The organism is Allomuricauda sp. ANG21 (genome assembly GCF_040705235.1).
GTDB lineage: Bacteria > Bacteroidota > Bacteroidia > Flavobacteriales > Flavobacteriaceae > Flagellimonas > Flagellimonas marina.
Genome location: NZ_JBFCVT010000011.1, coordinates 807,399 through 922,741 on the forward strand (window position 1 = coordinate 807,399; position 115,343 = coordinate 922,741).

The 115,343-nt window shown below is 41.7% G+C and carries 113 protein-coding genes and 1 riboswitch (2 of these 114 cut by a window edge); of the genes, 58 read left to right on the forward strand and 55 right to left on the reverse strand.

Annotated features, from left to right (window positions below):
* From AB1A65_RS12455 to AB1A65_RS12465, 3 genes are all read left to right on the forward strand, one after another.
* Positions 1-163, forward strand: partial view of an ATP-binding protein gene (locus AB1A65_RS12455; protein WP_366589598.1) — the final stretch only. The gene continues 1,925 nt to the left of window position 1, outside the view; 163 of the gene's 2,088 nt are visible here — the last part of the coding sequence; the start codon falls outside the window, past its left edge; its stop codon occupies positions 161-163.
* A gap of 25 nt (positions 164-188) precedes the next feature.
* Complete coding sequence (locus tag AB1A65_RS12460) at positions 189-857, forward strand: histidine kinase (protein WP_366589600.1); 669 nt, start codon at positions 189-191, stop codon at positions 855-857.
* 172 nt (positions 858-1,029) lie between these two features.
* Entirely contained in the window at positions 1,030-1,689 is a 660-nt protein-coding gene (locus AB1A65_RS12465; RefSeq protein WP_366589602.1) for a hypothetical protein, read from the forward strand.
* A 39-nt stretch (positions 1,690-1,728) separates the two neighbouring features.
* On the opposite strand, the gene glyA is transcribed toward AB1A65_RS12465, so the two are convergent.
* Positions 1,729-3,003 (reverse strand): serine hydroxymethyltransferase, encoded by a 1,275-nt coding sequence (gene glyA / locus AB1A65_RS12470; protein ID WP_366589604.1) that lies wholly within the window; start codon positions 3,001-3,003, stop codon positions 1,729-1,731.
* Positions 3,004-3,250: 247 nt separating this feature from the next.
* Between glyA and AB1A65_RS12475 the strand changes: the two genes are divergently transcribed.
* Positions 3,251-4,435, forward strand: a complete 1,185-nt coding sequence (locus tag AB1A65_RS12475; protein ID WP_366589607.1) for a hypothetical protein — start codon at positions 3,251-3,253, stop codon at positions 4,433-4,435.
* 102 nt (positions 4,436-4,537) lie between these two features.
* Here AB1A65_RS12475 and AB1A65_RS12480 read toward each other — a convergent pair whose 3' ends face one another.
* The 5 genes from AB1A65_RS12480 to ytxJ form a co-directional block, all read right to left on the reverse strand.
* Positions 4,538-6,379: a carboxypeptidase-like regulatory domain-containing protein gene (locus AB1A65_RS12480; protein ID WP_366589609.1), complete on the reverse strand. Its 1,842-nt coding sequence runs from the start codon at positions 6,377-6,379 to the stop codon at positions 4,538-4,540.
* 143 nt (positions 6,380-6,522) lie between these two features.
* A complete protein-coding gene (locus AB1A65_RS12485; RefSeq protein ID WP_366589611.1) occupies positions 6,523-6,804 on the reverse strand; it encodes a hypothetical protein in 282 nt (93 codons plus the stop codon).
* Between the two features lie 391 nt (positions 6,805-7,195).
* Positions 7,196-7,513: a hypothetical protein gene (locus tag AB1A65_RS12490; RefSeq protein WP_366589613.1), complete on the reverse strand. Its 318-nt coding sequence runs from the start codon at positions 7,511-7,513 to the stop codon at positions 7,196-7,198.
* Between the two features lie 2 nt (positions 7,514-7,515).
* Positions 7,516-9,192 carry a hypothetical protein gene (locus tag AB1A65_RS12495; protein WP_366589615.1) on the reverse strand — a complete coding sequence of 559 codons (1,677 nt, stop codon included), beginning with the start codon at positions 9,190-9,192 and terminating at the stop codon, positions 7,516-7,518.
* Between the two features lie 278 nt (positions 9,193-9,470).
* Positions 9,471-9,860 carry a bacillithiol system redox-active protein YtxJ gene (gene ytxJ, locus AB1A65_RS12500; protein ID WP_366589618.1) on the reverse strand — a complete coding sequence of 130 codons (390 nt, stop codon included), beginning with the start codon at positions 9,858-9,860 and terminating at the stop codon, positions 9,471-9,473.
* 144 nt (positions 9,861-10,004) lie between these two features.
* Between ytxJ and clpB the strand changes: the two genes are divergently transcribed.
* The 5 genes from clpB to AB1A65_RS12525 all read left to right on the forward strand — a co-directional run bounded on the left by clpB (position 10,005) and on the right by AB1A65_RS12525 (position 16,346).
* Positions 10,005-12,605: an ATP-dependent chaperone ClpB gene (gene clpB / locus AB1A65_RS12505; protein WP_366589620.1), complete on the forward strand. Its 2,601-nt coding sequence runs from the start codon at positions 10,005-10,007 to the stop codon at positions 12,603-12,605.
* Between the two features lie 167 nt (positions 12,606-12,772).
* Positions 12,773-14,086: a gluconate:H+ symporter gene (locus tag AB1A65_RS12510; RefSeq protein WP_366589622.1), complete on the forward strand. Its 1,314-nt coding sequence runs from the start codon at positions 12,773-12,775 to the stop codon at positions 14,084-14,086.
* 6 nt (positions 14,087-14,092) lie between these two features.
* The gene (locus tag AB1A65_RS12515; protein WP_366589624.1) at positions 14,093-14,563 is read left to right on the forward strand and encodes a RidA family protein; all 471 of its coding nucleotides are present in this window, start codon (positions 14,093-14,095) and stop codon (positions 14,561-14,563) included.
* Positions 14,564-14,566: 3 nt separating this feature from the next.
* Positions 14,567-15,631: a membrane dipeptidase gene (locus tag AB1A65_RS12520; RefSeq protein ID WP_366589626.1), complete on the forward strand. Its 1,065-nt coding sequence runs from the start codon at positions 14,567-14,569 to the stop codon at positions 15,629-15,631.
* Between the two features lie 118 nt (positions 15,632-15,749).
* Positions 15,750-16,346, forward strand: coding sequence for a TetR/AcrR family transcriptional regulator (locus AB1A65_RS12525; RefSeq protein ID WP_366589628.1), 597 nt, complete (start codon positions 15,750-15,752; stop codon positions 16,344-16,346).
* 4 nt (positions 16,347-16,350) lie between these two features.
* On the opposite strand, the gene AB1A65_RS12530 is transcribed toward AB1A65_RS12525, so the two are convergent.
* On the reverse strand, positions 16,351-17,796 hold the full coding sequence (locus tag AB1A65_RS12530) for a PorP/SprF family type IX secretion system membrane protein (RefSeq protein ID WP_366589630.1): 1,446 nt from the start codon (positions 17,794-17,796) through the stop codon (positions 16,351-16,353).
* Positions 17,797-17,870: 74 nt separating this feature from the next.
* On the opposite strand from AB1A65_RS12530, the gene AB1A65_RS12535 reads away from it, so the two are divergent.
* Complete coding sequence (locus tag AB1A65_RS12535; protein WP_366589633.1) at positions 17,871-18,392, forward strand: phosphoglycerate mutase family protein; 522 nt, start codon at positions 17,871-17,873, stop codon at positions 18,390-18,392.
* On the opposite strand, the gene AB1A65_RS12540 is transcribed toward AB1A65_RS12535, so the two are convergent.
* The gene (locus AB1A65_RS12540; protein ID WP_366589636.1) at positions 18,389-19,132 is read right to left on the reverse strand and encodes a DUF6503 family protein; all 744 of its coding nucleotides are present in this window, start codon (positions 19,130-19,132) and stop codon (positions 18,389-18,391) included. The genes AB1A65_RS12535 and AB1A65_RS12540 overlap by 4 nt on opposite strands.
* A gap of 80 nt (positions 19,133-19,212) precedes the next feature.
* Here AB1A65_RS12540 and smpB point away from each other — a divergent pair, with 80 nt between their 5' ends.
* A complete protein-coding gene (smpB, locus tag AB1A65_RS12545) occupies positions 19,213-19,674 on the forward strand; it encodes an SsrA-binding protein SmpB (RefSeq protein ID WP_366589639.1) in 462 nt (153 codons plus the stop codon).
* Between the two features lie 219 nt (positions 19,675-19,893).
* Here the strand turns inward: smpB and AB1A65_RS12550 are convergent, their stop codons facing one another.
* Complete coding sequence (locus tag AB1A65_RS12550; RefSeq protein WP_366589642.1) at positions 19,894-20,535, reverse strand: protein-L-isoaspartate(D-aspartate) O-methyltransferase; 642 nt, start codon at positions 20,533-20,535, stop codon at positions 19,894-19,896.
* Between the two features lie 113 nt (positions 20,536-20,648).
* Here AB1A65_RS12550 and AB1A65_RS12555 point away from each other — a divergent pair, with 113 nt between their 5' ends.
* The 8 genes from AB1A65_RS12555 to AB1A65_RS12590 all read left to right on the forward strand — a co-directional run bounded on the left by AB1A65_RS12555 (position 20,649) and on the right by AB1A65_RS12590 (position 28,365).
* Entirely contained in the window at positions 20,649-21,614 is a 966-nt protein-coding gene (locus tag AB1A65_RS12555) for a Gfo/Idh/MocA family oxidoreductase (protein WP_366589644.1), read from the forward strand.
* 111 nt (positions 21,615-21,725) lie between these two features.
* Positions 21,726-22,613, forward strand: coding sequence for a 3-hydroxybutyryl-CoA dehydrogenase (locus AB1A65_RS12560; RefSeq protein WP_366589647.1), 888 nt, complete (start codon positions 21,726-21,728; stop codon positions 22,611-22,613).
* Between the two features lie 6 nt (positions 22,614-22,619).
* Entirely contained in the window at positions 22,620-23,852 is a 1,233-nt protein-coding gene (locus AB1A65_RS12565; protein WP_366589649.1) for a DUF1015 domain-containing protein, read from the forward strand.
* Positions 23,853-24,067: 215 nt separating this feature from the next.
* Positions 24,068-24,760 carry a YggS family pyridoxal phosphate-dependent enzyme gene (locus AB1A65_RS12570; RefSeq protein WP_366590202.1) on the forward strand — a complete coding sequence of 231 codons (693 nt, stop codon included), beginning with the start codon at positions 24,068-24,070 and terminating at the stop codon, positions 24,758-24,760.
* Positions 24,761-24,778: 18 nt separating this feature from the next.
* Entirely contained in the window at positions 24,779-26,116 is a 1,338-nt protein-coding gene (locus tag AB1A65_RS12575; protein ID WP_366589651.1) for an exonuclease domain-containing protein, read from the forward strand.
* Positions 26,113-26,955 (forward strand): ion transporter, encoded by an 843-nt coding sequence (locus AB1A65_RS12580; RefSeq protein ID WP_366589653.1) that lies wholly within the window; start codon positions 26,113-26,115, stop codon positions 26,953-26,955. Before AB1A65_RS12575 ends, AB1A65_RS12580 begins: the two co-directional genes overlap by 4 nt.
* Positions 26,952-27,881, forward strand: a complete 930-nt coding sequence (gene miaA / locus AB1A65_RS12585) for a tRNA (adenosine(37)-N6)-dimethylallyltransferase MiaA (protein ID WP_366589656.1) — start codon at positions 26,952-26,954, stop codon at positions 27,879-27,881. Before AB1A65_RS12580 ends, miaA begins: the two co-directional genes overlap by 4 nt.
* The gene (locus AB1A65_RS12590) at positions 27,868-28,365 is read left to right on the forward strand and encodes a gluconokinase (protein ID WP_366589658.1); all 498 of its coding nucleotides are present in this window, start codon (positions 27,868-27,870) and stop codon (positions 28,363-28,365) included. The genes miaA and AB1A65_RS12590 overlap by 14 nt, the downstream gene beginning before the upstream one ends.
* Positions 28,366-28,436: 71 nt before the next feature.
* Here the strand turns inward: AB1A65_RS12590 and AB1A65_RS12595 are convergent, their stop codons facing one another.
* The 13 genes from AB1A65_RS12595 to AB1A65_RS12655 form a co-directional block, all read right to left on the reverse strand.
* Positions 28,437-29,150 carry a response regulator transcription factor gene (locus AB1A65_RS12595; RefSeq protein ID WP_366589660.1) on the reverse strand — a complete coding sequence of 238 codons (714 nt, stop codon included), beginning with the start codon at positions 29,148-29,150 and terminating at the stop codon, positions 28,437-28,439.
* Positions 29,151-29,158: 8 nt separating this feature from the next.
* Positions 29,159-30,742 (reverse strand): HAMP domain-containing sensor histidine kinase, encoded by a 1,584-nt coding sequence (locus tag AB1A65_RS12600; RefSeq protein ID WP_366589662.1) that lies wholly within the window; start codon positions 30,740-30,742, stop codon positions 29,159-29,161.
* 70 nt (positions 30,743-30,812) lie between these two features.
* Positions 30,813-31,403: a dephospho-CoA kinase gene (gene coaE / locus AB1A65_RS12605; RefSeq protein ID WP_366589664.1), complete on the reverse strand. Its 591-nt coding sequence runs from the start codon at positions 31,401-31,403 to the stop codon at positions 30,813-30,815.
* A complete protein-coding gene (locus tag AB1A65_RS12610) occupies positions 31,400-32,356 on the reverse strand; it encodes a CdaR family protein (RefSeq protein WP_366589666.1) in 957 nt (318 codons plus the stop codon). The genes coaE and AB1A65_RS12610 overlap by 4 nt, the downstream gene beginning before the upstream one ends.
* Before the next feature lie 2 nt (positions 32,357-32,358).
* Positions 32,359-33,366 carry a glycosyltransferase gene (locus AB1A65_RS12615; protein WP_366589669.1) on the reverse strand — a complete coding sequence of 336 codons (1,008 nt, stop codon included), beginning with the start codon at positions 33,364-33,366 and terminating at the stop codon, positions 32,359-32,361.
* A gap of 54 nt (positions 33,367-33,420) precedes the next feature.
* Positions 33,421-34,233, reverse strand: a complete 813-nt coding sequence (locus tag AB1A65_RS12620; protein WP_366589672.1) for an SDR family oxidoreductase — start codon at positions 34,231-34,233, stop codon at positions 33,421-33,423.
* Positions 34,234-34,416: 183 nt separating this feature from the next.
* Complete coding sequence (gene recN / locus AB1A65_RS12625) at positions 34,417-36,069, reverse strand: DNA repair protein RecN (protein WP_366589674.1); 1,653 nt, start codon at positions 36,067-36,069, stop codon at positions 34,417-34,419.
* Positions 36,070-36,115: 46 nt separating this feature from the next.
* Positions 36,116-37,006 (reverse strand): DUF4835 family protein, encoded by an 891-nt coding sequence (locus tag AB1A65_RS12630; protein ID WP_366589676.1) that lies wholly within the window; start codon positions 37,004-37,006, stop codon positions 36,116-36,118.
* Complete coding sequence (coaBC, locus tag AB1A65_RS12635; RefSeq protein WP_366589679.1) at positions 36,999-38,204, reverse strand: bifunctional phosphopantothenoylcysteine decarboxylase/phosphopantothenate--cysteine ligase CoaBC; 1,206 nt, start codon at positions 38,202-38,204, stop codon at positions 36,999-37,001. The genes AB1A65_RS12630 and coaBC overlap by 8 nt, the downstream gene beginning before the upstream one ends.
* 3 nt (positions 38,205-38,207) lie before the next feature.
* Complete coding sequence (locus AB1A65_RS12640) at positions 38,208-38,534, reverse strand: DNA-directed RNA polymerase subunit omega (protein ID WP_366589681.1); 327 nt, start codon at positions 38,532-38,534, stop codon at positions 38,208-38,210.
* A 22-nt stretch (positions 38,535-38,556) separates the two neighbouring features.
* The gene (gene bamD, locus AB1A65_RS12645; protein WP_366589683.1) at positions 38,557-39,396 is read right to left on the reverse strand and encodes an outer membrane protein assembly factor BamD; all 840 of its coding nucleotides are present in this window, start codon (positions 39,394-39,396) and stop codon (positions 38,557-38,559) included.
* 106 nt (positions 39,397-39,502) lie between these two features.
* Positions 39,503-40,393 carry a 4-hydroxy-tetrahydrodipicolinate synthase gene (gene dapA, locus AB1A65_RS12650; RefSeq protein ID WP_366589686.1) on the reverse strand — a complete coding sequence of 297 codons (891 nt, stop codon included), beginning with the start codon at positions 40,391-40,393 and terminating at the stop codon, positions 39,503-39,505.
* The gene (locus AB1A65_RS12655) at positions 40,393-40,926 is read right to left on the reverse strand and encodes a hypothetical protein (protein WP_366589688.1); all 534 of its coding nucleotides are present in this window, start codon (positions 40,924-40,926) and stop codon (positions 40,393-40,395) included. The genes dapA and AB1A65_RS12655 overlap by 1 nt, the downstream gene beginning before the upstream one ends.
* Positions 40,927-40,932: 6 nt before the next feature.
* Here AB1A65_RS12655 and AB1A65_RS12660 point away from each other — a divergent pair, with 6 nt between their 5' ends.
* The 3 genes from AB1A65_RS12660 (at position 40,933) to AB1A65_RS12670 (ending at position 44,881) form a co-directional block, all read left to right on the forward strand.
* Positions 40,933-41,754, forward strand: a complete 822-nt coding sequence (locus AB1A65_RS12660; protein WP_366589691.1) for a 5'-nucleotidase — start codon at positions 40,933-40,935, stop codon at positions 41,752-41,754.
* A complete protein-coding gene (locus tag AB1A65_RS12665) occupies positions 41,755-42,666 on the forward strand; it encodes a metallophosphatase (protein ID WP_366589693.1) in 912 nt (303 codons plus the stop codon). It begins immediately after the preceding gene.
* 664 nt (positions 42,667-43,330) lie between these two features.
* Positions 43,331-44,881 carry a hypothetical protein gene (locus AB1A65_RS12670; protein ID WP_366589695.1) on the forward strand — a complete coding sequence of 517 codons (1,551 nt, stop codon included), beginning with the start codon at positions 43,331-43,333 and terminating at the stop codon, positions 44,879-44,881.
* A gap of 6 nt (positions 44,882-44,887) precedes the next feature.
* On the opposite strand, the gene AB1A65_RS12675 is transcribed toward AB1A65_RS12670, so the two are convergent.
* The 4 genes from AB1A65_RS12675 to AB1A65_RS12690 form a co-directional block, all read right to left on the reverse strand.
* Positions 44,888-45,190: a hypothetical protein gene (locus AB1A65_RS12675; RefSeq protein ID WP_366589697.1), complete on the reverse strand. Its 303-nt coding sequence runs from the start codon at positions 45,188-45,190 to the stop codon at positions 44,888-44,890.
* Between the two features lie 577 nt (positions 45,191-45,767).
* On the reverse strand, positions 45,768-47,768 hold the full coding sequence (gene ligA / locus AB1A65_RS12680) for an NAD-dependent DNA ligase LigA (RefSeq protein WP_366589700.1): 2,001 nt from the start codon (positions 47,766-47,768) through the stop codon (positions 45,768-45,770).
* Positions 47,769-47,798: 30 nt separating this feature from the next.
* Positions 47,799-48,680 carry a peptide chain release factor N(5)-glutamine methyltransferase gene (gene prmC, locus AB1A65_RS12685; protein WP_366589703.1) on the reverse strand — a complete coding sequence of 294 codons (882 nt, stop codon included), beginning with the start codon at positions 48,678-48,680 and terminating at the stop codon, positions 47,799-47,801.
* A complete protein-coding gene (locus AB1A65_RS12690) occupies positions 48,680-49,165 on the reverse strand; it encodes a GNAT family N-acetyltransferase (protein ID WP_366589705.1) in 486 nt (161 codons plus the stop codon). The genes prmC and AB1A65_RS12690 overlap by 1 nt, the downstream gene beginning before the upstream one ends.
* Here AB1A65_RS12690 and ribD point away from each other — a divergent pair.
* The 4 genes from ribD to AB1A65_RS12710 all read left to right on the forward strand — a co-directional run bounded on the left by ribD (position 49,164) and on the right by AB1A65_RS12710 (position 52,950).
* Positions 49,164-50,246 (forward strand): bifunctional diaminohydroxyphosphoribosylaminopyrimidine deaminase/5-amino-6-(5-phosphoribosylamino)uracil reductase RibD, encoded by a 1,083-nt coding sequence (ribD, locus tag AB1A65_RS12695; RefSeq protein ID WP_366589707.1) that lies wholly within the window; start codon positions 49,164-49,166, stop codon positions 50,244-50,246. The two genes, AB1A65_RS12690 and ribD, sit on opposite strands and share 2 nt — an antisense overlap.
* The gene (locus AB1A65_RS12700) at positions 50,239-50,841 is read left to right on the forward strand and encodes an HAD family phosphatase (protein WP_366589709.1); all 603 of its coding nucleotides are present in this window, start codon (positions 50,239-50,241) and stop codon (positions 50,839-50,841) included. Before ribD ends, AB1A65_RS12700 begins: the two co-directional genes overlap by 8 nt.
* Positions 50,842-51,705 (forward strand): EamA family transporter, encoded by an 864-nt coding sequence (locus tag AB1A65_RS12705; RefSeq protein WP_366589712.1) that lies wholly within the window; start codon positions 50,842-50,844, stop codon positions 51,703-51,705. It begins immediately after the preceding gene.
* A gap of 633 nt (positions 51,706-52,338) precedes the next feature.
* The gene (locus AB1A65_RS12710; protein WP_366589715.1) at positions 52,339-52,950 is read left to right on the forward strand and encodes a YigZ family protein; all 612 of its coding nucleotides are present in this window, start codon (positions 52,339-52,341) and stop codon (positions 52,948-52,950) included.
* Between the two features lie 240 nt (positions 52,951-53,190).
* Here AB1A65_RS12710 and AB1A65_RS12715 read toward each other — a convergent pair whose 3' ends face one another.
* Positions 53,191-53,589, reverse strand: a complete 399-nt coding sequence (locus AB1A65_RS12715; RefSeq protein ID WP_366589718.1) for a thioesterase family protein — start codon at positions 53,587-53,589, stop codon at positions 53,191-53,193.
* 202 nt (positions 53,590-53,791) lie between these two features.
* On the opposite strand from AB1A65_RS12715, the gene dnaA reads away from it, so the two are divergent.
* Genes dnaA through AB1A65_RS12730 form a run of 3 tightly spaced genes read left to right on the forward strand, consistent with a single transcriptional unit; the run spans position 53,792 to position 56,428 of the window.
* Entirely contained in the window at positions 53,792-55,216 is a 1,425-nt protein-coding gene (gene dnaA, locus AB1A65_RS12720) for a chromosomal replication initiator protein DnaA (RefSeq protein WP_366589721.1), read from the forward strand.
* A gap of 14 nt (positions 55,217-55,230) precedes the next feature.
* Positions 55,231-55,683 (forward strand): low molecular weight protein-tyrosine-phosphatase, encoded by a 453-nt coding sequence (locus tag AB1A65_RS12725; RefSeq protein ID WP_366589723.1) that lies wholly within the window; start codon positions 55,231-55,233, stop codon positions 55,681-55,683.
* A 4-nt stretch (positions 55,684-55,687) separates the two neighbouring features.
* Positions 55,688-56,428 carry an SAM-dependent methyltransferase gene (locus AB1A65_RS12730; RefSeq protein ID WP_366589725.1) on the forward strand — a complete coding sequence of 247 codons (741 nt, stop codon included), beginning with the start codon at positions 55,688-55,690 and terminating at the stop codon, positions 56,426-56,428.
* A gap of 49 nt (positions 56,429-56,477) precedes the next feature.
* Here the strand turns inward: AB1A65_RS12730 and AB1A65_RS12735 are convergent, their stop codons facing one another.
* From AB1A65_RS12735 to dapF, 4 genes are all read right to left on the reverse strand, one after another.
* Positions 56,478-57,122 carry a hypothetical protein gene (locus AB1A65_RS12735; protein ID WP_366589727.1) on the reverse strand — a complete coding sequence of 215 codons (645 nt, stop codon included), beginning with the start codon at positions 57,120-57,122 and terminating at the stop codon, positions 56,478-56,480.
* A 160-nt stretch (positions 57,123-57,282) separates the two neighbouring features.
* Entirely contained in the window at positions 57,283-58,326 is a 1,044-nt protein-coding gene (gene mltG / locus AB1A65_RS12740; RefSeq protein ID WP_366589729.1) for an endolytic transglycosylase MltG, read from the reverse strand.
* A complete protein-coding gene (locus AB1A65_RS12745) occupies positions 58,316-58,849 on the reverse strand; it encodes a GNAT family N-acetyltransferase (RefSeq protein WP_366589731.1) in 534 nt (177 codons plus the stop codon). Before AB1A65_RS12745 ends, mltG begins: the two co-directional genes overlap by 11 nt.
* Positions 58,843-59,619: a diaminopimelate epimerase gene (gene dapF, locus AB1A65_RS12750; RefSeq protein WP_366589733.1), complete on the reverse strand. Its 777-nt coding sequence runs from the start codon at positions 59,617-59,619 to the stop codon at positions 58,843-58,845. Before dapF ends, AB1A65_RS12745 begins: the two co-directional genes overlap by 7 nt.
* Before the next feature lie 133 nt (positions 59,620-59,752).
* On the opposite strand from dapF, the gene AB1A65_RS12755 reads away from it, so the two are divergent.
* The 11 genes from AB1A65_RS12755 to AB1A65_RS12805 all read left to right on the forward strand — a co-directional run bounded on the left by AB1A65_RS12755 (position 59,753) and on the right by AB1A65_RS12805 (position 72,543).
* On the forward strand, positions 59,753-61,141 hold the full coding sequence (locus AB1A65_RS12755; protein WP_366589736.1) for a trypsin-like peptidase domain-containing protein: 1,389 nt from the start codon (positions 59,753-59,755) through the stop codon (positions 61,139-61,141).
* Positions 61,142-61,271: 130 nt separating this feature from the next.
* Positions 61,272-62,720, forward strand: coding sequence for a glyceraldehyde-3-phosphate dehydrogenase (locus AB1A65_RS12760; protein ID WP_366589739.1), 1,449 nt, complete (start codon positions 61,272-61,274; stop codon positions 62,718-62,720).
* A gap of 117 nt (positions 62,721-62,837) precedes the next feature.
* Positions 62,838-63,446 carry a tRNA (guanine-N1)-methyltransferase gene (locus AB1A65_RS12765; RefSeq protein WP_366589741.1) on the forward strand — a complete coding sequence of 203 codons (609 nt, stop codon included), beginning with the start codon at positions 62,838-62,840 and terminating at the stop codon, positions 63,444-63,446.
* A 41-nt stretch (positions 63,447-63,487) separates the two neighbouring features.
* Positions 63,488-63,934, forward strand: a complete 447-nt coding sequence (locus tag AB1A65_RS12770) for a GNAT family N-acetyltransferase (RefSeq protein ID WP_366589743.1) — start codon at positions 63,488-63,490, stop codon at positions 63,932-63,934.
* A 19-nt stretch (positions 63,935-63,953) separates the two neighbouring features.
* A complete protein-coding gene (gene trmD, locus AB1A65_RS12775; RefSeq protein ID WP_366589746.1) occupies positions 63,954-64,628 on the forward strand; it encodes a tRNA (guanosine(37)-N1)-methyltransferase TrmD in 675 nt (224 codons plus the stop codon).
* Between the two features lie 5 nt (positions 64,629-64,633).
* Positions 64,634-64,945, forward strand: coding sequence for a hypothetical protein (locus AB1A65_RS12780; protein WP_366589748.1), 312 nt, complete (start codon positions 64,634-64,636; stop codon positions 64,943-64,945).
* Between the two features lie 133 nt (positions 64,946-65,078).
* A complete protein-coding gene (gene rplS, locus AB1A65_RS12785) occupies positions 65,079-65,429 on the forward strand; it encodes a 50S ribosomal protein L19 (RefSeq protein WP_366589751.1) in 351 nt (116 codons plus the stop codon).
* Between the two features lie 634 nt (positions 65,430-66,063).
* Positions 66,064-68,286 carry an NADP-dependent isocitrate dehydrogenase gene (locus AB1A65_RS12790; RefSeq protein ID WP_366589755.1) on the forward strand — a complete coding sequence of 741 codons (2,223 nt, stop codon included), beginning with the start codon at positions 66,064-66,066 and terminating at the stop codon, positions 68,284-68,286.
* Positions 68,287-68,384: 98 nt separating this feature from the next.
* Entirely contained in the window at positions 68,385-70,793 is a 2,409-nt protein-coding gene (locus AB1A65_RS12795) for a TonB-dependent receptor (protein ID WP_366589758.1), read from the forward strand.
* Between the two features lie 3 nt (positions 70,794-70,796).
* Positions 70,797-71,690 (forward strand): DUF4249 family protein, encoded by an 894-nt coding sequence (locus AB1A65_RS12800; protein WP_366589760.1) that lies wholly within the window; start codon positions 70,797-70,799, stop codon positions 71,688-71,690.
* A 7-nt stretch (positions 71,691-71,697) separates the two neighbouring features.
* A complete protein-coding gene (locus tag AB1A65_RS12805; protein ID WP_366589762.1) occupies positions 71,698-72,543 on the forward strand; it encodes a DUF4249 family protein in 846 nt (281 codons plus the stop codon).
* A gap of 10 nt (positions 72,544-72,553) precedes the next feature.
* Here AB1A65_RS12805 and AB1A65_RS12810 read toward each other — a convergent pair whose 3' ends face one another.
* Entirely contained in the window at positions 72,554-73,873 is a 1,320-nt protein-coding gene (locus tag AB1A65_RS12810) for a GntP family permease (RefSeq protein WP_366589765.1), read from the reverse strand.
* 56 nt (positions 73,874-73,929) lie between these two features.
* Here AB1A65_RS12810 and AB1A65_RS12815 point away from each other — a divergent pair, with 56 nt between their 5' ends.
* Entirely contained in the window at positions 73,930-74,169 is a 240-nt protein-coding gene (locus AB1A65_RS12815) for a DUF6095 family protein (protein ID WP_366589767.1), read from the forward strand.
* Here the strand turns inward: AB1A65_RS12815 and AB1A65_RS12820 are convergent.
* Positions 74,166-74,870 (reverse strand): DUF4294 domain-containing protein, encoded by a 705-nt coding sequence (locus AB1A65_RS12820; RefSeq protein ID WP_366590204.1) that lies wholly within the window; start codon positions 74,868-74,870, stop codon positions 74,166-74,168. The genes AB1A65_RS12815 and AB1A65_RS12820 overlap by 4 nt on opposite strands.
* 102 nt (positions 74,871-74,972) lie before the next feature.
* On the opposite strand from AB1A65_RS12820, the gene AB1A65_RS12825 reads away from it, so the two are divergent.
* Entirely contained in the window at positions 74,973-76,061 is a 1,089-nt protein-coding gene (locus AB1A65_RS12825) for a M42 family metallopeptidase (RefSeq protein WP_366589770.1), read from the forward strand.
* Between the two features lie 335 nt (positions 76,062-76,396).
* Positions 76,397-76,945, forward strand: coding sequence for an NUDIX domain-containing protein (locus AB1A65_RS12830; protein WP_366589773.1), 549 nt, complete (start codon positions 76,397-76,399; stop codon positions 76,943-76,945).
* Here the strand turns inward: AB1A65_RS12830 and hisS are convergent.
* A complete protein-coding gene (gene hisS, locus AB1A65_RS12835) occupies positions 76,929-78,317 on the reverse strand; it encodes a histidine--tRNA ligase (RefSeq protein WP_366589775.1) in 1,389 nt (462 codons plus the stop codon). The genes AB1A65_RS12830 and hisS overlap by 17 nt on opposite strands.
* Before the next feature lie 522 nt (positions 78,318-78,839).
* Between hisS and AB1A65_RS12840 the strand changes: the two genes are divergently transcribed.
* A complete protein-coding gene (locus AB1A65_RS12840) occupies positions 78,840-79,553 on the forward strand; it encodes a hypothetical protein (RefSeq protein WP_366589778.1) in 714 nt (237 codons plus the stop codon).
* Between the two features lie 362 nt (positions 79,554-79,915).
* Here AB1A65_RS12840 and AB1A65_RS12845 read toward each other — a convergent pair whose 3' ends face one another.
* Together AB1A65_RS12845 and AB1A65_RS12850 are read right to left on the reverse strand one after the other, a co-directional pair.
* On the reverse strand, positions 79,916-80,386 hold the full coding sequence (locus AB1A65_RS12845; RefSeq protein WP_366589781.1) for a DUF6495 family protein: 471 nt from the start codon (positions 80,384-80,386) through the stop codon (positions 79,916-79,918).
* A gap of 59 nt (positions 80,387-80,445) precedes the next feature.
* Entirely contained in the window at positions 80,446-83,577 is a 3,132-nt protein-coding gene (locus AB1A65_RS12850; protein ID WP_366589784.1) for a carboxypeptidase regulatory-like domain-containing protein, read from the reverse strand.
* A gap of 419 nt (positions 83,578-83,996) precedes the next feature.
* On the opposite strand from AB1A65_RS12850, the gene AB1A65_RS12855 reads away from it, so the two are divergent.
* Positions 83,997-84,410 carry a DUF4168 domain-containing protein gene (locus AB1A65_RS12855; protein WP_366589786.1) on the forward strand — a complete coding sequence of 138 codons (414 nt, stop codon included), beginning with the start codon at positions 83,997-83,999 and terminating at the stop codon, positions 84,408-84,410.
* A gap of 84 nt (positions 84,411-84,494) precedes the next feature.
* On the opposite strand, the gene rplI is transcribed toward AB1A65_RS12855, so the two are convergent.
* From rplI to rpsF, 3 genes are read right to left on the reverse strand one after another with little or no spacing between them, the layout of a single operon-like run.
* The gene (gene rplI / locus AB1A65_RS12860) at positions 84,495-84,944 is read right to left on the reverse strand and encodes a 50S ribosomal protein L9 (RefSeq protein WP_366589789.1); all 450 of its coding nucleotides are present in this window, start codon (positions 84,942-84,944) and stop codon (positions 84,495-84,497) included.
* Positions 84,945-84,958: 14 nt separating this feature from the next.
* On the reverse strand, positions 84,959-85,255 hold the full coding sequence (rpsR, locus tag AB1A65_RS12865; RefSeq protein WP_014031368.1) for a 30S ribosomal protein S18: 297 nt from the start codon (positions 85,253-85,255) through the stop codon (positions 84,959-84,961).
* Between the two features lie 4 nt (positions 85,256-85,259).
* Positions 85,260-85,598, reverse strand: a complete 339-nt coding sequence (rpsF, locus tag AB1A65_RS12870) for a 30S ribosomal protein S6 (RefSeq protein WP_067036297.1) — start codon at positions 85,596-85,598, stop codon at positions 85,260-85,262.
* A gap of 235 nt (positions 85,599-85,833) precedes the next feature.
* Here rpsF and AB1A65_RS12875 point away from each other — a divergent pair, with 235 nt between their 5' ends.
* On the forward strand, positions 85,834-86,526 hold the full coding sequence (locus AB1A65_RS12875; protein WP_366589791.1) for a LytTR family DNA-binding domain-containing protein: 693 nt from the start codon (positions 85,834-85,836) through the stop codon (positions 86,524-86,526).
* 3 nt (positions 86,527-86,529) lie between these two features.
* Here AB1A65_RS12875 and priA read toward each other — a convergent pair whose 3' ends face one another.
* From priA to nadC, 4 genes are read right to left on the reverse strand one after another with little or no spacing between them, the layout of a single operon-like run.
* The gene (priA, locus tag AB1A65_RS12880; protein WP_366589794.1) at positions 86,530-88,986 is read right to left on the reverse strand and encodes a primosomal protein N'; all 2,457 of its coding nucleotides are present in this window, start codon (positions 88,984-88,986) and stop codon (positions 86,530-86,532) included.
* Positions 88,987-88,988: 2 nt separating this feature from the next.
* Positions 88,989-89,438, reverse strand: a complete 450-nt coding sequence (locus AB1A65_RS12885; RefSeq protein WP_366589797.1) for a DUF2147 domain-containing protein — start codon at positions 89,436-89,438, stop codon at positions 88,989-88,991.
* Positions 89,413-90,393, reverse strand: coding sequence for a YihY/virulence factor BrkB family protein (locus tag AB1A65_RS12890; protein ID WP_366589799.1), 981 nt, complete (start codon positions 90,391-90,393; stop codon positions 89,413-89,415). The genes AB1A65_RS12885 and AB1A65_RS12890 overlap by 26 nt, the downstream gene beginning before the upstream one ends.
* Positions 90,393-91,250 (reverse strand): carboxylating nicotinate-nucleotide diphosphorylase, encoded by an 858-nt coding sequence (nadC, locus tag AB1A65_RS12895; protein WP_366589801.1) that lies wholly within the window; start codon positions 91,248-91,250, stop codon positions 90,393-90,395. Before nadC ends, AB1A65_RS12890 begins: the two co-directional genes overlap by 1 nt.
* A gap of 91 nt (positions 91,251-91,341) precedes the next feature.
* Here nadC and rlmH point away from each other — a divergent pair, with 91 nt between their 5' ends.
* Positions 91,342-91,815: a 23S rRNA (pseudouridine(1915)-N(3))-methyltransferase RlmH gene (gene rlmH, locus AB1A65_RS12900; RefSeq protein ID WP_366589803.1), complete on the forward strand. Its 474-nt coding sequence runs from the start codon at positions 91,342-91,344 to the stop codon at positions 91,813-91,815.
* Positions 91,816-91,900: 85 nt separating this feature from the next.
* Here the strand turns inward: rlmH and serA are convergent, their stop codons facing one another.
* Positions 91,901-93,793, reverse strand: a complete 1,893-nt coding sequence (gene serA / locus AB1A65_RS12905; RefSeq protein ID WP_366590206.1) for a phosphoglycerate dehydrogenase — start codon at positions 93,791-93,793, stop codon at positions 91,901-91,903.
* A gap of 359 nt (positions 93,794-94,152) precedes the next feature.
* Positions 94,153-94,605: an isoprenylcysteine carboxylmethyltransferase family protein gene (locus AB1A65_RS12910; protein WP_366589805.1), complete on the reverse strand. Its 453-nt coding sequence runs from the start codon at positions 94,603-94,605 to the stop codon at positions 94,153-94,155.
* 59 nt (positions 94,606-94,664) lie between these two features.
* On the opposite strand from AB1A65_RS12910, the gene AB1A65_RS12915 reads away from it, so the two are divergent.
* The 4 genes from AB1A65_RS12915 to AB1A65_RS12930 all read left to right on the forward strand — a co-directional run bounded on the left by AB1A65_RS12915 (position 94,665) and on the right by AB1A65_RS12930 (position 99,774).
* Positions 94,665-95,246: a non-canonical purine NTP diphosphatase gene (locus AB1A65_RS12915; protein WP_366589808.1), complete on the forward strand. Its 582-nt coding sequence runs from the start codon at positions 94,665-94,667 to the stop codon at positions 95,244-95,246.
* A gap of 139 nt (positions 95,247-95,385) precedes the next feature.
* On the forward strand, positions 95,386-97,137 hold the full coding sequence (locus AB1A65_RS12920; protein ID WP_366589810.1) for a DEAD/DEAH box helicase: 1,752 nt from the start codon (positions 95,386-95,388) through the stop codon (positions 97,135-97,137).
* Positions 97,138-97,212: 75 nt separating this feature from the next.
* Positions 97,213-97,989 carry a carboxypeptidase-like regulatory domain-containing protein gene (locus AB1A65_RS12925; RefSeq protein WP_366589813.1) on the forward strand — a complete coding sequence of 259 codons (777 nt, stop codon included), beginning with the start codon at positions 97,213-97,215 and terminating at the stop codon, positions 97,987-97,989.
* Between the two features lie 99 nt (positions 97,990-98,088).
* Positions 98,089-99,774: an alpha-amylase family glycosyl hydrolase gene (locus AB1A65_RS12930; protein WP_366589815.1), complete on the forward strand. Its 1,686-nt coding sequence runs from the start codon at positions 98,089-98,091 to the stop codon at positions 99,772-99,774.
* 7 nt (positions 99,775-99,781) lie between these two features.
* On the opposite strand, the gene AB1A65_RS12935 is transcribed toward AB1A65_RS12930, so the two are convergent.
* On the reverse strand, positions 99,782-100,306 hold the full coding sequence (locus AB1A65_RS12935; protein WP_366589817.1) for an SRPBCC family protein: 525 nt from the start codon (positions 100,304-100,306) through the stop codon (positions 99,782-99,784).
* A 40-nt stretch (positions 100,307-100,346) separates the two neighbouring features.
* The gene (locus AB1A65_RS12940; RefSeq protein ID WP_366590209.1) at positions 100,347-101,000 is read right to left on the reverse strand and encodes an RNA methyltransferase; all 654 of its coding nucleotides are present in this window, start codon (positions 100,998-101,000) and stop codon (positions 100,347-100,349) included.
* 121 nt (positions 101,001-101,121) lie between these two features.
* On the opposite strand from AB1A65_RS12940, the gene AB1A65_RS12945 reads away from it, so the two are divergent.
* The 4 genes from AB1A65_RS12945 (at position 101,122) to purB (ending at position 104,705) form a co-directional block, all read left to right on the forward strand.
* Complete coding sequence (locus AB1A65_RS12945) at positions 101,122-101,967, forward strand: hypothetical protein (protein ID WP_366589819.1); 846 nt, start codon at positions 101,122-101,124, stop codon at positions 101,965-101,967.
* 81 nt (positions 101,968-102,048) lie between these two features.
* Positions 102,049-102,744, forward strand: coding sequence for an NAD-dependent deacylase (locus tag AB1A65_RS12950; protein ID WP_366589822.1), 696 nt, complete (start codon positions 102,049-102,051; stop codon positions 102,742-102,744).
* On the forward strand, positions 102,741-103,313 hold the full coding sequence (locus AB1A65_RS12955; RefSeq protein WP_366589824.1) for a hypothetical protein: 573 nt from the start codon (positions 102,741-102,743) through the stop codon (positions 103,311-103,313). The genes AB1A65_RS12950 and AB1A65_RS12955 overlap by 4 nt, the downstream gene beginning before the upstream one ends.
* A gap of 48 nt (positions 103,314-103,361) precedes the next feature.
* On the forward strand, positions 103,362-104,705 hold the full coding sequence (gene purB / locus AB1A65_RS12960) for an adenylosuccinate lyase (RefSeq protein WP_366589827.1): 1,344 nt from the start codon (positions 103,362-103,364) through the stop codon (positions 104,703-104,705).
* A gap of 201 nt (positions 104,706-104,906) precedes the next feature.
* On the opposite strand, the gene AB1A65_RS12965 is transcribed toward purB, so the two are convergent.
* Complete coding sequence (locus AB1A65_RS12965; protein ID WP_366589829.1) at positions 104,907-105,344, reverse strand: hypothetical protein; 438 nt, start codon at positions 105,342-105,344, stop codon at positions 104,907-104,909.
* A gap of 315 nt (positions 105,345-105,659) precedes the next feature.
* Here AB1A65_RS12965 and AB1A65_RS12970 point away from each other — a divergent pair, with 315 nt between their 5' ends.
* Positions 105,660-106,259, forward strand: coding sequence for an MCP four helix bundle domain-containing protein (locus tag AB1A65_RS12970; protein ID WP_366589831.1), 600 nt, complete (start codon positions 105,660-105,662; stop codon positions 106,257-106,259).
* Between the two features lie 333 nt (positions 106,260-106,592).
* On the opposite strand, the gene AB1A65_RS12975 is transcribed toward AB1A65_RS12970, so the two are convergent.
* The 5 genes from AB1A65_RS12975 to AB1A65_RS12995 form a co-directional block, all read right to left on the reverse strand.
* The gene (locus AB1A65_RS12975; protein WP_366589834.1) at positions 106,593-107,408 is read right to left on the reverse strand and encodes a mechanosensitive ion channel domain-containing protein; all 816 of its coding nucleotides are present in this window, start codon (positions 107,406-107,408) and stop codon (positions 106,593-106,595) included.
* Between the two features lie 148 nt (positions 107,409-107,556).
* Entirely contained in the window at positions 107,557-108,096 is a 540-nt protein-coding gene (locus tag AB1A65_RS12980) for a DUF4252 domain-containing protein (RefSeq protein WP_366589836.1), read from the reverse strand.
* 109 nt (positions 108,097-108,205) lie between these two features.
* The gene (locus tag AB1A65_RS12985; RefSeq protein WP_366589839.1) at positions 108,206-108,745 is read right to left on the reverse strand and encodes a DUF4252 domain-containing protein; all 540 of its coding nucleotides are present in this window, start codon (positions 108,743-108,745) and stop codon (positions 108,206-108,208) included.
* Between the two features lie 10 nt (positions 108,746-108,755).
* The gene (locus tag AB1A65_RS12990) at positions 108,756-109,175 is read right to left on the reverse strand and encodes a hypothetical protein (protein WP_366589841.1); all 420 of its coding nucleotides are present in this window, start codon (positions 109,173-109,175) and stop codon (positions 108,756-108,758) included.
* Entirely contained in the window at positions 109,162-109,671 is a 510-nt protein-coding gene (locus AB1A65_RS12995; protein ID WP_366589843.1) for an RNA polymerase sigma factor, read from the reverse strand. The genes AB1A65_RS12990 and AB1A65_RS12995 overlap by 14 nt, the downstream gene beginning before the upstream one ends.
* Positions 109,672-109,881: 210 nt before the next feature.
* Between AB1A65_RS12995 and AB1A65_RS13000 the strand changes: the two genes are divergently transcribed.
* A complete protein-coding gene (locus tag AB1A65_RS13000) occupies positions 109,882-111,363 on the forward strand; it encodes a S41 family peptidase (RefSeq protein ID WP_366589846.1) in 1,482 nt (493 codons plus the stop codon).
* A 59-nt stretch (positions 111,364-111,422) separates the two neighbouring features.
* Here the strand turns inward: AB1A65_RS13000 and AB1A65_RS13005 are convergent, their stop codons facing one another.
* On the reverse strand, positions 111,423-112,361 hold the full coding sequence (locus AB1A65_RS13005; RefSeq protein ID WP_366589848.1) for an ABC transporter substrate-binding protein: 939 nt from the start codon (positions 112,359-112,361) through the stop codon (positions 111,423-111,425).
* Positions 112,362-112,371: 10 nt separating this feature from the next.
* Complete coding sequence (locus tag AB1A65_RS13010) at positions 112,372-114,228, reverse strand: TonB-dependent receptor plug domain-containing protein (RefSeq protein ID WP_366589850.1); 1,857 nt, start codon at positions 114,226-114,228, stop codon at positions 112,372-112,374.
* Positions 114,229-114,295: 67 nt separating this feature from the next.
* A riboswitch (cobalamin riboswitch) is annotated at positions 114,296-114,538 on the reverse strand.
* Between the two features lie 54 nt (positions 114,539-114,592).
* On the opposite strand from AB1A65_RS13010, the gene AB1A65_RS13015 reads away from it, so the two are divergent.
* Positions 114,593-115,343 carry the 5' portion of an ABC transporter substrate-binding protein gene (locus AB1A65_RS13015; RefSeq protein ID WP_366589852.1) on the forward strand. 407 nt of this gene lie beyond the right edge of the window, so 751 of the gene's 1,158 nt are visible here — the first part of the coding sequence; it begins with the start codon at positions 114,593-114,595; the stop codon falls past the right edge of the window.

Here is a 115,343-nt window from a genome sequence, read left to right on the forward strand (position 1 = left end):
CCTTCGGAATATCATATCAAGGGTGAAAAAAGTAAAAGGCACCTTGGACATTGATAGTAAAAAAGGGAGAGGCACCACCCTTACGGTTACCATACCCTGTAACTATATTGAAACGGAAAACGTTCGCAACGATGCAGCACAGAAACAAGTTCTAAATACCTGAATCTTAATAACCACAAAACCAAAATATGAGTACGCTTAGAATATTGGCCATAGATGACCACGAAATGACAATGCTGGGATACAAGTTTATCCTTGAGCGCATTGCTTTTGATGGATATACCGTCATTGTGGACACTGCCAATTCCTATGAATCTGGCAAGAAGCTAATAGAAGACTCAGCCAACTCATTCAAATACGATATTCTGTTTTTGGATGTACAACTATACGCCCCCAATGAAGACCAGCCCTATACAGGAGAAGACTTGGGGATTTTGGCGCGAAAAATAGTGCCTGAAAGCAAAATTGTCTACATGTCGTCCTTTAGCGACAATTACCGAATCAACAGTATTCTAAAAACGGTGGACCCAGACGGATATCTGGTAAAAACGGATATAGACCCTAAAACGTTGGAAGATGCCGTAAAGACCATTGTATTGAATCCTCCCTATTATTCTTCAAAAGCACTTGGCGCTATAAGAAAAAAAATGTCCAACGATATAGATTTGGACGAAAAGGACAAACAGATATTGTATCATCTTTCCAAAGGCACCAAGAACAAGGATTTGGAAAAATTCATCAGGCTTTCCCCCTCTTCCATTGAAAACAGAAAGCGTCATTTAAAAACCCTTTTCGGGACGGAAAATGAGAATGATTTAGCCCTTATCCTAGCGGCCAAAAACCGAGGTTTCATTTAAACCTTTGGTTTTCCAATATCGTATTTTCAGCAATCGTAACTCTTATCATTTCTTTTTGAGGTAAAATCCCTACAAACCAAGGGAAACCCACAGAATTTTTAAGGTTTTCCTTCAATCCAAGATAAAAGAATCCTCCTAACTTTAATGATACGAAATTACAACGCTGAAAACCATGTCATCCCAACGAAAAAGTAACCCTAATTTCCACTTTAGCGGCGCAAAGGTTTTTGAGGCCGTAAATGGAGTGGATGAGTTTCTGAAAATTCTGGAACGCGAATTTTTTGCAGAAGCCAAGATGCAGTGCCATTTTAATAGCTCGCATAACAAAGCTGAGCTAATTCTGGATTTGTACTTCAATTTTGGACTTACCGAGACCCTGCGCCATTTTAACGATGGAGACTGGGGCAATACCTGCTATCCTTTGGAGAGTCAAGTAAGAATGTCTTCTCTTTTCGCCGGGGCACTCGAAAACCTAAATGCACAGAATAGTCATACGTTGGATATTGTTGAAGCTTCCTTTCATTACAAGGATACCTCTATAGTGATTTCCAGAACCAGTGATTTTAGTATTCCACAGCAAATAGGAGCCATACTATCCAAGGTAAGTGAACACTTTGTATATTTTACCAAAGGACTTACTGAAATGCCGTACGAGGTTTTTGTGCCCGTTTACGAAGGAAGGGGCCAAAATGTTTTTGAACCCAATAAAAGTCAAAGCAGTTATTTTGATTTCTGGGGTCTTTATTTTGAAGACTCCGTTCATCACAAAGTAATGATCTACTCCTTACGTGACAAGCAACTCTGCCACGAAGATTTGTTTCTTTTAGAGTAACCTATATCAAAGTGGCAAAATCAAACCCATAACCAATCACTACGCATTAAACAACGGTCTGGACTTCATTAAGTCCTTGACCTTGTTTTTTATGGCAGCAATTTGAGTTTCGTTTTCGGGGTCTGCAATGACCTCGTCAATAAACCCAACTATGGTTTCCATATCGGCCTCTTTAAGCCCTCTTGTGGTGATGGCAGGGGTTCCAAAACGTATGCCTGATGTAATGAACGGAGATTGATCATCAAACGGAACCATGTTCTTGTTGGCAGTAATAGCAGCTTTTTCAAGCGCTTTTTCAGCATCTTTACCCGTGATGTTCTTGTTTCTTAAGTCGATGAGCATCATGTGATTGTCCGTTCCACCTGAAATTACTTTATAATCGTGATCCATAAAGGCTTTGGCCATGGCCGCTGCATTTTTCTTCACCTGAATCATGTAGTGCAGGTATTCATCGGAAAGTGCTTCACCAAAGGCAATGGCCTTAGCAGCAATGATATGCTCCAAGGGTCCACCTTGATTTCCAGGGAAAACTGCCAAGTCCAACAAGGCTGACATTTTTCTCAAGTTTCCATTTTTTAATTTGATACCAAACGGATTGTCAAAGTTCTCCCCCATCAAAATAAGTCCACCTCGCGGCCCACGTAGCGTTTTATGGGTGGTGGTGGTAACAATATGACAATGTGGAATAGGGTCGCTTAAAATACCCTTGGCGATCAAACCGGCAGGGTGCGAAATATCTGCTACCAAAATGGCACCAACGCTATCGGCAATCTCCCTGAACCGTTTAAAATCCATATCACGGGAATAGGCAGAAGCACCTGCAATAATCAATTTCGGTTTTTCTTTATCGGCAATCTCTTGAATTTTATCATAGTTCAAGGTTCCGGTCTCCTCATCCACTCCGTAAAACACGGGTCGATAGAGTTTTCCGGAAAAATTCACGGGAGAACCATGGGTCAAATGCCCTCCATGGGACAAATCGAATCCTAAAATGGTATCTCCAGGATTTAAACAGGCATGATAAACCGATGCATTGGCCTGGGAACCTGAGTGGGGCTGCACATTGGCGTAGACTGCCCCGAACAATTCCTTGGCGCGGTCAATGGCCAGCTGCTCCACTTCATCCACCACTTCACAACCCCCGTAATAGCGCTTTCCGGGGTACCCTTCTGCATATTTGTTGGTCAATACAGAACCCGCGGCCTCCATAACCTGTGGGCTGGTAAAATTTTCCGAAGCTATTAGTTCAATACCTTCAATCTGTCTTTCTTTTTCTTGCGCTATTAGTTCAAAAATCTTGTGGTCTCTTTGCATCCTGCTTTAAATTAAACAAAGGCCAAAATTACGAATTGCATATCGATTATCCCCAATAAAATACACGTGGATGATTCATTTTATCAAACGGCAATTAACAATTTTAATTCTTACTAAGATCTTGGAAATGAGCTTATTTTGAGTATTTTATCGATATCATACTACCGTTCAACCTTTTTCGTTATAAAAATATTGGTTTTTGGCACAGCAATTGAAAAACCAACCATAACCAATAAATCAAAAAACCATGAAAAAATTTCTACTCATCACCGTATTGGTTTTACTTACTGCCTGTGGAGGGGTCAAAAAAACCCAAGAAGCACTGAATAAAGGTAATTACCAAACCGCAATGAACAAGGCCATTAAGAATTTGGCTGAAAACAAGGCCAAAAAAGGAAATCAGGAGTACATCATCCTGCTTGAAGAGGCTTTTGCCAAGAACGCAGAGCGGGAGCAACAAGAGATTGCTTTTTTGCAGAACGATGGCAATCCGGCCAATTTGGAGACCATCTACAACAAGTATTTGGGGCTGAAAAACATTCAACAGCGCATTAGGCCTTTGTTGCCCCTCACCATTTATGATGAAGGCAGGGATGCCCGGTTCAATTTTGTGAACTATGACAACAAAATTCTAAATACAAAAGACGATTTGTCCGAGCATTTGTATGAAAATGCATCAAATCTTTTGGCCAATGCCATCTATAAAGCGGATTACAGAGCTGCTTACGATGATTTGAAATATTTGCAGGAAATCAACCCAGGATACAAGCAAACCGTTGCCAAAATGGACGAGGCCTACAACAAGGGTCTGGAATTTGTTCGTGTTGAAATTGCCAATCAGACTGAGCAAATTATTCCCGAGCGATTGGAACAGGAGCTGTTGGATTTCAATGCCTTCGGTATCGATAATTTTTGGTTGCAATACCACACCAATCCTTTGACCAATGTAAAATACGATTATGCCATGAATCTGGACTTTATGGAAATAAATGTTTCTCCAGAACGCGTCAACGAAACCCAAATCATAAAAGAACGACAAATAAAAGATGGTTGGGAATATCTTTTGGACAGAGAAGGCAATGTGGTAAAGGACAGTCTGGGCAACAAAATCAAGGTAGACAAAATGCGTACAGTGACCTGTAAGTTCTTTCAGTTTACACAGAGCAAAGTCGCCCAAATTGGAGCCAAGGTTCGATTCACCGATTTAAGAAATGGTCAGGAAATCAATGCCTATCCCCTATCCAGTCAGTTTGTGTTTGAGCATATATTTGCCAACTTTCAGGGAGACAAAAGAGCATTGGAAGATGACCTTTTGATTTATTTGAATGCCAGGGAGGTTCCCTTTCCATCCAATGAACAAATGGTATACGATGCAGGCGAAGACCTTAAAGCTAGGTTGAAAGGCATTGTATCACAATATCAGTTTAATTAAATAAAAATCCCCGGCAGCGGCGGGGGATTTTTGTTAAGATTGTTGTTTTTTTTCTAAGTTCAATAAGATATGAAATAGAATATTTTAGAAATCACCGTTTCCTTATCTTTTGCTTGCACTTTCCAGCATTGGATTATTTGTGACAGAAAATATTTTTTGGTTTACATTTTGTTCAGACAATCTAAAAAAGTACAGTTTTTTGTCTTCAAAAGATGTACCATAGTTCGTCCAAACCGTTGCTTTCATGTAAGTGGGGTCAAAGGATTTATTTCCTAAATATTCTAGGTTCACTTGCCAGTTACCGATAAGATTTTCATCCATAAAAAACTGCTCCGAGGAATATCCCTTTATTTTTTCATCTTTTATCCTATCATGGTTCTCTTCCAACGTATGGTTCCAAATGAAGTATTGTTTCTGTGGATTTACAAACTGAATCTTAAATTCCGCCTCACTATTTGACCATTCAAATAATAATCGTGTTCCATATATGGCATTTTCGTTGGAGAGAATATGGGCCTCCTCCAATTCAGTAGACCTTTTCTTGAGCAATTGATTCAATTCCGTCAATACAATGGAATCTATACCCATAGATGGAGCAGTCGTTTCACTTAATTTTCTTGATTCAACGTACCGAGCATAAAACTTTAAAGCATTGTTGTAATCACCCATTTCTGAATAGGCATTGGCCAAGTCCCTATAGGACTGCCCGTAAGCTGGCCTTAACTTAAAGACCTGAAGATATACTTCTAGGGTTAAATCTCCCCTGCCCGCTTTTCCCAGCAAATAAGCCAGTGTTTTTAGAATTAAAGCATTGTCTCCAAAACTTGTCCGAATATGGTCATTGATTTCCCAAGTTACTTCTTTATTCTGCCAAACATCCAAGAAATAGGAAAATGCATCCAAATAGAAATAAGGTGAGCCTCCGTAGACTTTCCGGTGGTTCTCAAAAATGCTCTTGGCCTCCTCAAAAGTGTTGGATGCCAGCAATTCTTCTAGATATTTAGGCAGGGCATCCCTTTTGTACTCCTTGGCATTGGATTCCTCAAAAAAATTATTCCTCAATTTAGCCATGTCATAAGGCTTATCGGTTCCCGGCTCTCTAACATAAATTCCTTGGTTTGTGTTTATGATGACCACACCGCCAGAAGCTATGGCTCCATATCGCGTGGTGCCAGAAACTCCGGATATTAAAGCTATTCGTTTGATATTATCAATGGGGATTGGTGGGGCGTCCTCGAAAATCACCCCATCAACATCATATATGACTGGTTTTGCGTTCCCAAAAGATGCCGTCCTGTTCAAAAAAATGGCAGGGCCCGAAGTCCCCGTTCGTGGATTGGTCCAATTCTGTGTCCGAACCCCGGGAAACTCCATCTGTATTACATTTACAATACTGCCCGCAACCAGGTTTATTTCTGAACCATCAATCACCCTCAATGAAAATCCCGAGCGTTCCCCATCCAGGATACCGAAGGTCGATTTTACCAGACGCTTGTTGGATGCATATTCCAACTCCAGTTCCTCTCTGGTTTTCTTTCTTCTTTTTTCTACCACTACCTCATCCAACTCCTGAATAACGGGCATCAATTCAATATTTAAAACCGAGGTGACATCCTCAACAATGATTTCAACGGATTTCATCCCCACATGACTAAAAACCAGAACATCACGTGGATATGCCAAAATGGAGTAGTTTCCCAATGCATCTGTCTGTGTTCCCGTATCGGCACCCTCAATGGTAATATTGACCCTAGGCAAAGGATCCACGCCATCGGTTACTCTGCCTTTGATCAATTGCCCCGCGTTTTGGGCATAGACAGTGGTTTGGAACACTCCAAAGATAAAAATGACCCAAACCCTTGCCATACAATTTCTATTTCTGCTTTGCATAAGTAGTACTTTTAACAACTCCTTTTCTGTTTGAAAACCCTTAGAGGGTTTCATGAACAAAATTTGAATTGTTGGATTAAAACCGTAAAATTTGGGGGTATGCTGCGGGGAATAGTAGCAAATTAACGATAAATTCCATTAAAAATAGCTACAGTCCCTTATCAAAACTTTTGTAGATACAATACAAAAGAACCCATTTATTCCTTGGGCCTGTTTTGTTCTATCCACTGTTCTAGGTTTCCTATCTTTTCCTTAACGAAGGTTTTCCAATCTGTGTTAAATTGAACATATCCAAGTTCATCCATTTTTTTCATATACCAACTTTTGTAACCTAAACTTATGAATCCAAAATAATCTGGATATTCCATATTCTCTGGCCAAACCTCCTTGATAAATATTGTGGTTTGCTTAACATCTAAGTTTAATTTTTTAATTAAGTCGTGATGTTCACCCCAATGAATAACATGTATAATATCCAATTTTAACAGTTCTCTTATTACATCTAAAACTTCTTTCCGTGCTTTTGGATATTTTAAATCTTCCTCGGAATAATCAAGGGTATTCCAATTTTATTTAAATAATCTACCGTTTCATCGTCGTATGGAAAAAAGTCGGAATATCTTTCAGAAAAAATATCTATTTCTTTCATATTATTGAAATTTAACCACTCTGTTATTTGACCAAATACTATTGAAATGAATTTCAATAGTCCCTTTATATCCTGATGACTATGCCGGAGAAGACCTTAAAGCACGGCTGAAAGGCATTGTATCGCAATATCATATCAGTTTAATTAAAGGAAAATATCCCGGCAAAATTGCTGAGGATTTTTGTTAAGATTATTGTCTATCTCCCAATAACATTATTTTATCATGGTTCATCTTCCCATTTTCCCGTTTTAGAGCTAAAAATCAATTGCTTGTCAAAACCTATGTTAAAATAGATGCGGTAATCCGTATCAGTAATTTTTTCATAATACGGCCCTTCCCCCATTTCTACATTTGAATGGTCTATATCCTTTATTGTTTCTGGGAGCGAATCATTTTTTTTCTTGTATGCTTCAATTTTTAGAATGAGTGCCTCTCCTTCTCTTTCATGGTCATTTCTCTCGGATATCCTAAATGTAAAGATGCTTCCGATAAATAATAAGATAGCAATACCTATTGAAATTATTACTTTTTTCTTCATACCTATGGATTTGTAGAAATATAAACTGGAGTTGTAGTTTCATTCGTTCTTGAAGGTTTATTTTTGGAATCAGCTTGAGGTAGTTTCCAATAATTTGGTGCCAAATTAGGAGTAGTAGTCTCTAGTTCATCCGTAAAGAATTGTTTCAACTGTTCTGAAAAAGTTTTGTTGCTGGATTCATTGAAAAATTCAACAGCAAATACAGCTCCATATTTGTCACTGGGTAAATCTTCATAACTATAAGCAGAATGACTTGCAACCAGTCTGTCACTTGCTTCTTGACGATAACCGTCCTGTACAGCTTCTCCTATTGGATTAGATTTTCCATCCAATTTGTATTTATAAGCTTTTCCCGCATAAAACATAAAATGAGCCATATCAATCCAACCTCCTTTCCTAGTATAAATATATCTACCTTTTTTGTTGTTAAAATAGCCCGTTTGTGTAGGTAAAGGCCGCATTTGTTTCCAATTAAATTCAGTTTCACCTAAGCTCTTCAAATAATCACCAGCTTGCTTACCTTTGTATTTACCAACCCTTCTTGGACTATTGTCTAACAAGTTTACGAAATCGGAGATTACACCGACATAATTTTTTACAGGTTCTTCATCAAAAGAATTACTTGTTGGTACTTTTAGCAATTCAATAAATTCTTTTATAAAAGACTTTGTTCTTTCATTTTTATTACTGGATCTCCAATATTTTGAAAGTTCTTCTACAAATACTCTATTTTTAGAAATGTTCAATACGTTCTGCTGCGATTGTGTTAGTCCAACTTCTATAGTAAGACTTTTCACAAGCAGCTTTGTACGGCTGGCCATGTTGGCGGCCACCCCTCCCAGAGCACCCGGACATTTGGTGCAGCCCCTGTCTGTGGCCTTGTTGTCCGCCTTGGTAGAGACTTCGTAGATAATTTGGCACTCCCCGGGATGCTCACATTTGCTGCCACTACCGTAGGTAAAGGTCCTGCCATCGGGCACCACATGGTACACCGTCACCGAAATGGTGTACGAGGCCGTGGTTGGACTTGGAAGACCGCCACTGCTTGGTGCACCGCCCCTGTTACCCCCTGCACCACTACTGCTGGAACCATTTGTAACATTTGTCCGGATGCATGGAATGGGGTCACCATTGCTGTCATGTTCGGCACAGATATCTTTGGAAAGGGAACCGTCACCAAAAAGTTGGTCAAAGGGGTACATGCTTATCGTACCCACAAACGCCAAGGGGTCAAATCCACTTTCTTCAAATGCTTCATAGTATTCAGGGTCGCAGACATAATGAAAGACCACGGGTTCCTGTGGCTGGCCGTCCACCGACTCGCCCACTACCAGATTGTAAAATTCATTTTCCGCACTGTTGGGTAGGGTAAAGTGGAACGAATAGTTGGATTGTCCAAGGGAATCATTGACCCTAATTACTTCCTCGGCAATAGTGGCGCTATCATCTTTTCCATTGGCAGAGGCTTTAAAAATATCCTTGCCCGCGCGGGAGCTCAGGAAATCCGTAATCTTTGGGATTCCTTCCATGTCAACGGAATTCAGGCTGTAAGGACCTTCCTTAGCGTTGACATCTTGATTGGTTTCCAGAACCAACGGTTCTTCCTTTTCACAGGAAAAAAGTAGGGATAAAACAAAAAATAAGGTTGCAGCAAACTTTGGGAAAGCATACTTTCTCATGATAAGTAGGTGTTAAAATGTTAGATTGGGGATGCTGCAATTGCAAGCTAAAAAAATTCATTTTAATGCCATTGCGGAAAAACCTTAATATTTCCGGGGTTTTTCTTTAAGGAAAAATCTCTCAAAAATGATACTGGAAAAAATCAGTTTAATTAAACTTAATGTCGCATCGAGCTGTCATCTTGAGCGCAGTCGAAAGAACAGTCGAGATGCAAAATGTTCTCGACTGCGCCTGTCTGCCGACAAAGGCAGGCTCGAACTGACAATTTCCCATTCTCCTATAAATAGTCTTTTAGATTTACTTCAGCAATCGCCCCATGCGAAGTATGAAAAATTAATTTACCATTTTTGATGATAAGTAATTGTGGGGATTCATGCCGCACTCCAAATTGGGATTCCACGGCATTTGAAATATCTCTGTGGGATTGTATGGTCAAAAAATACAAATCGCAATCCGTATCCATCTCATACGCATCACTGAACATCCGTAAGGTCATGCTGCTAATGCCACAGGTCATGGAATGCTTATATATGACTTGGGCTTTTTTCTTCGATTTTTCTACAAGCTCATCCAACTGCCTCAAAGACTCTAAATGAATCCAAGGTAATTGGTTTTTTTCCTCTGCCGATTTCTCCCTCTTTCCGAAGACACTGTCAAATATTCCCATGGTGCAAATTTAAGGCTTATGTCGGGAACCCCGAAAAAGCTTACAGACTGACGAAATGTCCTGTATTTTTTGGGACTTAACAGACATTTTGACTGTTGTTAAGCAATGGTAAGGTTGTTGACTCCTATCCAGAAAACAAAGACTATGAACTTTAATAATTTTACTATAAAATCACAAGAGGCAGTTCAGAGGGCACAACAATTGGCCCAAGAATTTGGCCATCAACAAATAGAGAACGAACACCTGTTCAAGGCCATTGGTGAGGTCGATGAAAACGTACTGCCCTTCATTTTGAAGAAATTAAATGTGAACGTAAATCTTCTCAACCAAATCTTGGATAAGGAACTTCAGAGCTTTTCCAAAGTGTCTGGAGGTGAAATCATGCTTTCCAGGGAAGCTGGAAAAACCATGAACGAAGCAAGTATCGTTGCAAAAAACATGGGCGATGAATTCGTGTCCGTGGAGCATTTGCTACTTGCCATTTTCAAATCAAAAAGTAAAGTTTCCCAAATTCTCAAAGATCAAGGTGTTACTGAGAAAGACCTCAACACTGCCATCCAAGAATTGCGCAAAGGTGGGAAGGTGACTTCACAAAGCGCCGAAGAAACCTATAATTCCCTTGATAAATATGCCAAAAACCTCAACCAACTAGCTGATAGCGGCAAGTTGGACCCCGTAATTGGTAGGGACGAAGAAATCCGAAGGGTTTTGCAAATCTTGTCCCGTAGAACCAAAAACAACCCCATGTTGGTCGGTGAACCGGGTGTAGGTAAAACGGCCATCGCCGAAGGTTTGGCGCACAGAATCGTACAAGGGGACGTCCCAGAAAACCTAAAAGAGAAAACCCTTTATTCTTTGGATATGGGTGCTTTGATTGCCGGTGCAAAATACAAGGGTGAGTTTGAGGAGCGCTTGAAGGCCGTTATCAAGGAGGTCACCTCCTCAGATGGTAATATTGTCCTCTTTATTGATGAAATCCACACGCTTGTGGGTGCCGGAGGCGGACAGGGTGCCATGGATGCTGCCAACATCTTGAAACCTGCCTTGGCTAGAGGGGAACTTCGTGCCATTGGAGCCACCACTTTGGATGAGTACCAAAAATACTTTGAAAAGGACAAAGCCTTGGAGCGTAGGTTTCAAAAAGTAATGGTAGATGAGCCCGATACGGAAAGTGCCATCTCCATCTTGCGAGGAATCAAGGAAAAATATGAAGCACACCACAAGGTTCGTATAAAAGATGAAGCCGTCATTGGCGCTGTGGAGTTGTCACAACGCTATATCACCAACCGGTTTTTACCCGATAAGGCCATTGATCTTATGGATGAAGCTGCTTCCAAACTTCGCATGGAAATCAACTCCAAACCCGAAGAACTGGATGTCTTGGACCGAAAAATCATGCAGTTGGAGATTGAGATTGAGGCCATAAAACGCGAAAATGATAAGGACAAGTTAAAGGCCTTAAACTTAGAATTGGCAAATCTTAAGGAAGACCGCAAAGAAATTTTCGCCAAATGGGAAAGTGAAAAAACCGTGGTGGACAATATCCAAAAGACAAAACAGGATATTGAGGATTATAAATTGGAGGCTGAACGCGCCGAAAGAAACGGTGATTATGGAAAAGTGGCCGAGCTTCGCTACGGAAAGATTAAGGAGGCTCAAGAAAAACTGGATAAATTGGAAGATGAACTTGAAGAGCAGCAAACTGCGGGTACATTGATCAAGGAAGAAGTGACTTATGAGGATATTGCAGAGGTAGTGGCCAAATGGACCGGAATTCCCGTAACCAAAATGATGCAGAGTGAGCGTGAAAAACTCTTGAAACTGGAAGATGTGCTCCATAAGCGCGTGGTTGGTCAAGATGAGGCTATTATAGCTGTTTCAGATGCCATTCGCAGAAGCAGAGCCGGATTGCAAGACGAGAAAAAACCTATTGGTTCGTTCCTTTTCTTGGGGACTACCGGTGTGGGTAAAACGGAATTGGCCAAAACCCTTGCGGCTTATCTGTTTGATGATGAAAATGCTATCACCCGGATAGATATGAGCGAGTACCAAGAACGCCACTCCGTTAGCCGATTGGTGGGAGCACCTCCAGGGTATGTGGGCTATGACGAAGGCGGTCAGTTGACCGAAGCGGTTCGCAGAAAGCCCTACTCTGTGATTCTGTTGGATGAGATTGAAAAAGCACACCCTGATACCTTCAACATCTTGCTGCAAGTTTTGGACGAAGGAAGGTTGACCGACAATAAAGGCCGAGTGGCCGATTTCAAGAATTCGATCATCATTATGACGAGCAACATGGGCAGTCATATTATCCAAGAGAAGTTTGAAGATGCTTCGGATATGGAAAGTGCTTCGGAATCAGCCCGGGCTGAAGTGATGGGGTTGTTGCGTAAGACCATTCGTCCCGAATTTTTAAATCGAATAGACGACATTATTATGTTTGCTCCATTGAACAAGGCTGATATCAAGGCTATTGTGGAACTTCAATTAAATGGATTGAAGAAGCTGTTGTCCAAGCAGCACATTACGCTAGATGCCACCCAAGAGGCCATCGCTTATCTGGCTGCCAAGGGGTACGATCCCCAATATGGTGCGCGACCTGTAAAGCGATTGATTCAGAAAGAAGTGTTGAACAATCTTTCCAAAGAACTGCTTTCAGGAAACATTACATCGGATAGCGTGGTACTTTTGGATTCCTTCGATGATGAACTTGTATTTCGAAATCAAGGGGAGTTGATAGAATAATTTTTCAACATAATTTTATTCAGGAAAGCCTTCTCCGCCTTTGCGGGGGAGGTTTTTGTTTTCTTAAAACCCAGAGCTTGCAGTTTGAAATCAAAAACCAATATCCTTCATTTGGTTTAAATCCTTATTTTAGCCTACAGCTCACAACTACAAACAACCATCCAAATATGCCAATCGTAATTGCCGTTCTAGGTATTCTTCTGCTCTTTCTTTTGATCGCCAAATTTAAACTTAACACCTTCCTCGCCTTTATCATCGTTTGTCTTTTCGTAGGAATTTTTCAAGGGATGGAATTGGGCAATTTGGTAAATTCCATTCAAAGGGGTATCGGAAACACCTTGGGGTTTTTGGTTTTGATTTTGGGCCTTGGTGCCATGTTGGGAAAACTGGTAGCCGATAGTGGTGCTGCCCAACAGATTACCACACAGTTGGTAAATAAATTTGGAATAAAGCATGTGCAATGGGCCATGGTCCTGACTGGTTTTATTGTCGGAATCCCAATGTTCTACTCCGTAGGCTTTGTTATTCTGATTCCCTTGGTATTTACAGTAGCCATTTCAACTGGGCTACCATTACTGTATGTGGGACTGCCAATGCTTACCTCACTTTCGGTGACTCATGGGTACCTTCCACCCCACCCTGCACCCACGGCGATAGCAGCTATGTTTGATGCAGATATTGGAAAAACATTACTATATGGACTTATAATTGCGGTGCCTGCCATTCTTGTTGCCGGTCCTTTGTTTGCCCGTACCATTAAAAATATTGAAGCAAAACCCCTTAAAGAATTTTACAATCCCAATATCATTCCAAAGGAAGAATTGCCATCCACCTTTACAAGTATTTTTACCGCACTTTCTCCAATTTTATTGATTGGAATTGCCATTGCAGCCGAAAATTTTCTGGAAGAAGGTCTTTTGAGAAACATCCTAACCTTCATTGGAAACCCGGTCATTGCATTGTTGATTTCTGTTTTATTAGCCATCTATACGTTGGGATTGGCCAAAGGCAAGGACATGTCAAACCTGATGGATTCCATTTCGTCCTCTGTTTCCAGCATCACCATGATTTTGTTGATTATTGCCGGTGCAGGAGCACTGAAAGAGGTGTTGATTGACAGCCATGTAAGTGATTATATTGCCGATAGCCTCAAAGGCTCCAGCATATCGCCCTTGGTTTTGGCTTGGTTGATCGCTACCGCCATTCGGGTGAGTGTGGGTTCAGCTACCGTTGCCGGATTGACGGCGGCGGGAATTGTGCTTCCCTTGGCATCAGGCACGGGAACAAGCCCCGAATTGATGGTTTTGGCAATTGGTTCGGGAAGCTTAATGCTCTCACATGTCAATGACACCGGATTTTGGATGTTCAAGGAATATTTCAATCTCTCGGTAAAAGAAACCCTGTCCACGTGGACGGTTATGGAAACCTTGGTAGGGGTTATGGGCCTCCTTGGCGTACTTGCTTTAAATATGATAATTTAACAAAACATGAATACTTCACCTTCAAAACGAGTTGAAGAATTGGAACTTCAACTACCACCTGCTCCGCCACCTGCTGGAGTATATAGACCCATATTGGTCGTAGATAATTTTCTGTATGTTTCAGGACAAGGCACCGTCAATCTGGATGGTTCCCTAATGAAAGGGCGCGCTGGGGATGACTTGGATGCAGATCAGGCAAAATTGGCGGCCAGACAAGTGGGATTAACCATGCTATCGACCATCATTACACATTTTGGTAGTTTGGATAAAATCAAAAGAGTGGTCAAAGTACTGGGAATGGTCAATTGCACCCCAGATTTTGGAAAACATCCGTATGTCATCAATGGTTTTAGTGAATTAATGGCCGACGTATTCGGAGAAGAAAATGGTATTGGGGTTCGTAGCGCCGTAGGCATGATGCTTCCAGAGAACATCCCCGTTGAGATTGAAGCCATGTTTGAACTTCATCAAGACTAAACCATGTTCATATTTGATGCACACCTAGATCTTGCCATGAATGCCATGGAGTGGAACCGCGACCTTACCTTGCCCGTTTCAGAAATCCGGGAACGAGAAAAAGGAAAAACGGATAAACCGGACCGCGGCAATACTACTGTTTCCTTCCCAGCTATGCGAAAAGGCAATGTTGGACTTTGCGTAGCCACACAGATTGCTCGGTATGTAAAAAAGGAAAATCCACTTCCGGGCTGGCATTCCCAGCATCAGGCGTGGGCACAGACCCAAGGACAATTGGCATGGTACAAAGCCATGGAAAAAGCAGGGGAAATGGTTCAAATCAGAGATACAGAAGGTTTGGAAAACCATTTCAAATTGTGGGAAAGTAACAAAGGAAAAAAGGCCATTGGCTACATTTTAAGTCTTGAAGGTGCTGATTCCATTGTGGATTTAAGCTATTTGGAGAAATCGCATGAATCTGGGTTGAGGGCTATCGGCCCAGCACATTACGGTCCAGGAGTTTATGCCCATGGCACGGATTCTGTTGGTGGAATTGGTGTCAAAGGACGGGAACTGCTGAAAAAAATAGAGGAACTCAATCTTATTTTGGATGCTACGCATTTGTGCGACATGAGCTTTTGGGAAACCATGGATGTTTACAATGGTCCGGTCTGGGCAAGTCATCAGCTTTGCCGAAAATTTGTGGACCACAACCGTCAGTTTTCGGATGAGCAACTCAAGGAGTTAATTTCAAGAAAAGCGGTAATTGGAATTGCGCTGGATGCCTGGATGATGGTTCCGAATTGGGTACGAGGAAAATCAGACCCAAAAGAAATGGGCGTCAATTTGGAAATTATGATCAACAATATGGACCATATTTGCCAATTGGCCGGAAACACCGACCATGTAGGTATCGGAACCGATTTGGATGGTGGTTTCGGTACAGAGCAAGGACCTTATGATGTGGATACTATTTCGGATTTACAGAAGATCCCAGCATTGTTGTCCCAGAGAGGTTATTCAGAAACCGATATTCAGAAAATCACGAGTCAGAACTTCATCAATTTCTTAAAAAGAGTCTGGAGATAATTGGGCGTGAGCATAAAAAAAGCCCTAACTCTGTTAAAATAGTGGCTTTACAGGACGAGGATACCAAACAGTATATGTTTTTTTATATCTTAGTTCCACCCAACACCGACCAGCCACCATGACCAAAAAAGCAGAACGTACCACAGCATATATCATTGAGACGGTCGCGCCCATATTCAATAAATTTGGATACGTGGGCACCAGTATGAGCGACCTCACCGAAGCTACAGGGCTTACCAAAGGGGCCATTTATGGGAATTTTGAAAACAAGGAGGCTCTTGCGCTTTCTGCTTTTGAATACAATCAAAAACAATTATTGGCAGCGATTGATGAAAAGTTGAATGTTGACGGAACCGCTTTGGATAAGCTTTTCTCATTAATGCATTTTTATAAGCAGTATGATGTGTTTTCACTTCCCATGGGAGGTTGCCCCATTCTCAATGTAGGCGTGGATGCGCAAAGCAACAACAATCTTCTATCTGCTGCGGTAAAAGAGACCATTAAGGAGATTGAAGGAAAAATAGCCCTTGTTCTGGAAAATGGGGTCAATAAAAACGAAATTCACCTACCCGTCCCTCCTTTACAGTTTGCGAAACAATTGTTCACCATGGTACAAGGAGCCATTGCTATGAGCACCATGACCCGTGATCGCAAGTACCTCATCAACACCATTACCTATTTGGAACATTTGGTGAATCGGGAAATCAAAAAATAGGTGACTAGTTACCCCTTACCCTAAAAATCCATGTTTTTTCCGTGTATTTGCCCCCATATCGGCTATCTCGTGCCTTTCGAGCCTCTTCCATTGTATCATACCGTTGCAAGTACACATAATTGAACTTGTTCGTATCTCGATAAAAAGACCCCGGATCCAATCCTCTGGCCTTAAGGCTGAGCATAAAACTTTCATAATACTTCTTGGTTCCAAACACATTGGCTATAAGATAAAAACCAGGTTCTAAACCTTCTGCTTTGGCTACTTCCTCATAGCGTTCATTAGGTCGTAGCTCAACCTCCTGGGTTTGCAACTTGGCCAAGCTATCCTTTTGTTTTTGTTCCCTCAATCGCAAAGCAGCTAATTGCGCTTGGGCAATGGAATCTTTCGCCCTTTGTTCTTCCCTAAAAAGTTTTTTCTGTGCCTCTTCCTTTTTTATAGCCTCTTGTTCCTTTAATTCTTGCATTCTAGACTCTTCCTCCATTCGTTCTTTAGCCGAAGCAATGTCTTTTTCAATATCAAACCCAACCACTTTGGCTCTATTGTCTGTTCTTCCAAATTGATAGGAAGCAACCAACTCAATGGTAGAGTTCTCTCCGCTCAAATCAGCATCCGTCCCAAATTCCATTAATCCTCCAATGGAAAAAGTATTGGCAATGGTCACGCCTACTCCTCCAGAAGCTCCATAAAAACTGTTATACCCACCCTGCACCCAAAACTTTGGGGTGGATAGCAAGGTGTTGAGCCCAAATTGGGTATCCTGACCTGCAATTGATTTGACATACACCAATGGACGCACAAAACTGGTCCCCCAAGCGGGAAATAATCCCACATTGAAATCGTTGCTCAATGTCCCTGTTACGATTTGAAAATTTTCTAAGCTATCCTGACTTTCGGATAAATTGAATCCAAATCCATTTTCAAAAGCAAGGCCCGCACTAAATTGGTTGACATTTAATCGAACTGCTGGCGAAAACTGAAGGATAAAATCCTTTCTACTTTGTAGTTCAGGCAAGTCGATATCTTGGTCAGGCACAAAACGGTCATCAGCCAATGTATTCTGGAATGCAAATAGGTTCATCCCCGCCAAAAGCTCAACACCTTCATCCAGAGTAAAAGTATGCACGTAGTTGAGGTTGGCCCCTGTATTCAAGAAAATCCCTGTATTATGCTGTAGAAACCCTACTGCAACAGCTGATGTAGTATTAATTTGATGGGAATAATTGGCAAAAATAGTAGTAGGGTCCCCATCAATGGACTGCCATTGCCAACGCGTCCAAATGGAAAATGAATTGGGGTTGTTCCAATCCGAAGCATAAGTGGCATTCAGTAGATTTGCATTGAATTGGGTCAGTGCATGTTGACGGAAATCGGGTGGTAAATCTGGCTCTTGCGCCCATCCAACAACAGACAAGAATCCCAACAGTGAACAAAGCAAAAATCTAAGCATACAGTAAAATAGAAAATTAAACGTTACTTTTAAATGAGATTTAGATGAACTAAGGGAAACTTTAGATAAATACTATGCGAATAACTAAACTCTTAATTGCATTTGCAATTATTATTGGAAGTATCGGCTGCAAAAAAGATACGAAAATTGTAGAAGACCCAGTGGTCTCCACTTATTATTTTATAAGACATGCTGAAAAGGATCGAACCGACCCTGATAATCCCGATCCTGAGTTAAATCAAGACGGTCTGGATAGGGCTATCCGCTGGGCAGAAGTCTTTGACCCGATTGAAATCGACGTGATTTACTCCACCAATTACGAACGCACCTCCATGACGGCTGCCCCGACATCGGTAAAAAAGAACATTGATGTGAAATATTATGACCCCGATACTGTGGATATCGAGCAATTCAAAGCAGAAAATGAAGGGCTCAATGTTTTGGTCGTAGGCCATAGCAACACCACGCCTGCTTTTGTGAATAAAGTGATTGGGGTTGAAAAATATAATGCCATGGACGATGACGATAATAGCAGTCTGTTTATCGTGCGTATCATTGATGGTGTCCCCACAGATATTCGTCTAAAAATGGATTAATCCGCTTCTACTCCAATATTGGTAAGTTCTATTTTGGATAGAAGTTCCAACTCGCCTTTATTGAACAGTTCTCCGATTTCTAAAATGTCAGAATCTTCATTTTTAGGCTTGTAATTGTCGTAATCCACAAAACGGATTCCATTTACGTAACGCTCGTTGTAAGCCTTCCTGAAACGTTGGCCACCTCCATCCACATGAAAGCTATACGCTAGATAGCTTGGTTTAAAATCCTCCACATCAATCCAATACACATAAACATCGTCATAATCATCTCCGCCGCCGTTTTGGTCAAAAGTAACTTTGATTTTATAATGTTCCTTGCCCTCAATGGTTTCCTTTCCTAAAAGCTGTTTATTCACTGCAGCATCGTTTAAGCCATACGGAAGTCGAGCAAAATAATGCACTGAGTTTACTGAATTGGCATATCTATTGGCGATGGAATCCGGAACATCCACTAGGGAATCATTCATAAAACGTCGAAACTCATCTCCTGTTTTTACATCAGTGATGGTAACCGAATTCACTTGAAAAATACGTTTAAGCACCTTTTTACCATTGCTATTTTCAGAAACATACTTCCTGTCCCGAAACTCAAAAGAGGTTGAGTGGTTTTCATATAGCTTTCCACCACTGTTTTCAATGGATTTATCTACAATTTGCTGGGCGGTAAGTGGAGCTTTTGGTTTTTCTTTACAAGCTAAAGACAAAAGCAAGATGAGGGAAGCTAAGACTTTTTTCATGGTTTGGTTTTTATAGATAATCGTAAAATCTCCCCTAACATTACAATTTTCTTGGCAAAGAGTTTATATTTTTGCCCACAATGCAAAAAAACATCAACATAAAAAACCGAAGGGCCCGATTCGATTACGAGATTTTGGATACCTATACCGCTGGAATTGTGCTAGGGGGTACCGAAATCAAATCTCTTCGTTTGGGGAAAGCGTCCATATCCCAAAGTTTTTGTGAGTTCAATGACAAAGCAGAACTTTTTGTCATCAACATGCAGATTGATGAGTACAGTTACGGCGGCCATTATAATCACAAACCCAAAGCGGAACGGAAACTGCTACTGAACCGTAGGGAATTGAAAAAGCTTCAAAAAGAAGTCACCACAAGCGGAAATACTATTATCCCCTTAAATCTTTTCATCAACGACAGAGGGCTTGCCAAAATGAATATTGGTCTCGCGAAGGGCAAGAAACTGTACGATAAACGGGAAACCATCAAAGATCGCGACAGCAAACGTAATCTAGCTCGAATTAAAAAGAGTTTCAATAACTGATTGGGTTAGCTAGTTATTCAGTTATTGGGTTACTCTGTTATTAGGTTACTGACCCTTATCTTTTTTCTTGATTCTTGAACTTGAACTTGTTTTTGTTCTTGGAATTTGTTGATTTGGTTATTCGTTTATTTTGTTATTTAGTTACTGTCTTTCCTCTTATTTCTTATTTCTTATTTCTTGATTCTTGAACTTGAGCTTGAGCTAGAACTTGAGCCCTAATCAATTCTTATCTTCAAGCAGCGGTACAAAACGGAATGCACCCAATTCCTTTTTTTCAAACTCTTTTTCGGATTTACGTACAAAAAGCGTCATCACCTGTTCGTTATCACCCACAGGAATTACAAGCCTACCTCCCACTTTGAGTTGAGACATCAAGGGTTTTGGAACTTCAGGTGCACCAGCAGTAACAATGATACTGTCAAAAGGAGCTTCCTCTGGAAGACCTTTATAACCATCCCCAAATATTAGTTTTTTAGGTCGGTAGTGCATTTTATTGAAAAACAATCGCGTTTTTTTAAAAAGTTCCAATTGTCGCTCAATTGTATACACTTTAGCCTTTAAATGAAGTAATACCGCCGTTTGATACCCACTTCCTGTACCAATCTCCAAAATCTTGTCATTGGGTTTTACCTGTAATAATTCAGTTTGAAACGCCACGGTGTACGGTTGCGAGATAGTCTGTTCGGCACTGATGGGAAATGCCTTATCTTGATATGCATGGTCCTCAAAACTGCTATCCAAAAATAAATGTCGAGGTATCGCTTTTATGGCGCTCAGCACCTTTTTGTCCTGTATTCCTTTGGCTTCCAACAATTCCGCCAATTTATTTCGCATACCCCTATGCTTGTGTGTATCCTTCATGGTTTTGGTCTGGTACACGAATTTAAAAAGTTCTTCAAAAACTTTACGGACAGTTAGCGTGTTATTTTTATGAAGAGTGGCTCCATATCCGTATTTTTGAAAAAAACAGAGATATGTTAAAAGTTGGTGTCCTGGGCGCAGGACATTTGGGAAAAATTCACCTTCGGCTCCTAAACCAGTCCGACCAGTACCAACTCATTGGTTTTTATGACCCCGATGAAATCAATGCCAAAAAAGTGGCGGCCGAGTTCGGATACACCTATTTTGAAAACATCAATACCTTGATGGACGCAGTGGATGTAGTGGACATTGTAACCCCCACCCTTTCCCATTTTGACTGTGCCAAAAAAGCCATTGAAAAAGGAAAGCATATTTTCATTGAAAAACCCATCACCAATACTTTTGAAGAAGCCCAACAGCTGTTGGAGTTATCGCAAAAACACGGAATAAAGGGCCAGGTTGGTCATGTGGAACGCTTCAACCCCGCATTTTTGGCCGTAAAGGACAAGATTGAAAACCCTATGTTCATTGAGACCCACCGTTTGGCCGAATTCAATCCAAGGGGTACAGATGTTCCTGTGGTGTTGGACCTAATGATTCATGATATTGATGCCATACTGAGCGTTGTTCATTCCGAAGTAAAACAAATCAATGCTAGCGGAGTTTCCGTAATTAGCAATTCACCCGACATTGCAAATGCCCGCGTGGAATTTGAGAATGGATGTGTGGCCAATCTTACCGCAAGCCGTATTTCTTTGAAAAACATGCGAAAATCTCGCTTCTTCCAGAAAGATGCATACATTTCTATTGATTTTTTAGAGAAAAAGGTGGAAGTGGTCAAAATGAAGGATGCGCCAGAACAACCGGGCGATTTTGATATGATCCTCCAGAATGCCGAAGGTGAGAAAAAACAAATCTATTTTGAAAATCCCGAAATTGAAATCAACAATGCCATTCTGGACGAGCTGGAAACCTTTGCAGATGCCATCAACAATAATACAACCCCAGTGGTGTCCTTGGAGCAAGGAACCAAGGCATTGCAAGTGGCCCTTCAGATTATTGAATCATTTAAAAAGTAGCATGGTCGTCAGTTCAAGCTATCATCTTGGGCGTGTCACATCGAGCGCCCGCCTGCGGCAGGCAGGCAGTCGAGATGCAGACGAGGATGGCAAAACCCTAATCAAAATACTATGAAAAAAATAGCAGTTATAGGTGCAGGAACCATGGGGAACGGAATTGCCCATGTTTTTGCACAAACCGGATTTCATGTTCATTTAATTGATATAGCCCAAGCTTCTTTGGATAAAGGCCTGGCCACCATCACCAAAAACCTGGACCGCTTAATGACCAAAGAAGTTATTGATCAAGCTAAAAAGGAAGCTACATTGGGTAACATTTCAACCTTTACAAATCTTAAGGAAGGAGTCTCCAAAGTGGATTTGGTAGTTGAAGCTGCAACAGAAAACTTGAATGTTAAACTTCAGATTTTCAAGGATTTGGACGAAGTGTGTTCAACAGAAACCATTTTGGCCACCAACACTTCCTCCATTTCAATCACCCAAATTGCGGCGGCTACACAACGCCCTGAAAAGGTCATTGGTATGCATTTTATGAACCCAGTGCCCATTATGAAATTGGTGGAAATCATTCGTGGGTACAGTACTTCTGATGAAGTGACCCAAACCATCATGGAACTTTCCAAAAAACTGGGTAAAACCCCAACCGAAGTCAATGATTATCCCGGCTTTGTGGCCAATCGAATTTTGATGCCAATGATCAATGAAGCCATTGAAACACTTTATAATGGCGTGGCTGGTGTTGAGGAAATCGACACAGTGATGAAATTGGGCATGGCACATCCTATGGGTCCTCTTCAATTAGCGGATTTTATAGGGTTGGATGTCTGCCACTCAATCTTGAACGTGATGTACAACGGTTTCAAAAATCCAAAATATGCCCCTTGCCCTTTGTTGGTGAACATGGTCATGGCCGGAAAACTGGGCGTGAAATCGGGAGAAGGATTTTACGATTATTCAGAATCCCGAAAAGCAGAAAAAGTCTCGACACAATTTAAATAGACCCGAATGGCCGTCGTAAGACCTTTTAAGGCAATTCGCCCGACCCGGGACAAGGTTTCTTTTGTGGCCTCGCGTTCCTACGAGGAGTATTCAGACGAGGAGTTGAAATCGGTACTTCAATACAATCCGTTTTCTTTTTTGCATATCATTAATCCGGGGTTCAAGTTCCACAAAAGCATCACCGGAAAAGACCGTTTTCATTTGGTCCGCAACCGTTATTTGGAGTTTTTAGAGGAGAATACCCTGCAAAAAGAGGAGGAGGCCAGTTTTTATCTCTATCAAATTGAAAAGGATGATTTTAAAAGCCTCGGCTTCTTTTGTGCCTGCAGTGTTTCCGATTATCGCAACGATATCATCAAAAAGCATGAGGACACCATCAAACAACGGGAAGAATTATTTGCGGATTACCTCCATACCGTGGGTTTCAACGCAGAACCGGTATTGATGACCTACGCTGACAATTCTGCTGTTTGGGAGATATTTCAGGAAGAAATCCAACGAAAGCCCATGTATGATTTTACCACAACAGACCGCTTTAACCATAGCCTTTGGAAGATTTCCAACAAAAAAACACTGACTAGGCTCGAAACCGCTTTTGCTCAAATGGATGCCCTCTATATTGCCGATGGACATCACCGAAGTGCTTCGAGCAATCTGCTGGCGAAACAAATGGAATCGGAAAACAAAGGCCACACCGGAAATGAGCCCTATAACTATTTTATGGCCTACCTTATTCCAGAATCGCAGATACGGATATACGAATTCAACCGCATGGTCAAGGATTTAAATGGGTACTCCAAAGAAGAATTCCTTATTCAACTTGATGAGCATTTTCGGATTGAAAAGCAAGAAGAAGCCCCCCTTAAACCTTCTAAGAAACATCAGTTCAGCATGTATTTGGATGGTGATTTCTATTCGCTATACTTGAGAACCAATTACATCTTTTCGGATGCACTGAGTCGATTGGACACCCAAATTCTTTACAAGACAATCCTAGAGCCGATTCTAGGCATTACAGACCTTAGAAATGATGAAAGGATTTCCTATGGACACGGAAAAAATAACCTCATTCAAATGAAGGACAATGTGGACAAAGGTAAGTTTGCTGTTGGATTCAGTCTTTTACCAACCACCATTGAAGAAATCAAGGCCATTGCCAATGCCGGTTTGGTAATGCCCCCCAAAAGCACGTATATTGAACCTAAATTACGTAGTGGACTGGCAATTTATGAATTGTGAAAATTGTTATACCATTCGTGCGAAGTCAGGAATCCATTTACTCAATAGATTGTGCTTTTTAGTGTAAAAGTTTGTCAGTTCGAGTCCATTTTCGAAATAAAGTGTAGAAAATGGGTATCGAGAACTGGATTCTTTCATCAAAACCGCATTCTCGATACCTGCCTGCGGCAGGAAGGTAAAATTTTGACAAATTTCACTCGAATTGACGGTTTTGGATAAAAAAACATCATAATGCAAATCATATTAAAATGTCAATAAAAGATAACCTCACATCCATTAAAAATGAACTTCCAAAAGGAGTCACCTTGGTCGCTGTTTCCAAAACCAAACCCAACGAAGACATTTTGGAGGCTTACGACGCTGGACACCGCATCTTTGGCGAGAACAAGGTACAAGAAATGGTGGCTAAATGGGAGGAGTTGCCAAAGGACATTGAATGGCACATGATCGGTCATGTGCAGCGCAACAAGGTCAAATACATGGCCGAGTTTGTTTCTCTGATCCATGGAGTGGACAGCCTTAAATTGTTGAAAGAGATAGACAAACAGGCCAAAAAGTACGAACGTGTGATCCCGTGCCTTTTACAGATACATATTGCCGAAGAAGATACCAAATTTGGTCTGGATGATTCTGAACTGTCGGCATTACTTCAATCTGAAGCATTCAAGGCCATGGAAAATGTAAAAATTGTGGGATTGATGGGGATGGCCACCTTCACTCAGAATGAAAACCAGGTTCGGAAAGAGTTCGCTCATTTGAAATCCATTTTTGACCAACTTCAACAAAAATTGCCCGAAATCTCCATACTTTCCATGGGTATGAGTGGGGACTATAAAATTGCCATTCCCGAAGGCAGCACAATGGTGCGCATTGGAAGTAGTATCTTTGGGGAACGAAACTATAAGTAAAACCGACGCAAATTTTTCATGTACGCCATACTTGATATAGAAAGTACCGGAGGAAAATACAATGAAGAGGGTATTATGGAGATTGCCATTCATCGGTTTGATGGCCGCAAAGTGGTGGACAAATTTATCTGCCTGATCAATCCCGAACGAGAGATTCAACCTTTTGTTTCAAAACTCACCGGAATCAATAATAAAATGTTACGTTCCGCCCCAAAATTCCATGAAGTGGCCAAGCGGATTGTGGAAATCACTGAAGGGGCCACTTTAGTGGCGCACAACGCCCAGTTTGATTATCGTATCCTCCGAACTGAATTCAGGCGGTTGGGGTACGATTTTCAACGCAAAACCTTATGCACCGTAGACCTGTCCAAACAGATGTTGCCCGAGGCTGAATCCCACAGTTTGGGAAAATTGGCACGCTCGCTGGGCATTCCCATGAGTGATAGACACAGGGCCAATGGAGATGCCATAGCTACTTTAAAATTATTTAAACTGTTGTTGGGAAAGGATTCGGATAAGAGCATCATTAAAAGTGTGGTCAGGGAAGAGTCCCACGGTGAACTCTCCCCCACCCAACTGGACATGGTTTTTAACCTTCCTTCGGAAACGGGCGTCTATTACATGCACAACAAGGATGGGGAAATCATCTTTTTGGGAAAGACCAAGAACATCAAGAAAAGGGTGAACCAACATTTTACCAATGTGGGCAGCTTGGCCCGAAAACTCCAAAAAGAGACCAAGAAAGTTACCTATGAAGAAACCGGAAGCGAATTGGTTGCTCTTCTGAAGGAATATCAAGAACTGCGACGTACGAGGCCCAAACATAACAGCATTGCACGAAGGAAATTGTTCTCCCACATCATCAATTTTGAGCAAAATGGTGAAGCGCACATCATTTTAGATATTGAAAAGAGTAAATCACAGCCTACCAAGAAAATTGGATTTAACGGGGTTCCATCGGCCAAAAGCTTTTTGGACAAAATTACTTCAGAATTTGATATATGTCCCTGCTCCCTACCTTCCCATGCAAATTCCCAAGAGCGTGTTGAAGAAACAGATGCGGCAGTTTGTAATGAAAAAGTATTATCAGCTTTTGATAAGTACAGCATCCACGGAAAAAACATTGCACTTCTAGATCAAGGGAGGGAAACTGGAGAGCGAAGTTTTATTCTGATTAAACAGGGCAAACTTAAAGGGTTTGGGTTTGTTGAGCTCAACCATCAAATCAATAATATTCATATCTTGGAGTCGATAATGACCACAATACCAAGTGATGAAAACACTACATTTATTATTGAGTCGTATCTCAGAAAAAACAATAGGCTCAAAGTCATTCCACTAAACGCTGCCCCTTGATAGAACAAAAAGCACATTCTGGCTGGAAACATAAACTTCATGAGGTCATTTATGAGGCGGACACGCCTGCGGGAAAGCTTTTTGACATTGTTCTTTTTGTGTTGATCATCCTAAGCGTAATCTTGGTCATGTTGGAAAGCGTGGACCATATAGATGCTGAGCACCATAAGATTCTTTTGATCCTGGAATGGATCATCACTATTTTCTTTAGCTTGGAATACATTGCCCGAATCATCAGCATAAAAAAACCCTGGAAATATATTTTCAGTTTTTATGGCATTATTGATTTTGTTTCTACCATTCCACTTTATCTATCATACATCTTGGCCGGGTCCCAGGTACTCTTGGCCGTGCGTGCATTTCGCTTATTGCGGGTTTTTCGAATATTGAAGTTGGTGAAATTCATCGGCGAAGCATCACAACTACAATCTGCCTTAAAGGCAAGTCGAACTAAAATCGCAGTGTTTATCTATGTAGTTTTGATTCTATCGGTGATTCTAGGCACCCTTATGTACTTGATTGAAGGGGACGAGGCCGGATTTACCAGTATCCCCACAAGTATTTATTGGACCATCGTCACCTTGACCACAGTGGGTTACGGCGATATTGCACCGCAGACCCCATTGGGACAATTCTTGGCCACAGTGATCATGGTATTGGGATATGGGATTATTGCTGTACCCACAGGAATTGTCACCGCTGAGTTTTCCCGAAGCAACAAAGGTGAACAAAATCCAGGGCGAAGGATACATACAAACACCCAAGCTTGTCCCAATTGTTCCGTAGAGGGACACCGGGACAATGCCACCCATTGTTATAACTGCGGACATTTGTTATGAACAATAAGGTATTGATAGCTGTGGTGGGTCCTACCGCCATTGGAAAAACTGCTTTGGGCATTCTATTGGCCAAGCATTTTGAGACAGAAATTATTTCAGCAGATTCCCGACAGTTTTTTAAGGAAATGGAAATTGGTACGGCCGTCCCCTCTCTCAAAGAGCTAAAAGCTGTTCAGCACCATTTTATTCAACACAAAAGCATTTTTGATCCCTACTCCGTAGGGGATTTTGAAAAAGATGCCTTGTCGCTTTTAGACACTTTATTCCAGAAAAAAGATGTGGTGGTCATGGTGGGCGGTAGTGGGCTTTATGTGGATGCAGTGATCAATGGGCTGGACGAATTTCCTAAGGTTGATCCTAAACTAAGGGAGTCCCTTACTAAGGCGTTACAGGAAAAAGGGTTGGATCATCTTCAAAAAGAACTTAAAGAAAGAGATCCAACGTATTATAAAAAGGTGGATTTGGAAAATCCGCATCGCCTCATTCGAGCTCTTGAGGTTTCCATTACTGCCAACCGTCCGTATTCCTCTTTTCTGTCTCAAAATAAGCCAGGAAGACCTTTTAAGCATCTATATGTGGGAATTGATGCGCCCAGACAAGTCGTATACGAACGTATCAACGCTAGGGTAGATCAAATGATGGAAAACGGATTGCTGGAAGAGGCCAATCGATTGCATTCACATAAAAATTTGAATGCGTTGCAAACAGTTGGTTACAAAGAACTTTTTGAATATCTTGACGGACATTGCTCATTGGAGGTTGCCGTTTCAGAAATCAAAAAGAATACTAGACGTTTTGCCAAACGACAATTGACCTGGTTGCGAAAAAACGACCACATCCTTTGGGTTGACCATACAACCAACACTGAACAAATTTTGAAAAAACTAAACGAACAACTTAAAACCCTAATTCATGCCCAACGGTAAAAAGGTATTGGTGGTAATGGGCGTTAGCGGTACTGGGAAAACCACCATTGGAAAACTTCTGGCGCATCGTTTAAAGTACCCCTTTTTTGATGGAGATGACTTTCATCCCAAAGAGAACATTGAAAAAATGAAGACAGGCCACCCGCTCAATGATGATGATAGGAAGGAGTGGTTGTTACGCTTGAACCAATTGGCCCGAGAACATAGACATAGTGGGGCTGTTATTTGTTGTTCCGCATTACGGAAAAATTACCGCAGTCTTCTACGTGCAGGAGTGGGAACGTGTATGGAATTCATCTATCTTAACGGCTCTTTTGAATTGATTAAATCCCGTTTGGAAGCTCGAAAAGACCACTTTATGCCCATTGAATTGCTTAAATCACAATTTGAGACTCTGGAACCGCCCACCAGGGCTATTAAGGTATCGGTGACCAAAGAACCGGAAATAATTATCAAGGAAATTGTGGCGCAGATAAAATCATAGCCGATTCTAAGGGAAAAGACATAAAAAAAGCCACCGTTCCGGTGGCTTTTTTATACTTAATAGGGTATAATTTATTGATTTTCTGCCTTTACTACCAATCTAAATCCTTCTCCGTGTATGTTCAGAATTTCAACCAAATCGTCCTTTTTGAGGTATTTTCTCAACTTGGCAATGTAAACGTCCATGCTTCGGGACGTAAAGTAATTGTCATCTCTCCATATTTTGGTCAGTGCCAGTTCTCTTGGCATCAAATCATTTTCATGCAAGGCCAATAAACGTAACAACTCATTTTCTTTTGGTGACAATTTAATCGGCTCTTCTTCTTTATATTTCAAAAAGCGAAGCTTTGAGTTCAAATGGAAGTTTCCAATCTGGAACTCGAACTGTTTGCTGTCCGCCAAAGTACTGGATGCCTTTCTTTGGAGAATAGCTTTTAGCTTCATTAAAAGTACTTCGGAATCAAATGGCTTGTTCAAATAGTCATCAGCACCCGCTTTGTATCCTTTGAGTACATCCTCCTTCATGGTCTTGGCAGTAAGGAAAATAATGGGAACGTTCTCGTTCTTCTCTCGGATTTCCTTGGCCAAGGTAAATCCATCTTTATAGGGCATCATAACATCCAATATACAAACGTCATAATTGTCCTTTTTGAACTTTTCAAAACCTTCCATACCATTTTTGGCCAGAACCACCTCAAAGTCGTTCATGGACAAATAATCCTTTAGGACAATCCCAAAATTAGGGTCATCCTCTACCAATAATATCTTCTTTTTCTCTGTTTCCATAGTTTGTTTTAAATTAAAGGGAGTTTAATAAAGAAAGTGCTTCCTTTTCCTTTTTCACTTTCAGCATAAACTTCGCCTTGATGATCGTCTATAATTCGTTTTACGTAGGCCAAACCTAATCCGTGGCCTTTTACATTGTGTATGTCACCCGTATGTTCCCGATAAAACTTTTCAAATACCTTTTTTAGGACGGCCTTGCTCATTCCAGCACCTTGGTCCTGTATTTTAATGATGATATTGTTCTTTACCACTTCAGTGTACACATCTATTTTTGGAGACTCTGGAGAGTATTTTACCGCATTGTCCAAAATATTTACAATAACATTGGTCATATGCATGTCATTGGCCAAAACCTCCGACCTTTCTGCATCCAAATGTGAGTTCACATAACCGCCACGGTCCTGCACAATCAGTTCAATATGGGCGATGGCATCTACAACAATATCGTGAAGGTCAACCCTGTCCTTTGTAATATCCAATTGGTTCTTTTCCAACTTGGAGATACGAAGCACATTTTCCACTTGGGCATGCATCCGCTTATTTTCATCACGAATCATTCCCAAATAGCGAAGCACCTTTTCCTTGTCCTCAATGGATTTTGGGTTTCGAATAGCCTCCACCGCAAGATTTATTGTAGCGATGGGTGTTTTGAACTCGTGGGTCATATTGTTGATAAAGTCAGACTTTATCTCCGAGATTTGTTTTTGCCGTATCAATTGATAAATGGCACTGGAATACGCAATCATGATAACCAGAGTAAAAATCAAGGACAACAATGCCATTCCCATGATGGACCTGAAAAGGAATTTTTTCATGCTTGGAAAGGTCAACAACAACGAAAAAGTACTATCCCCTTCACTATCCTTGAAAATAGGCGCTTTGTACATTTTGGTTCCTGAAAACTTGAACTTTTTAGACCTTACCTTGGTTGGGTACCCTTGACTGTACACCCCATATTCGTAGTCAATATCAATATTCCTGTTTTTCAACTCTTGGCTGAGCAACAACTCTAACTCTTGATTTGACACCCGTTGGTGGATGGGCTTTGTCTTAGCGGCCTCCATGAACACATCTTCCCAAGCGGCCCTTTCCATACTGGACAGACCACCAATCTTTTCAGCTCTTTGGATGGGGGTTAAACTATACGTCTTTCCATCCAGGCCATATTCCTCCTTATAAATGGCTTTGGTGCGCTTGCTGGTATAATTTTTAATGGTGGTGGTATCCTCTCCTCCGTCTATATTATCAAAGAACGTAGATGTTATATTGTAATCCTCTTCCAGAATCCCGTGGGAATAAAAAAGAATCTCATCGGAGTTTAAATCCCGGTCAACGAACAAAAAATTTCTGAACTGTGTGCTCTTGGGTTGACCAATACTATCTACAAGTGAAGCCAAACGATCTGAATAATCCTTCATCTCTCTCTTCTCCACCCTGCTTGCCACTTTGTCCAATATGTCCGTGACCGTCCTTGAGAACTGTTCTTCCTTGTCGTTAATGGAGGTTCTTATCCAGTAAACCTGAACAAAGATTATCCCCGTTAGGGATAAACTCATTAGAATGACGAGAAGAACGAATAGCTTCTTGTTCATTGAATCAAAATTAGAAATTTAACATTTAGGCCTTTTACCGTTTAACCTAACCTTAACAAAAATGTTAAAATTATGGGGTGGACAAGGCTAATAGTTTGGCGTGGAGCTCCTTTACCTTTTTCTCGGTAGTTCCCAATTCCATGTTTTCCACTATAAAATCGGCAAGGGGTATTTTTTCTTTATCAGCCATTTGGTTTGCCATCCGTTGCAGAATCTGTTCCTTAGTTGCACCATCCCTTTCCATTACCCGCTGTAAGCGGACTTCTTCTGGCGCGGTAACAAGTATGGTGTAGTCATATTTGTCTTGCCCTTCATTCTCAAAAATCAGGGCAGTTTCTTGTATTACATAAGGTACGGATTTTTTACGGGCCCATTCCAAGAAGTGTTTTCGAACGGCCGGATGTACAATCGCATTCAACATTTCCAGCATTTTAGGGTCCTTAAATACCTTTTCTGCGATGAAAGCTCTATTCAAAACATCATCCTTGTACGCCTCTTTGCCCAATAGTTGCGTGATGTCCTTTCTCAACTCCTTAGAGGTTACCATCAAGGCTTTTGCCTCTTTGTCCGAATCATAGACCAGTACATTAAGCTGCCTGAACATTTTTGCAACGGTGCTTTTTCCGCTGCCGATTCCTCCTGTTAACCCAACTATCTTCATTGTTGTTCCAGTACAAAGTTAACGGTCTTCTCGGAGAGCCTTACATCGTAAACATTTTCTGGCTCTTTGGTAATGGCCAGGAGCAAGGTATTCTTGTTGCTACCGTTCAATTGGACGTAGTCGGCCTCCACCTCAAAATCCGAGGAGGATATTCCTTTCAGCCTTTCCACTGTAGCTTTACAAAGTACGGTAACGGCATCTGGGAACGTTTTTACCTGATAGCCTTCTGGCGGATTGATGACGGTAATGGGTATTTCAAAAACTTCTTCCGAAAATTTGACCACCTTACCTGAAACGTTTACCCGTCCAATGGAAAAAATACTGTTATCCAATCCTTTTGGAAAAATCAAAGCGGCCTCCTTTGAAAAGTCAGCCGACAAATTGGTCAATTGAATACTTTCGGTCTGAATTTCATCTAGTGTATCAATTTCACTTTCAGGGCCCTTGACCACAACTTTATCCGGTGTAATTTTAGGCTCGCCTTCCATGATGAAGTTCTGCTGAAACTTCAAATCCAAATTCGCTGTAATGGGTATTTCTTTTGATGCCACCTGATACAAATCCACCACCAATCGGCTTCGGTCCAAGTCCAAAAGGGAAATGTTCTGTGAAAGCTGTAGGTCTATTTGCTTTTTTAGGGCATCATCCATTAAAACATATTGTCCATTTTGATATTCAACCTCAGAAACATCAATGTCAATTTGTTTCTTAACAAAGTTGTAGAACAGAAACTGAAACCCACTGGTCCGCAATTTTGCCTCAATTACATTTTCCGAATTTTTCCCCAATAAAAGGGAATCCGGTAGATTTCTGTAGTTTAAAACCAAGTTGGACCTTGCCTCATAGGATTCTGATAAGTTACTTAAGAACCAAGCCAAAAAAGAACATACCAAAAACAGTGAAAACACCTTCACTTTCTTTTGATTGAGGCCGTGCAATACCTTTTTGAACACCTTTACTTGCGTTTAAAAAACAGTTTTGGGAACAGCTCTTCTGGCTCCTTGTTACTAAAGTTAAGCAAGAAAGTGGACTTCAGAAAACCAATTCCATATCCTGTAAACTGTGTTAAGGCCGCAAAAATTGCCAAAAAGCCCACTTTTATGCTTCGGTTTTTGAATAACGCATCCAAAAACAGCACAACAAAATATGCGACATATAACCATAATGGCAACGGAATTCCTACGAAGGCCAAAAGCACGGATACACACAGCCCTATCATAAAAAAAGTAGGGAACCAATACGTAGGACGTGCTGTTCCGGGGTGCCATTTGTTCAAAATAGGACGAACCCTGCCAAATTTGTTCACTTGGATATAGAACTTGTTCCAATCGATGCGTCTTTTGTGGTAGACAAAAGCTTTTGGAAAAAGTCGTGTTTCAAACCCTGTCTTCCAGATGCGGAAGGTCAAGTCGGGGTCTTCCCCAGGGTGAATCCTTCCAAATCCACCTGCCTTTTCAAAGGCTTCTTTGGAAATTCCCATATTGAAACTTCTGGGTTGGAATTTTCCAACAGATTTTGCACCCCCTCTGATGCCTCCTGTCGTAAAAAAGGAGGTCATTACATAGTTGATGGCCTTTTGCACATCTGTAAACGAGGCATCCGCGGCATCCGGACCTCCAAAACAGTGTACAAATTCACGTTTCAGTTCTTTATCAACCTCTGTGAGATACTGTTTGGGGAGGATACAGTCAGAATCTAAAATGATGTAATAATTTCCTTTGGCCTTTTGCATCCCAAAGTTTCTGGAATCCCCAGGACCTGAATTTTCTTTGTAGTAGTAAGAAATCTGAAGCTTGTCTTGAAATCGTCTTACAATCTCCTCTGAACTTTCAGAAGAGCCGTCCTCCACAATGACCACTTCATAGGGGGCGTTAAAATCTTGACGTTCCAAACTCTCCAACAGTTCCCGAATCTCTTCGGGTCTGTTGTACACCGGCACTACTATGGAAATGAAAGTGTTCATATGAAATAGAAAAGCCACCCAAAATAGGATGGCTTTCAATGCTATTTATCTGTGCTATTCAGAAAATTCATCAATTACCTCTTGGCTTACCCCAGTGTTGGAGAACCCTCCATCATGGAACAGGTTCTGCATGGTGACTTTTTTGGTAAGGTCAGAAAATAGGGTCACAGTGTAATCTGCGCATTCATCCGCAGTGGCATTGCCCAATGGAGACATCTTTTCGGCATAATTGATAAACCCGCCAAAACCTTTTACACCTTGACCAGCGGTTGTTGGTGTTGGAGATTGCGAAATGGTGTTCACCCTAACTTTTTTCTCCTTCCCAAAGAAATACCCAAAACTTCTGGCCACAGACTCCAAATATGCCTTGTTATCGGCCATATCGTTGTAATCCGGGAAAGTTCGTTGGGCTGCCATGTAGGTCAGGGCTACGATACTGCCCCATGGGTTCATGGCATCCGCTTTGTACAAGGATTGCAATACTTTATGAAAAGAAAGTGCCGAAACATCCCATCCTTTGGCTGTAAAGTCATAGTTCTCGTCCGTGTAGTGCTTACCTTTTCGAACATTGACCGACATCCCAATGGAATGAAGTACAAAATCCAATTTTCCACCTAAAATTTCCATGGATTTCTCCACAAGATTCTTTAGTTCTTCCTCATTGGTGGCATCCGCAGGAATGATTTCAGAGTTGGTCTTGGCCGCCAATTCCTTTATTTGGCCCATTCGCATGGCGATGGGGGCATTGGTCAATACAAATGTACCACCCTCTTCATGAACACGTTCTGCGGTTTTCCATGCGATGGAATTCTCGTCCAAAGCGCCAAAAATGATTCCTTTTTTACCTTTTAAAAGATTGTATGCCATAGTTTTCTTGCTATTGTTGGTTCTGTTGCAAAGATATTTATTCTATTTTGATTGTTCGTTATTGATGTCAGTATAGATTGTAGTCTTGCTTTCTCGATAGCCATCGGGATTGTTTCAGCATCCCATGCATACTTTTATTCTGTTCGAATGAGACCCTGAAACAGGATCAGGGTGACGAAGGTGTCATTGCAACAATTGCCGGGCATGGGCCAACGCGGATTCTGACACGGATTTACCCCCTAGCATTTCCGCCAGTTCCTGCACACGTTCGTCGTTGGTGAGTTCTTTCATTCGGGTGCTTGTGCCCTCCTCACCTTCTTCCTTGAACACTTTAAATTGATGTTGCCCTTTGGAAGCGACTTGCGGTAAATGGGTGATAGAAAACACCTGCATGGTTTGGCTCATTTGCTGCATGATTTCCCCCATGCGGTTTGAAATCTCTCCAGAAACCCCTGTATCAATCTCATCGAACATCATGGTGGGCAAGTGCTCATAGGTTGCCAAAATAGATTTAATGGTCAGCATGATACGGGAAAGCTCCCCGCCCGAAGCCACTTTTTTCAATTCGCCATAGTCTGAACCTTTATTGGCCGAAAACAAGAATACCAAATCATCTTTTCCATTAGGTTTGAACGTTTCTGACGGATTCACCTCAATTTTAAAGCTGGCCGAAGGCATTCCCAAGGCATACAAGTTCTCTTGAAGCATACTTTTTAATTTGGGAATGACCGAATTTCTGGCATCACGAATTTTTTCAGCAACGTTTTCAGTCTCATCAGCAAGTTGGGTTACCTCTCCCCTCTTTTCTGCAATCTTTGATTCGATATTGGCGACTGCCTCAACCTTTTTGGACAATTCCTCACGAATCACCACTAGTTCCCCAACAGATGCTGCATGATGTTTTTTCTGAAGGTCATACAATTGCTGTAACTGACCGTTTACAGCTTCCAATCGTTCTGGATTGGCTTCAACAGAATCCTTCAATTGTTCCAATTCTGAAGCAATATCGTCAGTCTCAATTAAAACAGATTGAATTCTTTCATTCAACGAAGCGTATACCGGTCCAAAATCAGTCAAACCTTGAAAAGCACGTTTTAATTCACCTAATCGACCCAAAATGCCCAACTGCTCATCATTCAACAACTGATGCCCAGCAGCCAACTGCTCCATAATCTCCTCTACGTTGCTCAACTGCTCATATTCCGCCTCCAACTCCTCCTGCATCCCTTCCTTGAGCTTGGCATTTTCCAATTCCTTCAACAAAAAGCTATTGTAATCGTGCTCCTTGTCCGCATTGTTCTGAAAATCTTCCAATTCCCGCAACTCTTTTGAAGCTTTTCTGTAACGGTTCAAACAAGCTCTGTAGGTATTCAGGCGCTCTGAGTTATTGGCCAACGCATCCACCACTTTCAATTGAAAATCATTTTCGGTAAGGCGGAGTGTCTGGTGCTGGGAATGCACATCCACCAATTGATCTCCCAGAGCCCTGAGCACATCCAAAGTCACTGGGGTATCATTTACAAAGGCACGCGATTTTCCACTAGGCAAAATTTCACGTCGCAAAATGGTACGGTCCTCGTAATCCAAATCATTCTCCTGAAAAAATGGTTTTAAGTTGTATTTGGAAATATCAAACTCCGCCTCAATGACGCATTTCTGCTCCGTATTTTTGAGGGAGGTCAAATCTGCCCGCTTGCCCAAAACCAAAGAAAGACCGCCCAAAAGAATAGACTTTCCCGCTCCAGTTTCACCAGTAATTGTGGTAAAACCATTGGAAAACGTAACGTTTACGTCATCAATTAAAGCATAGTTTTGGATGGAAAGATTTGCTAGCAATTCTATAGATTTTCTCCGTAAAGATAAATCTCTTTAGAAAACTGCACTAGTAATTTATCTCATTCCAAGTGCTGGAATAAAATGGAGCCACCTTGTTGAGGGTTTCTTTAAGTTTTACAATGTCCACTTTAGGGCCATCAGAGAAGATATTCTGGATTTCTTCAGATTTGGCATCGAAAAAGGTCTGAATCAAAAAGGCGTTTGGTCGGCGATTGATCAAGGTTTCAAACAACCGAAGACTCCCGGCAATGACCTGTTTTCCTGTGCTGTTGTTGTCCGCCAAAACATCCAATCCTTTGCGATGATAGTTGTACATAGCTATACGGTACTCACGAAAAGAATTGCTGAGCAGGTTATCCACCAACTCAAATCGGGTACGTTCCCCGGTCTCCTGACTCCAACCGCTAAAGTTGGACCCCTGTGCTTGGGTTACAATGTTCTGCGCCCTTCTGTACTGATCATCGCCACCTTCCAAGGAAAATGTGTCCGCATCCAAACCTAATATTACATACACATAATAGGAAATGACCCCCACCAAGTTAGAATCAAACGAGTTTGGATTGTACACCAACGGTTGAAATTCTTGATACTGAAAATTGAAGGCATCATCCTTATAGTTGAATACGGGACTTTCATACGACGTATTAAAAACAGGTCGTGAAGACTGTATTTGGATGTTGGCCTCGAACCTATCTGACTCGTAGGACGTTACGGTGATGAACATTCGGGCATTTACGCGTTCATTCTCTTTGTAAACCCTATTGGTCCATTTGCTGTTGTTGACAAAATCATTCAACGAACGCTCCAAGGTCTTGAATATTTGCTGATTGGTCTGTCCCACTTGGTCCGAATTCACCGTAACCACACAATTGAGTTCTTGGGCGGGGACTGCCAAAGTGAAAATAAGCAAAAGGATGAGCAATAGAGTGTTACGCATGAATTCTGGAGATGATTTCTTCCCAAATGTCGGAAGCCACTTCAGGCTTCGTCTTCAATCCAAACGTTTTTATCTTCAAATTCTTATCAATGAAGGTAATTTTATTGGTGGTTCCCCCAAATCCGGCACCGTCATCTTTTAAGGAATTCAAAACGATGGCATCTAGATTTTTACGTTGCAATTTGTCCTTGGCATTTTCCACTTCGTTTTCGGTCTCCAAAGCAAATCCTACCAAAAACTGATGGGTTTTCTTCTCACCCAACGAGAGCAAAATATCCGGATTTCGTTCCAATTCGATATTTAGGTCGCCATCCTTCTTTTTTAATTTTTCTTGGGCAGGATTTTTAGGGCGATAATCCGCAACTGCCGCCGCACATATGGCAATATCTGTGTTGTTATAGTGATTATGACAAGCTTCATACATCTCTTGTGCAGATATCACCCGAATCAATTCAATGGAATTGTGGTTGACATCCAATGCAGTAGGGCCAGAGACCAGAACGACTTTTGCTCCCAAACCAGCTGCTTTTTTAGCAAGTTCAAAACCCATGGTGCCGGAAGAACGGTTTCCCAAAAAACGGACTGGATCAATGGCTTCTTGGGTTGGACCAGCCGTAATGAGCACCTTTTTACCACTCAAAGGCAGTCCTTTAGCCAAATCTTCTTGAAGAAACTCCAGAATGTTCTCAGGTTCCGCCATTCGTCCTTCGCCATGTAATCCACTGGCGAGTTCCCCAGATTCAGCAGGAATCATTTTGTTTCCGAAAGATTCCAATTTTTCAATGGAAGCTTTGGTAGATGGATGTTGGTACATGTCCAAATCCATCGCTGGAGCAAAATAAACAGGACACTTTGCGGATAGATACGTGGCCAATAACAGGTTGTCGCATACGCCATTGGCCATTTTGGATAGCGTATTGGCAGTAGCTGGGGCAATAAGCATTACATCTGCCCAAAGTCCAAGTTCCACATGGTTGTTCCAAGAGATACTGCCATCCTCTTCGTTGACAAAATCCGTTAATACAGGATTCTTGGATAAGGTGGACAGGGTGAGTGGGGAAACAAAAGAGCTGGCGCTCTGGGTCATTACAATCTTGACCTGGGCACCAGCTTTTATCAATAGCCTAACCAGAAATGTGGTCTTGTAGGCGGCGATTCCCCCGGTGATTCCCAAAAGAATATTTTTACCGCCGAGCATTTCTTAGGCGTCTTTCTCTGTGTTCCTGTAGTAGATTTTATCTTCCAACCATTCCTGAACCGCCAAAGCATGGGGTTTAGGTAATTTTTCGTAGAATTTGGAAACCTCAATCTGCTCTTTGTTCTCAAAGACCTCTTCCAAACTGTCGCTGTACGTGGCGAACTCTTCCAACTTTTCCAACAGCTCCTTCTTTATTTCGGAGTTGATTTGGATACCGCGTTTAGCCACTATGGAAATGGCTTCGTAGATGTTTTCAGTTTTTTCGTCAAACTCGTTTCGGTTAACGGTAACGGTGGAAACTGAGGCCTTGGTATTTTTCAAATCTTGCATATGCAGTTGTTTTAAAAAACTTTTATTTAGTGGTGCTGGCAACGGTGTTGTACGCACTCAATTCTTTTTGAATTTTGTCGTGCAAATCGTCCGCCTCTTTCTTAAATTGTGACTCTGGGAAGTAACGCAATAGTGTGTTATACGAATCAAGCGCTTCTTCCAGACGTTCTTGTTTTCTATTTTCCGTACTGTTCAGTGCCAAAGTTGTAGTGGCCTCTATCTTATAGTAATAGGCCTCTTCTCTATAAACAGAACCGGGGTTGTCCGTAATGAAGTTATCCAAAGCGGTGATTGCCGAAATCAAAATGGGGTAATTGAACTTCCCCAATTTATTGAACTGTTTGGCAATCTCCAATTGTTTCTTTTCCTTCTTTGTGGTCAATTCCTTGGCCATGGTATTGGCTTCTTCAAAATATTCCGACTCTGGATAGGTGTTTATGAAGGTTTGCAATTTTGCCAAAGCTTTGTCCGTATCGGTCTGATCTAAAGAATAACGCGGCGAAAGTTCATAATAACTTTTTGCCCCCAAAAAACCGGCTTCCTGAATTTTATCACTACGTGGATATGACTTAATGAATCGTTCGAACTGATATCCTGCCAGATAATAATCTCCTGTTTTAAAATAACAATCCGCAAAAAAGAACATCACCCTTTCCCCTTGAGGTTTCCCTACATACTTAGGAGCAATCTGTTCATACAAACGTTTTGCCCTTTTGTAATCACCTTCTTCATAGAACTTCTCAGCCATATCATATTTAGGCTTAATGTCTTCGGTCTTAAGTACTTTTTGGTACTCACTACAAGACATTAGGACAAAAAATACAGCTAATAAAGGGAGTATTGACCTCATTTTCAAAAACATTTTGCAAAATTAGTGATAATGAACGGATTTAAAAAAACATTTTACCATCCAAAAGTAACGGGTGCAAAACCAACTGCCCAAGGTTTTGGGCAACTTTTAACGAAATTTAGGCGTGTGCCGTATCCAAGGCCCTCAATAAATTACCAATTCTGTTTTTCAAAGATGGCGTGGCTTCCAGCAAAGGCAGACGTACTACTGCTTTGGAGAGTCCCAAACTTTCAAAGACACTCTTAATTCCAGCTGGGTTGCCTTCTTCAAAAATCAATTGCATCAACGGCAACAGTTGGTGATGGATTTTATAAGCTTCATCTGAACTTTCCTGAAGTCCCAAATTCATCATTTTAGAGAATTGGGAAGGCAATCCTTGCCCCAAAACGGAAATTACCCCTGCCCCACCGGCCAAAACTGTAGGTAGTGCAGTGAAGTCGTCTCCAGAAATCACCATAAAATGTTCTGGTTTTTCCTTTATGATTTTATCGATTTGTACCATATCCCCACAGGCTTCCTTGATTGCCACAATATTGGGCACCTCATGTGCAAGTCGTAAGGTAGTTTCTGGCAGCATGTTCACTCCAGTTCTAGAAGGCACATTGTAGAGAATAATAGGTTTTGGCGAAGCTTTGGCAATTGCTTTAAAATGCTGATAGATACCTTCTTGAGTAGGTTTATTGTAATAGGGGCATACAGATAGGACCGCATCGAACTCAGACAAATCCAACGTTTGCAATTCGTCAACAACGGCCATTGTATTATTGCCACCAACGCCCAACACCAAAGGTAAACGTCCGGCATTGGTCTTGATCACGGTATCCACAACCAATTGCTTTTCCATTTTGGTAAGAGTTGCCGATTCCGCTGTGGTACCCAAAACCACCAAATAATCCACCCCTCCTCGAATGTTGTGCTCCACAACTTGAATCAATGCCTCCACATCCACTGAAAAATCTTCATTGAAAGGGGTTATCAATGCAACACCTGTACCTATCAATTTTTCCATCACAATTCTTTTAAAACCTTTAAATACTTTTTCAATTCACTCTTAAAGAGTGTAAAATCCTTCATATTGGTATTTAAGATTAAATCGTTCACCTTTGGGTCCTGTGCACCCAAACCGACCTTTAGCCTGGCTGGGGTTTTAACCGACAATAATTTCATCATTAAATTGTCCTCTTCATAATAATTGACCAACATGTCGTATTCCCGTCCTAAAAACTCCAGTACATAAGCGTTCTCTACCTGTCCCTTCCAACCTAAATCCTTATCAGAAAAAATCTGGATGGCATAGGGTGAGTTTTTATCGTACTCCCTTTTATATCCAATGATTTTAATGGCGTTGGGTCTCAAGGAAAACTCATCAATCAAATCATAAAAGGCCTCGGCATTCTGAAAATTATCCACATCAACAATACAGCCAACGCTGGTAATTCCCTTTTCCCGGGCAATGGGCGAAGAAGGTTTTTCCATTTCCTCCTTTAAATATTTAAGCCCTGATTTAACCTTAAATTTATCTTGGAGCCCCTTTATAAACATATTTTTATGCATTTTTACAAAGGTAAATATTCTACCAAGATACTTAACAAAGATACGCACGTGATTGGTTTAAAATTCAAACAATTTGTTGTATTTACAACGCTTTGTTTTTTATTCTCCTGTAAACAGGAAACCGGGACACTTTCCAAAATTGATGGAAAACAAGTTTCCATTGATGCTTCGCTTGAAGAAGTTGACTCCATTGCCCATTTTGTTGAACCCTACCGAAATCGCATAAATCAGGTATTGGATAGCACTTTGGCCTATGCCCCGAAACCCTTCTTGTTGGATGATGGTGAGCACAATACCTCAATGGGAAACCTTATGGCAGATATTGTACTGAGCGAAGCTGCACCCATCTTTAAATCCCGAACCGGAAACGATTTGGATTTTGTGGTGCTCAACTACGGTGGGGTCCGTTCCATTATTTCTTCGGGAAATGTCACTGCCCGAAACGCATATGAGGTAATGCCGTTCGAAAATTACATCACCGTTGTGGAAATGAGTGGATCTGCCGTTAGGGAACTCATTGCCTTTTTGATGGGTTCGGACCGGGTTCATCCCATTGCAGGAATGCAGATTGTATTGGATAAAAATGGTTCTTTGGAGTCTGTGGACATTCAAGGAGAACCATTTGATGAGAATAGAAACTATTTTGTGGGAACATCGGATTATCTGGTACAGGGCGGCCCCAGCATTGGTTTTTTTAAGGACACGGTTTCCACAACGCATATTGATTATCTCATACGAAATGCCATTATCGACTATTTTAAAAAAACCGACACGTTGAAAGCATCGGTGGATGACCGCTTTATTCAAATTAATTAGATGAAACGAAGGGATTTTATAACACATACAGCAGCCGCCTCCACATTGGTCGGTCTGGGTGGGCTCAGCCTTAATTCCTGTTCAGGTTCGAAGGCAAAAAAGTTAACAATTTTGCACACTAATGACGTGCACAGCCATATTGATCCGTTTCCATCCTCTCATTCACAATACCCCAATTTGGGGGGAATTGCCCGAAGGGCAAGGTTGGTGGAACAAATCAGAAATGAGAATCCAAATACACTGCTTTTTGACGCCGGGGATATTTTTCAGGGCACTCCCTACTTCAATTTTTATGGTGGGGAACTGGAGTTTAAATTGATGAGTAAGCTCAACTACGATGCTTCCACTATTGGCAATCACGATTTTGATAATGGAATTGATGGGCTCCTAGCGCAAATGCCCCATGCCACTTTTGACATGATTTCTGCCAACTACGATTTTTCCAACACGGTTATGGAGGGGCTTGTAAAACCTTACAAACTCTATTTGGTGGATGGTATAAAAATTGGGGTCTATGGTCTTGGCATTGCCTTTGATGGCTTGGTCACCAAACGATTGTACAAAGAAACAAGGTATTTGAATCCCTTTGAGATTGCCGTGGACATGGAACGCCAACTGAAAGAGGGAGAACAGTGCGATTTGGTTATCTGTCTATCGCATTTAGGCTACAGTTATGAAAATCCAGAACGACCTTCAGATGTGCAATTGGCGCAACGAACCTACCATACCAATCTAATCATTGGTGGGCACACACATACCTTTTTGGAGCGACCCGATGTACGCATCAACAAAAATGGAGATTCGGTGTTGGTGAACCAGGTGGGTTGCTATGGCCTCAACTTGGGCCGCATTGATTTTTATTTTGACAATACTAAGAATGCTTCAGCTAGTGGAGTGAGTATTTTGGTTTAATTCTTGCGGAAAGTTCGGGAGTTTGTTGATTTAGTTACTTGGTTATTGTCAATTGGAATTTGTCATTCTGAATGAACGAAATGAATGAAGAATCTCTATCTTGACACTAATTACACCCCTGCCTGCGGCAGGCAGGAATTTACACGAATTCTTATTGGGTTGTTAGGTTACTCAGTTATTGAGCTAATGTCTTGTCTCTTTGCTCTTTCGTCTTGTTTCTTTAATTTGGATTTGCTCCTGAGCTTGATTCTTGAATTTCAGGCATTGGATTTCTCAATCGATGCTTTGCATCTCATGTCGAAATGACGGAATGCCTGTTTATGTCATTTCGAGCCTGCCTCTTGTCGGCAGACACGCGCAGTCGAGAAATCTCTTTTTGGTGTTTGGAATTTGTTTTTTGGAATTTGGTGATTTGTTATTTGTGATTCAGTTACTGGGTTATTGTCTTTTCTCTTTTTTCTAGACTCTAGTCTCTTGAACTTGTTTTTGGAATTTTGGATTTGAAATTTCAAATAAAACCCATAACATTTCCTTTACATCACTCTGTTGAACCAAGTCAGAAATTTCGTATATTCGAGTTGGTTCTCTCCACCAAATTCCCCCATGCTTTTTTTTCGGATTCTATAATCGTCCCTAGAAGAAAAAGGGACATAAAACCATCGCCATGAGCCAAACCTATGTCAACCTCGGTACGGACGGAGAATTAGTCTACCTATACAAGTATGATGAGAATGGTCAGGAACTGAAAAAAGCCAAACAGGTGCTTTGGGGCGATTGGTTAAAAGTAGATGACAATCACGATTATACCCATGTTGGACCAGGCTGGACGGCTATTATCTGGGCACCTAAGACCAAAAGGGAGATTTACTACATTAAAACTGAGCATACTTCCGACAGGAGGCCTTTAGAAATCATTTTTTTGGATGTGGGTCAAGGGGACGGAGCCGTTCTCATCACCCCGGAAGACGATGAAAATGAAAAAATCATTGTGATTGATGCTGGTGAAGGCAGTAATATGGCAGCGTTTCTCAACGGGCGATTCAAGGCCTACCGGGGCTTTGATTTTGAAGCAGCGGTGATTACCCATCCAGACAAGGACCATTACCTAGGTTTCAAGGATATTTTTTCCGACCATGACATTGGCTTTAAAACGGTGTACCAAAATGGTCTTGTAGAGCGTCCCGTTAGCGGGACTTTTGAAAAACTGGGAGGTACTGTGCAGGACCCCATCACCGGTGATCACTACATGGAAGATTTGGCCGTTGACAAAAGCGATATTGAAGCCCTTTTTAGTGACAGCAGCGCTTTTGGACGAAAAATGTTTCCACCCATTATGCACAATGCACTGAACAATCCCAAAGTGCTCGATTTTAAAATGCTTTCCATTGACCCCAATCACAGCGTACATAAAAACGGAAGGGCCTATATGCCTAATTTTGAACCTGTTGCTGGGCGAGATTACAGCATAGAAGTACTTGGCCCCGTAGTGGAATACGACACCAATAACAAACCGAGGCTCAAACGCATCAGTAGCAATTATGGTGAGACCAAGAACGGGCATTCCGTGATTTTACGATTGCATTATGGTAAATACAAGGTGCTTTTTGGTGGAGACCTTAATGTTCCTGCGGAAAAATATCTGCTGCAACACTATTCCAAACTGGACTCTTTCCCTCGACCCACGAATCCAAATCATGCCAAAATGTTGACCGAAGCTGCGCTTTGGTTCAAATCTGAAATCATGAAGGTGTGCCACCACGGTTCGGACAAGGTTACGGACGAATTTATGATGGCGGTTAACCCAGCGTGCTTTGTGATTTCTTCGGGTGACGAGGAAGGGCATGTACATCCACGCCCCGACCTTTTAGGTCGACTGGGTAAGTTTGGCAGGGGTGCCTCCCCTGTGATTCTTTCCACGGAACTGCAACGCTCCACCCGGGAATTTGAAGACGAAAAACAAGTTGAGGAATTGAAAAAGAACGTGGATGAACTCGCTGCAGCTGAAGAACCTTCTGAAGAAATGATTAAGGCCATAAAAGACAAGATTTCTCACTTAGGTCGCACCAACGTGGATGTGTATGGTGCCGTGTATCTAAAAACGGACGGGGAGCGATTGATTACCGCTTTTAAGTTTGAAGAACAATCCGATAAAAAGAAATGGTTCTACTACGAGTATATCATCGACGACGATGGGGAACTGCATTTGTCATCTTAACATCCATTATTCAATAATGGCTTTGACCAAAACCTCCAATTCTTCCTCCAACGAATAGTCGGGAAACGATTTTCCAGCCTGTCGATACCAATATCCCGCATTCCATTTATCCCCTTCTTTGCGGTGGAGATATGCGTGAATCCAACTGCCGATTGCTGAAGGGATATCCTGGGCAATGTCGTGGGAAGCATCCCAATCCCCTTTGGCATCGTACCACAAAGCGCGAAGAGCTTCGGGCCAATCTTGAGGAGGTTGATTTAAACTTAACGTTTCTTGAAAGACTTGATAGGTTTTGGGTGTAATTTTCATGGTCTGCCTAAAATATGAAAATTGTCTATCTTTTGTAAAGTGGTGGTAATGGGATTGCTTATTCGTTGATTTGTTATTTGGGCATTGAGTTAATCAATTATTGGGATATTGTCTTGACTCTTGATTCTTGCACTTGAATTTGTTTTTTGGAATTTGGGTGTTTGGATTTTGGAAATTGTTCATTGCCATTCTGAGCTATTACCCTAAGCGCAGTCGAAGGGAGTGCGAAGAATCTCTCTTTTCAGTTCGACACGAATTGCTCGAATTTTTACAAATCAATGTGGAACTTGACACTTGAGTTTGAAATTGCTCTTGAACTTTTTTGGTTTTTGGAATCAGATTTCTCAATCGATGCTTTGCATCTCATTTCGAAATGACCCTTTACCTTTCACCTCTTGTCCTGAGACTTGAACTTGTTTTTTTGGAATTCGGGCTTTGGAATTCGTTGATTTGATTATTCGGTTATTTGTTATTCTACTCCGAACTTCGAATTCTGAACTTGAGACTTGCTCTTGACTCTTGATTCTTGAACTTGAATTTATTTTGGTAATTGTCAATTGATGATTTCGTGATGCAATCACGATTGCAATTTTCCCAAAAACTCCTGTTCCGAAATAATGGGCACACCTAAACTTTCCGCCTTGGTTTTTTTACTGGGGCCCATATTGTCGCCAGCCACAACAAAGGAGGTTTTTGATGAAATGGACGAAGCCACTTTGCCGCCGTTATCCTCAATCAATTTTTTAAGGTCGTTTCTACTGATGGTCTCAAATACCCCAGAAACCACAAAAGTCTGGCCTTTTAGTTTGTCAGTCTGATTTTCCAGTTGTTCTTCCGAAAGTGAAAACTGCAATCCGTAGGATTTCAATCGCTCCACAATTTCCACATTGGTGGGTTCTGAAAAGAATTGTATGACACTATCTGCAATCCGTTCGCCAATTTCATCCACCGCAATCAATTCTTCATGGCTTGCCACCATCAATGCATCAATATTTTTATAGGCCTTTGCCAACTTTTTTGCTACCGTCTCCCCTACATAGCGAATTCCCAAAGCAAACAACACCCTCTCAAAGGGGATGGCTTTGGAAGCCGCCACACCGTTTACCAGGTTTTCTGCGGATTTTTCCGCCATGCGCTCCAACGGAATAACATCTTCCTTAGTTAAAGTGTATAAGTCTGCATAATTGGAAATCAACCCTTCCTTGAACAGCAGTTCCACTGTTTCACTCCCCAGACCTTCGATATCCATCGCCTTCCGTGAAATAAAATGCTGGATTCGCCCCGTAATCTGAGGCGGGCACCCCGTATCATTTGGGCAAAAATGCTGGGCTTCTCCTTCTTTCCGAATCAGCTCCGTGCCACATTCCGGACAATGGGTAATGTATTGGGTGGGAATGGAATCCATTGAGCGTTTTGTAAAATCAACCCCCATTATCTTTGGGATGATTTCACCTCCCTTTTCAACAAAAACGGTATCTCCAACGCGAATATCCAATTTTGCAATTTGATCGGCATTATGCAAGGAAGCACGCTTCACAGTGGTTCCAGCCAGCAAAACGGGCTCCAAGTTGGCCACTGGGGTAATGGCGCCCGTACGTCCCACTTGGTAGGTAATCTCATTTAAGACCGTGGTGGCCTGTTCCGCCTTGAACTTATAGGCCATGGCCCACCGGGGAGATTTAGCCGTATAGCCCAGTTCTTCTTGGTGTTGAATATTGTTCACCTTCACCACAACCCCATCAGTTTCATATGGTAGGTTATGCCGATTGACATCCCAATGCTCCACAAACTGCATCACCTCTTCTGTGGATTTGCATAATTTGGCCACTGCTGGGACCTTAAAACCCCACGAGCGGGCTTTTTCCAAAACCTCAAATTGGGTAGAAATACCTAGATTACTACCTGCAATGCTGTACAGGAGACACTCCAACGGCCGTTGGGCAACCAAGGCACTATCCTGCAGTTTCAAACTTCCCGAAGCTGTATTTCTGGGATTCATATAAGGTTCTTCACCCGCTTCAACCCGCTCTTGGTTCATTTTGGCAAAACCTTCCAGGGTAAGAATGATTTCTCCTCGAATATCAAATTTTAGAGGATAATCTCCTTTTAGTTGGAGCGGGACTGACTTTATCGTTTTAATATTATTGGTTACGTCATCACCCTGAAATCCATCGCCACGGGTAACCGCCCGCACCAATTGGCCATTTTCATAGGTAAGGCTGATGGAGGCCCCGTCATACTTCAACTCACAGGCAAATTCAACCTCTACATCGCCCAAAATACGCTGGATACGTTTTTCCCAATCTTGTAAATCCTCCTTGGAATACGAGTTGTCCAAGGAATACATGCGGTGCTCATGAACTACCGTCTCAAAATTCTTTGTGACCATACCGCCCACACGCAAGGTTGGTGAGGTAGCGTCATAAAACTCAGGGTGTTTTTGCTCCAGTTCTTGAAGTTCCTTGAGTTTCATGTCAAACTCATAGTCAGAAATGGAAGGTTGGTCCAACACATAATAGTTATAGTTGTGCTCACGGAGCTCATCCCTTAAAGAGCGTATCTGTTGTTCAATGTTCATATTTTTTATTTTTCAAGATGAAAAACACCCCTAAAGTCCCTTCAAGGGGACAGTTGCTTTAAGCATTCGGTCGTTCCCAAAAAGGTCTTTTCGCAGTTCAATTTCCGAAAAATTATGGGCTTTCAAAAGACCTTTGGTCTCCACTCCCAAATATTGGTTGATTTCCAAATACAAACTGCCCTTTTTCTTTAAATGTCTTTTGGAAAATTGGGCAATGGCCCGGTAAAAAAGCAAAGAATCTTTATCTGGCACGAAAAGTGCCGCATGAGGTTCATATTCCTTTACATTTTTTTTGATTTTTGACTTCTCCAACTCCCTCACATAGGGCGGATTGGAAACGATGAGGTCAAATTCAAGTTCAAGTTCAGGGTTAAGGATATCCTGCTGAATAAAAGTGATGTCCACTTGGTTGTTTTTGGCGTTCTCTTTTGCCACTTCCAAGGCTTCTTCAGAAACATCCAAAGCGTAAACCTTCGCCTGCGGAAGATATTTGGCCAAGGCAATGGCAATACACCCACTTCCAGTACCAATATCCAAAATGGTGACTTCAGATTTCTGATATCTGATATCTGACTTCTGACTTTCGGTATCATCCAAAATCCATTGCACCAATTCTTCGGTTTCAGGTCTAGGGATAAGCACATTTTCGTTGACCTTCAGTTCAAAATCCATAAAATGGGCCACACCCAAAATGTATTGCAGGGGTCTTTCTTCTTTTAATTGGGAGAGGGCTCCAAACAACGGCTGTTCTTCTTCCTTAGTTAATGTAAGTTCGGGCCGAACCGCCAAAACAAAGCGTTCCAGTTGCAAATAATGCTCCACACAGCGATAAAAAAAGGCATCGACCTCCTCTTTTGGAAATAAAGTATCCAACTCCGTATGAAATATGTTCTTGATTTCCCGAAGCAGCATTACAATTTTTTAAGCATCCAGACCGGACAAGAGTAGTGTCCCGTGTTGCCCATGGGAGCATCAATATATTCAAACCCATTTTTTTGATAAAGCTTTTGTGCAGCTTTCATATAGGGCATGGTCTCCAAATAACAGGCTTCAAACCCAAATTCCTTGGCTTTCTCTAGACAAACTGAAATCATCTGCGAACCGACTCCTTTACCCCGTGCCTCTTCCAGAAAATACATTTTTTGCAACTCGCAGACATTGCCGTCAAAGTTCTCTAGCTGGGCAATTCCTGCGCAACCAATGATTCGGCCCTGGTGTTCCACCACAAAATAGGTGGCTTTTGGCACGTCGTAGGCCGCATGCATATCATCCAAGGCTTTGTCTTCATAAGCAGTACCCACCTTGGCAATGCCCATATCCTCAAAAACTTTCCGAATCACTTGTGCGACTTGGGCATTGTCTTCGGGTGTGATTTCGCGAATCACTGTATCTTCCATGTTGCGTTTATTGTTCTATTTTTGCGAGGTGAATATACACCAAAAATACATCCTTAGGAGCATTGAACTGGGCAAAAAGGGGCTTGGCTCAACAGCTCCTAATCCCATGGTCGGCTGTGTGATTGTTCACAATGAAAAAATTATTGGGGAAGGCTACACGAGTCCGTATGGCGGCCCACATGCCGAGGTGAATGCGATTAATTCTGTTAGGGACAAAAGTTTACTGTCTGGAGCCACCCTGTACGTAACTTTGGAACCCTGCTCGCATTACGGAAAAACGCCACCCTGTGCCGACTTAATCCTTGCGCACAAGATTCCCGAGGTGGTCATCGGCATAAAAGACCCTCATGACAAGGTGGCCGGAAAAGGCATTGAAAAACTGGAAGCTTCAGGTTGCAAAGTCACCATAGGCGTTCTTGAGAATGAGTGTCGGGAGCATTTGAAGCGTTTTTTAACCTATCAACAGCAAAAACGGCCCTATATCATTCTAAAATGGGCTGAAACCGCCGATGGCTTTATCGCTCCAGACCCCAACATGAGAAAAACCAACCCTGAACCGTTTTGGATCACCAATCCCTACTCCAAACAACTGGTTCACCAATGGCGGAGTCAGGAACAGGCTATTTTGGTGGGCACCAACACTGTTTTGGAGGACAATCCAAAGTTGAATACTCGCAATTGGGCAGGAAAAAACCCCGTTCGAGTGGTTTTGGACAAAAATCTAAAAATTGATTCCCATTTTCATGTCATGGACCGTTCGGTTAAAACCTTGGTGATAACTCAAATTGAGGAAAAGTCTAAGTATTTTGATGGAATTGATTATGAAATGATTGATTTTTCCAAACCAATTGCTTCCCAAATTTGTGAAGTATTGTACCGCCATTCCATTACCTCTGTTATTGTTGAAGGAGGAGCACAGACCCTTCAAACTTTTATGTATGCAGGTTTGTGGGACGAAGCCCGAATTTTCAAGGCCCAAAAATTCTTTGTCAAAGGGTTGGCAGCACCCCGTATTCAAGGAAAGCTTCGGAGTGAAGAATCCATTTTGTCGGACACTTTATCCATCTACACCCATGATTAAAAACATTATTCTGGATTTTGGCGATGTACTCATCAATTTGGACAAACCAGCTACGGCTCGGGAAATGTTGAAATTTGGATTTAGTGGTATCACCCCAGAGTTGGACAACTTGTTCAAAGATTATGAAAAGGGATTGGTTTCGTCCGATCATTTTCTGGACACCGTTTCAAGGCAATTTCCAAAGGCCAGTAGAAGCGAATTACGGCATGCCTGGAATGCGATTCTTTTGGATTTTCCAGAGGAACGTTTGACCTTTCTAGAACATCTGGCCAAAACAAATGAATACCGACTTTTTCTTTTGAGCAACACCAACGACCTTCATATTGAACATGTGAAAAAACAGATGGGCATGCCGCGGTTCAATCGGTTTAAGAAGTCATTTGAAGTATTTTACCTCTCCTACGAAATGGGAATGCGCAAACCAGATACGGAGATTTTTGAATTTGCACTGGAACAGAATCGGCTAACCGCCCATGAAACCTTGTTTGTGGATGATGTAAAGGAGAACACGGATGCAGCCTCCAATTTAGGCATTCATGTTTGGAACTTGCAAGTGGGTCAAGAAGATATCATACAACTAAACCGGTTCTTGTAAATGATAGCCCTAGCCCTCAGCATCCTCAGTTCCACCCTCATTTTTGTGGTCTTTAAATTGTACGATGTATACAAGGTGCAAACCCTATATGCCATTGTAATGAACTACATCGTTGCCTGTGCCACCGGATTTTTCTTATACAACGGTTCGGTTGAGTTTGGGCAGTTGTTTAATACCTCATGGTTTTGGGGGCCAATTTTAATGGGAATGCTATTCATCACCATTTTTAACCTGATGGCCAAAACCGCTCAAGTGGCTGGAGTTTCTGTGGCTTCAGTGGCCACCAAAATGTCGCTGGTGATTCCTGTGATTTTTGGGATTTGGTTGTACAATGAAAGTTTATCATGGATTCAGGTAGTCGGTATCCTCTTAGCCTTGGTTGCAGTATACTTGGCTTCCTTGAAGGAAAAACACATTGTAATCAACCAAAAAGACCTCGTACTTCCTTTTTTGGTATTTCTGGGGTCGGGCATTATTGACACGAGCATCAAATATTTTGAGGAACTGCATCTGACCGATTCAGAAGTCCCCATCTTTTCGTCAATGGTTTTTGGCTGCGCCGCATTATCTGGACTTATTTTCATTGGTATTCGGTCTAAAAAAACGCCGATCAAGGCCAACTATAGGAATGTTTTGGGAGGAATTGCCCTTGGGGTACCTAATTATTTTTCCATTTATTTTTTGATTATTGCGTTGCGTTCTGATATACTCAGCAGTGCCGCCATTTTCACGTTGAACAATGTGGCCATTGTTATGGCATCCACACTGACTGGCATTTTATTGTTCAAAGAACGATTGACCCTCAAAAACTGGGGTGGTGTGGCCTTGGCTGTTTTGAGCATTGTTTTGGTGGCACTATTCTAACCCCAATTTGCAATTAACAATGATCAAACACCAAAATCAAAAAACAAGTTCAGGTTGAAGTTCAGGAACCTAGACCCTATAATCAAAACGAAAGACAAGAGATAGGACCAAGCACAAATCCCAAAAAGAGATTTCTCGACTGTACTCGAAATGACCACAATAGGCAATCCGTCATTTCGGTATGAAATGCAAAGCGTCAATTGGGAAATCCAATGCCTGAAATTCAAGTATCAAGCTCAGGAGCAAATCCAAATTAAAGAAACAAGACGAAAGAGCAAAGAAACAAGACATTAGCTCAATAACTGAGTAACCTAACAACCCAATAAGAATTCGTGTAAATTCCTGCCTGCCGCAGACAGGGGTGTAATTAGTGTCAAGATAGAGATTCTTCATTCACTTCGTTCATTCAGAATGACAAATTCCAATTGACAACAACTCAATAACCAAGTAACCAAATAACAAATCCCAAAAAACAAGTTCAAGAAACTAGACAGAATAGACAATAACCTAAGCAACCAAATCACCAAAATTCCAATCATCAAATTCCAACAATCCAATACCCCAATAATCCAACCTTCCGATATCTGACTCCTGAAACCCAACCTCTCAATTGGAATCGATAGTTTTGTACCAATGGAAAAAAATGATAACTACAAAACCATTGCCCAGCCTTCGGAAGAAATACTGTACAAGGACCGAAAAAGCAAATTTTTTGCCCAGGTTTTCCCCATTGCTTCGGAAAATGACGTAAAGCCCATCATTGAAGAACTACGAAAAAGACACCACACCGCCAACCACGTATGCTATGCCTGGCAACTGGGCGAACTGGACCGCTACTATCGCGCCAATGATGATGGCGAACCCAACAATTCCGCTGGAATGCCCATTTATGGGCAAATCCAATCTTTTGATGTAACCAACATATTGGTAACGGTCACCCGCATTTTTGGTGGCACGAAATTGGGTGTTGGCGGGTTGATTCAGGCCTACCGAACCGCAGCGCAATTAGCCCTTGAAAACTCCACGATTGTGGAACGGGTAATCGAATCGCAATTCAAACTCAAATTCGGATACCCTGACATGGACAAGGTGATGCGGACCATTAAACAAAAAAGCCTGAACATCGTGTCCCAAAACATGGAACTGGATTGCGAGTTGGTGATTTCAGTCCGATTACGTGAAGTGGAAGAGATTCAGCAATTAGTTGAGGAAATGCAGGGGGTGAATATTTCGAAAAAAGGGTAAGGAGCAAACACTAAGCTTGAAGTATTTGTGGGAATTCTGAAATTCTTGTCAAACTAGAGATTCTTCACTCGCTGCGCTCGTTCAGAATGACAGTGTTCATTTAACAATAGCAATTAACAATGACCAAATTCCAAAATATCTAAGAATCTATGAGCCCAACCATCTGACCACTGTCTACTAATCACTGCATCCTGTCTCCTGTCTCCTGTCTCCTGTCTCCTGTCTCCTGTCTCCTGTCTCCTAAAAATCCAACTTCTCCAAAATATAATCCGGACATTTTATAGGCTTTCCGGTGTTTTTATCCATGAATGCCAATATGGTATTGGCCGTCGCCAAAAGTTCCTTTGATTCATTTAATACTTTGTAATCAAACTCAATTTTAACCAAGGGTTTGTTTTTCAATTGAGTTTCCACAGTAATCAAATCATCGTATAGTGCAGACTTTTTATAGTCAATGTGCAACGATATTACGGGAAGCATAATTCCATTATCTTCCATGCTCTTATAAGTAACTCCCAAGGCTCTCAACCATTCCACCCTACCCATTTCCAAGTATTGGGCATAATTACCATGGTAAACCACCCCCATTTGGTCGGTTTCTGAGTACCGAACCCGAAAAGAATGCAAATTTAACCCCATACTTTACGTGAAAAATTATATATTTAATGGCTTGGTTAACATTCGGGTAACATGCGAAAAAAAAACAGAAAATTCAACGACAAATTCATTTTTTTTTTAAAAGATTTGTTCACATATTTGTCGCATCCAATAAGCATCTAAGTACCCCCAGGATGTTTAATCTAAAACATTAACCTAACCAACAAAAACAAGGAAAAACTTCATGAGTGTTACTGCTAATTCCGTATGGAACAACTGTTTGGCTTTTATCCAGGATAACATCCAACCGCAGGCATTCAAAACGTGGTTTGAACCTATTAAGCCCATCAAGTTAACAGACAAGGCACTCAGCATTCAGGTTCCCAGTAAGTTTTTTTACGAGTGGTTGGAAGAGCATTATGTAAAGCTTTTGAAGGTGGCTTTGACCCGTGAATTGGGAAGTCATGCAAAACTCATTTATATCATAAAAATGGAAAACAAGTACGGAAACAAGGAACCGTTCACCGAACAGATTCCAAGTGCCAACCGTACTGCCGTGGGACCTCAGGAATTGGATGTGCCCATCACCTCCAAGAGTCCTGAGCTGAAAAACCCTTTTGTGATTCCCGGGATTCGCAATATTAAGATCGAGTCCCAACTCAATCCCAATTATAATTTTGACAATTTTTTAGAGGGAGATTCCAACCGATTGGCACGCTCTGCTGGAATGGCCGTAGCCAACAAACCCGGCGGAACATCTTTTAATCCGCTATTGGTATTTGGGGGCGTAGGTTTGGGAAAAACACATTTGGCCCATGCCATTGGTGTGGAAATCAAGGATAAGTATCCCGAAAAAACGGTGCTCTATATCTCTGCGGAGAAATTCACCCAACAATATATAGAATCGGTAAAAAAGAATACCCGTAACGATTTTATCCATTTTTACCAGCTGATAGATGTGCTCATTATTGATGATGTACAGTTTCTATCCGGTAAATCTGGAACCCAGGATGTGTTCTTTCACATCTTCAACCACCTGCACCAAAATGGCAAGCAGGTTATTTTGACTTCGGACAAAGCGCCGGTGGACATGCAGGATATTGAACAGCGATTGTTGTCTCGTTTTAAATGGGGACTTTCTGCGGAATTGCAGAGTCCAGATTACGAGACCCGCGTATCCATCTTGAAGAATAAATTGTACCGGGATGGTGTGGAAATGCCCGAAGATATCATTGACCATGTGGCCAAGAACATCAAGACCAATATCCGTGAACTGGAAGGTGCCATCATTTCATTGATTGCTCAATCCTCGTTCAACAAGCGAGAGGTGACTTTGGAGTTGGCTCAGCAAGTGGTTGAGAAATTTGTGAAGAACACCAAACGTGAGGTTTCCATTGACTACATTCAAAAAGTGGTTTCTGACTACTTTGAGATGGACGTGGCCACCCTGCAATCCAAAACCCGTAAGCGACATATTGTTCAGGCCAGACAGTTGGCCATGTTCTTTGCCAAAAAATTCACAAAAGCTTCTTTGGCCAGCATTGGTTCACAGATTGGAAAACGCGATCACGCTACGGTTCTTCATGCCTGTAAAACGGTGGACAATCTCGCTGAAACCGATAAACAGTTTAGAAAATATATCGAGGACCTCAACAAGAAGTTCTCCTAACCCCTTTTTATTTAATGAAAACCAAAGTTTTGATGGTCTGCTTGGGAAACATTTGCAGGTCACCATTGGCAGAAGGTATTCTTCAGTCCAAGGTGAACACTGATGCCGTTTTTGTGGATTCAGCAGGTACTGCTGGGTACCATGTAGGCAATCCTCCTGACCCAAGATCGGTTGCAGTGGCCCAAAAACATGGGTTGGATATCAGCCTTCAAAAGTGTCGACGGTTTTCCCAAACAGATTTTAAGGAATTTGATTTGATCTATGTGATGGATAGAAGTAACTTTTCGGATATCGCAAGTTTGGCCCAGAATCACCAAGAAGCTGAAAAAGTGAAGCTCCTGTTGAGTGAGGTCAATGTTGGCATCCAAGAAGTTCCCGACCCTTACCATGGCAGAGAACAAGGCTTTGAAGATGTATACCAAATGATTGATTTGGCTTGCGAGGCAATTGCGAAAAAACTAAATTGATCGGATGGAAGAAACACAGGAACAACAGAAGCCCGGCTTAGTTGTTGGAAAATTGTACTTGATTCCAACGACACTAGGCGACAATGCTCCCTTGGAGGTTTTGCCGATTTCCCTAAAGGGAACCATTGAGAAGATTGACCATTATATTGTGGAAAATGAAAAGACGGCCCGGCGTTTCATCAAAAAGGTGAGTCCGAGCAAACCGCAGCCCAACCTTCACATCCAAAGCTTGAACAAATACACCAAGCCCGAGGTCATCCCATCTTTTTTAGACCCCTGTATTCACGGACATGATGTTGGCGTTTTATCAGAGGCGGGCTGTCCGGGCATAGCGGACCCAGGTGCCTCGGTAGTCCGTGTGGCACACGAAAAAAGAATCCAAGTAGTCCCCTTGGTAGGCCCCTCCTCTATTTTGATGGCGATGATGTCCAGTGGAATGAATGGCCAAAATTTTGCATTCAATGGCTACTTACCCATCGACAATAAGGAACGTAAGGCAATGGTGAAAAATCTGGAACATCTTTCCCGTGAAAAGGAACAGTCGCAAATATTTATGGAGACGCCCTATCGAAACAACAAATTGCTCGTGGAACTTATCAAGATATTGCACAAAAACACCCGTTTGTGCATTGCATGCGACATTACACTACCTACCGAGTTCATTCAGACAAAAAGTGCCCATGAGTGGAGCGAAATCAATATTGATTTGGACAAAAGGCCCACCATCTATATCATTCAGGCATAAAAAAACCCAGAACTGAATTCTGGGTTTTTAGCTAACTTTTACCTTGCCACTATAGTTTTGGATTCTTCCGTTGTTGAATTTTGGAAGTATCGTATCCTGCAAATTTTCTCATGTAGTAAGAAATGCTACTTCCGTACGCATCTGAAACATCTTCTTGCCCATAGGAGCGCAAATACTTCTTTACATTGCCGGCTCCGGCCAAATGTGCCGCCGCCAGAATACCAGATTCGGTGATTTCAATGTTCCCAAAACGTTTTCCGGTAAAGCGTTTGATGTCACGTCGCAAAATCCATTTGTTTCTGGCCACATTTATATCAAAAGCTTTTTCCTGAAGTATGGGATCGTTCAAAAAAGTATCTACATCATAAACCCCCATCAAATTTAGGGTACTCCCCCCAAACTGATATTTCCCTAAATAACCAAGTGTGTTCACTACATGGTATTTTCCTTGGGATTCTTTAAAAGCCAGGGCATCTTTAAACCCGTTATAGGCTTTTCCTAAAAAAGGGGCGGTAATTTGTGCTTCACCAGAGATTACAATCGAATCCTTGGGAGCGGGCGTTTCAAAGTCCGTGGTCACCTTTAGTGCATCCGGAACTTCCACATCCACTTTTTTCATTACGGTGTACGTACCAAAACTTGTCAAAACTACTATCATGGCAAGATGTAGTATAAAACCTATCCATCTTTTCATAATGTTCATATTTGTGATCTCGATACTATATACGTATCAAAAATCAATTTGGCCGGCAAAGATAGGGGGAGTAATGTTAACGGTTCCCTTAAAGCTCCTAAGATTTTCTTAAATAAGGCCTAAAATCCGTCAAAGTGCTGAAAATTAACGGTAAAGCACATTATCGCAACACTTTCTGAGCATTTAACCATTGGATGTACTGTGCCTTATTTCGGTTGTGTTGCGCCAAAGTTTTGGCAAATTTGTGATAACCGAAGTTGGAAACATCAGCTACAAAGTAGAGGTAATCGTGTTTTTCGGGGTTTAAAACAGCCTCAATGGATGAAATGTCGGGCATGGTAATCGGACCCGGTGGAACACCTGCATATTTATAGGTATTGTAAGGGGAGTCCATTTCCAAATCACGGTACAAAACTCGTTTTATAATGGTATCGTAATTTCCCGTTTGCTTTTTAATAGCGAATATGACGGTTGGGTCGGCTTGTAACAAAATACCTTTTCGTATTCTATTAAGGTATACGCCAGCAACTCGGGGTCGCTCGTCCACTTTAGCCGTTTCTTTTTGCACCACCGCAGCCAACGCAATCACTTGGGAAGGTGTCAAACCAAGGTTTTTGGCCTTTTGCAACCGTTCTTCAGTCCAATAGCGTTGATATTCCTTCAACATTCTATCCCTAAATTCTTCTGCGCTGGTGTTCCAGAAGAATTCATAGGTATTGGGCAGGTACATTCCCAGTTTGGTGTCCTCATCAAAGCTGGTTTCATTCAAAAAACCAGGGTCGTTGAATGCCTGCAGTAAAGAAAGACTGTCTGCTTCAATCTGCTCTGATATACGTCCTGCCAATAATGCCAATGATTCTTGATTGTTAAACGATACATTTACAGGCAGGTTGGCACTACGGAGGGTATTGATGATCTCATTGTTGTTCATCCCTTTTTTCAAGGCATATTTTCCCGCCCTTATGTTTCCAATGTATCCCTTGCGTTGGGCAACCGCTTCAAAAGTGGCCAAATCTTCCAACAAAGGTTCCAGGGATTCTTTTAATTCTGAAAAAGTGGCATCGGACGCGATGAAAACATAAGCCTCCTCATTATTAAACCGAGTGTTGGGGCTAAAAATCGCACTATAAATCTGGTAGGCGACAAAACCGCAGATAATAAGTCCCAAAATAGCGGTGGCCCAAAGTACTTTTTTAAGATTCATTGGTATGTATCTTTTGAAACATGATTTCATTTTTGAATCCTGAACTTGTCCGAATCCATTCTTTCTTTACTCCAATTTTTTCAAAACCCATTTTTTCAAAAAGGTGGATGCTGGGTTTGTTTTCTTCCAGAATATTAGCGTACAACTGATGCAGGTCAAGGGTTGAAAAAGCATAATCGCACATCAATTGGATGGCCTCTGCCCCTACTCCTTTATTTCGGTCAGCAGGATTGGAAATGACAATTCCTATTCCTGCTCGGCGATGTTTGGGGTCAAAATCGAATAGATCAATCAAACCAATGCAGACATCATCTTTATTGCAAACACATAAACGCAGTTGTTTTACCTCATAAACATCCCGATGGGCATTCTCCAAATATAGTTGCAGCACCTTTTTGGAATACGGTTTTAGGGTGCCACTGATCTCCCAAATGGATGTATCGTTCTCCAATTGGTATAGGAATTCCAAATCAGTGGGCTCCAAAGCCCTAAGATAAACCTGTTTCCCTTTTAGGTTCAACATTCAATCTCTCCTTTATAGACCAGAATGGCCGGTCCTTTTAAATATATATTGGTGTAATTTCCATTGTTTTGTTCAAAACTGATGGACAAATCCCCACCAGGCGTATTGATTTTCACAGTTTTGGCGATAGTTTTTCCCAATTTGTGCATGGCGACAGCCACAGCGGTAACTCCCGTGCCGCAAGAATAGGTCTCGTCTTCCACACCCCTTTCATAAGTACGTACTTGAAATGTATCTGCATTCTGTTGCTCTACAAAATTGATATTGCTCCCCGCTTTTCCGTATAACCCATAGCGAAGTTTTGCGCCTTCCTTATGGACATCAAACTTTTGAAGCCCTTCAACTAATTGAACGTGGTGGGGAGACCCCGTATCCAAAAAAGTATATGCTGGTTTTTCACGGATTTCCTCAACATCTACCATTTTAAGATTCACTAGATCACCTTCTATCGTGGCTTCATGCAATCCATCAACAGCGGTAAAAGTGGTCTTGCCCCCAATAATACCAAGATAATGGGCAAAGGCCACCAAACACCGCCCACCGTTACCACACATGGTGCTTTCACCTCCATCCGCGTTGTAGTAGACCATCTTAAAATCCGACATTTTGTCATTCTCCAACAGAATCAAACCGTCAGCTCCCACTCCAAAACGCCTATCACATAGCTGTGCCACCAGTTTGGTATTGTTTTTGGGAAATGTATCCTGGCGATTGTCGATGATGACAAAATCGTTTCCCGTTCCTTGATATTTGAAAAACTGCAATTTCATATTCGCTACAAAGGAACAAAGATAGCGTATTCTTTAAGGAAATTTTTGCAGTTAAAAGGGCGTTAAACCGACAAAGCCAAAAAATGAATTCTTTTAATTTTGTTCAAACTGAATGTTAAAAAAATATTGAATTATGAAGAGAATAGCCAGTTTGCTCCTAGTGTCTGTATTTGCAGGCGCAATTACATTGGGATCCTATAAATTATTTTTTGAAAAAGACAATTTTAAAGTAGTAACCTCAGAACAGGAGAATCCGTTCATCACCACAAGTAATCTGCCGACCTCGGCCAGTGGAGCGGGTATAAATGAGGTGGACTTTACCTTGGCCGCAGAAAAAACGGTAAACTCGGTGGTACACGTTAAAAATCTTACCATTAGCAAAGGGCCAAGTAGCCTTTCTGATTTCTTTTATGGATTTGAACGCCAGCAGACCCCTCAAGTGGGTTCAGGTTCTGGTGTGATCATTTCCCCTGATGGTTATATTGTGACCAACAATCACGTAATTGCCAACTCCAGCCAATTGCAGGTTACCTTAAATAATAATAAAACTTACGAGGCAGAAATCATTGGCGCTGATTCCGAATCTGACATTGCTTTGCTAAAAATTGATGCAGAAGGCGCACTACCTTATTTGGCTTTTGGGGATTCTGATAATGCCAAGATTGGAGAATGGGTGCTGGCCGTAGGGAATCCATTTAATTTGACCTCAACCGTTACCGCCGGTATTGTAAGTGCCAAAGCGCGTTCGTTGGGCAGAACCCAGTCCTTCATTCAGACGGATGCTGCTGTAAACCCTGGAAACAGCGGCGGAGCCTTGGTCAACACAAATGGTGATTTAATCGGTATTAACACGGCCATCACTTCGCAGACTGGGTCTTATGTGGGCTATGCGTTTGCCGTGCCCAGCAACACGGCCAAAAAAGTGGTCGAGGACATTATGGAGTATGGAAATGTTCAAAAAGGACTTTTGGGCATACGAGGTGGCGATCTTAACCCAGAAGTGGCCAACGAGCTAGGTATTGATGACTTAGAAGGTGTTTATGTATCAGATGTTACAGAGGAGTCAGGAGCTGAAGAGGCCGGTCTACAATCCGGGGATGTCATCAAACAAGTGGATAACATTACGGTGAATAAATTTTCTCAGTTGTCTGGCTACCTTTCTTCAAAAAGACCAGGAGATGTTGTAAAAGTCATTATTGACAGGGACGGCAAGAACATGACCAAAAATGTGACCCTTAAAAAGCAAATGACCGTTCTCCTACCTGCAACCGGATTTTTGGTGAAGAACCTTTCCAAAGAGGACAAAAAGAAATTCGGTGTTTCAAAAGGTGTAAAAATCATTGATGTCCCAGAACGCTACAGTCGTTATGATCTGCGCAATAAAGTCATTGTTAAGGTAAACGATACCGATATCGACAATATTGAGGATGCCGAAGAAGAGTTTGGCAAAGTTTCACAATACGGACGAACCAGCTTTACCATGATCAATGAAAATGGTGAAAAGGAACATATGATCTTCTAGTTAAAGTGACGAAATCACACTTAAAAGCACCCGAATTCGGGTGCTTTTTTTGTACTTAAATTCGTTTACGAAAACGTTTGAAAATAACTAATTTAGCCCCGCAACTACTAAACAAATTCAAACAAAAACTATGGGAGACATCAAATCCTATGAGAAAGAACTTGCTTTTCAGGCCGATAGGCGAAAGGCAACCACCGAATTCATTAAAATCATAAGTGACCTCTGGTACGACAAGGCCATTGAAGTGGTCCTCTTCAAAAACCAAATCATCGATAAAAATGTCAGCGACATTATCAATCTTCATGAGTATGCTGGTGAATTTGTACAAAAGCCCATTTCCATTTTCGACTCCGTTGAAATATTAAGGGCCATCAATGACATTAACTTGCCCCCTGCCAAATTGGATATTGGAAAGCTAACCTATGAATATCACTCCGATGACAATACGCATCTCAACGTTAAGGCCTTTGTAGTGGACAAGCTTAAAGATGCGCAGCAGACCAAGGAAATCAAGCCTAAAGATGTAGTGCTCTATGGATTTGGTCGAATAGGCCGATTGGTGGCACGTGAGCTCATGGCCAAAACTGGAAGAGGTAGTCAACTTAGACTTCGGGCCGTAGTGGTAAGAGGGGAATTAAACGAGGAAATTTTGGAAAAACGTGCTGCCTTATTAAAAACAGATTCGGTTCATGGCCAATTCATGGGAACTGTGGATGTGGACGCCAAAAACCAAGCCTTGATTATTAATGGTACCACTGTAAAGTTTATCAGCGCCAATAAACCCGAAGATATCGATTATACCAAGTATGGGATCTATAGCGCATTGATAATTGACAATACTGGAGCATTTAGGGACAAGGAGGCGCTTTCCAGACATTTGGAGTCCAAAGGAGCCAGTAAGGTTCTCTTAACGGCTCCCGGAAAAGAGGTGCCCAATATTGTTCACGGCGTCAATCATACTGACTTTGATCCGGACAAGACCAAAATTTACTCTGCAGCTTCCTGCACAACTAATGCCATAACCCCTATTTTAAAAGTGATTGAGGATTCCCTTGGCATAAAAAAAGGACATTTAGAGACCATCCATGCTTATACCAATGACCAAAATTTGGTAGATAATATGCACAGCAAGTATCGAAGGGGCCGCGCTGCTGCATTGAACATGGTGGTTACCGAAACTGGTGCGGGCTCCGCCGTTGCAAAAGCCCTTCCAAAATTAAAAGGAAAATTGACCTCCAATGCCATTCGAGTACCGGTACCCAATGGTTCTTTGGCCATTCTACATTTAGAAGTAAAGAACAAAACCTCCAAAGAGAGCATCAATACCATTTTAAAGAAATATGCACTGGAAGGGGATTTGGTGGAGCAAATCAAATACTCCCTGAGCAATGAATTGGTTTCCACCGATATTGTAGGCACCTCTGCCCCATCAATTTATGACAGCAAGGCCACCATTGTCTCTGCTGATGGAAAAAGTGTAGTACTTTATATATGGTATGATAACGAGTATGGCTATTCCCATCAAGTTATTCGTTTGGCGAAATATATTGCCAAGGTTAGGCGTTATACCTATTATTAAAGATTTGGGAAAAGCGCGAACACAAGTCCAGTAAATGGGTTTTTCTTTTGATTTTAGGTTTATTGGTGTAATTTCGCCTTACCCTTAATCTAAATTATTTACGAGAACATATTGACCATGAAGCATTTACGATTTTTAATTGCACTAGCCCTACTTGCACCCTACTTTTCATCCTTTGCCCAAGAAGAGGAAACTTCCGAAAATCAAGATATGACCATTAAGGGTCAGTTTGAAGAAATGGAACGGAAGTCCACCAATTACAGGTCAGGGAATGGTGTTCCTTATGAAGTGATTCGGTTGGCTAGTTTAAATGAGGTAAAAAGCAACATTTTTGATACCATAAACACGGCCAATAAAGCCATAAAAGATTTATCGGCCACCATAGTCGCCAATAAGGCCGAAATAGAGGACCTCAATGCCAAGCTGCAAGATACCACCAATAAGCTGAATACCGTTACCGAAGAAAAGGACAGTATTTCATTTTTTGGCGCCCTGATCAGTAAAGGCACCTACAATTTTATTCTATGGTCCATTATTTTTGCGCTGTTGTTGTTCCTGCTGTTCTTTATTTACCGATTCAAAAACAGCAATTTCTTAACGCAACAGGCCAAATCTGCCTTGGCCGACCTAGAACAAGAATACGAGCAACACCGACGAAGAGCTTTGGAGCGTGAGCAAAAAATAAGCCGCCAGTTGCAAGATGAACTTAACAAACAGAAAAAATAATAGCAAGGCTTCCAAACGGGAGCCTTTTAAAATGTGGCCCTATGAACATCAAAAAGGCAACCATTTCAGATTTGGAGCGCATTGTTCCGCTTTTTGATGCCTATCGGGTTTTCTACAAACAGAAATCAGACTTTGAATTGGCTCGCCGATTTTTAAAAGAACGGTTTGCGAATAATGAGAGTGTAATTTTTATCGCTCTGGAAGATGAAGAGCCTATAGGGTTCACCCAACTGTACGAGACCTTTTCGTCTGTATCCCTTCAACCCTCTTATATTTTAAATGACCTTTATGTGTCTCCAAACCATCGGAAAAAAGGCGTTGGCGAAGCTTTGTTGAATAAAGCCAAATACCATTGTGAAGAAATGGGCTATAAAGGACTGGCTTTGGAAACTGCTGCGGACAATCCTGCGCAAAAGCTGTACGAGCGTTTATCGTGGGAAAATGATCCCAACTACATTCACTACTTTTGGAAAAATTCAAAAGCCTAAGCATTTTTCAACAATACCCATGCGGATAGATATCATCACAGTATTGCCAGAGTTATTGAAGAGTCCCTTTGAGGCCTCCATTTTAAAAAGAGCCATTGAAAAGGATTTGGTTGAAATACATCTTCACAACCTTAGGGATTACACTTCTGGCAACTACAAACAAGTAGATGACTACCAGTTTGGTGGCGGAGCAGGAATGGTGATGATGATAGAGCCGATTGATAAATGTATTTCCCATCTTAAAGCTGAACGAGAATATGACGAGGTCATTTATATGACCCCTGATGGGGAATCGCTGAATCAAGGTATAGCCAATCAGATTTCCTTGAAAGAAAACCTCATAATTTTATGTGGTCATTATAAGGGTGTGGACCAACGGGTACGGGATATGCATGTAACCCGTGAGATTTCCATTGGGGATTACGTACTTTCAGGAGGCGAATTGGCAGCCGCAGTTTTATGCGATGCGGTAATCAGGTTACTCCCCGGGGTGTTGAATGATGAAACCTCTGCCCTCACCGATACGTTTCAGGACAATCTATTGGCACCTCCCGTGTATACCCGTCCATCAGAATACAAAGGGATGGAAGTTCCAAAAATTCTATTGAGCGGGGATTTCCCAAAAATTGAAAAATGGCGGGAGGAGCAAGCCTTGGAACGAACCCAAAAAAGAAGACCGGACCTTTTACAATAAAAGCTATGGAAAATTATGAAGCTTACTATATGATTGGAGGCGGTTTAAACGCCATTGGTAAACTGATTGTGGTTTTGGCCACCGGTATTTTGCTGTCCAAGCAACGGAACTCAGGTACCCTACTCATGTTTTTAGGCAGTGTGCTATCCATTATATTCTCCGTGGGCACTTTACTCCTAACCACCTTCTCTGCCCAAAATGGGGCCCAATCAATTGTAAAAGTCAATGCGCTCGGCAGTATTTTAAACCCCCTGCCCTATATCCTTTTTGCCATTGGATTGCTGTTGTTTGCCGCAAAACAGGTAAAAAAGCGGTAACATGATGATTAAGTGGTTCAAAAAATAAAAAACACCTTGCTATTTCTAAATATTGCATTACTTTTGCAATCTCAAAATCAACCTCTGACGAGATACGTGAAAGTTGGTCTTGCTAAACATTAAAAAACAAACCATGGAATCCCTAATAAAATTTGTTGAAGACGAATTTGTTCCAAAGAAAGAATTTCCAAAATTTTCATCAGGAGACACTATCACCGTGTACTATGAAATTAAGGAAGGTGAAAAAACCCGTACCCAGTTCTTTAAAGGAGTTGTAATCCAACGAAGAGGTAGCGGTGCCACTGAAACGTTCACCATTCGTAAAATGTCCGGTACCGTTGGGGTAGAAAGAATCTTCCCAATCAACATGCCCACATTGCAGCGAATTGAAGTAAACAAAAAAGGTAAAGTACGTAGATCACGAATCTTCTACTTTAGAGGTCTTACCGGTAAAAAGGCACGTATTAAAGAGATTAGGGGATAATTCAGCATCCCGAAGCATACAAAAAAGCACCTTTTTCAAGGTGCTTTTTTTATGAACAATTGTTAATAACATCGGTTCATATATTGTTGATTTTAAATCAGTTATAAAATTTGTTTTTCTAATTCTTTAAACTACTTTAGTAAAAGAAATATGAGAGTGATGCAAGTCAAAATCATATTTCGTTTTAAAGTGGACGTTCTTTAAAAACTGAAAATTTCCCTTTTAATTGGTAACACTACTGATCACAAAAGGAATTTCAAATTGGGGAGACGCTTCGGCGGGCCTCAAGGAGAATTCGTAAATTTTATGTGCGGATGGGAGAGCAATTTCCCGTTTTGATAAGATTTAGGAAATTATCAGGAAACTTTGTGGATTGAAATTGGGTTGTAAAACCGAATGGATAAAGCAAAGTAAACGTCTAAAGGGCAACAGATGCAATCTTAGGATTGCGGTTTTGTAGCAACACAAGACAAGTCTTTTAGTCCTTTTAGGAAAGCCATATCAATGTTCGCACATGGATATGGCTTTTGTTTTTTAAATATTCTTCAAGATTTGACGCTTACTTTTAAAAAATTCATTACCAGTTCACCATCCATAAATTGTATATTTGCACCGCTCAAACAAATACATTTAAATGGCCAAAATTTTTTATACGAAAACAGATGAGGCACCAGCCTTAGCTACATTATCCTTCCTACCCATTGTAAAAGCTTATACCGAAACTGCAAATATTACCATCGAGACCAAAGACATTTCCTTGGCGGGTAGAATTGCAGCCGTTTTTCCTGAATTTCTCAACAAAGACCAACAAGTCCCAGATGACCTGGCCATTTTAGGTGAGTTGGCAAAGACTCCAGAAGCAAACATTATTAAGTTACCGAACATTAGTGCTTCCATCCCCCAATTGAAAGAAGCCATTGAGGAATTACAAAATAAAGGATACAACCTTCCCGATTATCCAGATGAGCCCAAAAATGATGACGAAAAAGCCATTAAGGCCAAGTACGACAAAATCAAAGGAAGTGCTGTAAATCCTGTACTCCGAGAGGGTAATTCAGACCGAAGAGCTCCCAAGGCCATAAAAAATTACGCCATGAAAAACCCGCATACTATGGGTGAATGGTCCTCTGACTCCAAGACCCATGTGGCTACTATGTCCCATGGTGATTTTAGAGCAAATGAAAAATCCATGACTCTGACCAATGCGGATGAGGTTAGGATTGAATTGGTAAGTGCTGATGGCTCCTCAAAGGTGCTAAAGGACAAACTTTCGCTTCAGAAAGGTGAGGTTATTGATGCTACCGTGATGAGTAAAAAAGCATTGGTTGACTTTTTGGCCAAAGAAATTGCCGATGCAAGAAAAAACAACTTACTCTTGTCGCTCCATTTTAAGGCAACCATGATGAAGGTTTCCGACCCTATCATATTTGGACATGCCTTAAAAGTGTATTTTGAAGAACTCTTCAAGCAATATGGGGAAACTCTTGACAAAATTGGGGTGGATGCCAACGATGGTCTGGAAACCTTGTTTGACAAACTTGAAAAGCTTCCCGAAAATCAACATAAAGAAATTAAAGGTGCCATTCAGAAAACCATTGAAAATGGACCTGATTTGGCCATGGTAAATTCCGATAAAGGAATCACCAACCTACATGTACCCAGCGATATTATTATTGACGCCTCCATGCCTGCCATGATCCGTAATTCCGGAAAAATGTGGGATAAAAATGGAGAGCTTCAAGATACCAAGGCCATCATTCCTGATAGCAGCTACTCTGGCGTATACCAAGCCACCATTGATTTCTGCAAAGAGCATGGTGCTTTTGACCCTGCTACCATGGGAACGGTTCCTAACGTAGGGCTCATGGCCCAAAAAGCTGAAGAATACGGATCCCATGATAAAACTTTTGAAATTCCAACCAATGGAGTTGTCAAAGTGGTGAGTCAGTCAACGGGCGATACTTTGCTTGAACACAAAGTGGAACAAGGCGATATCTGGAGAATGTGCCAAGTTAAGGATGCCCCGGTTCAGGATTGGGTGAAATTGGCAGTCGGACGTGCAAAAGCCACCAATACTCCTGCCGTTTTCTGGTTGGACGATAGCCGTGCTCACGATGCTGAGTTGATAAAAAAAGTAAATCTGTACCTGAAAGATCACGATACCTCTGGATTGGACATTAGAATCCTCTCCCCTATTGAAGCCACTAAATTTACCTTGAAACGCCTCAAGGATGGGAAAGATACCATCTCTGTTTCTGGAAACGTGCTACGTGATTATCTAACTGACCTCTTCCCTATTTTAGAGGTGGGTACCAGTGCAAAAATGCTCTCCATTGTTCCGCTAATGAATGGTGGTGGTCTTTTTGAGACCGGTGCGGGAGGTTCTGCCCCCAAACACGTTGAACAGTTTTTGGAAGAAGGTCACTTGCGCTGGGATTCTTTAGGTGAATTCTTGGCATTGGGAGTTTCTTTGGAGTTCTACAGCGAAAAGAACAAAAACAAAAAGGCATTGGTCCTAGCCGATGCTTTGGATAAGGCCACCGAGAAATTCTTGGACAACGATAAGTCTCCTTCCAGAAAGGTGAACGAATTGGACACAAGGGGTAGTCATTTCTATTTGGCGCTCTATTGGGCGGAACAATTGGCCAATCAGAATGAGGATGGAGAATTAAAAGCCACTTTTGGAAAAGTGTATGAAGCGTTATCCGCCAATGAAGCCAAAATTGCACAAGAATTGATTGATGCCCAAGGGCAAGCAGTGGAAATTGGAGGCTATTATATACCAGAAACCAACAAGGCTTCCAAAGCAATGCGCCCCAGTGAAACCTTGAACAAAATACTTGAATCCATAGCGTAAAAGTAACTTTAGCCCACAGTACAAAATTTTATTTTGTACTGGGCTATTTAGGTTTTCCAACTCAATATTTAATGTGTATTTTTAGGAAAATCTAAAAAATGCCGAATAGACATTTTGTCCTCAGCCTTGGCCTACTCCTTTTCGGTGTTTTTGCCCAAGCCCAACAAAAGTTTACACTTAGTGGCACCATTTCAGAAGCCAATAGCAATGAAACCTTAATAGGTGTCACTATTGCATTTCCCGAACTCAAAACAGGTGTTACCACAAATGAATATGGTTTTTATTCCATTACGCTCCCTGAAGGGGAATATACCCTAGTGGTCAGCTATTTGGGTTTTCAGGATATTCGCGAGACCATCAACCTAAATTCCAATATCAAACGCGATTTTAACTTGTTGGAAGAAGCCGAAGAACTGGAAGAGGTTGTTGTTACCGATGATGTGGAACGGTTGGATATCCGCAAACCACAGATGAGCGTCAACACCATGGCCGTGCAGACCATCAAACAAATTCCTGTGGTGCTTGGAGAAGCAGATGTTATAAAATCCCTCCTGCTTTTACCAGGAGTCTCCAATGCCGGTGAAGCTTCATCTGGATTCAATGTACGGGGTGGCGCAGCGGACCAAAACCTCATTCTATTGGATGAGGCCACCGTTTTTAACACATCCCACTTATTTGGTTTTTTCTCGGTCTTCAACCCAGATGCCATTAAGGATGTAAAGCTATTTAAGGGCGGTATTCCAGCACGGTACGGTGGAAGGGTTTCCTCTGTACTCGAAATCTTTCAAAAAGAAGGAAACAGCAAGGATTTTAAGGTTAACGGGGGCATTGGAGCCGTAGCCAGTAGATTATTGCTGGAAGGACCCATTCAAAAAGACAGAACCGCTTTTTTGGTAGGGGGAAGAGCATCTTATGCACATTTATTCCTTCCACTTTTTGATGTCGACAACAAGGCATATTTCTATGACCTGAATGCCAAGATCAACCATAAGATCAATGATAGGAACAACATTTTTCTTTCAGGATATTTTGGACGTGACCTGTTCAGCATTAGTGATAGGTTTGTAAATACTTATGGGAACGCTGTTGGAAATTTTCGCTGGAACCATTTGTTTTCTGATAGATTGTTCTCGAACCTGTCCATTATCTATTCCGATTATTATTATGGCTTAGAGCTTGATTTTGTGGGATTTGAATGGGATTCAGGTATTCAAAACTTCAACCTAAAGTACGATCTTAAACATTACATCAACGATAAGCTTCAACTTAATTATGGTTTAAACAACACCTACTACGTGTTCAATCCGGGACGGATTAAACCGAATAGCCCCGATTCTGGCATTGTGGAAGAACAAATCACCAAGAAATACGCCAATGAAAATGCCATTTATATCGATATCGAACACCAAATCACCGAAAACCTTAGCATGCAATATGGGTTACGGGCCAGTCAGTTTAACCGATTGGGACAGGATGAGTTCTACGTATATGAAAATAATAATCCAGTTGAGTTTGACCCTTTCACGCTCGTTTACCAAGAAGCCACGCCGATAGACACCATCAATCCAGGAAGAGGTGGTACCCTAAAGAAGTTTTTCAACCTAGAACCAAGGATTTCCGCTTCGTATAATTTTAAGGGTAAAAGTTCCATCAAGGCCAGTTATACACGCTTGGCTCAGTATCTTCATTTGCTATCCAATACCAGTTCGCCTACGCCCTTGGATGTTTGGACCCCTAGCGGCCCTTTTGTGGATCCGCAATTGTTAGATCAATTTGCCGTGGGCTATTTTAGAAATATCAAAGATGGTGACTACAGTTTTGAAACCGAAGCTTTTTATAAGGATATCCAGAACAGAATAGACTACATTGATGGCGCAAATCTTATTGCCAACAAAGCCATTGAACGGGTCATATTAAACGGTGAAGCTCGCGCTTACGGGCTTGAGTTTTTGATTCGGAAGAATGAAGGACGGTTGACCGGATGGCTAGCCTATACATGGTCAAAATCGGAACAAAGAACCCCTCCAAGAGATCTTAGGGCCCTCGGAATTGACACTGGTCGCTCTGATTTGGAGACAGGAATCAATCAAGGTCAATGGTACAGCACACCTTATGATAAAAGGCACGACCTTTCCGTTTACGCAAGCTATAACCTCAATAAGAAATGGAACTTTAATGCCAATTTCATTTATCAAACCGGACAACCTACCAACTATCCGGTTGGGCAATTTGAGTTCGAAGGACTGACAGCACCCTACTACGGGCTTCGCAACAAAGAGCGACTTCCTGACTACCATCGACTGGACGTATCGGCCATATTGACCCCAAAAAGAAATGAGCGTAAAAAAGTAAAGTCCGAATGGGTGTTCAGTATTTACAATCTTTATAGCAGAAGAAATGCAGCTTCCATTAACTTTAGGGAGAACGAGGACACGGGGCGAAACGAAGCGATTCGAACTTCGATATTTGGCATAATTCCAGCAGTAACCTATAATTTTAGATTCTAGCGCATGAAAAAAGTAGTCGTCATTATAGGGGCTTTTTTAATATTCACTTCATGTGAAGATGTCGTGGATGTTGACCTACCAGAAACTGAGCCACGGCTTATTGTTGATGGACTTTTACGGGTAAACAAAAGCCAAGAGTTCATTGATGTTAGGATAGCCATGCGGGAAACCAGCAATTTTTTTGAAGATAACCCGCCCACGCAAGTGGAAAGTGCCGTAATTGCCTATGGTATTCCCAATGAGTTTGGGGAATTTGATAGTTTAGCATTCTCCTCTCTCGCCGAGGAAGAACCTGGTACCGGAATTTATGTCCCAGACCCCAACTTCTCATCGGACCAGCGCATAAGGACACAAAGTGCTGAACCCGGAACCGTTTTTATATTGCAGATTTCCCATAGGGACAAATCCTATTTCGCCCGAACCGAATATGCATCCACGGTACCCATTGACAATTTGGAACAAGGGGATGATACCCTTTTTAACGAAGATGAGACCGAAGTAATTGTGACTATAACCGATAATCCGGACCACACCAATTTCTATGTTTTTGATTTTGGTTTTGGTAATTTTCAAGCCTTGGATGATAGGTTTTTTATGGGACAACAATTTGCGTTCTCCTACTTCTACGACAATGAACTTGAACCGGGTCAACAGATAAGGGTAAGCATTTTGGGAGCTGATCAAGATTTTCATAATTACATTGATCTATTGGTAGAACAGACTATGAATAATGGTGGTGTTTTTGAAACGCCAGTGGCCACTGTTCGGGGAAACGTATTTGACGTCACTGAACTGGACAACATCGATATTTTTGACAATGTAGAGCGACCCAATGACTATGCTTTGGGCTATTTTGCAGTGGTTCAAGAATTTTCAAGTAACCTGATTATTCAATAAGTAACTTTTGCGAAACCATCGTTTCAAATATCTGGTAATCTGTGGCACCCTCTTCTTTTGTGGATGCGAAGATGTTGTTGAAGTGGATGTTCCGCAAGAAAACCCTAGGCTTATTGTAAATGCCCTGGTGCGTGTCAATCCCAATTCAGATTTTGTAAACCTACGGGTAAAGGTTAGTCTCTCCAATTCGTTCTTCGGTGAAATACCCGTGACCAACTTGGAACAAATTACATTGGCCGGTGCTATTCTAGTTGACACTGACAACCCCGGTTCTGGGGTTTATGAAGCTGTACGATCACGTAACTTCATGGAAGGTCTTGAAGGTGAAGAAATTTTATTGCAAATCGATTGGGAGGACAAACTTTACTATGCCAGCACAACCTATATACCCGCCGTGCCCATTGACGGTATTGAGATTGGTGACCAAACATTGTTCAATGAGGATGAGACTGAGGTTATCATAACATTTACAGACAATCCAGATAGGACCAACTATTACGTGTTCGATATGGGATTTGGGAATTTCGTTACCACGGATGATCAATTTATTCAAGGCCAACAATTTAAGCTTTCCTACTTCTATGAACAAAAATTTGAGCCAGGCCAGGAGCTTACCATTAGTTTATTGGGTGCAGACCAGTCATTTTACAATTATATGAACCTACTCATTGAACAAACTGAAGATAATTTTGGGGTGTTTGAAACTCCTGTGGCAACAGTTCGGGGAAACATATTTGATGTAACAGAATTGGATAATATCGACTTCTTTGACAATGTCAACATTCCCAATGAATTTGCGCTGGGCTATTTTGCCGTGGTACAAGAATATTCCCAGAGCATCACCATTGAATAAGCTTTCGTCCTTACATCACAAAATACAATACCAAAATCATTAGAATGCCTGTAATACCCTGTACCAAGGTTCCCAAGGTATGGCCCCGCAGCGCAGTTTTTACATTGATATTGGAAAATTGGGATACCACCCAAAAATAACTGTCGTTGATATGGGAAACCGTCATGGCTCCTGCCCCAACAGCCAAAACGGCCAGTGCCTTGTGGGTTATGGACAATAATCCAAATGTTTCCAATAAGGGAGCTATTATGGCCGAGGTAGTAATGATAGCGACTGTGGAAGAACCTTGGGCGGTTTTCAAGACGGCTGCAATCACAAAAGCTATCAAAAGGCCGCCTACCCCAGAACCCGATTCCAAATTGATGAGGGAGGCCACATCAATAGTCCGTAAAATGGCACCAAAAGCACCACCTGCCCCCGTAATCAAAACAATGGCACCCGCCTGTTTGAAGGCCTCCGTCACCCACCCTTGCTTTTCTTTAGAGGGAAAGCTTCTACCAAGGGAAAAAGCGAACAACACCCCAACCAACAACGCAATAATGGGACTTCCCAAAAAATCAAATACCATAAACAACCAACCCCCTCCTAAGGGATAGGTTGGGTAATTAACGAGGGATTTCATGGCTATCAAAATAATGGGAACCAGTAAGGGTAGAAAAGCTTGGAACGGTTTAACCGTAGATTGGACCTCATCCTTTTCTTCCTTGGCTTCGGAGGTTTCATCCTCTTTGAGGGATTTTCCAATAAATCGTGCCCAAAAATACCCCGAGATAGATACCGGTATGGCCACCAAAAGCCCCAAGGTCATTACCACACCTAAATCAGCTTCCATAATGGCTGCAGCAGCCAAAGGTCCGGGTGTGGGTGGCACAAACACATGGGTTGAGTACAACCCCGTGGCCAATGCAATGGCAAAAACTGTGGCCGGAATACCCGTTTTTTTACTGATAGCCTTGTTCAAGGAGGAAAGGATAATAAACCCAGAGTCGCAATACACCGGAATAGAAATTACAAATCCGGCAAAATTTATGGCCAAAGGGGAACGCCTTAAACCGATAAGCTTTAAAATGCTATTGGCCAAGACTTGGGTACTTCCTGTTTTCTCCAAATAGATACCAATAACGGTTCCAAAGGCAATGACCAAACCTATTCCAGATAGCGTTTTTCCAAACCCTTCTGAAATAGTGTTCATAATATCCTTGGGAGTAAGTCCCAATAGAAATCCAGAAGCAACGGCCGCAACGGTCAAGGAAAAAACAGGGTGCATTTTAAACTTTACCGTTGCCACGATAATAAAAAGCACCACTACGCCCAAAACGAGTAGTTCCATGGTCAATTTTTATACGATACCCGCTAAATATAAGCTAATATTCCTACTTTGGTCCCATGAAGCGAACAGACAAGGAACTTTTGGTAAAAGGTTTAAAATCGTTTGGTTACACTGTGGCCGCCATGTTTTTAGGTCCATTTTTAATCTACCAGGCCTTTAGAAATGAAGATAACCCTCTTTTCATTCCTGTGTTGATTTTGGGAATTCTGTTTGGAGGTTTAGCCATTTATTTAGGATTCCGGTCCGTAAACATTGTCATGGATTCGGTGTTTGGCAAAAAGAAATCCAAGAACTAGTTTTTCGACTCCGAAGAAGCATTTTTCCACTTATTGCTCAACTGGGCATAATCGTAATCCAGTACAGATTTCTGCCGTTCCAACCGATTGGCTGCAAAGGCACGTTGTAGAATATCCTCAATCAAGTAGTCTTCATGTATGCTTTCTGGATGAAATTCTTCCTTAAGGCTTATTTTGAACAAACTGGCTGTGGTATTGTACCAAAAAGCACGCCACCCACTCCGAAGTTCTTTTACCAAATCAAATGCGGTAGTTCCTGTTTGACGGTATATCAACTTCACTAAAATCTGACCTTCGGTGCGTGTGAGTTTTTTGAGCTCTTCAGAAAATTCCTCTTCAATGAATTTTTGAACCTTCTTGGTATATTTTCTTTGGTGCCGTCGTTTTTTAATATGCTTCAGACTATCGTTGAGTTCAACCAATCGTTCAGCAGCCAATTTAGCGTAGGGGTATACTTTCAACGTCTTTCTTTTAAGGATAAGGTACCGAATTCTTTCATCCCGGTTGGCAAATTCCAATCTACCAAAAAGATAGACTTCTTCCAATTCAATGGAACTATGTAGAATGGAATCCCCCTCAAATCGCACATAATAATCCGCAATGGAATCGTTTGGATTTACAACAGAATCATTTTCAATCTCCTGCGAAAATCCAATGGCCTGAAATACCAAAAAACCAACAAGAAAAATTGTGCTTCGCATCTGTTCCATTTCTCAAAAGTCTTGCCAAAAGTAAGGATAAAGCTAAGATTTGGTTATTAAATAAAAGTGAATATTAGTATGTTTGTGGACTAAATCAATCACATGGCAGCAGGAAAAATTATCAATGACAAATCGCTTACGTTTCTTGAAAAATACTTAAACAATGCCTCTCCTACAGGTTATGAATGGGAAGGGCAAAAAATTTGGATGGAGTACCTAAAACCGTACGTAGATGATTTCATTACGGATACCTACGGGACCGCGGTTGCTGTTATCAATCCTGATGCAAAATACAGAGTGGTCATTGAAGGCCATTCCGATGAGATTTCTTGGTATGTCAACTATATTACTGACAATGGACTTCTCTATGTCATAAGAAATGGAGGTAGCGATCATCAAATTGCACCATCCAAATGGGTGAATATCCATACCAAAAATGGCATTGTGAAGGGAGTTTTCGGGTGGCCAGCCATCCATACCCGGGACAAGGCCAAAGAGGAAACCCCAAAAATTGAGAATATTTTTATTGATATAGGTGCCAAAGACAAAGAAGAAGTGGAAAAAATGGGAGTTCATGTGGGGTGTGTTATCACCTACCCCGATGAATTCCACATCTTGAACAAGGACAAATTTGTTTGCCGTGCGTTGGACAACCGTGTTGGTGGCTTTATGATTGCCGAAGTAGCCCGTCTGCTACACGAGAACAAACAAAAGCTGCCTTTTGGACTGTACATTACCAATTCTGTGCAGGAAGAAATTGGATTGCGTGGTGCCGAAATGATCACACAGACCATTAAGCCCAATGTAGCCATCGTGACAGATGTATGCCATGATACCACTACCCCTATGATTGATAAAAAGAAAGAAGGGGAAACCATGATTGGCTCTGGCCCAGTGGTTTCATACGCTCCTGCGGTACAGAACAAGCTTCGGGAACGTATTTTGGAAACTGCGGAAGCTAAAAAGATACCCTTCCAGCGATTGGCGGCTTCCCGATATACCGGAACGGATACCGATGCATTTGCCTATAGCAATGGTGGTGTAGCCTCTGCATTGATTTCATTGCCGTTGCGCTATATGCATACTACAGTAGAAATGGTTCATAAGGACGATGTGGAAAATGTGATACGTTTGATTTATGAAACGCTATTGACCATCAAAGATGGTGAGACCTTTAGTTATTTTGATTAACGCTGAAGTCAGTTCGAGTTTGGTATAGGGCTTAATGCGCATTTCGGCTGCGCTCGATGTGATTAAATTCAAATTATATTGTCATTTCGAACAAACGTGAGAAATCTCACCCTTAGATTTCTCAATCGATACGCCGTATCTCATTTCGAAATGACAAGGCTTAATACCTATGTGATTCTGAATGAAGTTCAGGGTGCGAATATGTCAGTTCGAGTGGGATTCCGAAGGAGTTTTATATCGAGAACTGGCAATTTTGAAAACGCAACCTATTCTCGATACAATTTTTCTTTATTTCATTTCGAAAAACCACTCGAATTGACGATTTTGTATCCATTATGGAAGAGCATGTCGACATTTTGGATGAGCACGGAAAACCAACGGGAGAATCCTGTTTAAAATCCGAAGCGCACCAAAAAGGACTTTTTCACCCTACCGTTCATGTTTGGCTCTACACCAAAGATGGTGGAATTCTCATTCAGCAGCGTGGAAAGCACAAGGAGACCCATCCATCCCTTTGGGATGTGTCAGTGGCTGGACATGTAGCATCTGGAGAGAATGTAAAAACGGCAGCGGTACGCGAAGTTAAAGAAGAGGTTGGTCTTACCATTTCGCGAGAGGAACTAGAACCCATCAGTGTTTTTAAGGCGGTTCACAGGATTTCAAAAGATTTTACCGATGCTGAATTCCATCATGTTTTTCTGTGTGAATTAAAAGAGCCCTTGAACCATCTAACTAAACAAGACAGTGAAGTGGATGCCTTGGATTTGGTTCCCTTACTCCGATTTGCTGATGAAACCTGGGGCATGGCCAACACGGGGAAATATGTCCCCCACGGCACACCTTACTACAAAACCATCATAAAGGAAATTAAAGAGCGGCTTTAACCGATTCAACAAACTGCTCCGCTTCATTCAATTTGTAGGCCTTTTGCTCACCAGTTTTCATGTTTTTTGCTACAAAATTACCTTCGGCAAGTTCTTGCTCTCCTAAAAGAATCACATAGGGAATCCTTCGCTTATCCGCATATTTAAACTGCTTTTGCACCTTAGTATCCGTAGGATATAAATCCGCCCGTAGTCCTAATTTCCTCAAGGATGATACCAATTGCAGCCCGGCAAGGCCTTCACTTTTTCCAAAATTGAGGCAGAGTACATCCAAGGAAGTATCCAAAGTATCGGGAAATAGGTTCAATTCTTCCAAAACCAAATAAATACGGTCCAGCCCAAAGGAAATTCCAACACCGCTTACATCTTTTAACCCGAAAATCCCAGTAAGGTCATCGTAACGTCCACCGCCACCAATGGACCCCATACTGACGCCCTCTGGTGCCGCAACCTCAAAAATGGCCCCAGTGTAGTAGTTGAGGCCACGGGCCAAAGTGACATCCAGTTGAAGATTTGCTGATTGCAACCCAATAGCTTCAATGGTAGTGATGATTTCTTCCAGGTCGCCAACACCTTGGAGGCCTATTTCAGATTCGGACAGTAATGTTTTTAATTCATCTATTTGTTCAGATGCCGAGCCCGACATGGAAAACAGGGGTTGTGCTTTGATAATGGCGCTTTCGGATATCCCCTTTTCCAACATTTCGGCCTTAACCTTTTCCTCCCCTATTTTATCAAGTTTGTCCAAGGCCACGGTAAAATCTATCAAAAGATGTTTGGCTCCAATGACCTCGGCAATCCCGGAAAGAATTTTTCGGTTGTTGATTTTGATGGTAGTTCCCTTCAACCCCAAATCTGTAAAAACAGCATCGTAAAGCTGCACAAATTCCACCTCCTGTAAGAGAGAGTTTGCTCCCACCACATCGGCATCGCATTGGTAAAACTCACGAAAACGCCCTTTTTGCGGTCTATCTGCTCGCCAAACCGGTTGAATCTGATAACGTTTGAAGGGAAAGTCAATCTCATTCTGGTGCATCACCACGTAACGCGCGAAAGGTACGGTGAGATCATAGCGAAGCGCCTTCTCTGAAATTATCGGTGCCAGTGAAGCTGAATTTTTGGAGCTATAGGTCACATCATCAACCTTGGAGATGAAATCCCCAGAATTCAAAATCTTAAAAATCAAACGGTCCCCTTCATCCCCATATTTACCCATCAAGGTTTCTGAATTTTCAAAAGATGGTGTCTCAATAGGCTGGAATCCATACGCTTCAAAATGCTTTTTTATGGTCTGGATGATATAGTTGCGCTTGGCCACCTCAACAGGTGAAAAATCTCGGGTTCCCTTGGGTATGGATGGTTTTTGTGCCATGAAATCTAAAATTCTCGTGCAAATATACGGTTTTGGGTGATGGATGAAAGGGTAAAAGGTTGAAGGGTTAATGGTTTCAGGTTTGGAGTTTGGGGTTTGGAGTTTGGAATTTCATGTGTATTATTCTTGAACTTGATACTTGAACTTGGTTCTTGGGATTTGATGCTTGGTTCTTTGTTATTCAGTTATTGCATTACTGTCTCTTGTTGTTTATCCATCATCTCCAGTTTTGTTTCTAGGTTCTTGAACTTGAGCATAGTGCTTTTACTTTGAACCTGGTCTTAGTTCTTGGTTCCAGATTCCTCGGTTAAGGGTTAAATATGATGGAATATTAAGAATTTTTGAGTTTTATCATCTTATCACAATTAATAAGAAAAACCTTTCATGTTTTAATCCGTTTCCAGATATCAGTCATTTATCAATCCATAATGCGCATTCATCAATCAGTCCCAAAATATGGCAAATGCCCCTGCTATATTCGTGTCATCATTGAAAGAAATATTAAACAAAAAATTAAAATTTATGAAACTACAAAGAATCTTTATGTTGGGCTGCATGGTAGCCGCCATGGCCTTTATTACATCTTGCTCTGGAGAAGATGGAGCGGACGGAGCCATAGGACCTGCTGGACCCACTGGACAGGCTGGACCTACGGGACCCACTGGACCCACTGGACCCACTGGACCTACGGGAGCTGCCGGAGCTAATGGTGCTGACGGCATTAATTGCTGGGACTTAAACGGTGATGGTGTAAACGATCCCGAAGAAGACATTAATGGCGATCAGGTTTTTGATGCGTTGGATTGCCAAGGTGAAGATGGACAAGGAACTACAGCGGAGCGTATTATTGTAGACACTTCTGGTAACGCTGGAGGTGAAAATCCGGTAACCCTTAACGTTCCTGAAATGACCCAAGAAGTGCTAGACACTCATGTAGTTTTAGCATACCTAAGTGATGGTAGTAGCTACTATTCTATACCTGGTAAAGTAAACCTTTTAACCGAATATGAATTCTCAACATTCATAACTGTAGGTGAATTGAGAATAAGAGAGTATAGTGGTCAAGGGTGGAATACTATTTTTACTGAGGTGCATGTCATCCTTATCCCAACCAGTACAGAAGAAACCCCAATCGTATTTAAATCCCAAGCGGATGTAAAGTCTTCTTTAAAGGCAAAAGGCGTAGATATCAGTGATTATAAAGAAGTAGCGCGTTATTTTGGACTAGACCAATAAAATTTTAGCATACACGCTAATCTTTATATCTATAATCATTACAAATGAGAAATGGCTTCCGGAAGGGGGCCTTTTCTTTTTGGGGTAAAGGGTTAAGGGTAAAATGTAAACGGTTAAAGATGTTTGATCTATTTTCTTGATTCTTGGGTCTTGGGTCTCTGTTCTCGGAATTTGGGTGTTGGGTGAAGGGTGAAAGCATAATGAGGAAGGTTGATAAGAAGATGATGGTTTGGGGTTTGGGGTTTGAGGTTTGGGGTTTGGCACTTGTAATTTTTAAACTTCAGCTTGAGCTTGAGCTTGGTCTTGTTTCTTGACTCTTGACTCTTAAGTCTTACGTCTAAAATCTAATATCTGCATTTGAACTACTCCATAATCTGCTCAAACCACTGGTACAACTCACCTTTAGTAATTACACCTCCTTGCTTTATGATTTCAAACTTGTCTGCATTTTTGTCATCGCCATAGGCTTTTGAGGCAGTGAGGTATTCCACAAAATCGGATTGAAAGTTGCGTTTGAACCAGTCAAAGCCCACTTTGGTGCGTAGGTCAATCTCTGGATTCATCACTTTTACAGAAAGAAGTTTCATTTCTTTCTCCGTCAAGTGAAATAAGTGCATGTGTCGTTCCGATACATTTTCCAAATACTCTACTTTGGAGAGCACACCTTCCCAAATTAAATCACTGAACACATCGATTTCCTCTTCGGCCACTTCAGGTTTTTCCTTTTTAATGGTTTTCCATTCCTCTGCAGTAATGGATTGGGTCGCCAAAAAGTTGATAAATTCAGGATGTAGTTCCTCCAATTGCTCTTTTGAAAGTCTTTTGTATTTCATGGTGCAAAAATAAAAAAGGCCGCGCAATAGCGCGGCCTTTCCATAGTATTTCTGTTGTGCTAGTTAAAAATGTAACGCACTCCAAATTGCGCCTGCCATCTAGATAACAAGCTGGTGTCTGAACTAAAGGTTTCAGTCAAATTGGTATCAAATGTGTAGGTTGGGTTGCTGTTTTCATCCACAGTAACCCCCAAGACCTGTTGGTTAGTTGGGATTTCAATGACACCCCAATCCGAACTGATTAAATTGCCCACATTTAGTACATCCAAACTCAACTGCAAGGTGTTCTTGGGGGCCAATTTAATATCCTGAAGGATTTTAAGGTCCCAACGGCCACGCCATGGTGCCAAAGCCCCATAACGCTCTGCATATTGCCCCCTATTTTCACTCAAATAATCATCTTGTTGAATGAAAGCTTCAAATGCCTCTGCTTGTCCAGCACCACTGAACGTCATTTGGTTTACCTCTGCCGCAGTGGGAATGTACAATAGATCATTGATACTAGAACCATCGCCATTTATGTCGCCTCCGTATAAATAATTGTACCGTCCTCCTTGAGCATACTCAAAGAAAGTAGAAACCGTTGTTCCCGTTTTAAAGGCTTTGGAGATAACCCCCACAAATCTGTGGGTATCCCCATATCTGGAAAATGACAACACATCATCATTGGCATTTGCAGAAATAGCATTGGCAACGAAAGCGTCACCTGTAATTTCTGCTTCAATGGAATTTACATCCTTGGAATTTAAATAGCTATAGGCCAAGCTTGCATACAGGCCATTATCCCATGTTTTCTGTCCCTTGAAAACGGCATTCCAAATTCTTCCTTGGTCTGAATTGGAAAAAACATAGGCATTGTTAATTAAATCGTCTGCTCCATATACCGGCCTATTGTCTACGCCTTGCAAGGTTTCCGAAGGAGATAGCAGACCCCAGTTTTGTACGTGGGCACCATTGATATCCTTTGTGTAGGACAGGTCTGCTGTCAAAATCACACCATTCTCCATTCGGTAATCGGTACCAAGGCTGCTTCGCCAAACTTGTGGCCATTTGAAATCTGGATCAACCACTTGGTAAAAGAAAACATTGGGGTTGGCTATCTGGTTTCCTAGCCACACAAAAGGGAACCTTCCTGTAAAAATACCGGTTCCACCTCTTAGTTGAAAGGAATTGTTTCCATGTACATCCCAGTTAAATCCAACTCTTGGCGAAATCAACCATTGGTCCGTTGGCATTTTGGTGGAATCAAAAAATACCGTCTCACCATTATTGGGATTGACATAGGGAATATCTGGAACATATGCTGGTGCAACATCTATAACATCTTGCGCGTTTTCCGAAGAATCAAAATACAACGGCTTGTCAAATCGTATACCGTAGGTAAGTTTAAAGTTTTCAGTAGCATTCCATTCATCCTGCAAGTAAAAAGCCAATTGGCCCACATTGGTCTCGGCCAAGGCCCATCCACCTGGGTTGCCTTCTCCTGCAGCATTGAGGGCATTGTCCGCTGCAATGGCAGCATTAAAAGCATCTTGATAAAATGCCACCAAGCTCGCTTCGTTGCTCGGGTCTCTAAAGTCTGCTATTGATCCCGTTGGGAAAAATACGCCCTGGGCTCCATAAGCTCCCAAGTTGAAGGAGTTGTCAAATTCAAATTTTTCAAAAGAGAATCCTACGGTGAAGGTATGGTCTCCCTTAAAAAAGTTGAGATTATTGGTCAATTGAAATACTTTTTGATCTAATCTATTATTGATGGAAAAGGGTTCATGCCCCGCAATGATATAGTTGGAGCTCCCATTTTCATCCAACAAAGTGATAGTGGGCGCAGGGGTTGATTTCGGATTTCTGAAATCATCAAAATGGGTGTACCCCACCTGTAATTTATTGATGGCCTCATCGGAAAGTGTTGAATTCAATTCCAATTGAACAGATTGAATCTTATTATTGATTTCGTATCCGGCATTTTCGAATTGAAGGGTGGTCAGGTTCGGCCCCCTAAAACCCAATGCCGTTGGGTGTGCTGGCTTTTCCTTGGAAGCGTCCAAGAAATTATAGATTACAGCCAATCGATTGTTTTCGTTGATGTTCCAATCCAGTTTGAAGATTCCCTTTGTGGATTCTTGGTCAAAATTGAACCCTTCAAACCTTCCGGGATTGTAAAATTGCCCATCACCAATGGATACTTGACCCAAGATATTGGATACCAATTCAAAATCAGATGCTAAAACTCTGGACTCATTAATGCTTCCTGTTCCGCGATTGGGCACAAAACCAGCACTTCCCAAATCAGTACGATCATCTTTTTCAAAATTAGCAAAGAAGAACAGTTTGTTCTTTACTATGGGCCCTCCAATACTGATTCCGTATTGCGTTTGGCTCAAATCGGCCTTGAACACATCATCGCCCTTTATTTTACCTCCGGTAAGATCTTCATTCCGATAAAAACCATAAACCGTTCCGTAAAATTCATTGGTTCCACTTTTGGTTACGGCGTTCACCGAAGCTCCTGTAAAACCGGATTGAGTAACATCATAAGGTGCAGTAGTGACCTGAATCTGGTCAATGGCATCAATGGAAATGGGGTTGGCATCGGTCTGTCCACCGGGTTGGGCGGCATCCAATCCAAACGGGTTGTTGAAAATGGCCCCATCCAGAGAAAAATTATTGAATTGATCATTTCGTCCTCCAAAAGACCCATTGCTAGCGGTAGGCTCCAAACGGGTAAAATCATTGGTGGACCTGGTGATTGTAGGTAATCGGGTGAGTTCCCTCCGACCCACACTGGTCTCTGCCCCTGTACGGTCACTGCCAAAGGTTCCGGACTGATCGGAAACGACCACCACTTCATCCAATTGTTGGCTGTCCGAAACAAGCACCACATCTAGATTGAATGTTTTACCCAAGGTCAGGAAAATATCGGTTTGAGTGTTGGTCTTGTAACCCACATATGATATGGTTACTTCATAAGGTCCACCCACCCTAAGGTTTAATAGATTGTAACGGCCTTCTTCGTTCGTTATAGACCCATAACGTGTTCCGGTTGGGGTGTGCACGGCCACCACATTGGCCCCAAGTAGTGGTTCTTGTTGGTCATCAAGTACGGTTCCCCGAATATTTGAGGTAGTGACTTGTGAGATTGCTGAGGTGAATACCATAAGAAACAGTACTCCCAAGGGTAAAAATTTCTTCATACGTGTTGAGTTTAAGTTATTTGAGTGTCGGCAAGATAGACAAAAAAAAGAGCTATGCACGCATAGCTCTTAACAAGTTATTAACGAAGAAATAATGTTTATTTTGCTTAGGCATTCACTTGAACCGGAAACTCCATAACCACTTCAAAAAGGTGTTTGATGGCGGCCTAATACTGAATTACTCTTTTGACGGCGCCTCCTTTAAGTTGATGAATTCATCCTGTGTAAAAGCCCTGTTTTTTGCCTTAAAAACCATGTACGCGGTTAAATCGATACATTTTTCATTAAGGTATAGTTAACAACCATAGTTTGGGAAGCGCCTTAATTTATTGTAGTTTCGGAAAATAACATTTACACAAAACACGTATAGAATGAGATTTTTGAAGCTAGTTAAAACAATATTCGTTTGCCTTGTAACCATGGGAGTAAGCACCTTTTCATTGGTCAATGCCCAAGATCAGGTTGAAGTTACCGATGCCGAATTGAATAAGATTGCCTCTGCTTTCCAAGATATCCAAAAAGTAAACATGGAGGCACAAGAAAAAGTAATGGAAACGGTTAAGGATAACGGCTTTGAGGTGGATAGATTCAATGAAATGTACCAAGCTTCCGCGTCTCCAGAAAAATCAGTGGATGCCACTGACGATGAAAAACAAAGATTTGGCAAATTGATGAGCGAACTGCAACAAATGCAAGTTGGCTTCACTGAGCAAATCGAAGAAATCATCAGCAATGAAGGCATGAGTATTGAACGTTACCAAGCTATAGCCATGGCATTGCAGACTGATAGCGAACTGCAGGGCCGCTTAAAAAGTAAACTGCAAGACCAATAAACTCAGCATACCAATAATATCATAACAAAAAGAGCCATGCAAAGCATGGCTCTTTTTTAGTTCTGTAGTAAAGGCTTGTATTTATTATGCCTCAGCGATAACCTCAAAAGGAAATTCAACGATAACTTCACGATGAAGTCTTATGATGGCCTCATACGGTCCTGTTCTTTTGATGGCGCCTCCTTTTATATTGATAAATTTTCTATCAATTTGGTGTCCTTCTTTATCCAACGCAGCAGCAAGGTCAATTGTGGTTACAGAACCAAACAATTTATCACCTGCACCAACTTTAGCTGGAATACGGATTTCCAATTGTTTAAGGGCTTCCGCTGTTTTATTGGCCTCATCAATGATTTTCTTCTCTTTGTGGGCTCTTTGTCTTAGGTTTTCCGCCAAAACCTTTTTGGCAGAAGGCGTGGCCAAGGTGGCCAATCCTTGAGGGATCAAAAAATTTCTGCCGTAACCGTTCTTTACGGAAACGATATCATCCTTAAATCCCAAATCCTGTACATCTTCTTTTAGAATAAGTTCCATTCTTCGGTATTTTTTTATTTCAACATATCGCCAACGTACGGCATTAACGCTAAGTGGCGTGCACGTTTAACCGCTTGTGCCACTTTTCTTTGATATTTCAGTGAAGTACCCGTAAGTCGTCTTGGAAGCAATTTTCCTTGCTCGTTTACCAACTTCATCAAGAAATCTGGGTCTTTGTAGTCGATATACTTGATTCCAGATTTTTTGAACCTACAATACTTCTTTTGCTTGCTGGTCTCAATGTTCAACGGGGTCAAATATCTGATTTCCCCGTCTTTCTTTGATTTTGCTTGTTGTTCAATAGATGCCATAACCCTATGCGTTAGCTTTTAATTTGGTTCTTCTTTTCTCTGCCCAAGCAATTGCGTGCTTGTCCAATTTAACGGTCAAAAAACGCATAACGCGCTCATCTCTTCTAAACTCCAACTCGTATGGCCCAATGGCCTCACCGGGAGCGGTAAATTCAAACAAGTGGTAAAAGCCACTTTTTTTGTGCTGAATGGGATAGGCTAATTTTTTAAGTCCCCAATCTTCCTTGGAGACCATTTTGCCACCATTCTTAATCAAGAAATCCTCAAATTTCTTGACTGTTTCCTCTATCTGTGTTTCAGACAGAACGGGATTCAAAATGAAAACAGTTTCGTAATGGTTCATATATTATATTTTAAAGGAGCGCAAAATTAGTAATATTTCCTTCACCTTGCAAGAAAACCAAAAAAACTTCGTTTAAAGTACAAGAGTTATTAACAGAAATGAACCCTTTAAATCTACATAACGTATATGGTAATATACACAACAAAATAGACCATGTTTACATCTTTTGTTGCTCTTAAACGTCTTTTTTGTGTAATTTGCCGATGATTTAAAACCCTACAAATCACCCCATTCTATGAAATTAAAAAGTATAATTGTAGACGATTCTTCCATGCAGCGGATGGCCGTTGCTAAATTGGTCAACAATCATCCACATCTTGCTTTGGTTGCTGAGTACAGCAACGCCATTGAAGCCAAAAACGGCCTAAAGAACCATGAAGTCGATTTGATTTTCTTGGATGTTGAAATGCCCATCATCAGTGGGTTCGACCTTTTAGAGGCCCTAGAGAACCCACCACAGGTCATCCTTATTACAGGGAAACCTGATTACGCGCTCAAAGCTTTTGACTACGACGTAACCGATTACCTTCACAAACCCATCACATTGGCCCGTTTTGAAGCCTCAGTAAAAAGAGCTGTGGCCAAATACGAACAATTGAATCGTGTTGATGAGGATGAAGAGCACATTTTTGTAAAGAGCAACCTTAAAAAACGTAAGGTTATCTTAAACGACATTAAATGGATAGAGGCATTGGGAGATTACATTAAATTGGTTACTGATGAAGCCAATATTGTAATCCTTTCCACCATGAAATCTTTCGAAAAGCAATTGCCCGCCGAAAAATTTCTACGTATCCATAAATCTTATATTGTGAATCTGGAGAAGATTGAAAAGTTCAACAGTAAAAATGTTGAGGTAGGGGGAAGACAGATTCCTTTGAGTAGAAATAAAAAGACAGAATTGGCCGAAGCATTGGCTAACGTATAATAATTATATGTGGTCCACATTGTAGACCAGTCTTACACTTTTATACTTTGAAATAGCATTAAAGGATTTTTCAATTCTTTTAATGCTATTTTTTGTTTGCGCCAAGGATTGTTTCTTCGGAATCTTGATTAAAATGTTCTTTAAGTAATCCCTTCGGATGCGAGCCACGGGAGGGTATTCTGGCCCCAAGATTTGGTTCCCCAACACATTTCGCAGAGAATCGGCCATCCATTGGGCCGCCTCGTTCAATTTATTGAAATCCCTGTCCTTCAAGGTCACTTTAATGATACGTACCACCGGCGGATATTTAAACTGCTCCCGTTCATAGACCTGCTCCGCAAACATTTTGCCGTAATTATTCGTAGTGACCTGCTGCAATATTTGGTGATAGGGATTGTAGGTCTGAATCAGCACCTTTCCTCTTTTTTGTGTACGCCCTGCCCTACCCGCTACCTGCGTCAACATTTGAAAACTGCGCTCATGGGCACGGTAGTCCGGAAAATTGAGCATAGAATCTGCATTCATGATACCCACCAAACTCACATTTCTAAAGTCCAATCCCTTGGTTACCATCTGCGTTCCCACCAAAATATCCATCTCCTGATTTTCAAAAGCTGAAATGATTTTTTCATAGGCGTATTTTCCTCGCGTGGTGTCCAAATCCATCCGCCCAACCGAAATTTTGGGAAATAGTTGGTTGAGCTCTTCCTGAATCTGTTCTGTACCAAACCCTTTATTGTCCAAAGTAGCACTTCCGCAAGCCAAGCAAGCTTGTTGTAACGCCATGTGGTAGCCACAATAATGGCAGCGCAACTGGTTCCTATGCTGATGGAAAGTCAAACTAACATCGCAGTTGGGACATTGGGCCACATGACCGCAGGTAGTGCATTCCACCACCGGGGCAAACCCTCGTCTATTTTGGAAAAGAATCACCTGTTCCCCTTCTTCCAAAGCCTCTTCAATCGCCTTCAGCAAGATTTCTGAGAAATGACCTTTCATCCGTTTCTTTCGGGTAGCTTCCTTAATGTCGACCAAATTGATGTCCGGCATCAGCACATTTCCATAGCGATGTTGAATGGAGGCATATCCATATTTGCCTTTCTTGGCGTTGTCCATACTTTCAATACTGGGCGTAGCAGAGCCCAAAACCACATCTGATTTGTGCAGGGAAGCCAAAACAACGGCCGCATCACGGGCATGATATCTCGGTGCTGGGTCGAATTGTTTAAAAGAGCTCTCGTGTTCCTCATCTACCACTACTAGACCCAAATCTGAAAACGGCAAGAACAAGGAAGAACGGGCACCGATGACAATTTGAGCCTTTTCGGCCTTCGTTAAAACATTATTCCAGACTTCTACCCTTTCATGAATACTATATTTTGAATGGTATACGGATACTTTATGTCCAAAATAATGGCGTAATCGATTGATCAATTGTGAGGTCAGTGCGATTTCAGGTAAAAGGTAAAGAGCCTGTTTACCTTCCTCCAAACATTGTTGGATCAGTTTTACATATACCTCGGTTTTTCCTGATGACGTTACGCCATGAAGTAAAACAGGCTTCTTCTGATTAAATCCAGCGTGGATATCTTCCAAAGCTTTGGTCTGATGTTCATTTAACCCAATGTTTTCTGATGCTGATGATTCTTCTCGGTAATCTACCCGGTCTTTTCTGATGTGGTATTCTTCCAGAATATTTTTATCAATCAATGCCTTAATGACCGCCTTTGATGCACCACTTTCCCTTTCCAGATCATCAATGAGGATGGGCTTGTTGTTCTTGGCCCGTATTTGAAAAAGCGAAAGCACTACTTGACTTTGTTTGGGTGCGCGGGAAAGTTCATTGAGCAGCTCCTCCAGTTGGACTTCATTGTCATAGACATCGGAAAGCTTTACATACCGAACCAATTTGGGTTTGTATTGTTCGTAAAGTTCCTCCTTCTGGTTGACCACACCTTTTTGCACCAATCGGTTAACCAAGGAAAGTACATGTTTCTTGTCTACAATGTCACTGATTTCCCCAATTTTAAGTGCGGTTTGATGCTGAAGTGCTTCGTAGACCAGAAACTCATCGTCTTTGAGTTCCATTTCATCAATTTCAACCTCTTTATTGGGCATCACCAAAGTTTCACTTTCCAATAAAAAAGCGCTGGGCAGGGCACTTCGGATTACTTCACCCAAAGTGCACATGTAATAATGGGCAATCCATTCCCAATGCTTCAACTGAACCGAATTAACCAAAGGTGTTTCATCTAAAATCTGATAAATTTCTTTGGCTTCATAGGCTGTTGGAGCATTCTGGTGGATTTGATATACCAAAGCGGTGTAAATCTTGGATTTGCCAAAAGGAACGGCCACCCGCATACCGGGCTGTAGAAAATCTGCCTCTTGTGGGGTAATACTGTACGTAAAAAGGCGCTCCAGTGGAATGGGCAGCACAACGTCCAGAAAACAATCCATATTTATTCCTCCTTAACTCGGTACCAAGTTTGCGTACGGTACAAAAACACTAAATACCCTCTTACTTTCAGCTGGTCTTCATTATCAGGGTCCAGCCACAACTTCCCCCTAAATTTTATGCCATTTTCCGGGTCCAACATCTCATTGCCCTTATATTCATTCTTGTCACTTTTTTTAAGGTCTTTAAAAATGTGCAACCCCAATATGGGTTTGTCCTTGAATTCGTCGTCGCACTTTGAACAAATCGCATCTTGTTTTCCCTCTTCCAGAATTTTTACGATTTTTCCCTGTAACAACCCATTTTCTTTGTAAATTTCTACAATAGCCTTTTCTATTCCGCTTCGATCATCCACCGTTTTCCATTTTCCGACCACAGTTTGACCACTTGCCACCTGAATCAAAAAAAATGATATCGGCAGAAGCCACTTATTGCACTTCTTGGCGTTTCTCATGTTGTTTTTTTAATGAGTTTAGGGTTGCATTTAGTTCAAATCCCAATAAAAGAATATTGGAATTTAACCAAATGAAAACCATTAAGATCAATAATCCCCCCAAAGCCCCGTAAAGTTCGTTGTACCTCGCAAATTTTTCAACATAAATTCCAAAAAGGTATGAGGTCAACAAGAACAGTAAGGTCGTCATCAATGCACCCGCCGAAAAGAATCGTGCTTTTCTACCTTCAGCTGTTCCAAAATAATAGAGAATTGCCGTGGTAAAATAAGAGAGGCACATAAAAAAGACCACCTTAGCAATTTGAATGCCCAGAGCATCTCCTTTTTCCACATCATAACCAAAGGTTTTTCCAAGATATTCACTCGTATATTCCACAATATAGAATTCGAAATACACAAAAACCACAGCTCCAACAATCAATAGAACGGAAAGAATCAATCCCACCATGAGGGCGTAGGCGTACTGACGGAAAAAGTTCCGGGTCAACTCCACATGGTATGAATTTTCGAACCCTCCAAAAATGGCATTCACGCCATTGGCCATTAAAAAAATGGAAACCAAGAACGCCGATGATAACAATCCACCTTGTTTTTGGTCTTTGATCTGTTGGTAAATGTCCCCAAAGTAATCACCAGTGGCCGAAGGGAGAAATGATTCCAAAAAAGCCAAGAACTGCGCATCAAAATTTTCATTTCCCACACGGACCAACGGAATAAGAAAAGGAATCATCGTTACAAAGAAGATAAGCAATGGAAACAATGCCATGAACAAACTAAAAGCAATGGAACTGGCACGGGTGGAAAGAGCACCGCGCACGATTCCCAGAAGATACATCTCTATTAGATCATATAGAGAGAGCCCCTCAAACGCTTTGAGTTTTACCTTTTTCATTAATCGGACCACCCAATTAATGACAGGTATCTTTTCCAACTGCTCTTCTATAACTTCGGACATTAAACGGCTTTTAAACTTAGATCCATATTGTGCACGGAATGGGTCAACGCCCCAGAGGAAATGTAATCCACACCACATTCGGCATATTTTCGGATGGTGTCCTCATTAATCCCGCCGGACGACTCGGTCAGGCATTGGTCACCAATCATTTTGACAGCTTTTCTGGTGTCCTCGTAATTAAAATTGTCCAATAGAATCCTGTAAACACCTTTAGATTGAAGAATTTCCTCGACTTCATTCAGATTACGGGCTTCAACTATAATTTTTAAATCCTTTTTGTTTTCTTTCAAGTACTGTTGCGTTTTTTGAATAGCCTTGGTGATGCCCCCTGCAAAATCGATATGGTTGTCCTTGAGCATGATCATATCGTACAACGCGAAACGGTGGTTCTCTCCTCCTCCAATCTTTACGGCCCATTTCTCCAAGGCTCTAATTCCAGGCGTGGTCTTGCGCGTATCCAAAATCTTGGTCCCCGTTCCCGTCAAAAGGTCCACATATTGCTTGGTCTTGGTAGCGATAGCGCTCATACGCTGCATGGCATTGAGCACCAATCGCTCAGCTTTTAGGATACTTTGCGAGTCTCCTTCCACATAAAAAACAATATCTCCATATTTTACGGAACTACCATCGGTTATCAATTCATCAACCTGCAATTCAGGGTCAATATATTGGAACACTTGCTTTGCAAATGCAACACCGGCAATAATGCCCTCATCTTTGACCAATAATTTTGCCTTTCCAGTTGCTGAATCAGGAATGCATGCCAAGGAGCTATGGTCGCCGTCTCCTACATCTTCTCGAATGGCGTTGACAATAATTAAGTCAAGCTCTTTCTGAAATTGTGCTTCGGATATCATCCACTTGGGGTTTTAACGAAAATAATAAAAACATTGTTCCTTCTCCACGAATCCCATAGTGTTGTAATTACTTTAAACCTTATTTTTGGGTATGCAGATTACCTTGATTGCCATTGGAAAAACGGATAGTGTTGATCTAGAACAACTTATATCGATATACGATAAAAGATTGCAACATTACATAAAGTTTCAGTTTCAAATCATTCCTGATATCAAAAACAGTAAAAATCTTTCGGAAGTTCAACAAAAGGAAAAAGAAGGTGAACTGATCTTGGGTCAACTGCAGTCTTCCGATGTCTTGATACTTCTTGACGAACGCGGAAAACAGTATACTTCACTTGAATTCTCCCAATTCCTTCAAAAGAAGATGAACAGCGGTATTAAAAATTTGGTTTTGGCGATTGGTGGTCCGTATGGATTCAGTGATGCAATTTACGCACGTGCCAATGGAAAAATCAGCCTCTCCAAAATGACTTTTTCCCATCAAATGGTTCGATTGTTCTTAGTGGAACAGCTATATAGGGGCTTCACCATTTTACGGAACGAGCCGTATCATCATCAATGAATTAGATAAAAGACCGCTTCGCTGTTAGATTATAGATTCAAGACCTATTCTTGGCTCCCGACTCTTGGTTCAAACCATCTTAGATTTAATAAAGTACCCTAAACTTGATGGTATTTTCCACATTCTTAAGCGCCTTCACCACCTCTTTATCATATTCCTTATCCAAATCGGTGATGACATAGCCTACATCTGGGTCAGTGGAAAGATATTGTCCTGAAATGTTCAAGCCGTATTTCGCCAACACTTCGTTGATTTTGGCCATGATTCCGGGAACGTTTTTATGGATATGCAAGAATCGGTGTGCCTTGTTTTGTTTGGGCAATCTGATATTTGGGAAATTTACAGCATCAACAGTATTCCCAGAATTGATATAATCCATAATCTTGTTGGGAACGAAATCCGCGATATCACGCTGGGCTTCTTCCGTACTTCCACCAATATGTGGGGTTAAAATAACATTGGACAACCCTTGCAGCGGTGTTGAGAATTCGCCATTGCTCCGTGGTTCAGATGGATACACATCAATGGCTGCTCCACCTAACTTTCCGCTTTTTAGTGCAGCTGCAAGCGCATCAATATCCACCACAAATCCTCTGGAAAGGTTGATGAGCATGGCACCATCCTTCATTTGTTTGATTTCACGCTCTCCAATGAAGTTCTTGTTGGCCTTGTTATCATCAATATGAAGTGTCACCACATCAGAAATGGACAATAAGTCTTCTAGAGTGCTGCACTTTATTGCATTCCCCAATGCCAATTGGTCGGCCACATCATAGTAATAGACCCTCATACCAATGGCCTCTGCCAATACAGACATTTGCTTGCCAATATTTCCGTAACCAACAATCCCTAAGTTCTTACCTCGGACCTCGCGTGAATTGGCCGCAGTCTTGTTCCATTCGCCATTATGGATTTCTGTACTACGGGTAAAAATGCTACGCATAAGCATGACGGTCTGTCCTATAGCCAGTTCAACCACAGAACGGGTATTACTATATGGAGCATTGAATACAACTACTCCTTTTTTCTTGCTGTATTCCAAATCAATCTGCGTAGTCCCAATGCAAAATGCTCCCACTACCAATAATTTATTGGCGGCATCCAGCACCTTTTGGGTCACTTGCGTCTTGGAGCGGATTCCCAACACATGCACGCCCTTAATACGCTCAATAAGTTCTTCTTCAGGAAGGCTATGCTTTACCAGTTCAACAGAAAAGCCTTCTTCGGATAGGTTTTCAAAAGCGGCTGGGTGCACATTCTCAAGCAAAAGGATTTTGATCCTGTTTTTGGGATAGGATAGGTTTCTTGGTAAATCGTTCACAAACAAAAATTCATCTAGGTTAGGTGCAACATGGTCCGCATTGTTTGCAGCCTTGTCTCGGTGCACATTTTCAGTGTAAGCAAAAAACTTGTGGGCTATTCCAGCTTCGCGCATTACATAATCACTATAGCCATCACCAATGACCTGAACCTCTCCGTCCAAATCAAGTCGTTTTAAGCATTCTATTTTTCCGTTATGGGATGCCAGCACATTGGTCTCATCGAATCCGGTAATGTTTCCGGCCTCATCAAAGGTAAAGGTATTGGCATAAACGCGGTCCGAAGGAATGTTGTACTCGGCAACAATAGGGTCGATAAATTCCTTGAATCCACAGGATATCACATAAATATCATCTGAAAATTCATAGAAAAAGTCCTTGTTGGCAGCAATGGACTTGGAGATTTTCTGTCTTAGCTCCACCACCAAATTCTCCAAATCGGTTCTATTGGCCTTCAATAACCGGATTCTTCGCTCAAGGGATTCCGTAAAAGAAATGTCACCATCAATCCCCAAGTTGGTAATATGTTGAATTTCAGCAACAATCTCCTCTCTTTTGGGATTGCCTTGCAGCGTCATTTCGGCCAACACATCCAACGCCTCTACCCGGGTAAGGGTACTATCAAAATCGAACACATATTTACGACCCGTTTCCACCATGGACATCTTGAAAAAAATTAAGGCGTAAAATTACACATAAATTCCATCCTTGTAATCGGAACTTATCAAAAACCTTACACATTTGCGGATAAATCAAAAATCCACTACGATTTGTTTCAAATGGCACCCAAATCACACTTTTTTGCAAGTAGGAGCCATCAATAAATCAAGTGTAAGTGCAAGAATGAATTCAAGTGAAAGTACTTTTTCTAAATTCAATAACGACACGCCTGCCTGCCGCAGGCAGGAATTTCACTAATCTTCACGAATGATTTTATGAAGTCAACCTGGATGATTTTATGATTATTAAATTTTTTGGTCTTGACTCTTGAACTTGAGTCTTGGCTCTTGAAAAAGTATCAAAACCACCTACGTGTCAATTTACAGTAGAGCGTATAGTCCTTACCAAACTTTTCCAGCAGCACTTCTTCTTCTGGCTTTATCTGAAAATAGTTCATCCAATACACAAAACCCGCAGCCAATAATGTGTTGAAGGCGTTACCCAGTTTCAATCCAAATGCCAACAAAACCAGCAACATAGCCAAATACATGGGGTTTCTACTGTAGTTGTACAGTCCTGAAGTTACCAGTTGGGTTGCTTTTTTCGGGTTTAAGGGGTCCACAGTGGTCCTTTTAAAAGCAAACTGAGCCACGGCAATTATCGCAATCAACACACCCAAGCCAAATAACACCCAAGCCAGTTCTTTTCTCCCGAAGAAATCGAATTCCCCGACGGGTAAAAATCGGTCCAGCAAATACATCAATCCTCCAAAAATCATGGTTACCAAGACCGGTGGTACTTTTAGTCTCATAGAAAAAAACTTGCTGATCGAAATTACTACTTTTGAAACTCAATAAGAACCCTTTCATCTTGAAACTCGTATTTGCCACCCATAACGACCATAAATTAAAGGAAGTTCAACAACTTCTCCCTGACTCCATTGAGCTTTTATCCCTAAAAGATATTCAATGCTTTGATGAAATCCCCGAAACAGGCGAAACCTTGGAGGAAAACGCCAAAATAAAGGCCGATTTCGTTACCGAAACCTATGGTTTGGATTGTTTTTCAGACGATACCGGACTTTTGGTTGATGCATTGAATGGCAGTCCCGGAGTGTATTCAGCCCGCTATGCCGGAGAGCAAAAAAATGCCCAAGACAATATGGGCAAACTCCTATTGGAACTAAACGGAAAAGAAAACCGCAACGCTCATTTTAAGACAGTGATCCATTTGAATCTTGAAGGGCAAAGCCACACATTTGATGGCATTGTGGAGGGCACTATTACCCATAAAGAACAAGGTTCGGGCGGATTTGGCTACGACCCCATTTTTCAGCCTAATGGATACAATAAAACGTTTGGGGAACTCCCCCCTAAAACCAAGAATGCCATCAGCCATCGAGGCAGGGCCATTCAAAAATTGGTAAACTTTTTAAAAAACAGGAGTTTATAGTAGCCACCGTCTAAATTTAGCGTACATTTGCCGCTTTATTAACGCCGCCGGTATGGGCAAGGTGTTGCGCTGGGCTTAAGGTTATACAGGAATCGCTCTATGCAACACAACATATTTGCGATTTAAGGTATACACCGCTATGACAAAATTTGAAGCCTTGGGGTTAGATCAACCCCTATTGGATGCTATTTCCGATCTTGGATTTGAATCTCCATCCGAAGTACAGGAAAAATCAATCCCGATTTTATTGGAACAAGACACCGATTTGGTGGCCTTGGCCCAAACAGGAACTGGAAAAACCGCTGCTTTTGGTTTTCCTATGATCCAAAAAATACATGCAGAGAGCCGAACCACACAAGGTTTGATTCTCTCTCCCACCCGTGAACTCTGTTTGCAGATCACCAACGAGCTTAAACTCTATTCCAAATACGTAAAAGGACTAAGCACCGTGGCTATATATGGTGGTGCCAGTATTACGGAGCAGGCCAAACAGATTAAACGTGGCGCGCAGATTGTTGTTGCTACGCCTGGCCGAATGAAGGATATGATTGGACGAGGGATGGTGGACATCTCCAAAATTGATTACTGTGTTCTGGATGAAGCCGATGAAATGTTGAACATGGGCTTTTATGAAGACATCAAGGACATCCTCTCCAACACACCCCAAGAGAAACTGACGTGGTTGTTTTCTGCTACCATGCCAAAGGAAGTGGCTTCCATTGCCAAAAAGTTCATGCACAAGCCGGTTGAAATTACCGTGGGCACCAAGAATGCTGGAGCATCAACGGTTCAGCACGAATATTATGTAGTAGGTGGTCGTGACCGCTATGCTGCACTAAAACGCTTGGCCGATGCCAACCCCGGGATCTTTTCCGTTGTTTTCTGTAGAACCAAACGCGATACACAGCGTGTTGCTGAAAAATTGATTGAGGATGGTTACAATGCTGGTGCGCTGCATGGCGATTTGAGTCAAAACCAACGTGATTTGGTGATGAATGCCTTCCGAAAAAAACAAGTGCAGATGTTGGTGGCCACAGATGTTGCCGCCCGTGGTATTGATGTGGACGACGTAACCCACGTTATCAACTACCAACTACCTGATGAGATTGAAACCTACACCCACCGTAGTGGGCGTACCGGAAGAGCGGGAAAGTCAGGAATCTCCATGGTCATTATTACCCGTTCCGAGCTTCGGAAAATCAAGACCATTGAAAAAATCGTCAAACAGGAGTTTATCGCCAAAAAGATTCCAACGGGTATTGAAATTTGCGAGATTCAGCTCTATCATTTGGCCAACAAAATCAAGGATACCAAAATCAATAAGGAAATCGATGCCTATTTGCCTGCCATCAATGATGTTTTGGAAGGGATAGACCGCGATGAGCTTATCAAGAAAATGGTTTCGGTGGAGTTCACACAGTTTTCCAACTACTATAGCAAGACCAAGGACCTTAATACGGTTGAAAGTGGCCGTGAAAGCTCACAAAAAGGAGCTTCAAATTCGGGTGACTCCAGTGGTTCTGTTCGCTATTTCATCAACATAGGGGAACGGGACGGTTACGATTGGATGTCGCTCAAGGACTTTCTTAGAGACACCTTAAACCTTGAAAAAGAGGATATCTACAACGTGGACACCAAGGATAGTTTCTCCTTCTTCAATTCTGATGCACAGCTCACGGATTTTATCCTCCAAACTTTTACCGAATTTAAGGTAGATGGGCGCTTCATCAATGTGGAAGTCTCTACAAAACCAGGAGGTCAAGGCAAGGGAGGCCGCAAAAGAGACCGTAAACGTGGTGGTCGTAAAGGCGGTGGCAACAAATCGTTCAAAGGAGGCAAAAAAGGAGGTTACGGTAAAAAAGGAGGCAAAAAAAGACAGGGGTTTTATTAGTTAATTCTATATTAAATGGTAAGGGGCTCCTATTTATTTTTCTTTGTTTAGTACTTTTATACCTACAAAGATTGCATGAAAAGAATTTTACTTACACTTTTTTCCATTATCCCTTTGCTAGGCTTGGCCCAGAACGAGGATGAAAGTCCTGTTTTGGAAGAGTTGACACTTACCGTGGTAAATGCGCAAACGGATTTTCCTTTGGAAAGTGTGCACGTCATCAACCTTACACAGGTAAAAGGCACCATTACCGACCAAAAAGGTGAATTTACTATTGAAGCTGCGGTAAACGACACCCTCTATCTCAGTTACTTAGGTTTTAAAGCGCAAAAGGTTCGGGTCACCAACGATATGTTCAAAATAAAGGACACTAAAATCGCCCTGACTGAGTTGGCGTATGCCCTTGAAGAAGTAATTGTAACGCCCTATCAACTCACGGGGTACCTTGAAATCGATGTAAAGAACCTTCCTGTAAACAATGCATATCAGTATAGTATTTCGGGGCTGAACGCTAGCTATGAAGCCGGCAGCAAAAGTCCGAGTGCGGTCACTAAAGTTTTGGGCGCTATTTTAAATCCGGCTGACCTCTTGCGGAACCTATTCGGAAAAAAGCCAAGGCAAATGCGCAAATTGCGGCAAATGAAAGAAGATGATGAGATTAAAAACCTCTTGGCTTCCAAATTTGACCGCGAGGTGCTTACCGAACTCCTTCAGTTGGAAAAAGTGGATATTGAAGATATCCTCAACAACTGCAATTACTCAAAATCCTTTATCAACACCGCAAATGACCTCCAGATTTTGGATGCCATTTCTAGTTGCTACGAGGAATATAAAGTATTGAACAGAAACTAAATCAAACTAAATTTTCAATTTTTGGGTCGAAAGTGCGAAGCTCTAAATAAATTTTAGAATTCCGTATTCATTTTATAGCTTTAAACAAAATCCCAAAACATGAAAAAACTACTTGTTGTCATGTCTATCCTATCCTTTTTTATAGGCTGCAAGGAAGTTAAAAAAGAGCAGCAAAAAACAGTGCAAGTAGTTGAACAAGAGACCCCTAAAAAAGAGGTGCCTTTTGTTTGGGAGGGTGCAAATATCTATTTTCTTTTGACCGACCGTTTCAACAACGGAAACCCTGATAACGATATTAATTTTGAAAGAACCAAGGAAACCGGAGTACTTCGCGGTTTTGAAGGGGGCGATATAGCTGGTGTAACCCAGAAAATTGAAGAAGGCTATTTTACGGATTTGGGGATAAACGCCATTTGGCTCACCCCATTGGTGGAACAAGTGCACGGTGCCACGGATGAAGGAACGGGAAACACTTACGGATACCATGGCTACTGGACCAAGGATTGGACGTCTCTTGATCCCAATTTTGGCACTAGAAAAGACTTGGGGAATATGGTGAAAGCTGCCCACGCTAAAGGAATTCGGGTTCTTTTGGATGTGGTGCTCAACCATACCGGCCCTGTTACCGACAAAGACCCAGTTTGGCCCGAGGATTGGGTACGCACAGGTCCTACATGCGAATTCACCACCTATGAAAATACCACAGCCTGCACCTTGGTGGAAAATCTGCCCGATATTCTTACAGAGTCCGATGAAGCCGTGGAGCTTCCCGATGCTTTATTGGCCAAATGGAAAGAGGAGGGCCGTTTGAGCAAGGAATTAGACGAGTTGCAACTCTTCTTTGATCGTACTGGATATCCCAGGGCACCACGCTATTACATTATTAAGTGGTTGACCGATTACATCAATGATTTTGGTGTGGACGGCTTTCGGGTGGATACCGTAAAACACGTCAATGAAAATGCATGGGAAGACTTACACAAAGAAGCGGTCTACGCCTTTGAAATGTGGAAGAAAAAGCACGAAAGCCATGTGTTGGACAATAACCCTTTCTACATGGTCGGGGAAGTCTACAATTACGGCATTTCCGGCGGCAGAGAGTATGATTTTGGGGATAAAAAGGTGGATTTCTTCAACAATGGCTTTAAAAGTCTTATCAATTTTGAGTTGAAGACCGATGCAGACAAAAGCTATGAGACCATTTTTAAAAAATACAGCGGTTTACTTCACACCAAATTAAAGGATAAAAGTGTGCTCAACTATTTGACTTCACATGATGATGGTGCGCCTTATGACAAGGAACGAAAAAAGCCCTATCGTGCTGCAAATGTGCTTTTGTTGACACCTGGAGCCTCCCAAGTATATTATGGAGATGAAACTTCCAGAAGCCTTATCATTGAAGGTACCCAAGGGGATGCCACTTTACGTTCATTTATGAACTGGGAAGAACTGGATAGCCTTCCTGAAATCCAAAAAGTGCACAAACACTGGCAAAAACTGGGGCAATTCCGAAGAAACCACCCTGCTGTTGGAGCTGGAAAACACAAACGTTTGGCCAAATCGCCCTACGTGTTTTCACGAACCTATGAAAATGGCGATTATCGGGACAAAGTAGTGGTCGGGCTTGATTTACCTAAAGGTAAAAAATCGTTGTGGGTTAAGGGATTCTTTGGTGATGGCACTAAATTATATGATACCTATTCCGAAACCCAAGTCACCGTGGCCAATGGAAAGGTCATTCTGGAAAATGATTTCGACATTGCCCTTTTGGAATTGGTGGAGTAATATTTAGTTATTCCAACCGTTCTTTGAGGCTGGCAAGCCCTTCCTCAAAATCCTTTCCAATCATTTTGTCCATATTCATAAACAGCATCATAATACTCATGGGAAATTTGTTTTTCCCTGAAAAGCCCCACGTTACCTTGGTAGTATTCGCATCCACTTCTTCAGTGGTAATATAGGCATCCGAAGTGGATTTCCATGGCTTTAAAAAACGAAGTTCGGATTCAATACGTTCGCCATCCACAATTCTGGTGATTTCCTGTTCTCCTTCACCTACTTCCTTGTTCCCATTCCAGTAATTCATGGAGCCGACCTCACCATCCGTTCCCGTGAATTTTTGTTGCATCTTGGGGTCTCGCTTGCTCCATGGCGACCATTCATTCTGCTTTTTGAGCGACCTCAAATACGCAAAAACTTCAGATTTGGGTTTCGCAATTTCTACTGAGCGGGAGACATTATAAGTTTTTGGTGCAATCATTGCCAAAATAAGAACGAGCATGACAATTCCTGCGAGGATATACAATAGTGTAGCCATTTGTTTGTGAATTGGTTATGAACTAAATGTACAAAAAACTTTATTTGGAAAAGTACCGTTCAATAATCCCCTCCACACTTTTGATGGATTTTTTGGTCCAATCCAATCGCTTTTCCAGAATCTCAATATCGGAAAGATGCCAATCCAGCGAAGAGTCCCTAACTTTTTGCGTCAGTTCTTGAATGATGATGGCCGCAGAGACGGAAACGTTCAGACTTTCCGAAAAACCCATCATGGGAATCTTTAGGAACCCATCTGCCCGTTGTACCACTTCTTCACTCAAGCCTTCTTTTTCCGTCCCGAAAAAAAGAACTGTTTTGGTCTTGGGGTAAAAATCCTCCAGCAATTGGGAATCGTTATGGGGTGTGGTAGCAATGATTTGGTAGCCGTTGCTTTTAAGTTTATCGAGACATTCAGACGTAGTCCGGTACCGATGCACATCGACCCACTGCTCTGCCCCCACTGCAATATTTTTGTCCAAACGTTTTCCAAAACGGTCCTCTACCACATGGACATCTTGGATGCCAAACACATCACAGCTCCGGATTATGGCACTGGTATTATGCATTTGATAAACATCCTCCAGGGCCACGGTGAGCCATCGGGTGCGGTTTTGCAGTACGTCCAAAAAACGCTGTTTTCGCTCTTCGGTGAGATACGTTTCCAAATAGGTGAGCAAATCGTCATTAAACATAAAAAGCAAGATAGGAAAATTTAAAAATGAAGGTTTTTGATGTATCGATTTTGTTATCTTAGGGCTAAATCATACCACATAAAAAATGAAATCAACACTACGAACGAACAACCCAAAGACAATGATTTTAAGACTATTCTTATTGGTTGGCTCCATGGTTATTTCACTGTCCTTCACAGAAAAAATGACCCCTGATAATTCCCAGGAGGACAAAGGCTTCAATATGGAGAAAGACCTATTGTTGGGACAGTTTGACTGCAAAACTGATGTAGACGACCTGCATACCGTTGCTGCTTTTGTCACTTTATTTTCCAACTCGCGCTTTAAGACGGTTAATTACCATGCTGTTGCCGGCACTTATGGGATTCAAGAAGGGCTGTACGTTCCACCAAACCCCTTATTTGAACTTGCTTTTGGCGATAATTGGACAGATGCCCACAACAATGTAGCTGCTGCCGTTAATCAGGTCAAATCCTTTGTTAAATCAACCTTTGATCAACAAGGTGATGTTTGGATAGCAGAAGCTGGACAATCGGATTTCACCGCGTCACTGATCAAGGCTGTCCATGCTGATTTCCCTGACATAAATACCTTGGAACGGATTCATGTAGTGCAGCACAGCGACTGGAACGAGGAAGTAACTTCTCCTGAAAGTCTTGCGTTCGTCAAGAAACATTCAGACTATATAAAGATTCCTGATGGTAATGCCGTTGGAAATGGAACCCCTGGGTTTAGAGACCCTGAGTTCGACAATTGGAATGCGTATATCTCCGAACCAAAATTGATTGAAATATGGGAACGGGCCATTGAAATCTCCGATGCCCACAATGGAAAAGAAGGACGCTATAACAACGAAGCCATTTTGGCAGGAGGGTTGGACTTCTCCGATCTATCCGAAGTTTGTTGGATTTTAGGCATACAGGACATAAAAGACGCAACGGAATTTTTCAATCTGTATTCCAACTAAGTCGTTTTTTTCAATCCGTGGAAAAGTGAAACCATTTATGGCCGAAAAGCATACTTTTTCACCATAAAGCAATTACAAAAAATGCCCAAACCAAAAATAGTTGTACTGACCGGAGCCGGAATGAGTGCCGAGAGTGGCCTAAAGACTTTTCGGGATGCCGATGGACTGTGGGAAGGCCATGATGTTATGGAAGTGGCTTCTCCCCATGGTTTTGCCCGTAATCCCGAGCTGGTTTTGGATTTTTACAATCAGCGGAGGCGACAATTGTTACAGGTGAGTCCCAACGCAGGGCATTTGGCACTCGCTACCCTAGAGCAGCATTTTGACGTAAGCATCATCACACAAAATGTGGACAATCTGCACGAACAAGCTGGAAGTTCGCATGTAGTGCACCTTCATGGCGAACTGTTCAAAGTGCGTAGCACCCGGGATGAAACCTATATACTGGATTGGACGAAGGATTTGGTCTTGGGAGATTTGGATGAAGAAGGGCATCAACTGCGTCCCCATATTGTTTGGTTTGGGGAAATGGTTCCGCTGATGAATACGGCGGCACGTATTGCCCAACAGGCCGATATTTTGATTGTTGTGGGCACTTCCATGCAGGTGTATCCCGCCGCAGGATTGATTCATTATGCCCCAAAACACATTCCTATGTATTTTGTGGACCCCAAACCCACGGTACGCTCTTCAGATTTCGCTAATCTCACGGTCATTGCGGAAACGGCGGCCAAGGGCGTGCCCAAACTGGTAGAGCAATTGGTGACAAATTCATGACCGAACAACAACTACATATAGCCCTGCACTCGGGACGACTTTTTAAAGATGATGTGGACCAACTGGTAGACAAACTTATCCTTCAGCCCAACATGGTCGGACCACTGCTAAAAGAGGTTTTAAACGAAGAAAAGGAAGGTACCTATAATGCCAGTTGGACGTTTCGGCACCTTATTGAAAAGAAATTGGATTATTTGTTGCCTTTTTTTGACGATTTCACTGAAATACTGGGCAATTTGACCTCCGAATCCACCATTAGGGCCATGGCCTGTGTGTGTGAAATGGTATGTGTGGCCTATTTTAAAAAGAAGGACCCTGCTTTCCAAAAGAATATCAGCGATGAGCAACTGGAAAGAATCATGACGGCTTGTTTTGATTGGCTCATCAGTGAAATGAACATGGCCCCAAAGGTCTTTTCCATGACCAGCCTCTATTATTTGGGGCAAAAATTTGATTGGGTCCATCCCGAGTTGCGCCAAGTTCTGGAAGACAGCTACGCTTCGGGCAGCACAGGCTATCAAAACCGGGCCAAAAAAACCCTGGACAAGTTGGCCCAAATAGGCCGTTAAACTCTACGAGTTTGAGTATCTTTGCAACTTTCAAAATCGTTCGCAAAAATGTCCTTAACACAACTCAACGCCATTTCTCCCATTGATGGCCGATATAGAAACAAGACCAAAAGCCTAACGAATTATTTTTCTGAGGAGGCGCTTATCAAGTACCGTGTTCAGGTTGAAATTGAGTATTTCATTGCACTTTGTGAAATTCCATTGCCCCAATTGGCCGATTTTGATGCAAAGCAATTTCCTGAGCTTCAGAACATCTACAAAAAATTTTCTTCGGAAGATGGGCAGGCCATCAAGGACATTGAAAAAGTTACCAATCATGATGTAAAGGCTGTTGAGTATTTCATCAAACAGCAATTTGATGCATTGGGGTTGGAAAAATACAAAGAGTTCATCCATTTTGGATTGACGTCCCAAGACATCAACAATACAGCCATTCCACTTTCCATTAAAGAGGCAATGAACGATGTTTACGTGCCTTCGTACTTTGAGGTGTTTGAAAAATTAAAGGAACTGTCCAAGGAATGGGAGAACATTCCCATGTTGGCACGGACACACGGACAGCCCGCCTCCCCTACCCGTTTGGGCAAGGAAATTGAGGTGTTTGTGGAGCGTTTCAAGGAGCAGTTCAATTTATTGAACGATATTCCCAGTGCAGCCAAATTTGGTGGTGCCACTGGAAATTATAATGCCCACAAGGTAGCATACCCTCAAACCGATTGGAAAGCCTTTGGAAAGCAATTTGTACAGGAGAAATTGGGCTTGCACCACTCCTTCCCTACCACCCAAATTGAGCATTACGACCACATGGCGGCGCTTTTTGATACGTTGAAGCGCATCAATACCATTTTGATTGATTTGGACCGGGACATCTGGACGTATATTTCCATGGATTACTTTAAGCAGAAAATCAAAAAAGGGGAAGTGGGCTCCTCGGCCATGCCACATAAGGTAAATCCTATCGATTTTGAAAATTCCGAAGGAAATTTGGGGTTGGCCAATGCTGTTTTTGAGCATTTATCTGCCAAACTGCCTATTTCCAGACTACAGCGCGATTTAACGGACAGCACCGTCTTACGTAATGTGGGCGTACCCTTTGCTCATACTTTGGTTGGGTTTCAATCAACTCTAAAAGGATTGAACAAATTGGTGTTAAACCAAGATAAATTTGAGCAGGATTTGGAAGACAATTGGGCCGTAGTGGCCGAGGCCATCCAGACCATTTTACGTCGTGAAGGGTATCCCAATCCCTATGAAGTCCTAAAGGGCTTGACCCGAACCAACGAAAAAATCTCCCAAAAATCCATTGCTGATTTTATTGAGACCTTGGATGTGTCTGATACCATTAAAACGGAACTGAAACAAATCACCCCAGCGAATTATACAGGGGTTTAGATTGGTTTTTCTTTGAAAAGCGATTTGGATTTCTCGTATCTACTCGGCCATGATTTGGTTCTAACACGAGTAAAGCGAACTGGTGTAAGCAAAACACCCGCAGAATTATTCTGATTAGCAATCAGCCGTTGATTTATACTTTATATTTTGGTGTGGCACGAAACCAAAATGAATTATAGTCGTTGTTGGCAAATGATTTTATCAGAATTTGTTAAAGAACAGCTCAACAAAAGTACCAAGGACAAGACTTAATATGGCTACCAAACGAGATAAAGGTTTTAATTCAAATGGGTTTGCAAATGCTAGCCAGATACTTAACAGGCCACAAATCGATAAAATTATTGTCCCATATAAAGGTACGATGCTGTCGAAAATACCTAATTGGTCAAAAAGAGGGTCTAGCAGGGTTGTAAATCCAAAAAGAGCTAAAGCGAAATTCGTTTTTTTATGCCCTATTAAAAGGTAGTACCCTGCTATTACAAGTTCAATACTTATGGCCAAAGGACCAAATTGATTATAATACTCCCTCTTAAAATAGGCCTCAAATCCTTCAGGAAATTCAATCCTTAATACAAAAGCAAAACTTAAAACAACCCCAACCAACAAAAGTGATAACGAAATAATTTTTCTTTTTTCCATAAGGTATTTCCAAAAATTTGCAACGTTTAAAGATATGAATCGTTTTAATACTTCGCCTGAGCTCAGTACAAAGTGAATTATATCGACCGATACTGAAACAAATTCGGCACAGATACCTGCCTATCAGCTAACAAGGCGTGAAGTTATTCTTTTTCACCAAAAACTTTAGAACCCATCAAATCTCCACAAAGCCAGAGAGCACAAATCAAAGGGATTACGCCTGTAGCCCATTCCAATGCCATACGATACACATCATGTTGCGCAGCGTTTTTTGTATTATTGCATTTCGACGTTAACCTCTAAAAAGTAGTGAATATGGCGTTCTACAATAAAATTAAATGGATACTTGGAATACTATTGATCTTTGTCTTGATCATCTCAACCAACCTAATTGATAAGAATAATTTTGTTCGGGTCCGTGATTCAGTAGTCACCATATACGAAGACCGGTTAGTGGCCAATGATTTAATTTTTGAAATGCTTACGTCGGTTCATCAGAAGGAATTGGCCTTATCAGTCTCCGACACCACTTTTTTTAAAACGCAAAATCCAAAAATCAACGATAATCTTCAAGCTTTGGTTTCCAGATTTGAGGAAACCAAACTAACATCTGAGGAAGCAAAGGTTTTTTCTGACTTGAAGAAAAATATTGAATCGTTGGTAGCGGTTGAACGCCAGGTTTCAAACTCCGATTACGGTAATAATCCCAAAATTGTCAATCATATTGATGAGTTAAAGGATAATCTGAATGATTTGTCCAAGATTCAACTCAGTGAAGGAAGTCGGCAAATGTCAATTAGCAAACGTGCTGTTGATACAGTGGAGTTATTCACTCAAATTGAGATTTACTTTTTGGTCTTCTTGGCCATTTTAATCCAGATTATTGTCATGTACAAGCCCAAAGACAAGGCTTGACTTAATTTCTCATTAGTTTTTGGAAATTTTAGCTAAACATCTATCTCTCAATAAACAGGAGTGCAGTCATTGTTTTTTGGCTTATCCCCTATCAATAACTAGTTGACCTCAAAGCAATTCAATAGGTGATATTGAAATGAAATGCGAAGCATGAATTGAGAAGTCCAATTCCTAGATTTCTCGGTCGTAAGCTCCCCTCGAAATGACAAACAGCTTGCTGGTATACAATAATCAAAGCGCGGGAGTCATTGCGAACTGACTTTAGGATGTGAGAAATCTAATCATGGGTTTCTTGATCGCAAGCTACCGTCGAGTTAACAGGCGGCTCAAGAATTACCCCTTCTTCTGGATTTCTACTTGATGTGGGTATGGAATCTCAATTCCCGCTTTATCCAATGCCAGTTTGCAATTTTCATAGGTGTTGAAGTACACATCCCAATAATCTTGGGGTTTGCAGAAAGGCCGAACGGCAAAGTTCACGGAGCTATCCGCCAATTCCATTACATTTACGGAGGGAGCAGGGTCCTTCAACACCTTTGGGTTGTCCGTGAGTACCTTCAACAGTACCTCTTTGGTCTTTTTGATGTCCTCATCATACCCTACTCCAATAACTGTATCCACTCGCATACGTCCTTCTGCAGTATAATTTATGATGTTTCCATTGGCCATGGCCCCATTGGGTACAATAGCGAGTTTGTTTTGGGGCGTCACCAATTTAGTGGTGAAAATTTCAATGCCTTTTACCGTGCCGAGTACACCCTGGGCTTCAATCAGGTCCCCAATGCGATAGGGTTTGAAAATCATAAGTAATACTCCTCCCGCAAAGTTGGAGAGCGAACCTTGGAGGGCCAAACCCACTGCCAAACCTGCGGCGGCTATCAAAGCTGCAAACGTAGTCACATCAACCCCCAAGCGGGAAATTACCACGATGATCAGAAATATTTTTAGTGCCCATGAAAAAAGGTTCAGCAAGAACTTCTGCAAGGATTGATCATACTTACTTTTGGACATTACTTTGCAGGTACCCCTAACGATTCTTTTGATGACCCACATTCCCACCAGATAAATGAGAATTGCTGTTATGAGTTTTGGCCCAAAATCCTTGGCTAGGTCTAAACCGTAGTTCATCCATTCTTCTGCTTTTTCCATGATTGTATTGATTTAATGTGTTAGTGGTCTTAGTATGAGACACTAAGATAAAAATAAGGTCACAAAAAACCGTAAAAGGGAAGTTCGGGAAATAAAAAAGGGCAACATTTGTTGCCCCTTTCGTTGTTTATTGATTGATGGATTGTCTTTATCCTTTTAGGAAATCACCTATTTCGCCCAGTCCTTCTCCTTTATAATCCGATTTTTGGATGGCCTGCATCAATTGCACAATATGGGCTGGGTTCATGTCCTTGCCCAGCACACGGACCAGGGCAAAGCCTTTATCGTCGCTATCACCGTAGATAATGACCTCGTCAATGGCATCCTCATCACCCAAATATTTAATCACACCTTTACCATATTTGGAATTGATTTTCATCAGCTCCACAAAGTCATCGCCTTTTAGGATTTCCCGAACTTTCTTCTTCTCTGCTTCAAACTCCAATGCATTGTCGGCATCCTTTTTAAAGGCCAATAGGTTGAATTTCCGTAAGGATTCCACAGCCTCTTTTTGGGTCGGATTCAAATCTACAGCGTCCATTTTAAGGATGCTGGCTGGTAAGTCTATGGAGATAAAATTCGGGTTCTCCGAATTATCCACATAGTATTCCTGTAGGCTTTGTTGCGAGGAACAGGAAGCAAACAAAATGGTTCCTACCACCAAAACACTTTTAAAAATATATTTCATCTGTACTTTTTTTGATTGATTGCTTTATTACAAATCGGCTGACAGTAATGGGTAGCTATTTGATGTATTTTGTTACATCGCAACCAATCACTGTCAACCGTTACACTTCTTAGTTATCCTTTCCTGCTTTGTTCAACTCTTTGGGAAGGTTCATTTTTTTGGTCAATGAATTGATTTTGTTCAAATCAATATCTCCGGTGAGGGATAACAGAACAGTCTCGATTTTTCGTCCATCAGCCTCAATATTGCTTAGATCAGAAACCAACATCAACAGTTCGCTCACATGGTCATCATCCCTGCCTTGCTTAATGTAAAACTTTACATTGGCCTCTTTGTCCTTCACACGCATAAGCTCTTCCATTTTTGAAGATTTCAGATAATTATCCACGGAAGATTTCATATCTGAGCCTATTTTTTCGTTGTCGGTGGTAAACACTTTCAAACTTTTAAGGCTACTGGCAATGTCCATGAAATCCCGGGCCTCCGGGTCGTCCACTTCCACATCAATTTTAGCCAATAGGTTGAACATGCTTTTGTTCACTACCACTGAGGTTACGTCGTCCATATCCTCGAACTTGTCGAACAAGGACTGCGAAAATCCCGATAAGGGTAGAACGGCGATCAAAAAGATTAAAATATTTCTTTTCATTTTTTACGATTTAATTGTTGTTGTAAATTTTTTGCTTTGCTTCTTCAAACTCCTTCAAATACGCCACTTTTTCTGTGCCTCGGTTAAAGTTCTCCGCTAGGAGTTCAAAGGCTTTCATGGTTTCTTGGTAGGCGTGCTCTGCTTTCTTCTTTTCTTGGTATTGATTACCAAAATAGATGCCAAAAGTCAAGACTGCAACCGCTGCAACGGAAATCCATTTGTAATAGTTTACGCTAGGTTTTAATGGAACCTGCTTGGTAAAACGTTCTTCCTTGGCAATGGAAAAGTAGTTGAACACGGGCTTATATTGCTCAAGATGTGTGGCCACTTTCTCTTGAGAAAAATAGTCCCGGAGCTGTTCCTCCTCGGCCACTGTTGTGTTGGCCTTAAAGTACTTTTCCACTAATTTTTCTATGTTATCCAATTCCATAGCTATGTTTTTTTGTCAATTCTTCTCTTACTGTTTTTCGCGCCCGGGACAGTGCCACCCTTACTGCGGTGGGTTTCATGTCCAGCAGGTCACATATTTCATCAAATTCGTATTGCTCCACATCACGCAGTTGCAATACCATTTTCTGCTGCTCCGGTAATTCTTCCATAATGCGTTCCATCCAGCTTACACTGTCCTCAGCTTCCAACTGGCGTTGTAACGATGTGCTTTCATCGCTGTAATTGCTGTGCACCAACTTCAGGTTTCCGGCTTGCTTGGATTTTAAACGGTCCAAACAAAAATTCTTGGTCATCGTCATGGCAAAGGCTTCCACGTTATTATAGGTGCCCATCACCTCGTTTTTTGACCATAGCTTCAGCAAAATTTCTTGGGTGGCGTCCTCTGCTTCCTCCCGTGACACCAGCAAGCGCTTTGCCAGTCGGTAGAGCTTGTCCTTAAAAGGCATTACCACATTTAAAAATTCAGCTTGTTTCATTGGTTGTTTTCGTTGTTTCAGGTCAAATCCATCGACCTTCATTATCACGACGACGCATATCGAAATTTGTTACAAAAAATTTGTAATCTGCTTTTATGTGCCTATTTTGTACTCGAAATTCGTAAGAATTTTTAAAAATCACCGCCTAACCTACCAACCTCTTTTATTTACAATGGAATGAAAATTGAGGTATTCCGTAAAAACTTTGCTATGAAAAAATATGTTTTTCTGTTCTTGGGCCTTTCCTTGCTCATATCTTCATGTAACAATGATGACAATCAAATTACCAATGGGGAAACACCCGATGTAACCCCAGGCTCTGATGCGGTTATTCAACATTTTATGTGGCAGGCCATGAACCTTTGGTATTTCTGGCAAGGTGAAGTGGGTGTTTTGTCCGATACCCGATTTAGCTCTGATGAAGAGTACACCGAATTTTTGGAGCAAAACCCAAACCCTGCGGATTTTTACAATGATGTCCTCCTTTTTAATGAAGACCGCTTCAGTTTTTTGAATGATGACTATACCGAACTCGTCAATAATCTCTCCGGAGTATCCCGAAGCAATGGATTGGAATTTAATTTAGTGCAGTTTGCTGAAGGTGATGGGGTTTTTGGTTACGTAATTTACATTGTTCCAGATTCTGATGCTTCCACAAAGGATATCCAACGTGGGGATATTTTCACCCGGGTAGATGGACAAGAACTCAACCTTAGTAATTACATTGACCTCTTGTTTGGAAGCAATACCACCTATACACTTGGCATGGCCGATATTGTGGATAATGAAATTGTGGACAATGATACCGAAGTAACCCTAACGAAAATAGAAAATCAAGTTGAAGATCCCATTTTAGTGGCCGAAACGTTGGATATCAATGGAACCAAAGTCGCCTATTTAATGTACAATCGGTTCTTGAGCAGTTTCAATGAAGAACTCAATGCTGCTTTTGGCGAATTTGTTGCCGATGGCGCCACCGAGCTCGTTTTGGACATGCGCTATAATCCTGGCGGTTCCGTAAATACATCCCGCCTCTTGGCCAGTATGGTATATGGCACCAATACGAGTGATTTGTACATTAGGCAGCGTTGGAATGCTAAAATTCAAGAACAACTCGATGATGAACAATTAGAGGATTATTTTGCCAGCTCCACCGGTTCCACCGCCATTAATTCACTCAATCTTAGTAGGGTTTTTGTAATAGCCACCAACGATTCGGCTTCTGCCAGCGAATTGGTAATGAACGGATTGGCACCCTATGTAGATGTCATCCACATTGGGGAAACTACTAGAGGGAAAAATGAATTTTCAATTACTCTGGTAGATGATCCCGGAAACGCTTTTGTATACAGCAGTGACCGAGAAAACAATATCAATTCAGATAACAGTTGGGGGTTACAACCTTTGGTAGGGCGAAACGAAAATGCAGATGGTTTTTTTGATTATACCAATGGTCTTGCGCCAAACATCACTCTTTTGGAGGATATTGCCAATCTTGGGGTGCTTGGTGATGTCAATGAGCCACTTTTGGCCCGAGCCCTACAAGAAATTACTGGAGTTACAAGCAAAGTCAGCTTTTCAGCGCAAATGCCTGCCAAGTCGTTTGCCAGCTCAAGATTCTTAACGCCGGCTAAAGACAATATGTATTTGGACAAGCCTTTGCATATTGACTTTAACCAAATCAATGATTAAACAATCGAATATAAAAAGCGGCCCAAAAATCAAAATTGATTTTTGGGCCGCTTTTCTTTCTAATGCTGGGCTTTTTGCAAGTTTAATTGGGTGTATTTTCCTTTCAACTCGTCTGGAATTTTAACTGTTTCAGGGTGAAAGAGTCCTGCCAAAACTTCAATCCCATCTACCAAGGTATTGGCAGAAGATTGGGTGAACATATCAAAATCCGCAACGAACACTTTGTTCTCTTTTACAGCTTTTAGTTTGCCCCAGCCCTCCTGTTTCGTCAAAAGATGTATCTCCTCCAAGGTGCGGTCAATAGTAAACCCGCATGGAGCTATTACCACTATTTCAGGGTCATACTTTACTATTTTGGACCATGGAGTGACCACACTGTCCCCGGAAGGATTGGAAAGCATGTCCACACCACCGGCATAGGCTATTTGATGCGGAATCCAATGGCCACAATTAAAAATAGGCTGTATCCATTCCATGAGCATTACACGCTTAGGCGTTGCCCTGACCGATCGGAGTTGGTCCACAACATTATCCATCCTCTTATGCAACCCGTCCAAATACCGGTAAGCCACCTCTTCTTTATTCACGGCCTTGGCAATGGTAATGGCCGACTCAAAAACATCTTCCAAGGATTCCGGGCTAATGGAAATCAGTTTAGGCTGCTTTTTCAAATGCGCCACGGCGGCAGAGGTGCAAGCGGTATCTATCTGACAAACATCGCACATATCTTGTGTGAAAATGATGTCAGGAGCCATTTCTTCCAATAGTACCTCATCTACATAATACAACTGTTTGCCTTGGTTTTTACTGGCCGAGAACAACGAATCAATTTCCTGACTGGACAGATTCTTGCCTTCCAAGATGCACCGCACCACGGGTTTCTTCTCCCGCAAGGCCCTTTCGGGACATTCAAAAGTGATTCCTTCCAAATGTCCGTCCAAACCCATATCATAAAGCATCTGGGTCACAGCCGGTAAAAAAGAGCAAACTTTTAGCATGTATTTGGGCTTACAGGTTCAAATTTAATCCAAAGGCAACATTCCTGCCCCTTGTGGTAAAACCAATGACCTCGGTATATTCTTCGTTCAGCAAATTAAAGCCGTTGACAAAAACTTTCAACCGATTGGGAAGCAATTGATGTTCCACATAAAGATTCAATAAAGAGAATGGTTCCAAAGCCTCATCAGTAAAGGTCGTAAAATCTGTATCAATTCGTTCTCCAGTATAGGCATATCCCAAAGAAAGATGCGTGGTCTCGCATATTCTATAGCCCAGCTCCAAATTCGCTTTATGTTTGGGGATACGAATTGCATTATCCCCTTTTCGTTCTGTAAAGGTATAATTGGCATTCACATCCAATGCACCAATCGGTTTCCAAGATAGTTCAACTTCCACTCCACTTGCGTCTATTTCATCAGAAATATTGATACTGGTAAAGTTTTGATCAAAACCTATCGCATTTTTCTCATTTCTATTAAAATATAATGCACTCAAGCGCAATTTGTCATTTACCTTGTACTCCACACCCCCTTCAATGGTGCGGTTCTCCTCGGGTTCCAACTCTGGATTGGAACCAAAATCACCGAACAACTGTATTAAATTGGGAGTAATGTACGATGTGGCATAAGACCCCAACAATTTCACATACCCATTGGCAGAGGGGAATACGTAGGATGGGTTGAGATTATATACAAAATGGCTGCCATATTCAGAGTGGTTGTTCCATCGTCCACCAACGTTCAAGTTCAGCCCAAAATCGGAAACGTATACAACGTTGGCATAAGGATCCACCATAGTAAAATCCACCTCATTGGAAAAAGTGGCCTCATCCTTCAGGTAGTTTACCCCCAAGATGGTATGCCATTTATCATTTATGACGTATTTGTTGTAAAAATCAAGTACCAAATTCTTTCCAACCGATACACTTTCCCCAAAAGTGCTTTCGGAGTCCGTTTCGTAATCGGTATAGGCCGTGTTCAAATGTAGCGACCCTTTACCATATCCTACCGATGAAGAAATCCCAGCCCGCTTTTGGTCCACTCTGGAACGGTTTGACGCTTCCATGAGACTGGCATCAAATTCGTTGGAATATTGGGTCTGGTTTCCGTAGACCGAAAACCGAAAATCTTCAGAAAATTGGTATCCCAACTTCACATTGGTACTGAAATGGGAAAAATTATCTTCTTCGTTCTCCGGGGTAACTGCAGCAGAAAGTCCCTTGCTGCTCCGGTTGGAAAAATCCACCACATAATTGAACTTGTTCAAGCTACCGTTCAGAGAAACTGAATTGCTGATGTTGCCCAAGTTATAGTTTTGGTCTTCCGCTGTCTGATTGGTCCCCACTGTGGATTGAAAATTCCCGGTTATCTTTTCCTTGGAACTTTTCTTGGTGGTGATGTTGATTACGGCTGTGGCCGCATTGGTACCGTACAAAGTGCTTGCAGCCCCTTTGATAATCTCAATACTTTCAATTGATGCGGTGGAGAGCAAACGCAAATCATATTCTTGTGCAAAGGACGATGGGTCGGATACCCTTACTCCATCTATGACCACCAAAACCTGTCTGCCCCTTCCTCCTCGAGCAAAAACACCCAAGACATCACCGTCCCTTCCACGGCTTCCAGTAATCTCAATTCCACTTTTGGTGTTGATGATCTGGGCCACGGTTTGTCCTTGTTTCCGTTCCAGTTCCTCAGCAGTGATCTTAATGACCGTTTTACCTGAGTTCTCTCGTTTCAGTTCAAATTTTGAATCGCTTACCACAACCTCTTCCAATTGTTGCAACTGTTGCGAATCCTGTTGTTGGGCACAAAGTCCCTTGCCCGCCAATAAAGCGGCACATAACCATAAATGATTTTTTTTCATTTCGTTTAAATCAATAAACGGGAGCGTAGTATGATTTTATACGCAAACTTTTATCCCGAAAGTTTAACATTGTTTGTTTGAATTTGGCAGGTCTCCTGACTTATTTTATGAAGTTTCACCTTCCCATCCTTCAGGCGGACAGTGGTATTGAAGAAAACAACATCCCTAATGGGTGCCAAATCCAAGCCTGTCTGCCGACAGGTAGATTTGGCATAAACTTACAGTTGCGGGAACAGCTCTGGATTTACACCGGATTCCCTTTTAATCACATGAAAAAAACGTCATGCGAACCAAAATTCAGTGCGAAAGTAATCAATCTGTTTAATCTTTTTTTACAAAAGTTAAATAATATTACTTTTGATCCATGTCGAAAAAACAGTTCTACAAACTCTTTATTGGGATGGCCTGCGTGTCCATCCTTATAAGCTGTGGCGAAAAAAGGAAAACCCAATCAAATCCTATTTCCACACAAGAATCCCAAATTGAATACGCCACTGGATTTACAATCCAAAAAAACCAACAATTTACCGAGATTAAGGTTACATCAGCCTGGCCTGGCTCTGAAAGGAACTTTACCTATGCTTTGGTGCCCAGGGAGAACTTGGCAGCCATTACATTGCCCAGCGATGCCTACGATGCAATCGTGGCCACCCCGGTAGAACGAATCGTAATTACTTCTACAACACATATCCCATCTTTGGATGCTCTGGGTGTATTGGAGTCCGTGGTCGGTTTCCCCAATACCGATTTAATTTCATCTCCCCCCACCCGAGAAAGAATTGACCAAGGTCTTATTAAGGAACTGGGCACCAATGAAAACATAAACACCGAGGTAGTTTTGGAGCTCAATCCAGAACTTATCATGGGGTTTGGCATAAACGATACCAATAAAGCCTATGATGTCATCAAAAGGGCTGGGATTCCCGTGGTCTATAATGGCGATTGGGTGGAAAAGACCCCACTGGGAAAAGCAGAATGGATTAAGTTTTTTGCTCCATTCTTCCAAAAAGAAAAAGAGGCAGACCGTATTTTCGAGGAAATTGAAACCGCTTATACAGAAGCAAAAGCATTAGCGCAACGAGCAATGGAAAAACCAACTGTCCTCACGGGTGGAC

Bases quoted from the DNA above. Each gene is read 5' to 3' on its own strand.
- AB1A65_RS12460 (WP_366589600.1), top strand. From the start codon at position 189: ATGAGTACGCTTAGAATATTGGCCATAGATGACCACGAAATGACAATG.
- AB1A65_RS12465 (WP_366589602.1), top strand. From the start codon at position 1,030: ATGTCATCCCAACGAAAAAGTAACCCTAATTTCCACTTTAGCGGCGCA.
- glyA (WP_366589604.1), bottom strand. From the start codon at position 3,003: ATGCAAAGAGACCACAAGATTTTTGAACTAATAGCGCAAGAAAAAGAA.
- AB1A65_RS12475 (WP_366589607.1), top strand. From the start codon at position 3,251: ATGAAAAAATTTCTACTCATCACCGTATTGGTTTTACTTACTGCCTGT.
- AB1A65_RS12480 (WP_366589609.1), bottom strand. From the start codon at position 6,379: ATGAAACCCTCTAAGGGTTTTCAAACAGAAAAGGAGTTGTTAAAAGTA.
- AB1A65_RS12490 (WP_366589613.1), bottom strand. From the start codon at position 7,513: ATGAAGAAAAAAGTAATAATTTCAATAGGTATTGCTATCTTATTATTT.
- AB1A65_RS12495 (WP_366589615.1), bottom strand. From the start codon at position 9,192: ATGAGAAAGTATGCTTTCCCAAAGTTTGCTGCAACCTTATTTTTTGTT.
- ytxJ (WP_366589618.1), bottom strand. From the start codon at position 9,860: ATGGGAATATTTGACAGTGTCTTCGGAAAGAGGGAGAAATCGGCAGAG.
- clpB (WP_366589620.1), top strand. From the start codon at position 10,005: ATGAACTTTAATAATTTTACTATAAAATCACAAGAGGCAGTTCAGAGG.
- AB1A65_RS12510 (WP_366589622.1), top strand. From the start codon at position 12,773: ATGCCAATCGTAATTGCCGTTCTAGGTATTCTTCTGCTCTTTCTTTTG.
- AB1A65_RS12515 (WP_366589624.1), top strand. From the start codon at position 14,093: ATGAATACTTCACCTTCAAAACGAGTTGAAGAATTGGAACTTCAACTA.
- AB1A65_RS12520 (WP_366589626.1), top strand. From the start codon at position 14,567: ATGTTCATATTTGATGCACACCTAGATCTTGCCATGAATGCCATGGAG.
- AB1A65_RS12525 (WP_366589628.1), top strand. From the start codon at position 15,750: ATGACCAAAAAAGCAGAACGTACCACAGCATATATCATTGAGACGGTC.
- AB1A65_RS12530 (WP_366589630.1), bottom strand. From the start codon at position 17,796: ATGCTTAGATTTTTGCTTTGTTCACTGTTGGGATTCTTGTCTGTTGTT.
- AB1A65_RS12535 (WP_366589633.1), top strand. From the start codon at position 17,871: ATGCGAATAACTAAACTCTTAATTGCATTTGCAATTATTATTGGAAGT.
- AB1A65_RS12540 (WP_366589636.1), bottom strand. From the start codon at position 19,132: ATGAAAAAAGTCTTAGCTTCCCTCATCTTGCTTTTGTCTTTAGCTTGT.
- smpB (WP_366589639.1), top strand. From the start codon at position 19,213: ATGCAAAAAAACATCAACATAAAAAACCGAAGGGCCCGATTCGATTAC.
- AB1A65_RS12550 (WP_366589642.1), bottom strand. From the start codon at position 20,535: ATGAAGGATACACACAAGCATAGGGGTATGCGAAATAAATTGGCGGAA.
- AB1A65_RS12555 (WP_366589644.1), top strand. From the start codon at position 20,649: ATGTTAAAAGTTGGTGTCCTGGGCGCAGGACATTTGGGAAAAATTCAC.
- AB1A65_RS12560 (WP_366589647.1), top strand. From the start codon at position 21,726: ATGAAAAAAATAGCAGTTATAGGTGCAGGAACCATGGGGAACGGAATT.
- AB1A65_RS12565 (WP_366589649.1), top strand. From the start codon at position 22,620: ATGGCCGTCGTAAGACCTTTTAAGGCAATTCGCCCGACCCGGGACAAG.
- AB1A65_RS12575 (WP_366589651.1), top strand. From the start codon at position 24,779: ATGTACGCCATACTTGATATAGAAAGTACCGGAGGAAAATACAATGAA.
- miaA (WP_366589656.1), top strand. From the start codon at position 26,952: ATGAACAATAAGGTATTGATAGCTGTGGTGGGTCCTACCGCCATTGGA.
- AB1A65_RS12590 (WP_366589658.1), top strand. From the start codon at position 27,868: ATGCCCAACGGTAAAAAGGTATTGGTGGTAATGGGCGTTAGCGGTACT.
- AB1A65_RS12595 (WP_366589660.1), bottom strand. From the start codon at position 29,150: ATGGAAACAGAGAAAAAGAAGATATTATTGGTAGAGGATGACCCTAAT.
- AB1A65_RS12600 (WP_366589662.1), bottom strand. From the start codon at position 30,742: ATGAACAAGAAGCTATTCGTTCTTCTCGTCATTCTAATGAGTTTATCC.
- coaE (WP_366589664.1), bottom strand. From the start codon at position 31,403: ATGAAGATAGTTGGGTTAACAGGAGGAATCGGCAGCGGAAAAAGCACC.
- AB1A65_RS12615 (WP_366589669.1), bottom strand. From the start codon at position 33,366: ATGAACACTTTCATTTCCATAGTAGTGCCGGTGTACAACAGACCCGAA.
- AB1A65_RS12620 (WP_366589672.1), bottom strand. From the start codon at position 34,233: ATGGCATACAATCTTTTAAAAGGTAAAAAAGGAATCATTTTTGGCGCT.
- AB1A65_RS12630 (WP_366589676.1), bottom strand. From the start codon at position 37,006: ATGCGTAACACTCTATTGCTCATCCTTTTGCTTATTTTCACTTTGGCA.
- coaBC (WP_366589679.1), bottom strand. From the start codon at position 38,204: ATGCTCGGCGGTAAAAATATTCTTTTGGGAATCACCGGGGGAATCGCC.
- AB1A65_RS12640 (WP_366589681.1), bottom strand. From the start codon at position 38,534: ATGCAAGATTTGAAAAATACCAAGGCCTCAGTTTCCACCGTTACCGTT.
- bamD (WP_366589683.1), bottom strand. From the start codon at position 39,396: ATGTTTTTGAAAATGAGGTCAATACTCCCTTTATTAGCTGTATTTTTT.
- dapA (WP_366589686.1), bottom strand. From the start codon at position 40,393: ATGGAAAAATTGATAGGTACAGGTGTTGCATTGATAACCCCTTTCAAT.
- AB1A65_RS12655 (WP_366589688.1), bottom strand. From the start codon at position 40,926: ATGTTTATAAAGGGGCTCCAAGATAAATTTAAGGTTAAATCAGGGCTT.
- AB1A65_RS12660 (WP_366589691.1), top strand. From the start codon at position 40,933: ATGCATTTTTACAAAGGTAAATATTCTACCAAGATACTTAACAAAGAT.
- AB1A65_RS12665 (WP_366589693.1), top strand. From the start codon at position 41,755: ATGAAACGAAGGGATTTTATAACACATACAGCAGCCGCCTCCACATTG.
- AB1A65_RS12670 (WP_366589695.1), top strand. From the start codon at position 43,331: ATGAGCCAAACCTATGTCAACCTCGGTACGGACGGAGAATTAGTCTAC.
- AB1A65_RS12675 (WP_366589697.1), bottom strand. From the start codon at position 45,190: ATGAAAATTACACCCAAAACCTATCAAGTCTTTCAAGAAACGTTAAGT.
- ligA (WP_366589700.1), bottom strand. From the start codon at position 47,768: ATGAACATTGAACAACAGATACGCTCTTTAAGGGATGAGCTCCGTGAG.
- prmC (WP_366589703.1), bottom strand. From the start codon at position 48,680: ATGCTGCTTCGGGAAATCAAGAACATATTTCATACGGAGTTGGATACT.
- ribD (WP_366589707.1), top strand. From the start codon at position 49,164: ATGTTGCGTTTATTGTTCTATTTTTGCGAGGTGAATATACACCAAAAA.
- AB1A65_RS12690 (WP_366589705.1), bottom strand. From the start codon at position 49,165: ATGGAAGATACAGTGATTCGCGAAATCACACCCGAAGACAATGCCCAA.
- AB1A65_RS12700 (WP_366589709.1), top strand. From the start codon at position 50,239: ATGATTAAAAACATTATTCTGGATTTTGGCGATGTACTCATCAATTTG.
- AB1A65_RS12705 (WP_366589712.1), top strand. From the start codon at position 50,842: ATGATAGCCCTAGCCCTCAGCATCCTCAGTTCCACCCTCATTTTTGTG.
- AB1A65_RS12710 (WP_366589715.1), top strand. From the start codon at position 52,339: ATGGAAAAAAATGATAACTACAAAACCATTGCCCAGCCTTCGGAAGAA.
- AB1A65_RS12715 (WP_366589718.1), bottom strand. From the start codon at position 53,589: ATGGGGTTAAATTTGCATTCTTTTCGGGTTCGGTACTCAGAAACCGAC.
- dnaA (WP_366589721.1), top strand. From the start codon at position 53,792: ATGAGTGTTACTGCTAATTCCGTATGGAACAACTGTTTGGCTTTTATC.
- AB1A65_RS12725 (WP_366589723.1), top strand. From the start codon at position 55,231: ATGAAAACCAAAGTTTTGATGGTCTGCTTGGGAAACATTTGCAGGTCA.
- AB1A65_RS12730 (WP_366589725.1), top strand. From the start codon at position 55,688: ATGGAAGAAACACAGGAACAACAGAAGCCCGGCTTAGTTGTTGGAAAA.
- AB1A65_RS12735 (WP_366589727.1), bottom strand. From the start codon at position 57,122: ATGAAAAGATGGATAGGTTTTATACTACATCTTGCCATGATAGTAGTT.
- mltG (WP_366589729.1), bottom strand. From the start codon at position 58,326: ATGAATCTTAAAAAAGTACTTTGGGCCACCGCTATTTTGGGACTTATT.
- AB1A65_RS12745 (WP_366589731.1), bottom strand. From the start codon at position 58,849: ATGTTGAACCTAAAAGGGAAACAGGTTTATCTTAGGGCTTTGGAGCCC.
- dapF (WP_366589733.1), bottom strand. From the start codon at position 59,619: ATGAAATTGCAGTTTTTCAAATATCAAGGAACGGGAAACGATTTTGTC.
- AB1A65_RS12755 (WP_366589736.1), top strand. From the start codon at position 59,753: ATGAAGAGAATAGCCAGTTTGCTCCTAGTGTCTGTATTTGCAGGCGCA.
- AB1A65_RS12760 (WP_366589739.1), top strand. From the start codon at position 61,272: ATGGGAGACATCAAATCCTATGAGAAAGAACTTGCTTTTCAGGCCGAT.
- AB1A65_RS12765 (WP_366589741.1), top strand. From the start codon at position 62,838: ATGAAGCATTTACGATTTTTAATTGCACTAGCCCTACTTGCACCCTAC.
- AB1A65_RS12770 (WP_366589743.1), top strand. From the start codon at position 63,488: ATGAACATCAAAAAGGCAACCATTTCAGATTTGGAGCGCATTGTTCCG.
- trmD (WP_366589746.1), top strand. From the start codon at position 63,954: ATGCGGATAGATATCATCACAGTATTGCCAGAGTTATTGAAGAGTCCC.
- AB1A65_RS12780 (WP_366589748.1), top strand. From the start codon at position 64,634: ATGGAAAATTATGAAGCTTACTATATGATTGGAGGCGGTTTAAACGCC.
- rplS (WP_366589751.1), top strand. From the start codon at position 65,079: ATGGAATCCCTAATAAAATTTGTTGAAGACGAATTTGTTCCAAAGAAA.
- AB1A65_RS12790 (WP_366589755.1), top strand. From the start codon at position 66,064: ATGGCCAAAATTTTTTATACGAAAACAGATGAGGCACCAGCCTTAGCT.
- AB1A65_RS12795 (WP_366589758.1), top strand. From the start codon at position 68,385: ATGCCGAATAGACATTTTGTCCTCAGCCTTGGCCTACTCCTTTTCGGT.
- AB1A65_RS12800 (WP_366589760.1), top strand. From the start codon at position 70,797: ATGAAAAAAGTAGTCGTCATTATAGGGGCTTTTTTAATATTCACTTCA.
- AB1A65_RS12810 (WP_366589765.1), bottom strand. From the start codon at position 73,873: ATGGAACTACTCGTTTTGGGCGTAGTGGTGCTTTTTATTATCGTGGCA.
- AB1A65_RS12815 (WP_366589767.1), top strand. From the start codon at position 73,930: ATGAAGCGAACAGACAAGGAACTTTTGGTAAAAGGTTTAAAATCGTTT.
- AB1A65_RS12820 (WP_366590204.1), bottom strand. From the start codon at position 74,870: ATGCGAAGCACAATTTTTCTTGTTGGTTTTTTGGTATTTCAGGCCATT.
- AB1A65_RS12825 (WP_366589770.1), top strand. From the start codon at position 74,973: ATGGCAGCAGGAAAAATTATCAATGACAAATCGCTTACGTTTCTTGAA.
- AB1A65_RS12830 (WP_366589773.1), top strand. From the start codon at position 76,397: ATGGAAGAGCATGTCGACATTTTGGATGAGCACGGAAAACCAACGGGA.
- hisS (WP_366589775.1), bottom strand. From the start codon at position 78,317: ATGGCACAAAAACCATCCATACCCAAGGGAACCCGAGATTTTTCACCT.
- AB1A65_RS12840 (WP_366589778.1), top strand. From the start codon at position 78,840: ATGAAACTACAAAGAATCTTTATGTTGGGCTGCATGGTAGCCGCCATG.
- AB1A65_RS12845 (WP_366589781.1), bottom strand. From the start codon at position 80,386: ATGAAATACAAAAGACTTTCAAAAGAGCAATTGGAGGAACTACATCCT.
- AB1A65_RS12850 (WP_366589784.1), bottom strand. From the start codon at position 83,577: ATGAAGAAATTTTTACCCTTGGGAGTACTGTTTCTTATGGTATTCACC.
- AB1A65_RS12855 (WP_366589786.1), top strand. From the start codon at position 83,997: ATGGGAGTAAGCACCTTTTCATTGGTCAATGCCCAAGATCAGGTTGAA.
- rplI (WP_366589789.1), bottom strand. From the start codon at position 84,944: ATGGAACTTATTCTAAAAGAAGATGTACAGGATTTGGGATTTAAGGAT.
- rpsR (WP_014031368.1), bottom strand. From the start codon at position 85,255: ATGGCATCTATTGAACAACAAGCAAAATCAAAGAAAGACGGGGAAATC.
- rpsF (WP_067036297.1), bottom strand. From the start codon at position 85,598: ATGAACCATTACGAAACTGTTTTCATTTTGAATCCCGTTCTGTCTGAA.
- AB1A65_RS12875 (WP_366589791.1), top strand. From the start codon at position 85,834: ATGAAATTAAAAAGTATAATTGTAGACGATTCTTCCATGCAGCGGATG.
- priA (WP_366589794.1), bottom strand. From the start codon at position 88,986: ATGGATTGTTTTCTGGACGTTGTGCTGCCCATTCCACTGGAGCGCCTT.
- AB1A65_RS12885 (WP_366589797.1), bottom strand. From the start codon at position 89,438: ATGAGAAACGCCAAGAAGTGCAATAAGTGGCTTCTGCCGATATCATTT.
- AB1A65_RS12890 (WP_366589799.1), bottom strand. From the start codon at position 90,393: ATGTCCGAAGTTATAGAAGAGCAGTTGGAAAAGATACCTGTCATTAAT.
- nadC (WP_366589801.1), bottom strand. From the start codon at position 91,250: ATGATATCCGAAGCACAATTTCAGAAAGAGCTTGACTTAATTATTGTC.
- rlmH (WP_366589803.1), top strand. From the start codon at position 91,342: ATGCAGATTACCTTGATTGCCATTGGAAAAACGGATAGTGTTGATCTA.
- serA (WP_366590206.1), bottom strand. From the start codon at position 93,793: ATGGTGGAAACGGGTCGTAAATATGTGTTCGATTTTGATAGTACCCTT.
- AB1A65_RS12910 (WP_366589805.1), bottom strand. From the start codon at position 94,605: ATGAGACTAAAAGTACCACCGGTCTTGGTAACCATGATTTTTGGAGGA.
- AB1A65_RS12920 (WP_366589810.1), top strand. From the start codon at position 95,386: ATGACAAAATTTGAAGCCTTGGGGTTAGATCAACCCCTATTGGATGCT.
- AB1A65_RS12925 (WP_366589813.1), top strand. From the start codon at position 97,213: ATGAAAAGAATTTTACTTACACTTTTTTCCATTATCCCTTTGCTAGGC.
- AB1A65_RS12930 (WP_366589815.1), top strand. From the start codon at position 98,089: ATGAAAAAACTACTTGTTGTCATGTCTATCCTATCCTTTTTTATAGGC.
- AB1A65_RS12935 (WP_366589817.1), bottom strand. From the start codon at position 100,306: ATGGCTACACTATTGTATATCCTCGCAGGAATTGTCATGCTCGTTCTT.
- AB1A65_RS12940 (WP_366590209.1), bottom strand. From the start codon at position 101,000: ATGTTTAATGACGATTTGCTCACCTATTTGGAAACGTATCTCACCGAA.
- AB1A65_RS12945 (WP_366589819.1), top strand. From the start codon at position 101,122: ATGATTTTAAGACTATTCTTATTGGTTGGCTCCATGGTTATTTCACTG.
- AB1A65_RS12950 (WP_366589822.1), top strand. From the start codon at position 102,049: ATGCCCAAACCAAAAATAGTTGTACTGACCGGAGCCGGAATGAGTGCC.
- AB1A65_RS12955 (WP_366589824.1), top strand. From the start codon at position 102,741: ATGACCGAACAACAACTACATATAGCCCTGCACTCGGGACGACTTTTT.
- purB (WP_366589827.1), top strand. From the start codon at position 103,362: ATGTCCTTAACACAACTCAACGCCATTTCTCCCATTGATGGCCGATAT.
- AB1A65_RS12965 (WP_366589829.1), bottom strand. From the start codon at position 105,344: ATGGAAAAAAGAAAAATTATTTCGTTATCACTTTTGTTGGTTGGGGTT.
- AB1A65_RS12970 (WP_366589831.1), top strand. From the start codon at position 105,660: ATGGCGTTCTACAATAAAATTAAATGGATACTTGGAATACTATTGATC.
- AB1A65_RS12975 (WP_366589834.1), bottom strand. From the start codon at position 107,408: ATGGAAAAAGCAGAAGAATGGATGAACTACGGTTTAGACCTAGCCAAG.
- AB1A65_RS12980 (WP_366589836.1), bottom strand. From the start codon at position 108,096: ATGAAATATATTTTTAAAAGTGTTTTGGTGGTAGGAACCATTTTGTTT.
- AB1A65_RS12985 (WP_366589839.1), bottom strand. From the start codon at position 108,745: ATGAAAAGAAATATTTTAATCTTTTTGATCGCCGTTCTACCCTTATCG.
- AB1A65_RS12990 (WP_366589841.1), bottom strand. From the start codon at position 109,175: ATGGAATTGGATAACATAGAAAAATTAGTGGAAAAGTACTTTAAGGCC.
- AB1A65_RS12995 (WP_366589843.1), bottom strand. From the start codon at position 109,671: ATGAAACAAGCTGAATTTTTAAATGTGGTAATGCCTTTTAAGGACAAG.
- AB1A65_RS13000 (WP_366589846.1), top strand. From the start codon at position 109,882: ATGAAAAAATATGTTTTTCTGTTCTTGGGCCTTTCCTTGCTCATATCT.
- AB1A65_RS13005 (WP_366589848.1), bottom strand. From the start codon at position 112,361: ATGCTAAAAGTTTGCTCTTTTTTACCGGCTGTGACCCAGATGCTTTAT.
- AB1A65_RS13010 (WP_366589850.1), bottom strand. From the start codon at position 114,228: ATGAAAAAAAATCATTTATGGTTATGTGCCGCTTTATTGGCGGGCAAG.